Genomic DNA, 115,343 nt, shown 5'->3' with positions numbered 1-115,343 from the left:
CCTCCTTTTGCGCCGTTTCAACAAAACCAATATTGCCCTCAAGCTGGACCAGGCTGTTGACCGCGCCGATATCGCTGGCGAGATCAAGCGGATCGCCAACCGAAAAGCCTTCGGCGTTTTTTGCCAAGGCCGCGACAAAGTCGTCGTGAATGTCCCGCTGCACCAGAAGCCGGGAACCGGCAACGCAAACTTGACCTGAGTTTCGGAAAATACCGGAGGCGGAAACCTTTGCGGCGCGGTCGAGATCAGGCGCATCGGCAAATACGATGTTCGGCGATTTGCCGCCGAGTTCGAGATAGCAGCGCTTGAGATTGGAGCGGGCCGAATATTCGAGCAGCCGGCGACCGGTCGGTCCGGAGCCGGTAAAGGCAAGAACGTCGACATCCATCGACAATCCGAGCACCTCGCCAACAACCGACCCTTTACCGGTAACGACGTTGAGCACGCCGTCAGGCAGGCCTGCCTCCGAGGCGAGTTCGGCAAGGCGCAACAGTGACAGGGATGCGGTCTCGGCCGGCTTCAGGACCATGCTATTGCCTGCCGCAAGCGCCGGCGCAATCTTCCACGAACCGATCATCAGCGGAAAGTTCCAGGGGACAATAGCGCCGACTACGCCGACAGGCTCCTTGTGCACGAGAGCCAGAATATCGTCAGCCGTCGGAGCAATTTCGCCAAAGACCTTGTCGATCGCCTCGGCATAGTAGCGGAACGTGCTGGCGGCAGATCCGGCCTCGGCCTTGAAGGCCATGTTGATTTCCGTACCGTTGTCGCGAACGCCGAGCACGGAAAGGGCAAGAGCCTCGCGCTCGATGAGGTCGGCAAGCCTGTGCAGCACTTTCTTGCGGCCGGCGGGCGCCATGCGGGACCAGCGGCCGTCGTCAAAGGCCTGCCGCGCAGATGCGATGGCGCCTTCCATGTCTTGGGCTGTCGCCCGCTCGATTGTGGTCAGCACATTTCCGTCTATCGGGCTTATGACATCCAGCGTACCGCCGTTGCCGGCCCGCCAGTCGCCGTCGATGAAAAGCTTCTGGGCTGGGACGGTGTGTTGCCGCAACGTATCGATTGCGTGCTGATCAAGCATGTTCGGTTCTTTCGGCTTTGCGGTTTTTGATCAACGTTCTGACGTGCATGACGATGATGATGACAATCGCGCAGAACAGAATGAAGGCGATGGGCCGGTCGATAAAATCAAGCGGCGTCTTGACCCGCGCCATGGACGCCCTGAGCTTGACCTCCATGATCTGCCCGAGAACCATGCCGAGAATGATCGGAACAATGGGCAGGCGAAGCCGTTTGAGGACAAATCCGATGAACCCGAAAACGGCGGCTATGACACAATCCCAGGCGCTGTTGCGCAGCGAGTAGACGCCGACAAAGGCAAGGGTGAGGATCATCACGCCAAGGAACCGGGTCGGTATGCGAATGACCTGCAGCAGCATGTTGGTCGAAAAAAGCAGGAAGACGAGCACCATTACATTGAGGATGAGCAGCGCCAGATAAAGCGCCATGACGAAGTCAAGCTGGTTCTGGAAGAGCTGCGGGCCGGGCACGACATTATGGACGTAAAAGACCGTCAGCATCATCGCTGTCAGCGCTTCGCCGGGCACGCCGAGCGCCAGGAGCGGGATCATCGCGGCACCCGGAACGGCATTGTTCGAAGCCTCCGATGCAATCAGCCCCTCGGGCGCGCCCTTGCCGAATTCATCGGGCGTTTTCGACCGCCGCTGGGCAAATGTGTAGGACAGGAACTGCGCCATGAACTCGCCGACACCGGGGATCATGCCCATGACAACGCCGAAGCCGGACGAAGCTGTGGCCGTGCCGGGGTATTTGAACACCTCGCCAAGCCCCTGAAACAGGCCGCCTGAAACCGGCTTTGTCTCGGGACTTTCATCCCGGCCGACAAGCAGCACAAAGGCCTGGCTGAGAGCAAAGAGCCCGAGAACGACAACGATGAGATTTATGCCGGACGCCAGGAAATTAAGATCGAAGGTGAAGCGGCGCGTCAGCGTCGCCGTGTGCAGACCGATCGTATTGATGAATATGCCGAAAAACACCAGGAAGGCTGCAATGACCGACTGTCCGCGATGCACGATGACGGCAAGCACCAGGCCCAGCAGTGCGGCGAGAAAGATCTCCCGCGAGCCAAAATGAGGGGCGATCGAGGCGAGAAGCGGCGACAGGATGATCAGGCAAAGGACGGAAAATATGCCGCCGAAAAACGACGCGGAATAGGCAAGGCTGAGAGCCCTTCTGCCTTCGCCGCGCTGCGTCAGCGGATAACCGTCATAGGTGGTCAGCGCGTTGACCGCCGTTCCGGGCGTGTTGATCAGCACCGCCGGTATGGCACCGCCATACATGGAGGAGCCATAGATGCCGAGAAGTATCGTGAGGCCGACGATGGGATCGAAGGAGAATGTCGCCGGCAGCAAAATGGCAATGGCGACGGCCGCGCCGACACCGGGAATGGCGCCGATAATCACACCACCGACAGAACCGATGAGGAGAGCGGCGACGACATCCCAGCGGGCAAGTATCGCAAATCCGTCGAGAACAATATCCATCGCTAACCGCTCACAGGTAAAGGATCATGAAGTTTCGCAAGGTGTCCGGCAGGTATTCATAAAGCGCCCCACCCGGAACGCGGACCTGCAGGAAACCCTTGAACAATATGACAATAAAGGCTCCCATCAGCGCGGCGGACAGAAGGACACGCGATGACGAATACCCCATGCGCCTTGCAAGCAACGGACTAAACACAACTGAAGTCGGCAGGTAACCGACGACCGGTACGATGAAGACGTAAGCCATGAACCAGATCGGAAATTCCAGGCAGCGCAGCCACACTACCAGTTCGCGTCGGTCCCAGGATACATATCGTTCGGACCGAAGGGACTGCGCCAGATAGAGCAGCGCACAAACGGTCATGCCGATGAGGCTAATGCCGGGCCAGAAGGCCGGTTGCTTCAACAACGCGCTTCCGTTCTTCCATTGCGTCTGTTCGCCGATGAGAGCAAGGAGCCCGGCCGACAGGACGACAATTGCAATGGCGAAATAGCGGTCGCCGCCGAGCCGCTCGGCGGCTGCGATCTGCTCGAGTTTGGGGGTTTCATCTGCCATGGGAGCCAATCCCGCAATAAAGCCGTTGCCGCCGCCCGTTCAGGCGGCGGCATTACCGGCTTCAGTTTGCCAGCATTTTTTCGATTGCGGCAGTGGTGGCGATGTCCTTTTTGATCTGCTCTGCCGATTCATCGGCACCGAGCCAGTAGATCTGCGCGCCGGTATTTTTGGCCACTTCCTGGGCGCGATCCGACATCACCGTTTCCTTGGCAACGGCAATGATCTTGTCGCGTACATCCTGCGGCGTGTCCTTATGTACGAAGAGGCCGTTCCAGAGCGAAACCGCAAGGCTCGGCTCGACCTCACCGACGGTGGGCGAATCGGGCGTCTTGGCGATACGCTCTCCGGTGATCGAAGCCAGCACGTTTACATCCTCGAGACACGGCAAAATCAGCTGCAACGTGGTGTTGATGACATCGACGTCGCCCGAAGCGAGCGTGTTGCAGTCCAGAGCATCAAAGGCCGCTTCCGAGCCCCATTCGAAGCCCATCTGCTTGGCTAGCGCAAAGGAAACCTGTGTCGGAATGAGGAAGGAGCCGAAATGGCCGAGCGCCTTGTCGTCCGTACCCTTCAGATCTTCGATGGTGTTGATGCCGCTGGCCTTGGACGACGCCATGACGAACGGATAGGTGATGAAAATGCCAAGCGGCTCGAACGGATCGGGATTGAGTTCGGGAATGCCGACCTGCGGTCCAACCACCGGTACACCAACCACGAATGAGCCGACCGTGTAGCCGTCCGCCGGTGCAACCGCGACTTCGGCGGCACCCGGGAACGGTCCGCCGTCGGAAGGCTTGTTGATGACGGCAGCGGCCACGCCGTATTTCGCCTGAAAGTCCTCGGCGATCATGCGGGTGATGACGTCCTCAAGATCGCCCGGCGGGAACGGCACGACGAACTCTACCGGTTTTTCCGGATACTCAGCCGTTGCCGTCGCCATCCCGAAGCTCGAGACCGCCAGTGCCGCCATCGCGACCGTTGAAATCAGTTTGCGCATAAATTCCTCCCTGGAAAGCACCCTGTTTAGACAAATCATTCCCAATCGGTTTAATATTTGAACCGCTGGTTTATTTTTAGCTTGAATTGAATCCGCTTATCTGTCAAGAAAAAACAGGCCAACTAATAAGAGGAGCTTTTCAAAAACGATGGGAACGGTTGATAAGGCCTTGTCATTGCTTGATTTTTTCTCCGAGTCGCGCCCTGAGATCGGACTGAGCGATCTCGCCCGGCTGGCCGGATACGACAAGGCCACAGTCCTGCGTCTGATGACTTCACTCGCTGATCGCGGCTTTGTTGAGCAAAATGTGAAGACGAGCAAATACCGCCTTGGGCCGGCCGTCCTCAGACTCGCCAACATCCGGGAATCGACATTTCCCCAGAAGGCATCCGCCCGCTCGATTTTGGAGCGCATGTCGGATGAGAGCGGTGAGACTGTCCATCTGTTGCTGCTTGGCAAGGACTACCTCGAAACCATCGATTTTATCGAATCAAGGGTTCATGCGATGCGCGTCCATATGGATGCCGGCGAACGCATTTCACTGCACGCATCAGCTTCGGGCCTTGCCTGCCTTGCATTCCTGCCCGCTGAAGATACTCACCGTATCCTTTCCGGAAAGCTGGAAAAGCTGACACCCCACACGGTTACGGACAAAAAAGCCCTGCTGGCGCTGTTGCCGTCGATCCGCAAGGAAGGCATTGCCGAAGTTGATCAGGTTTTCGAAGACGGCGTCTTTGGCATGGCGGCGCCGGTCTTTTCGTCCGACGGACAGGTTACCGGCGCCGTCGGCATCGCTACGCCCCGTTCCCGTGTGACCGACCCGTTCCGCAGGAAGGCGCACACGATCATCAAACAGGCCGCCAACGATATCACCACGGCCTGGGGAGGCGTTGAACCGCAAGGCGACGTCGAGGGAACAGCAGCATGACCAAAGCCCTTGTTCTCGATTTCGGTGGTGTTATCAGCCGCACATTGTTTGAAACCCACGCACTGACGGAAAAGGCGCTCGGGCTTGCCGACGGAACTCTTACCTGGCGCGGGCCGTTCGATCCGGCGAGCGATCCGCTGTGGCAATCCATGCAGGACGATAAGATCACCGAACGGGAATACTGGCTGCAGCGCACCCGGGACGTTGCCGCGCTTGCCGGCGAGAGCTGGACGCAAATGTCACAATTCGTCATTGCGGCCCGTGGCGCCGATCCAATGCCTGTGATCCGGCCCGAAGCGCTCGATGCGATAGAGCGGGCCCGCGCCGCCGGGTGCAAGCTCGCCATCCTGTCAAACGAGCTCGATCTTTTCTACGGCGCGGATTTTCGAAGGAAGCTGCCTTTTCTCGAAGAATTCGACGTCATTCACGACGCCACCTACACCAAGATCCTGAAACCCGACAGCCGGGCCTATCGGGCCTGCATCGGCGATCTGTCAGTCGAAGCCGGGGATTGCATTTTTGTCGACGACCAGGCGCGCAACATTCGCGGTGCCGATGCCGTTGGCATGAAGACCGTCCACTTTGATGTGTCGAGGCCGGGGGCAGGTTTTGCCCACGCGCTCGCACTGCTCGAAATTACCGGAGAAGCGCCATGAAAGATTCCAATTTCCTGAAGGAAAACAACGCCAAGTTCCTGTGGCATCCGATGGGCCATCCGGGCCAGCTAAGGACCAATACGCCAACGATCATCACCGGTGCATCCGGTGTGCGCATCAGGGACATAGACGGGCACGAGACCATCGATGCAGTCGGCGGATTGTGGAATGTGAATCTCGGATATTCATGCGATCCGGTCAAACAGGCGATAACCGGCCAGCTCGATGCGCTGCCCTATTACTCGGCCTTTGCCGGAACCTCCAACAATGCGGCGATTGAGCTCTCCTACGAGTTGCAGGACTGGTTCGGCTCGGACGGGCTGACCCGCGCCTTTTTTACCTCGGGCGGATCCGACTCGGTCGAAACGGCACTGCGGCTGGCGCGACAGTTCCACAAGGTGCGCGGTGAAACCGGGCGCACCAAGTTCCTCTCCCTCAAAAAGGGTTATCACGGCACCCATATGGGCGGCGCTTCGGTGAACGGCAACAACCGGTTCCGCACCGCCTATGAGCCGCTTCTGCCGGGCTGCTATCACATTCCTGCACCCTACACCTACCGCAACCCGTTCAACGAAAGCGATCCTGCCAAGCTTGCCGAACTGTGCGCACAGGCGCTCGAGGACGAAATCGCCTTCCAGGGAGCCGAGACAATCGCAGCCTTCATCATGGAGCCGGTGCTCGGCGCCGGCGGCATTATCCCGCCGCATGAAAGCTTCATGCCGAAAGTGCGTGATATCTGTTCGCGCAACGGTATCCTGCTGATTGCCGACGAGGTGATTACCGGTTTCGGCCGCACCGGCGACTGGTCGGGATCGCGGCACTGGGGCGTCAAACCGGACATGATGTGCCTGGCGAAGGCCATCACCAACGGATATTTCCCCTTCGGAGCGGTGATGATCACGAATGAAGTCGCCGAAACCTTTGAAAAGGATGAAACGGGCACAGCCAATATCGGCCATGGCTACACCTATTCCGCCCATCCGGTCGGTGCCGCGGCGGCGCTTGCCTGCCTTTCCGAGACCAAACGGTTGAACGTGTCTGAAAATGCCGCCGCGCGCGGCAGGGAGATGTTCTCAGGTGTCCAGCAGTTGATGAAGAAACACGCCCTTGTCGGCGATGTGCGCGGCGGGCACGGTCTGATGACGGCGGTCGAGCTGGTCGAAGATCGAGATACCAGGAAGCCAGCCGGCAAACCCATTGCTTCAGCCGTTGCGAAAACCGCCTATGAAAATGGTGTCATGGTCCGGGTTTCAGGCAACAATATCCTGTTGTCGCCACCGCTAATCATCGGTTCTGACGATGTGCAGCATATCATTTCAGGCCTCGATGCCGGATTGTCGGCTGCCGCATGAAAATTGCCAGGCCCCGTTTGGGGCCATCCGGTTTGCAAACTCCGGTTCTTAAACCGCCGGCCTGCCGTCGGCAACAGGCCGGGCCAGGATCAGCACCCAGAAATTGAGATAGCGCCCGTCGGGGCGCTGGACCCTGGCAAGACCAATGCGGGTAACGTATTTGTTGAGCAGATTCTTGTCATGGTCGGGCGAACCCTTCCAGCCCGAAAGGGCATGATCGAAGGATACATAGCCGGCTCCCAGGTTTTCCGCGCCCGCATAGGTCGCGTAGCCCGCCCGGTCGAGGCGACCCGAAAGGCCTCTGGCGCTGTGGGCGCGGGTATTCATGCTGTCCTTGCGGGCAATCAGCCGGGCCATGTCGTTTGCAGCGACATCGAGCTCGGGATCCAGCGCAAGGCGCGGCAGACCGTGGCTTGCCCGGTAGGCATTGATCTTAGCAAGAGCTGCGCCCTTGTTGACCGGAATGTCCGTAAGCTGAACGTTCGAGCCGCCTGTCATGCTGCACCCGGCGAGCATCAGCAGCAGCGCGCCGACAATTGTCATCACCGCCAGCCGCAAGCCTCCGGCACAGCCGGACCCGTTCATCGATATCTTCGATTTCATCGGATAGTCAAATCGCCGCATCCTGCCCGGCATTTTTCATCAGCCAATCCGTCAGGTCGCGCGTTGCGGCCTCGATATCGGCAACGATTCCAGCGCGGGCGGCAGCCGCATCCCCCTTTTCAAGTGCCTCGACAATGTCATGATGGATAATCATGGCATTGTCCAGATGCCGGTCGTCCGCAGCGGTGAGACGGAAATAGGGACCCATGCGCAACCACAGGCTTTCAATCACCGAAATCAGAATATCGGCAGAGGCGCGGCGGTAGATGTGGCTGTGAAACGCCCAGTTCGCACCGAGGTAACCGTCAACGTCACCGGAGCCGATACTGTCGCTCATGGAGGCGCAGTGGCTGCGCAGAAGCTTTAGATCAGCCGGGCCTATGGCCGGAATGGCCCGTTCCACCGCCAGACCTTCCAGCGCCACGCGCATGGCGCTGATTTCCATCAGCGTGTCGGTGTCGAGTTTCGGCACTTCCAGAGCCCGGTTGTGGCCGACAACGAGGGCGTTTTCCACCTCCAATCGCCGCAGCGCATCACGAACCGGCATGACCGACACGCCGACGGCCTCGGCAACGGAACGCATGCTGAGCGCCTGCCCGGGCTTAAAGAAACCGGACATGATCCGGTTTCGAAGCTGCTGGTAGATCTGCTCCTGCAGGGTTGCCCGGGCGACCGTTTCAAGCCCGCCCGTATCGGCCGTCCAATCCATCCTATTCGCCATAGGGGATCCAGATATTCTTGACCTGAACGGCATTTCGCAGGAAGTGCCTGCCTTCGGCGACTTTCGGATCGTACCAGTTGGTGGCAAAGCCGTTATCGACGAAGGTGCGCTTCATATTGCCAACAGAACGGGCCTCAGTCATTTCCGAGACTTCCCGGTCACCAAAGGCCCAGACGGTGTCGACATCGTCGTGATCGGCAAGCGTCTTGGCCAGTTCCTTTGTGTATCCGGTGACGATGTTGAGGACGCCGCCCGGCACATCCGATGTCTCCAGCACCTGATAGAAATCCGCTGCGATCAGACCGTAGCGCTCGCTCGGTATGGCGACGACACGATTGCCCATCGCCATCAGCGGCGTGACGAGGCTGACAAAGCTCAAGAGCGGCGCCTCATCAGGACAGATGACACCGGCCACCCCGATGGGTTCGTTCATGGCAAGCGCCACGCCGCGCAGCGGCGGGCTGTGGACGGCGCCGTCGAACTTGTCGGCCCAGGCCGCATAGGTAAAGAACCGGTCGATTGAGGCTTCGACCTCGCGCTCCGCATCCTGCTTCTTCACCCCGGTCATGGCCGACAGGCGGGCGACGAATTCATCGGTGCGCGCCGAAAGGTTTTCGCCGAGATAATAAAGAATCTGCGCCCGCAGATGGGTCGACGCGGTGGCCCAGCCGGATGCCTTGCGCGCCGCCTGAACGGCGTTGCGGATATCCTTGCGGTTGCCCTCGCCCATCTCGCCGATCACCTTGCCTTTGGGCGAAATGACCGTCAGCGAATAATTGCCGTCGGGGCGCACCTGCTTGCCGCCGATATAGAGCTTGGCGGTGCGGTCCACGGCCATGGGTGCAAAGCTGTCAGTGGCTTCGACAACCGGAACGGGCGGCGCGGGCTTGCGCGGCTTGCGCGCGGCCCAGGCCCTGGGCTTTAAATACTCGTAAGCGCCTTCAATGCCGCCCTCGCGACCGTAACCGGATTCGCGGTAGCCGCCGAAACCGACCGCGGCATCGAAGAGGTTCGTTGCGTTAACCCAGACGACACCGGCCTTCAACTGCGGGGCGATATCGAGTGCCAGGTTCATGTTCTCGCTCCACACGCTCGCGGCAAGCCCGTAGCGGGTGTTGTTGGCAAGCGCCACCGCTTCGTCCGGCGTGCGGAAGGACATTGCCACCATGACGGGTCCGAATATTTCTTCGGTTGCGACCGTAGAGGCCGGCTCAACGCCGGTCAGGAGTGTCGGCGGATAAAAGCTGCCGTCCTTTGGCATGGCGATGTCGGGCGAATAGGCCTGTGCGCCCTCCTCCACACCCTTGCCGACGAGGCTCTTGATGCGTTCGAGCTGGCTCGGCTCGATGATGGCGCCCATATCGATCGCCTTATCCAGCGGATGGCCGACGCGCAAAGTGTCCATACGCTCCTTCAACCGGGTGATGAAGCGGTCGTGGATGCCTTCATGGACAAGCAGGCGCGAACCGGCGCAGCAGACCTGGCCCTGGTTGAACCAGATGGCGTCAACAACGCCCTCGATGGCGCTTTCCATATCCGCATCGTCAAAAACGATGAAGGGCGACTTGCCGCCGAGTTCCAGCGTCAGCGACTTGCCGCTGCCGGCGGTCTCGGACCGGATGATGCGGCCGACTTCGGTCGAACCGGTAAAGGCGATCTTGCCGACGCCGTCATGTTTGACGAGGGCGGCACCTGTTGAGCCGTCGCCGGTCACAACGTTGAGCACGCCCGCCGGCAGACCGGCGCGCGCTGCAAGTTCGGCAAAAAGAAGCGCGGTCAGCGGCGTCGCCTCGGCGGGTTTGAGGACCACCGTGTTGCCAAGCGCCAGCGCCGGAGCCACCTTCCATGCCAGCATCAGCAGCGGAAAGTTCCACGGAATGATCTGGCCGACGACGCCGATCGGCTTGTGATCGGCAAGCTCGGAATCCTGCAGCTCGGCCCAGCCGGCATGATGGTAGAAATGCCGTGCCACCAGCGGAATGTCGAGATCGCGGGTTTCGCGGATCGGCTTGCCGTTGTCGAGCGCCTCAAGCACCGCAAAAAGGCGGCCATGGCGCTGGACCATGCGGGCGAGCGCATAAAGATGGCGCGCCCGCGCCTTGCCGCCGAGCGCTTCCCATGCACCTTGCGCTTTTTCAGCGGCGGCGACGGCGACGTCGACATCCTCGGACGTTCCCTGTGCAATTTTTGCAAGCGGCTTGCCGGTCGCAGGCTCAAAGGTCGAGAGGGATTTCCCGCCTGTGGACGGGCAGAAAGCACCGTCGATGAAATGGCCGAAGGACGCATCGTGGCTCTTGAGCCAGTCGCGGACATTGTTGTCGGCTTCCGGCGCCGGGCCGTAATCGAGGGAATCGAAATAGTTTGCTACAGACATGATCGCTTGCCTCGCTCTAAGCCATCGGATGGCGGTTATTGGCCGAGTAGCGGCCTGTAATGTGGTGCTCGAGCTGACGTTCGATGTCGGAAAGCAGCGAGGATGCGCCGAAACGCAGGAGATCCGGTTCCAGCCAGCGCCGCCCCAGTTCCTCCTTCATCAGCACCTGATAGGCAAGCACATCCTTGGCGACCGAAATTCCGCCGGCCGGCTTGAAGCCGATGACATTGCCGGTGCGCTCATGAAACTGGCGGATCATGCGCAGCATGACGAGGCTGACCGGAAGCGTCGCATTGGCGGTTTCCTTGCCGGTCGAGGTTTTGATGAAATCCGCACCGGCCATCATGCAGACCATTGATGCGCGGGCGACGTTGCGCAGAGTGCGCAGATCGCCAGTCGCCAGGATCGCCTTGACGTGGGCTTCGCCGCAGGCTTCGCGGAAATCGCTCATTTCATCATAGAGCGCCTGCCAGTTGCCGGTCAGCACGTGCTCGCGGGTAACGACAATGTCGATTTCTTTGGCGCCGTCGGCAACGGAAGCCTCGATTTCGCGCAGCTTGGTGTCGTGCGGCGAAAGGCCGGCCGGAAACCCGGTGGAAACGGCGGCGACCGGAATAAACGTGCCGTCCAGCGCCTCGACCGCGTCCCGCACGAAGCGGTGATAAACGCAGACCGCACCGGTGGTGATCTGACGGTCGGCAACGCCAAGCGCCTCGAGAAGGTCCGGGCGGACCGGCTGTTTGGCCTTGGCGCAGAGCCGGCGCACGCGCGCCGCCGTGTCGTCGCCGTTAAGCGTGGTGAGGTCAATGCAGGTGATTGCCTTGAGCAGCCAGCCGGCCTGCGCGTCCTTCTTGACGGAACGGCGGCCGGCAAGCGTCGAACAGCGGCGCTCTACAGCGGAGCGGTTGACCTGGATTTCGTTGATCCAGTCGAGCTCGAGCGCATGGCCGGTGTTTCGGGCAATGGCATTATCGTGAAGACCGGGGGCGTGGGTTCCGGTTTCGCCCATGGGGATGATTTCAGACATGAAAGTGGTGTTATGTGTGATCACACTTGGAGTCAAGAGCCAATTTGCAGGCATTCTTCAATGCAAGAGTGAACTGCAAATCGAATTAATGTTTTCGGTTGAATCGATTTAAGCCGAAAAGCGAAGAAGTCGCGCATGGCAGCCATGCATGACGCGTTTGGGGCTGGCTATTTTCGTTGTGCAATGCAATAAGCAGCGCGATACTCTCCTAACGACCACATAAAAACGGATAAAATCCTTTGCTCAAACCTGCCTTTGCAGCGCTTAGCCAGGCCCTGCCCCTTGTGCGCCCGTCCGATGAGACGCGCGTCGCGATGACGCCGGACCGCATTCGCATCGAAACCCTTTCCGGCCTGACCGTCGCCCTGGCGCTGGTGCCCGAGGCCGTTGCCTTTGCATTCGTTGCCGGTGTCCATCCGCTGATCGGGCTCTACGCGGCCTTTATCATCTGCCTGATTACGTCGCTCTTCGGCGGACGTCCCGGCATGATATCGGGGGCAACGGGGGCGCTTGCCGTCGTCATGGTGTCGCTGATGGCAACACACGGGGTTCAGTATCTGTTTGCAGCCGTCATCCTGATGGGCATCATCCAGATTGGGGCGGGCATTTTGCAGCTCGGCAAATTCATCCGCCTGGTGCCGCACCCGGTGATGCTCGGATTCGTCAACGGTCTCGCCATCGTCATCTTCCTTGCCCAGTTCGAGCAGTTCAAGGTGACGGGCACGGACGGCGCCAAGGAATGGATCGGCGGCCTTCCGCTCTTCTACATGCTCGGCCTCGTGGCACTGACCATGGCCGTCATCTATGTGGTTCCGAAGGTCACAAAAATCGTGCCGGCCCCGCTGGCAGCAATTCTGGTCGTTGCCGGCCTTGTCATTGCCTTCGATATTCCGGTGCCACGCGTCGGCGATATGGCCTCAATCAGCGGCAGCCTGCCGGAGTTCGCAATTCCGGCGGTTCCGATGACGCTTGAAACACTCAAGATCATCTTTCCCTATGCGCTGATCTTCGCAGCCATCGGGCTGATTGAAAGCCTGTTGACCTTCAACCTCGTCGGCGAAAAGACCGGCACGCGCGGCGGCGCGTCGCAGGAATGCATGGCTCAGGGCACCGCCAATGTGGTGACCGGCTTTTTCGGCGGCATGGGCGGTTGCGCCATGATCGGCCAGTCGATGATCAACGTGGAATCGGGCGCCCGCACGCGGCTTTCCGGTGTCACGGCAGCCCTGCTGCTCCTGAGCTTTATTCTGTTCGCGTCCTCTCTGATCGAACAAATCCCGCTCGCCGCGCTCATCGGCGTCATGTTCATGGTGGTGATCGGCACATTTGCCTGGAAGAGCTTTACCATCATCGCCCGCGTGCCGCGCATGGATGCAGCGGTGATCGTGCTTGTTACCATCATTACGGTCATGACCGACCTTGCCATTGCTGTTGTTGCCGGCGTCATCATCTCTGCGCTTGCCTATGCCTGGAACAACGCCACCCGTATTCGGGCCGTGACCGAGGATGACGGGGATACCAGGATATACCGCATTGAAGGGCCGCTGTTTTTCGGCTCCGTCGCCGGCTTCCTGGAACTGTTCGATCCCAAGACCGATCCAAAACGGGTCATTGTCGATTTCATGGATTCGCGCGTCGTCGACCAGTCGGCCCTGCAGGCAATCGAAGCGCTTGCCGCCCGCTATCAGCCGCAGGGAACCCGCCTTGAGCTGCGGCACCTTTCGCGCGACTGCCACACGCTGCTGTCGCGGGCCGGCCAGCTGATGGTCGATTCCGATGACGACCCCGACTACGGCATCGCCGTCCATTACGGTGTGCGCATCGGCCGGTTCGGCGGCGCGCACTAGTATCTGTACTCATTATCGACGGATAGCCGGTGTCCGCTTCCGGCGCATCTCCGCGGTCGACCCATCCGCCGGATATGTCACCAGCGCGGGACATAACGGACTTTGCCTTTTCTCCTTGATACGTCAGCTGTCGGGGTCAGTGGCGTTAGAGGCATATGTGATCCAGCCCTTGAATGTGAGTGCTGCATAGAACAGCTCTGTTCGCCCAAATCCGGCATCCCGCAAGATGGCCTCATCCTCAGAAGGGAACAATGCGGGCAGCTTTTCTTGCGTTCCAGCCACACCGGATCGACGGGATTTAATTGGTGTCATAGGGCACTCAGGCCGCTTCGATCGCTGGCAACTCTATGTCAGCGCCCTTGAGTTGCTGCGCGACAATTTCGTTGTACGACAGCGTGGGGTTCGCTTCGGCCAGCATACCGACTTTGATCCAGAACTCCGCTTGCGCGTTGATGGACCGGCACATCACAGTGCTGGCCTTACGCACTTCTACATGCAATCCATCCGCGATTTTCACGATGCCCATCGACTTATCTCCTGTCAATCTATATACAAACCATATACGAATCGTATGCTGTGGCAATGCTTGATTGGAGGATACGCATCGCCATCTGCGATAGGATATACGTGAACAGGACGCCAGATGGACAACTATATCGCCGTGCCAGTTGCGCCCCCTGCAAAAGATGCGCGCAGGACAGAAAGCATCAAGCTCTACGGGCCAGATGCCTTTGAGGGTATGCGTCGAGCAGGCCGCTTGACTGCGACGTGTTTGGACGGTGTTGCAGAACTGATCCGAGCCGATATGCCTCTTTCAGAGATTAATGCTCACGTCCTGGATTTTGCCGCAGCCCACGACGCAAAACCTGCGACGCTTGGGTATAAGGGGTATTCATACGCCTGCTGCACGTCAGTCAATCACGTGGTCTGCCACGGATTTCCAAATGAGAAGAAGCTGCGCGAAGGCGACATACTGAATGTAGATGTAACGCTCATTGTTGACGGTTGGTACGGAGACTCCAGCCGCATGTACACAGTCGGAAAGCCCAAACGCGCCGCAGAGCGACTTGTGCAGGTCGCGCATGAAGCGATGATGCGGGGCATTCGCGCGGTCCGTCCCGGCGCGCGTTTGGGCGACATCGGTCATGCCATCCAGTCCTATGCGCAATCTCATCGCTGCTCGGTTGTTCGGGATTTCTGCGGACATGGCATCGGGCAGGTTTTTCACGACTCCCCGAATATCCTGAATTTCGGCAGGAACGGCACTGGTCCCGAGCTGCGCGAAGGAATGATCTTTACCGTAGAACCGATGATCAATCTTGGCCGTGCCGATGTAAAGATGTTGGCTGATGGATGGACGGCGGTCACGCGAGATCGATCGCTGTCGGCACAGTTTGAGCATTCGATCGGTGTGACGGGGGACGGGTTTGAGATTTTCACCCTGTCTCCCGGCGGTCTTCACTCACCGGGGATCGAACTTGCCGCGTAGACGCAATAGCTGACATTCGTTCGTAGCGCACCATACGGAACAAGCGGGCTCTAAGCGGCCGGTCGATACGACAAGCGGGCAGCAAACCTCCTCGCGTTTATCAAGCTTGTGGCCATCCACCTACAGCTGGGCGTTTAAGAGTCCAAGTCCTACTTCTTTAGCGCGTCAGTTAAGCGCCGTGCCGGGCGGCATTGCCTTATCATCAGGCTCGCCCACCTGTTTCCACAGACGCTCGAGCTTGTCGGGATTGCGGATGATGTAGACGGAGGTCACCGCGTTGCCGACAACTTCCACCAGGGTGACCTCACGCGTCCCGTCACCGTTGATTGTCATGTTGGCCGGAAGGTTGTTGATGCGCATCTGCTGGCTCCATAGAGGCGGTCTGTAGGCAGGTTTGCGGGCAATACCGGCATAAAAACGCGCCACTTTCGGTGCGCCATGGATGACATTGAGCGCCGCGATTTTTCGACCGCCGCCATCCGAATGAAGTTCCGTATTTTCCGCGAGCAAACGGCCAAGCCTGTCCAGATCGCCGCTCTTCGAGGCGGAGAAGAATGCGGCGGCGACCTTCTCGGCTTCCTCGGGCGCCACGGTGAAACGCGGGCGGGACTTGCGCACATGATCGCGCGCCCGTTTGGCCAGCTGCCGGCAGGCCGGTTCGCTTCGCTCAAGCAGGGGCGCGATTTCGCCAAACGGCATTTCGAAGATATCGTGGAGGATGAATGCGGCGCGCTCTAGCGGCGACAGCCGTTCGAGAGCCAGCATCAGCGCAAATGTGATATCGCTGCCGATTATTTCTTCCGTATCGCTTGCCGCGGCCGGATCCGCGAGGATGGGTTCGGGCAACCACGGCCCGACATAGACCTCGCGATAGCGCCTAGCCTGCTTGAGCCGATCCAGGCACAGTCGGGTAACGATCGCCGAGAGATAGGCCCCCGGTTTCTTTACCTCGTGGGGAGCAGCGCCTTCCCAGCGCAGCCAGGCGTCCTGCATGACATCCTCGGCGTCGGCCAGAGTTCCCAGCATCCGGTAGGCCAGGCCGGTCAAGCGGCCGCGTTCGGATTCGAACGCGGCCGCGCGATCTGCGGTGCTTTTCTCAGGCCGCATCGGCAACAGTCGGATGCTGGCTGCCAAAGCCGATGGCAATCCGGTTCCAGATGTTGATCGCGCCGACCAGAAGCGTCAGCTTTACCATCTCTTCCTCATCAAAGTGCTGGTGGACATTGTCAAAAATATCGTCGGGTGCGTGTGTTGATGACGGCGGATTCGCTATCTGCGTGAGCGTTTCGGTCCACTCAAGCGCGGCGCGCTCGCGTGGCGTATAGAGAGACGATTCCCGCCATGCCGAAAGCAGGTACAGACGCTCTTCGCTTTCGCCAGCCTTGCGCGCGTCACTGGTATGCATGTGAATACAGTAGGCGCAACCGTTGATCTGTGAAGCCCGGGTCTTTACCAGTTCGATAAGGCTGTGCTCCAGCCCGCTGCCGCTGACCGCCCTTTCGAAAGCGACCATGGCCCCCATGGCTTTCGGGGCGGCTTCAAAATAGTCAAATCGCTGCTGCATCTTTCAGTCTCCTTGTTTGGCTTATGTGGAGGTAGACGAGACAGCACCGCACAATGTGACATCGGATGAATATTTTTTTGAGTGATCATCCCCGAACCTGAAATAAACCCCTTAACGGGTGCAACTCTATTTTTCCTGCAACGCCAGCCGCACGCCGAGGGCGCAGTAGATGCTGCCGGTGACCTTGCCCTGCCAGCGCAGGACCGCAGGGTTACGGCGCAGGAAACTGCCGACACCGCCGGCGCACACCGCGACCACCATTGTGCTCAGCAAGCCCATGGCGACAAACAATATGCCGAGGATCGTCAGCTGAAGGGCAACCCCTCCGTTTTCGGGACGGACGAATTGCGGCAGGAACGCCAGGAAGAACATCGCCGATTTGGGATTGAGGACTTCAGCGAGGATTGCCTGCCTGAAAGCCTGTCTGGGTGTGATCGGCTGCGAACCGGTGATTCCATCCAATTGCGGCTTTTCCAAAATGGCGCGAATGCCAAGACAGACGAGATAGGCCGCGCCCAGATATTTGATCAGGTTGAAGACAAATGCCGAGGTCAAAATAATGGCGGAAAGACCAAGCACCGCCATCGCGGTGTGGATGAGGTCGCCTGCCGCAATGCCAAGGCCGGTCGCCGTGCCGACGCGGGTGCCAGACCCCGTTGCGCGGGCCAGTGTGAGCAGCACCGCCGGGCCGGGAATGAACACGAAACCGAGCAGTATGGCCAGATAGGTCAGTAGCGTCGTCTGATCGATCATGAAGACTAATCGCTATACGTGCTGGCCGCCATTGATGTGGATTTCGCCGCCGGTCACATAGGAAGCATTTTCCGAGCACAGGAAATAGATCGTCTCTGCAACCTCATCCGTGGATCCGAGGCGCCGCAACGGAATGTTCTCGACCATCTTTTCGGTTCCCGGGGACAGGATCGCGGTTTCGATCTCACCGGGCGCGATGGCGTTGACGCGAATGCCATGGGGGCCGAAGTCCGCAGCCATTTCGCGTGTCAGCGAGGCAAGCGCCGCCTTGGAGGTGGCGTAGGCGGTGCCGGCGAAGGGGTGTACGCGCGAGCCGGCAATCGACGTAACGTTGACGACCGATCCCTTTGCTGCCGCCAGTTCCTTGAAAAGGCCACGCGCCAGCAGGATCGGCGCAAAGAAATTCACCTGAAACACATCGCGCCAGGTATGCATCGGCGTTTCCAGCGAATTGAGCCTTTCGCCGTCCGGCGTTTTCGGTGAAATACCGGCATTGTTGACCAGAGCGTTGAGCTGGCCGCCTTCTTTTTCGAGCCGGTGGCGGATTTCAGCAACGGCGCTGCCGACATCTTCGGGATCTGAAAGATCGATCTTGATATGATCCTCCGGCCCGGCCGGCCACGGGCAATTTTCCGCAAAATCCTGCCGCGAGCAGGTAATGACGCGCCATCCCTCGGCCGAAAACCGCTTGACGGTCGCGTGTCCTATGCCCCGGCTTGCGCCGGTCAGGACCAGTGTTTTTCGGCCGGGCTGATCGCTCATCATCGTTCTCCGCAAGGCAATGCAGTTCGTCACCTATGTAACGCACCCGCAATGCGATAGCGAGGGCCGCGCGACAAATTTGCCCGCGCTGATTGCCGCGCCATATCCGCTGCTGCTACAGCATTGGCGGCAACCTACCGAGGCTTGATGACAAAAAACCTGCCCGAACTTCCCGTCAGCGATGCCGTACCGGCGCTTATGACCGCACTGGACGAGAACCGGTCGGCCGTGCTTGCCGCACCGCCCGGCGCCGGCAAGACAACGCTGGTACCGCTGCATCTGCTCTCAGCCGGCTGGCGCGGCGAGGACAAAATCATCCTGCTTGAACCACGGCGGCTGGCTGCGCGGGCGAGCGCCAGGCAGATGGCGTACCTGCTCGGCGAAGAAGTCGGTCAGACGGTCGGCTACCGCACGCGGCTCGATACCAGAGTTACGGCAAAAACCCGCATTGAGGTCGTCACCGAGGGTATTTTTTCGCGCATGATCCTTGCCGACCCCGAACTGACCGGTATCTCAGCAGTGCTGTTCGACGAGTTTCACGAGCGCACGCTCGACGCTGATTTCGGGTTGGCCCTGGCGCTGGATGTTCAATCAGCGCTGCGCGAAGACCTGCGTATCCTCGTCATGTCGGCGACGCTCGATGTGGCGCGCGTATCAAAGCTACTCGGCGAAGCGCCGGTGATCGAAAGCAGCGGGCGGGCCTATCCCGTTGATATCCGCTATATGGAACGCCGTGCCGGCGAGCGTATCGAAGCGGCCATGGGCGACGCCATCGTGCAAGCGCTCAGGGACGAGACCGGATCGATCCTCGCCTTTTTGCCGGGGCAGCGCGAAATACGCCGTACCGCGGAATTCCTCGAAGACAAGGGAACGGGAGGCGCGCTCATCGCACCGCTTTATGGCGACCTGTCGGGCAAGGCGCAGGATGCAGCCATTAAACCACCCGAACCCGGGACACGGAAAGTCGTTCTGGCGACCGCCATAGCAGAGACGTCGATCACCATCGACGGCGTGCGTATCGTCATTGACAGCGGCCAGCAGCGACTGCCGGTCTTCGAACCCTCCACAGGCATTACAAGGCTTGAAACCGTGCGTGTTTCCAAGGCTTCCGCGGACCAGCGCGCCGGGCGCGCCGGCCGCACGGAACCGGGTATCGCGATCCGGCTCTGGCGCGCCGAACAGACCGCCGCACTGCCCGCCTACACGCCGCCGCAGATACTCGCCAGCGATCTCAGCAATCTCATCCTGGATTGCGCCGCCTGGGGTGTCGCCGATCCGGAAACGCTCAGTTTCCTCGACAATCCGCCGGCGCCTGCCATCTCGGAGGCGCGGGCATTGCTGCAATCTCTCGGCGCCCTTGACGATACGGGCCTGTTGACACCCGCCGGCGAAATCATGCGCAATCTCGGCCTGCCCGTACGCCAGGCGGCGATGGTTGTTGCGGCAGGCAAGAACGGTGCGGCGGCCGATGCCGCCGAATTGGCCATATTGATGGGTGAACAGGGCCTCGGCGGACAGTCGGTCGATCTCGATGACCGCTGGCAGCGCTGGCGCAACGACACGGGCAAAAGAGCGAAGGATGCACGGGCGCTGGCACGGCGCATTGCGAGCACGGCTGCCGGTCCGAAGGCGGCAAAACAATCCGGCGGGCCGCCACCGGAAGCAGGCCCGCTGCTGCTTCCCGGATTTTCTGACCGGGTGGCAAAACGGCGATCGGGCACGCCGGACGGCGAAAGCCGCTTCGGCCTTGCCAACGGCCGCGGTGCGTTCTTGGAAGACAGAACGGCGCTGGCCCACGAACCCTATCTTGTCGTTACAGACCTCACCGGGCGGGCGGCATCGCAGCGCATCCTTTGTGCGGCGCGCATCGATGCCGCAACAATCGAGTCCGCGCTTGGCGATCAGATTTCCGAAACTGATGACGTTGCCTTCGACCGCAAGACCCGCAGCGTCAGAGCACGCCGGACACGCCGCCTCGGCAATCTTGTCCTCGATGAGCGCCCGCTGTCCAAACCGCCTGCAGAAGGCGTTTCTGAGGCTCTGACATCGGGCCTGAAGACACTTGGTATTGACGCCCTGCCCTGGTCGGCGGCCGCAAACCAGCTGCGCTGCCGCATCGGCTGGCTGCACGGCAAGATGGGTGCGCCGTGGCCGGACGTGTCCGACGAGGCGCTGCTTGGGACGACGGATGTGTGGTTTGCGCCTTTCCAGCACGGCGTTACGGCTATTGACCGGATCGAGCCGGCAAGCCTTGTCCATGGCCTGATGGCGCTGGTGCCGTTTGACCTGCAAAGACGTCTCGACAGCCTCGCACCCACCCATTTTAAGACCCCCGCCGGCTCCAGCCTGCCGATACGCTATGACGGTGAGGAGCCGGTGATTGCGGTACGGGTTCAGGAGCTTTTCGGCCTGACGCAGCATCCGTGCCTTGCAGGCGGTGACGTGCCCATGGTGCTTGAGCTTTTGTCGCCTGCACACCGCCCTATTCAAAAGACGAGGGACCTTCCGGGATTCTGGTCCGGTTCTTGGGCGGACGTGCGCGCCGACATGCGTGGCCGATATCCCAAACACCCCTGGCCCGAAGATCCGGCATCGGCGCAGGCAACGCAGCGTGTCAAACATCCGCGCAAACGTTAATATCCGACGCAATCTGGAGAACGCAGGCCGATATGGACTATTCCGAACATATATCCGAAACACGCAGCGCCAGTCATTTGCGCATGCGAACGCTTATCCGGCTGCGCACACTGGCCATCATCGGCCAGAGCGTGACGGTTCTCGGTGTGGCCTATGGTTTCGGATTTCCGCTTCCCGTCGCTTCCTGTTTCCTGCTGATTGCCTGTCTGGCGCTGCTCAACATCGCTTTGCGCATCAAATATCCCGCGACACATCGCCTCAGCCCATCGACGTCCACACTGATCCTCGGGCTCGACATCCTGCAGCTCTTCGGCCTGCTGTTCATTACCGGCGGCCTGTCCAATCCATTCGCCGTGCTGGTGTGCGTTCCTGTCATTGTCGCATCCGCTTCGCTGCCGGTCCGCAACATTGTCGTGCTCGGCGCCATTGCGGTCGCCGCCGTCAGCGTGCTTGCATTCTATCACCGGCCTTTGCCCTGGTATCCGGACGAGCAGTTCACCGCCCCGCTGGTGCTGGTCGCCGGCAACTGGATCGCCATTGTGTCGATGGCGGCCTTTGCAGCCTTTTACGCCTATCGTGTTTCAGCCGAGGCCGAGGAACTCGCCGACGCGCTGATGGCAACGGAGTTCACTCTCCAGCGCGAACAGCACCTGTCTGCCCTCGACGGGCTTGCTGCAGCAGCAGCGCATGAACTCGGGACACCGCTCGCAACGATAACGGTCGTCGCGCGCGAGATGGAGCGTGCCCTTGGCGATGACGAACGTTTCGGCGAAGACGTGCAATTGCTGCGTTCCCAGAGCGAGCGTTGCCGCGACATCATGCGGCGGCTGGCGACGCTGGCATCAGCCGACGAAGAGCATATGCGCAGGCTTCCGCTGTCGTCGCTGATCGAGGAAGTGATTGCACCTCATCGCGAATTCGGGGTCGATATCGAGGTGGCGCACGAAGCCGGACCGGAGGGCGAACCGGTGGGACAGCGCAATGCCGGCATCATCTACGGGCTCGGCAATCTGGTGGAAAACGCCGTCGATTTTGCCAAGTCGACGGTTCGCGTCGAAACCGAAAGCAACGCCGATGAGGTCATCATAAGGATTGACGATGACGGACGGGGTTTTTCACACGATGTGCTTTCGCGCATTGGCGACCCTTACGTTACCCAGCGCAACCAGAGCAGCGAGCCAAGCGCCGGCGGCCTTGGCCTCGGATTGTTCATTGCCAAGACGCTTCTGGAGCGCTCCGGAGCAACGCTGAAATTTTCCAATCGGGAGGGTGCCGGCGGCGCCAAGGTGACAATCCGGTGGCCGCGCAGGGCAATGGAACTCGTCGAGGGCTGAAACCCCTGCGACCACTGTGACGCTTGGCTTTTTCGGCCATCCGCCTTATGTGAGACGTAAAATGAAACTGAGGGATTTGTCGGATCATGAATACGCAACCGGGCAATCACAGTGACAGCGATCTGATCGGTGACGATACATCGCTTTTGATCGTTGACGATGACGGGCCTTTCCTGCGCCGCCTTGGCCGGGCCATGGAAAGCCGCGGATTTGAGGTTGAAATGGCAGAGTCCGTGGCAGCCGGCCGCGCCGCCATCAAATCCGCCGCGCCGAAATATGCGGTCATCGATCTCAGGCTCGGCGACGGCAACGGGCTGGAACTGATCGAAGCCATCCGCGAGGCGCGCGACGATACCCGCATTATCATGCTGACCGGCTACGGCAACATCGCGACCGCGGTCAATGCGGTCAAACTCGGCGCCATCGACTATCTGGCAAAGCCCGCCGACGCCGACGATGTCTTTGCGGCGCTGACGAGAGAACCCGGTGAAAAGGTCGAGCCGCCGGAAAACCCGATGTCTGCGGACCGGGTTCGCTGGGAACACATCCAGCGGGTCTACGAGATGTGCGACCGCAATGTTTCCGAGACCGCTCGCCGGCTCAATATGCACCGGCGTACCCTGCAACGCATCCTCGCCAAGCGAGCGCCGCGTTAAATCCTTATCAGTTTCGCAGCGCTTCCTGCCTGATCTGGTCGCGGAACTCGCCGGGCGTCAGGCCGGTTTCCTTGCGGAAGGCTTTCATGAACGAGCCCGGATCGCGATAGCCGACACGGTCGGCTATCTCGGACAGGGACAGGTCGCGATCCCTGAAAAGGTCCTTGGCCGCTTCCATCCGCACCCGGCGCAGGTAATCATGCGGGCTTTCGTTCGTCACCTGTTTGAACCGGCGTGAGAAATTGCGCGGGCTCATGCCGACATCTTCAGCCAGTGTGACCATGCGCACCGGCCCGCCATAATTGCGCTCCATCCACTGCTGTGCGGTCAGGATCTGCCGGTCGCCGTGATACTTCTGGCCGTCGAATGCCACATTGGCGAGCGCGTAGTCCCGGCTGAAGCCGGTCAAAAAGGCCCGTGACGTGTGCCGGGCCACTTCCGGCCCGAACAAAAGCTCGATGATGGAAATGGTCAGATCGCAGCCCGCCGGAATTCCGTTGGCGCAATAAAGACCGCCCGCATCGGTTATTGCCCGGTTCGGTCGCAGCTTGATTTCCGGGTAGCGCTTGCCGAAATCGTCGACAAAGGGCGGGTAGGTCGTCGCCACCTTCCCATCCAGAAGACCGGATTGCGCCAAAAAATAGGTGCCGGTGCTGAGTGCGGCGACCGGAACGCGGTTTTCCTCAAGCGATTTCAGCATGCGGATCAGATCGCGGTTTTCCGACAGGGCCTGATCGACACTGCCCCAGAATGCAGCGAGGAATACGGCGTCGGCATCAGAAAGCACCGCTATCTTGTCGCTTACCGGCAGTGCCATATTGTTGGAACAGATCAAATCCTTTCCGGCCGGGCTGACGACGAGAATACGTGCGGTGTCGCCGATCATCGCTTCCGATTTGCGGGCCGCATATCCGCACAATTCCGACGTCAGCATGATGCTCATGCCGACGGCATTTTGCGGGGCGTAGATTACAATGGTCTTCATGCTGCCTTGCCGGCTTATTTTGCGGAACAACGGCCATGTTTGCACGGCTTGGCGCCGGCAAACAAGATTCATCCGGTGATGGCAACCGGCTTGGCGCATTTGCCCAACGAATTGTCCCGCCCGGCCATTGAGACTGAAACCGTATAGCGCAATCCTTCGGGGTAAGATGCAAGAGGAATATCCGGGAGCAACCATGGACACGTCAGGACAGCAGGCTTTTGAAAACGACAATCCGGTTGAGGACGATCACGCACCGGCAGCCGGACAGCCGGCGAAATCGCCGGAAAACGAAACACTGCCGGGCCACTCCTTCGGACGCTGCAATATGCGGCTCTGGATGGATCGGATCGCAGACAATGTCTACCTTGGCGATGCCGACTTCCGCCACACGGTGCGTTACCACCTCGGCATGGACTACGCGGTCGTTCATGATGATCTTGCCGCATTCGGCGCGCGTATTCCGACGGAACTCGAACCGGCCGTTGCCGAGAACGATTCGCGCTTCAACAATCCGACGGTTCAGCACTATAACGGCATCGGCGAACGCGACGACAGGGTCATTCACCATCCGAGCTATGCCCGTTCCGGCAATATCATCTATGAAACGGATCTCGTCGCGCGCCTTGCCACCATCGGCGGCCTGCGCGAGGGCATGAGCTTTTATTTTCTTTCAAACCACGCCGGCGAAGCCGGTCACAATTGCCCGGTCATATGCAATTTCGAGACCGCGCGCCTATTGCGCGCCATCCCCGATTTTCCCGGCCGGGACGACTATGTCGCCAGGCTGGAGGTGCCAAGCTACGACGACAATATGACGGCGTCCCAGTTCCTCACCGAGGTTCAGGGAGGCTCCGATGTCGGCGCCAATGCAACCATGGCCTGGCAGGATGATGGTGGCAACTGGCGCATCCGCGGCGAAAAATGGTTCTGCTCCAACGCAGATGCGGATCTTCTTGTCATCAGCGCCAGATACGATGAGGACCAGCCCGGAACCAAAGGGCTTGCCGTTTTCATGATCCCCGAGCGCAAGCCGGACGGCAGCCGCAACGACTATACGTTCCGCCGTCTGAAGGAAAAGATGGGCACCCGCCCGCTGGCGTCATCCGAAATCGATTTCCACGATGCCTATGCCATCGCACTCGGCCCTGTCGACCGTGGCTTTAACCGGCTGATGGAGATGGTCATACACCATTCACGCATTGCCCTTGCTACGGCGGTTCTGGGCTTTGCCAATCGGGCATACCAGATCGCGCGGGCCTATGCCGATACCCGTCATGCCTTTGGCAGCACGATCATCGACTACCCGCTGGTTCGGGAAAACCTTGCGACCATCAAGGCGGAAATTGTAGCCGATATTGCCGGAACGTTCTCGCTGATCGCCATGCAGGACAAAATCGACCTCGGCAAGGACACGGATGCCGCGCACGCGGCCTTTGTCCGGCTGATGTCGAACCTTGGCAAAAGCGTCATCTCAAGGCGCGTCGTCGATTGTACACACCACGCGATCGATGCGATGGGCGGAAACGGTGCGATCGAGACGACCTCCAACCTTCCGCGCCTCTTCCGCGAGAGCGTCATCCTTGAAAACTGGGAAGGCTCGCACAACACGCTCTATATGCAGGTGCTTCGCGACATCCACAAATACGGCCATGACGAAGCCTATTTCTCGGTCATGACTGAAGAGGCCGGCAAACTCCCCGAAAGCCTCGGTGAAGAGAAGCAGGCGGTGCAAGGCCTTCTAGAAGCGCTGAAGAGCGACGTGGATGACCTCAAGGCGTCTTCCCATGACCTGCAGACACTGAAGATCCAGCATGTTGCGGAACGTATGTGCGATATATTCTACTATGTGTCGGCGCTTCGCGAAGGCGACCACCAGCGCGCCGATACCGGCAGCGACAGCAAACTGGCCGGCGCGGAATATTTCCGGCAGATACGCCTGACCGGCGAACCGGTCAAATGGGATGAGGACTATCTGGGCCTGATTGAACGGGTGGTGTCGGCATAGACCGGTCACAGGCCGAATGGACAACCCTATTCGGCCTCGTCTTCCGCCTGTTGATAGGCAAGCTGTTCGGCGACCAGCAGGCGGTCGGCACTGGCGCGGGCAAAGCGCAATGTCAGCGCCTTGCGGGTCGCGGGCGCCAGCTTGTGTTCGGGCGCGTCGCGGACAATTTCCGCCTCATAGCCATCCGACAGGATCATGCCGCAATCCTCGGGAAAGATTTCCAGCGGCACGCCCGGATGGGTGGCAAAAAACAGCCTGTCGCAATGCTGACGGTAATCCGGCCATTTATTGTCGGCCTTCAGATCCTCGATCGACGACTTGATTTCGACAATCCAGATTTCGCCCTTTTCCGACAGGCTTATGAGATCCGCCCTGCGGCCGCTGGCAAGGCCAAGCTCAGGCAAAAGGGCATGCCTCAAATGGCGGAACAGACGCTGCACCCCGCGCCTGACCAGCAGGGCGCGCTCCGATTGTCGGCCATCCACAAGCGTCGGCTCGGGGTGTGGTGAAACGATTGGCATGCCTTTAAATCGCCCCTTGCGATGTTCCGTTAATGTTCACGTTTGCAGGCTGGCATGATCAGCGGGTCTTGGCAAGTGTGCCGCTTCGTTGCATGATTACAATAATCGCCAAACAACTGCGCCCTGGCCACAAGATTACCGGCTGGCAAAGCTTGAAAAGGCGTCTGTAATAAAAAATAAACCATAGTTATCGATTGTTCGAAATGGAAATTACGGACACAGGGGAAATCCCCGGGGGGCAAAATGAAATTGCGTAAAGTTACAACTCGCCTGGGCATAGTGGCCATGCTGGCGCTGGCCGGGTGCGTGAGCGCCGGACCTGAATTTTCAAAGCAGATCTTTACGTCCGAATATGGCAGCGTTAAAGACGGCGGCTACACCATTCCGGCGGTCCCGATCAACCGCGTGAAGAAGCAATATCACCGGCAGATCGTCACTTATTTCACCAGGGAAAAGCCCGGAACGGTTATCGTCAACACACCACAGCGTTACCTTTATTATGTGCTGCCGGGCAAACGGGCGGTACGCTACGGTATCGGCGTTGGACGGGCGGGCTTCGCATGGGAAGGCGAGGCTCACATCAAATGGAAGCAGCCCTGGCCGAAATGGCATCCGCCGAAAGAAATGATCGCCAGGGAGCCGAGGCTTAAGAAATATGCAAATGGCGGCCAGGAGCCGGGGCTGACCAATCCCCTCGGTGCGCGGGCGCTCTATCTGTTCGACAATAACGGCAAGGATACGCTCTACCGCATTCACGGCTCGCCGGAATGGAAATCGATCGGCACGGCCGCGTCGTCAGGCTGCATCCGGATGATGAATCAGGACATCATCGACCTTTATTCGCGGGTTCAACCGGGAAGAGACTCCAAGGTCGTGGTGATTCAGTAGACCTTTGAAACCGTCAAACAAAAAGCCGTCCGGATGACCACCCGGACGGCTTTTGTATTGCGTCGGTTAACCGTCAGCTCGCAGCGGCAACCGCCCGGCGTGCCATCACCTTAACCAGATTGGCCCGATATTCGGCCGATCCGTGAAGGTCGGAAAGCATATCGGCCGGATCAACGTTCACGCTGTCCAATGCATCCGCCGCGAAGTTACCGCCAAGGGCGGCTTCCATATCGGCGGCCCGGAAAACGCCGTCGCTGCCGGCGCCCGTTACCCCGACCCGCACGCCAGCGCTGCCTTGAGCCACGAAGACGCCTGCCATGGCATAGCGCGAGGCAGGATTGGGGAACTTCTGATAGGCGGCCTTGTCCGGCGCGTCGAATGTGACGGCGGTGATGATCTCACCGTCATTCAATGCGGTTTCGAACATTCCGACAAAGAAATCTGATGCGCTGATTTCGCGGCTGTTTGTGTGGATTGTTGCATCCAGCGCCACCATGGCCGCCGGATAGTCTGCGGCCGGGTCATTGTTGGCGATCGAGCCGCCGATGGTTCCCATGTTGCGAACATGCGGATCGCCGATATGGGAAGCAAGGTCGGCAAGTGCCGGGCAGACACTGCGGATTTCAGCCGAATTTGCCACGTCCGCATGGGTCGTGCCCGCACCGATGGTGACCTGGTTGCCGGCAACTGAAATGCCCTTGAGATCTGCGATATGACGCAGGTCGACAACATCGCTGGGTGCGGCAAGGCGCTGTTTCATGGTCGGAATCAGCGTCTGGCCGCCGGCGAGCAGCTTGCCGTCATCAGCTCCGGCCATCTTGCTTGCGGCCTCTTCGACAGAGGAAGCACGGTGATAATTGGTCTTGTACATTTTGGTGTCCTTTCCTCTTGCCCTCAGGCCTTCATCGCTGCCCAGACGGTCTGCGGCGATGCCGGCATGGCCAGATCATTGTTGCCGATCGCGTCTGTAATGGCGTTGATGACCGCCGGTGGCGAGCCGATGGCCCCTGCCTCGCCGCAGCCCTTAAGGCCGAGCGGGTTGGACGGGCTTTCGGTTTTTGTCGTCGTGACGGTGAATGACGGCAGATCGTCGGCGCGCGGCATGGTGTAGTCCATGTAGCTTGCCGTCAACAGCTGTCCAGACTGCGGATCATAGGCGCAGCCTTCCAGCAGTGCCTGACCGATGCCTTGCGCCACACCGCCATGGACCTGGCCTTCGACAATCATCGGGTTGATGATGTTGCCGAAGTCGTCGGCGGCGACGAACTGGACGATGTCGGTGACGCCGGTGTCCGGGTCGACCTCCACCTCGCAGATATGGCAGCCGGCGGGGAAGGAGAAGTTGGTCGGATCGAAGAAGGCGCTCTCCTTCAATCCGGGCTCCATGCCTTCCGGCAGATTGTGGGCCGTATAGGCAGCCAGCGCCATCTGGAACCAGGGCAGCGTCTTGTCGGTTCCGGCGACCTTCAGTTCGCCTTCCTCGATAACGATGTCCGCCTCGTCGGCTTCCAGGAGATGGGCGGCGATTTTCTTGGCTTTCGCTTCCACCCGGTCAAGTGCCACCGAAATTGCCGACATGCCGACCGCGCCGGAACGCGAACCGTAGGTTCCCATGCCCATCTGCACCTTGTCGGTGTCGCCATGGACGATGTTGACCGTGTCGATGCCGACACCGAGGCGCTCTGCCACGAGTTGTGCAAAGGTCGTCTCATGGCCCTGGCCGTGGCTGTGCGAACCGGTCAGCACTTCAATGGTGCCGACGGCGTTGACCCGAACTTCGGCCGATTCCCAAAGACCGACACCGGCGCCGAGCGCGCCGACCGCCTGCGAGGGCGCGATGCCGCAAGCTTCGATGTAGCAACTCATCCCGATGCCGCGCAGCTTGCCGCGGGCGGCCGAATCCGCCTTGCGGGCGGCAAATCCGTCATAATCGGCCTCTTTCATCGCAGCATCGAGCGAGGCCCCGAAATCACCGCCGTCATAGGCCATGATGACCGGCGTCTGGTGCGGGAACTCGGTGATGAAGTTCTTGCGCCGCAATTCAGCCGGGCTGACGCCAAGCTCGCGCGCCGCCGTTTCCATCGTCCGCTCGACCAGATAGCTGGCCTCGGGCCGGCCGGCCCCGCGATAAGCATCGACAGGCGCCGTGTTGGTGTAGACCGTGCGGACATTGCAGTGGATATTGGCGATGTTGTACTGCCCGGAAAGCAGCGTCGCATAGAGATAAGTCGGCACCGAAGACGAGAACAGCGACATATAGGCGCCAATATTGGCGACCGTGTCGACCTTCATTGCCGTGATGCGATTATCTGAATCAAATGCGAGCTTGATGTTCGAGACATGATCGCGCCCGTGTGCATCGCACAGGAAGGATTCCGTCCGGTCCGCAACCCATTTGACCGGGACGCCGGTGCGCTTGGAAGCCCACAGGCAGACGATTTCCTCCGGATAGATATAGATCTTGGAACCGAATCCGCCGCCGACATCCGGAGCGATGACGCGAAGCTTGTTTTCCGGCGCCACATTGTAGAAGGCACTCATGACGAGCCGGGCGACATGCGGATTCTGCGACGTGGTCCAGCAGGTGTAATGGTCCTCGGCTTCATCATAGAGGCCGAGTGCCGCCCTTGGTTCCATCGCATTGGGTATCAGCCGGTTGTTGACGACATTGAGTTCCGTCACATGCGCCGCGCTTGCGAGCGCCGCATCGACTTCACCGGCATCGCCGATTTCCCAGTCGTAAATCTGGTTGTGATCGGCTTCGGGGTGAATCTGCGGCGCGCCGTCAGCGAGTGCCGCCATTGAATCCGTGACCGCAGGCAGTTCTTCATAGTCAACGGCAACGGCTTCGGCCCCTTCGCGGGCTTGTGCCTTTGTATCGGCGACCACTATCGCCACCGCATCACCGACATAGCGGACAGTGTCCTCCGCAAGCGGACGCCATACACCCATATTCATCGGCGAGCCGTCCTTGGAGTGGATCATCCACCCGCAGATCAGATTGCCGATGGCGTCTTCCGTCAACTGCTTGCCGTCCAGCACGTCAATGACACCGGACACAGCGAGTGCCGCACTCTTGTCGAGGCCCTTGATCTTGGCATGTGCATGCGGGCTTCTCACAAATACCGCATGCTTCATGCCCGGCACGACCATGTCGTCCGTATAGCGGCCCTTGCCGGTAATGAAACGCTTGTCTTCCTTGCGCGCAACGCTTGCGCCTACACCTTCAACACCCATTGGAACTATCCTCCCTTCGGCAAACGGCGGCTCTGGTTCCAGTGAAGCGCATCCCCGCCTTGTCGGCGGCCTCCTCGCGCTCCGGCGGATCATCAGATCCGAGCCCGTTCGCTTCGTGTTTGTTTGACCCTATTCGGCAGCCTGTTGCGCACCACCCATTTCGGACGCGGCGGCAAGGATCGACTTGACGATGTTGTGGTAACCCGTGCAGCGGCAGATATTGCCTTCGAGCTCGGCGCGAACCGTTGCTTCGTCCAGGGACGAACCGTAACGGCGGATCATGTCGGTTGCCGCCATGATCATGCCCGGCGTGCAGAAACCGCACTGCAGGCCGTGATTTTCATGGAACGCCTTTTGAACCGGGTGCAGTTCACCGCCGCCGGCCAGGCCTTCAATGGTCGTCACTTCAGAGCCGGCCGCCTGTGCGGCAAGCATGGTGCAGGATTTAACCGCCTCCCCATCGACATGGACGACACAAGCGCCGCATTGCGATGTGTCGCATCCCACGTGAGTTCCAGTGAGGCCCAGATTGTCTCGCAAAAATTCAACCAGCAGGGTGCGATCTTCAGCGTCCGCGCTGACCTCGCGACCATTAACAGTCATTGATATGCTAGCCATCAAATTCCTCCCTGATACGCTTGCCATATTCGAAAATATGTCGGCTAACCTGCACTTTCGAGCGGGCATAATTTCCCTATATAGGGCGACCAATACCGGATCGATGTACAATCATTGAGCGAACGCAACGAACGTTGCGCCGCATGTTTTAATTTATCTAATTCAATGGAGACAGCACACGCTCAAAGTGTCAAGCCTGAACGGGGCGGGTCGCGCGATATTTTCGACCATACGGTCGAATATTGTACTAAAGGACAACATCACGAAATACACCATGCATTCACAACCACAGCGATAAAAACCGGCAATGGGGTCTGGAATGATCGACTGACTGGAATTGAGCGCTATTTTTGCATACGCCGAAGGAAAACATGGATAAAGCGGGCAAAATCAACGACTGGCTCATTGGCGAAGGCCGATTGCTTGGAGACGGCATTGCAATCGTGTCCGGCTATGCGCGCCATCTGCTTGCAGCCGGTGTTCCGTTGTCGCGCGCCCGTATCGCACAGCGGCTTGCCAATCCGCTGCTGGCTGCCTGGGGCGTCATCTGGACGCCGGAAGAGACCCGTGACTATAAGGTTCCGCGAACGGTACTGGATACCGGATCCTGGCACGGCAGCCCGTTCCAGCGGGTACTGGAAGACCGGTCGGCACTGAGAAAGCGGCTCACCCGGCTGGATCCGGACAAAGACCACCAGACATATCTTGAAATCGCCGAAGCCGGCGGCACCGATTTTTTTGCAATGGTGCTCGAATATGGCGACGGTTCAGCCCAGGGGTGCAGCTTTGTCACCAACGACCCTGATGGGTTCGAGCAGATCCACCTCGATACGATCGCCGATACGCGGCAAGCGCTGGCGGCGGCCATGGAACCGGTTGCGATGCGGCGGTCATCGGAAAGCCTGCTTCGCACCTATCTTGGCAACGGTCCGGCGAACGCCGTAATCGACGGCACGATCCTGCGGGGAGAGCACACGGATCTCGACGCAGTGGTTATGTTCTCGGACCTGCGCGATTTTACATCAAAGTCGGAGCGCTGGAGCGAAGCAGAACTCCTGAAAGCGCTGGACGGCTATTTCGAAATCGTCGTCCAGGCCGTTTTTGCCCGTGACGGCGATGTGCTTAAATTCATCGGCGACGGCATTTTGTCGATCTTCCCGGTGGATGACAGAAACGACCACGAGTGCCGATGCCTGAACGCAATTGCTGCAGCGCGCCAAGTCACCTCTTCGCTTGAAACGCTGAATGACAAGCGTGCAAGTGAAGGTGCGGCAGCGCTTGCTATTGGAACCGGGATCAATATGGGGCCCGTCACCTATGGCAATATCGGAAGTCCGGACCGGCTTGACTTCACCGTGATTGCACCGACGGTCAATCTCGCCAGCCGGGTCCAGGACCTGTGCAAGGTGCTTGGAGAACCTGTTCTGGCGACCACTGCGGTGGCGGACCTGGCAAAGGACCAGTTCCGCTCACTGGGCGCCCATTCGGTCAAAGGCGTCAGCGCACCGATAGAAGTATTTGCGCTGCATCGCCGGGAAGCCAGCAAGGCTCCGGACTAGATGCACCGGCCGCCATCGACCTCCATCGCAACACCCGTCACCATGGATGCCTCATCCGAGCAAAGATAACAGGCGGCATTGCCCATATCCTCGGGCGTTGAAAAACGGCCAATGGGAATTGTTGAGAGGAATTTCGCGCGGATTTCCGGCGTGTCCTCGCCCATGAAACTTTTGAGGAGCGGGGTCTCGCCGGCCACCGGATTGATGGCGTTGACACGGATACCTTCAGGCGCGAGCTCGACGGCCATGGCCTTGGTGGCAGTGATCATCCAGCCCTTGGATGCGTTGTACCAGTTGAGTTTCGGACGCGGGCTGACCCCCGCCGTCGATGCAACGTTGAGGATGGTGCCGCTGCCGCGCTCCTTCATATGCGGAACGATGCTGCGGGCCGTCAGATAGACGGACTTGCAGTTGACGGCGAGGACCCGGTCGAAATCCTCTTCCGTCACCTCTTCAAGCGGTGTCGGCAGATGGGTGATACCGGCATTGTTGACCAGAATGTCGACCTGACCGAAAGCGCTGATCGCCGCATCGACCATGGCTTCGACGCTGATCGAATCGGATACGTCAACAGTCTGGGCGGTGGCATTGCCGCCTTGCGCGGCGGCAAATTCGGCTGCCGCGTCCGCATTGATGTCCGCGACCATCACCCGCGCGCCTTCGGCTATGAATTTCTCAACAATGCCGGCGCCGAAACCCGACGCGCCTCCGGTTACGATTGCGGATTTGCCCTTAAGCCTCATTGCCCGTTCCTCCTATTGTCAGCCGTGATGGGCCGCGACCGTTTTCAGGACTGAAAAGCCATAGAGTGCCTCAAAGCCCTTTTCGCGGCCATGGCCGGATTTTCCGATGCCGCCGAAAGGCAGTTCGACACCGCCGCCAGCGCCGTAATTGTTGATAAAAACCTGGCCGGTGCGAATGGCCCTGGCCAGACGCATCTGGCGTGCGCCGTCGCGCGTCCAGACCCCTGCAACAAGGCCGTAGTCCGTGCCATTGGCGATCGACACCGCTTCTTCTTCCGTATCAAACGGAATCACCACCTGGACGGGCCCGAATATCTCATCCTGGGCAAGCGCATGATCCGGCTTGACGCCAGCGATCAGTGCCGGCGCGACATAGTGGCCGTTTTCGGGAGCGCCCTTGACGACGGCACCCTGCGCGGCAATGTCGAGATTATCCGATACGGCCATATCGAGAAAGCCGGAGACGATTTCCTTCTGCCGCGCCGAAATCAGCGGCCCGACTTCAAGATCATCGGCAGCCGGGCCGACACGCAGAGCACGGTAGCGCTCGGCCATGCGGGCAACAACGTCTTCGTAGACCGCCTTCTGGACCAGAATGCGCGAGGACGCAGAACAGGTCTGACCGGCATTCTGGATACCGGCATTGACGAGGAACGGCAGGGCCTTGTCGATATCGGCATCGTCGAACACGATCTGCGGCGATTTTCCGCCGAGTTCCAAGGTCACCGGAACAACGTTGCGCGCCGCCGAAGACTGAACCAGCGATCCGACACCCACCGACCCGGTGAAGGAAATATGATTGACGCCCGGATGCGCGGTCAGCGCCGCGCCGGCCTCCTCGCCAAGCCCCGGGACGACATTGAGCGCACCCTCAGGAAGCCCAGCCTCATGGGCGATGCGGGCGAAGGTGAGCGCCGTCAGGCAAGCCTCTTCGGCGGGTTTCAATACAGCGGCATTGCCCATGGCAAGGGCTGCGCCGACCGAACGTCCGATAATCTGCATGGGATAATTCCACGGCACGATATGCCCGGTTACACCATGCGGCTCGCGCAACGTGTAGACCGTGTAGCCGTCGAGATAGGGGATGGTCTCGCCGTGGATCTTGTCGGCCGCCCCACCGTAAAACTCCATGTAGCGCGCCAACGCGACGGCATCGTTGCGGGCCTGGGTTAAAGGCTTGCCGACGTCGGCGGCCTCAAGCTCCGCAAGCAGGTCGACATTCTCAAGGACCAGCTCGCCGATACGCGTTAAAATGCGGCCGCGCTCGAGCGCGGTTTTCCTGCCCCAGATCCCATCCAGCGCCGACTGTGCAGCACTGACGGCGTTATCGATGTCGCGTTCCGCGCCGCGGGCGATATTGCCGACGACCTCACCCGTCGACGGGTTTTCGAGCGCCAGCGTCTCACCGCTTTCCGGTGCGACCCAGGCGCCATTGATGAATACCTTTGCCGGGTCGAAACCCAGCCTGTCATTCAGGCTCATTTTAGTTTCCTCAGTCAGTTGCTCCGGCGCGAGCTTCGCGCGCCTTCAGCGCTTCATCGAGAATGGGCGTCGCCGCCAGCAATTCGCGCGTATATTCGTGCTGCGGATCGCGGAACACGTCCTCCGTCAGGCCTTCTTCGACCACCTGCCCCGATTTCATCACCAGGACACGGTCGGTGATGGCGCGCACCACCGAAAGATCGTGTGAGATAAACAGATAGGAGATCGCGAGCCGGTCCGACAGGTCGGCAAGCAGATCGAGGATCTGCGCCCGGATGGAAACATCGAGCGCCGATACGGCCTCGTCGAGCACGATCAGCGACGGTTCGATGATCAGCGCGCGGGCAATTGCGATGCGCTGGCGCTGTCCGCCGGAAAACTCGTGGATGTATTTATGTGCATCCGACGGGCTCAGTCCAACATTCGTAAGGGCTGCATCGATGCGCTGGCGCCTTTCCTCGCGGCCGGGCGGATTGTCGAGGAGGTGGAAGGGCTCCGAAATCAGCCGATCCACGCGGTGGCGCGGATTGAACGAGCTGTACGGGTCCTGAAACACCACCTGGACGCGGCGGCGCATTTCGCGGTCCGGTCCCTCCCCCTTAGTCGAAAAGACACCGCCGTTCAGTTTGATTTCGCCCGATTGCACCGGATCGAGCGCCAATATGGCCCTTGTCAGCGTTGATTTCCCGCAGCCGCTTTCGCCGACCAGTCCGACATTTTCACCACGCCGAATGGCGAGCGAGACATTGTCGACCGCACGGAAGTGGCCGGGTGCCTTGAACAGCGATCGGCGCGGCAGCGGATAATCGCGCACGACACCTGAAACTTCGATGACCGGCTTGCCGCGCTCGGCGAGGTGCACCGGGTTGCGGACCGGAACATGGTTCGATGCCTCGAACAGGGCTCTGGTGTAGGGATGCTTCATGCGGCGGAAAAGGTCGAGCGTTTCGCCGGCTTCGACAACCGAACCGTCTTTCATGATGGTGATGCGGTCGGCCATGTCGGCGACGACGGCCAGATCGTGGGTGATGAGGATCAGCCCCATGCCGTCTTCATCGACAAGCTGCCTCAAAAGCTTGAGGATCTGCGCCTGGGTCGTCACGTCCAGCGCCGTCGTCGGCTCGTCGGCAATCAGCAGTTTCGGCCTCAGCGCAATCGCCATTGCGATCACCACGCGCTGGCGCTGGCCGCCTGACAGGTCGTGCGGATAACGGTCGAGCGGAAACCGGTCCTCCGGCAGGCCGACCCGATTGAGCGCCTCGCGGGCGATGCGTTTCGCCTCGCGGCGCGATTTCCCCGAATGCACCAGGATCGTCTCGGCCACCTGATCGCCGATGGTCTGCACCGGATTGAGCGCCGTCATCGGCTCCTGGAACACCATGCCGATATCGTTGCCGCGAAGCGCGCACATGTCCTTTTCGCTGAACGTCTCGAGTGCGTTATCATCCAGCCGGATGGAACCGCTCCATTCGGCGCCGACGGGAAGCAGCTGCATCAGCGCCATTGCGGTCATGGATTTGCCGGAGCCGGATTCACCGACAACGCCGACAACCTCGCCGGAATCGACCCTGAGATCGACATCGGCAAGAATGGGTGTGCCCTTGATCGACAGCGTCAGCTTTTCGATTTCAAGCAATGCCATCAGCGGGCCCGCCTCAGTTTCGGATCGAAAATATCGCGCAGACCATCGCCCATCAGGTTAAGACCCAAAACCGTGAAGACGATGGCAAGGCCCGGGAAGATCGCAAGGTGGGGTGCGATGTAAATCATCGTTTGTGCTTCAGAAAGCATGCGCCCCCAGCTTGGCAGCGGCGGCTGCGTGCCAAGGCCCACATAGGCAAGGCCGGCTTCGGCCAGAATGCCAAGCGAAAACTGGATGGTTCCCTGCACGATCAGCAAGTTGGTGATATTGGGTAGGATGTGCTCGGCCGAAATATGGGTCTTGCCCTTGCCGGCGACGCGGGCCGCCAGAACATAATCACGTTGCCAGAGCGACAGCGCCGCGCCGCGCGCAAGCCGCGCAAAAACCGGAATATTGAAGATACCGATGGCGGTGATCGCGTTGACGGCGCTGGGGCCGAAGACGGCGGTGATCATGATCGCCATGAGGAGGGCCGGAAACGCAAAGACCAGATCGTTGGTGCGCATGATGATCTCGTCGATCAGGCTGCCATGGCGGGCAGCGGCAAGCAGGCCGAGCGGCACGCCGACGACTATGCCGATGCCCACAGCGACAAGCGCAACGGCGATCGAAGTGCGCGCACCGACCATGACCATGGAAAAGATATCGCGGCCAAAGGCATCGGTACCGAACCAGTGCGCGGCGGAAGGCGTCTTCAGCTTGTCGGCGATGTTGAGCTGGGTAACGTCATAGGGCGTCCAGACGAAGGATATCAGCGCCGCCGCAATGAAAATGAGCGTCAACACCAGGCCGATCATGAAGCTTGGCGAGCGCAGCGCGGCAAAGACCATGCCCATGCGCAAGGACGGTTCGACGCGCAGATCGCTCATGCCCGCGCCCTCCTCAACCTCGGGTCGGCGATCGCATAGGTGATATCGACGATGAATGTGACGAGGATGACGGCAAAGACCAGCAGGAAAATCACGCTCTTGACGACGATGAGGTCGCGTTGGGTGATGCCCTGGAACACCAGACGCCCGAGGCCCGGCAGGAAGAACACGTTCTCGATGATGATCGCACCGGCGAGCAGGAAGGAAAACTGCAGGCCGATGATGGTCAGCACCGGTATCAGCGCATTGCGCAGCGCATGGCGCCAAAGCGCCTGACGCCGGGTCAGCCCCTTGGCGCGGGCGGTGCGGACAAAATCCTCGCCGAGCGTGTCGAGCAACGATGAACGCATGACGCGCGCAAGTATGGAAGCCTGCGGCAGGGCAAGCGCTATGGCGGGCAATGTGAGTGCTTTCATGCCGGCAAAAAAGCCGGCTTCCCATCCCGGAAATCCGCCGGCGGAAAACCAGCGCAGCGAAACCGCGAAGAAAAGCACAAGCAGCATCGCGAACCAGAAATTCGGAACGGCAATACCGAGCTGGGTAACGCCCATGATCGAAACATCGGCTGGGGAATTGCGCCGTGCGGCAGCAATGACGCCGACGGGAAAGGCGATTACCGTCGACAGGATCAGCGCATAGACCGCCAGCGGCATGGAAATCCAGAAACGGTCTGAAATCAGCTCGCTCACAGGCACCTTGTATGTGTAGCTGATGCCGAACTCGCCCTGCAAAAGACCGGTGATCCATTGCCAGTAGCGTACCGGCGCAGACGCATTGAGGCCAAGGCTCTCGCGCAGTGCCGCGACTGTCTCGGGCTCTGCATTCAGCCCCAGCATGAACGAAGCCGGATCGCCCGGCACCACTTCGATGACGAAGAAGATCACAAGGCTCGCGGCCACAAGGCTTAGGGTCAGGGAGACCAGCCGTTTGATCATAAAGGGGAGCATGGAACCGCTTCGTTCACTTCAAAAAGGCAGCGGGAGCCGGAAACCGGCTCCCGTAATCATCTTCCGGGAATCAGTCTTCCCAATAAACGCCGGTCATATCGGCGGCCTGGGTCGGAGCATTTTCCCAAACGCCTCTCAGCTTGGCGTTGACCACTCCCGTATTGGCGAGCTGGAAGAGGTAGCCGTTGACATAGTCGTCGGCAATCTTCTGCTGGGCCGCCTGAAGCAGCTTGTTGCGCTCTTCCGGATCTGTGGAGTTGTTGAGATCGGTCATGATCTTCTGGAATTCCGGGCTGTCATACTGGAAATAGTATTCGGGCCGGGCATAGATGCCGATGTCGAGCGGCTCGGTGTGCGAAACGATGGTCAGACCGTAATCCTTGCCCTTGAAGACCTGTTCGAGCCACTGCGCCCATTCAAGATTGCTGATTTCGGTTTCGATGCCGATATCGCGTAGCTGCGAGGCGATGATTTCGCCGCCGCGGCGCGCATAGGAGGGCGGCGGCAGTTTCAGCGTTGTCTTGAAGCCGTCCGGGTGGCCGGCCTCTGCAAGCAGCGCTTTGGCCTTTTCCGGATCGTAGTTCGACTGGCCGGTCAGATCCATATAGGACGGGTGATGCGGCGCAAAATGTGTGCCGATCGGCGTTCCGTAACCAAACATCGCACCATCGATGATCGCCTGCCGGTCGATGGCATGGGCAATCGCCTGGCGTACCTTGGGATTATCCAGCGGCGGCATCTTGTTGTTGGTCGACAGGATGGTTTCGCCTTCGGTTGAACCGGCAATGACGCGGAAACGCGGGTCGGCGTCGAACTGCGGAAGGTTTTCCGGGGCCGGGAACGGCATGAAGGTGTCCACATCGCCCGCCATGACGGCGGCAAAGGCGGCATTCGGGTCGGAGATGAACTTGAAGGTGACTTTTTCAAGCTTTGCCGGCTCACCCCAGTAATCCGGGTTGCGCTCCATTTCGACCCGGTCGCCCTGGACCCAGTCCTTGAACACAAATGCGCCGGTTCCGACCGGGTTGGTGGCGTTGTTCGCGGCTGTCTCCGGCGACATGATCGCCGCATCGCCCCAGGCAAGGTTGAACAGCATGTTGCCGTTCGGCTTCGACAAGGTGACCTTGACTGTATGCGGATCGACAACCTCAACCGACTCGATATCGGCATAAAGTGCCTTCTGGGCGTTTGTCGAACCTTCCGCGCCGATGCGCTCAAGTGAGAACTTGACGTCCTCGGCGTCCATGTCCGATCCGTCATGGAACTTCACGCCCTTGCGCAGGTTGAACGTGTAAACCTTGCCGTCATCGGAAATGGACCAGGATTCGGCAAGCCCCGGATTGATGCTGCCATCTGGACCGAAGCGGGTCAGGCCTTCGAAGATGTTGGAATATGTGACCGTATCGATCGCTCCTGCCGCACCCGATGTCGGATCGAGATTTGGCGGCTCAAGCTGCGCGCCGACGGTGATGTCGGTTTTGGCGGCAAATGCGGCCGGCGTGAGCGCGGTCGAGACCGCGACGGCTCCCGCAAATGCCAGCGCCCTGAATACAGATGTCATTCTTCTTCCTCCTGTTACGCTTCTCATTTGTTCACCGGACCTTAGCTTTTCGCACTGCGGCATATCAAGCGCCGAGCAGATCCTTCAGCGACAGCGCCATGACCTTGGCCGAATCGACCATATCGTCGACGCCGACATATTCGTCCGGCTGGTGCGCCAGATCGAGAATGCCGGGGCCATAGGCGATACAATCCTTCAGCCGGCCGATACGATCGATATGCTTTTGATCATAGGTTCCGGGTGAAACGACATATTCGGGGCTCTTGTCGAGCACCTTCTCTATTGATTTCGATATCGACTGGACAACCGGCGCACCTTCGTCCGTCATGGTCGGGCTGACGTGCCACAGTTCCTTGATATCGTATTTAAAGCTCTCGCGTTCGGCGCTCACTTTTTCCAGAACATCGATGATTTCCTGGCGCACATCATCCGGGTTTTCTTCGATGATGTAACGCCGGTCGAGCACCATACGGCAGGAATCAGGCACGCACGCCGACGGAAAGCCGGTGAAGCCGGGCTCCGGCTCCGCCTGTCCCCCGTGCATGGAATTGATGTTCATGGTCGACTGCCGCGCACCTTCGGGCACCACCGGCATGGCCGTGTGTTTTTTTGCAAGTGACGGATAAAGGCTGGTTTCGAACTCCTGCAGGACAGCACCCATGTGGCGCACAGCGCAATCGCCCAGAAACGGCATCGAACCGTGAGCGATATGCCCGTGGGTCTCGATTTCCGCCCACCACACCCCGCGATGGCCGAGACACACCCGGTCTTTGTTGAGCGGCTCCGGGATAATGACGTGCTGAACGCGCTCGGGGTCAAAGAAACCCTTCTCGGCGAGATAGGCAACACCACCGTATCCGCCGGTTTCCTCATCCGCCGTGCCGGAGATTTCAATTGCGCCGTTGAAATCCGGGAACGCGTCAATGAAAGCTTCCGCGGCAATGATCGAGGCGGCAAGCCCGCCCTTCATGTCGCAGGAGCCGCGGCCATAAATTTTGCCGTCTATCAGTTCGCCGCCAAACGGGTCGGTTGTCCAGCCATGGCCGACCTCAACGACATCGATATGGGAGTTGAAGTGGACGCAGGCGCCCGGTGCCCGGCCTTCGCGGCGGGCAACGACATTCCAGCGCGGATATTTGTCGCTGTCGCCGGGTGTGCCGAAAGCCCTGACCATTTCGATATCGAATTTGCGTGCCCGCAGCCGCGCGGCCAGATATTCGCAGATTTCGAGATACGCCTCGCCTGGCGGATTGAGAGTCGGAATGCGAATGAGGTCCTGCGTCAGCGCGATCAATTCATCGCGGCGCGCTTCGATCAGCTCCGGGAAGGACGTTTGCCCCAGCTCAACCGCTTCCATTTAGACCCTTTCTTGGCTAGATGGGATCATTTGACCGAAGCAATTTTGGTCGCTGACTAGGCGGGTTGCGCGCCGTGGTGTTGATCCACCACAAGCGGAAGCCAACGAAGTCAGCGGGCAAAATCGCCCGGCCCATTCAGCGTTGTGTTTCAACATGCACATCCTTTCAAGGGTGGCGGACAATCGGCCCATCGGCGTTGTTGCGCCGCTTGCCCGATGCACCACATCGCGCTGCGCGACGCGCCTAGCCGAGTGAACCGATTTTCCGCCATCAAATGTTTCCATCTAACCAAGAAAGGGTCTGCACGAAACCTCTACGCAAACCTGTTGAATTTCAGTACAAGAAACAAGTATTTCCGGGAGACCCCGGTTGTCGCAATACCGTAGGACTACGAATTGGCATCTGACCCGAAACAAGACGACATCGATTATCATTCGCTATGTGATCTGGCTTTCGAACACGCGCCCATCGGGCTAGTGCTGACGGAAAACCGCGTCATCAGGGCCTGCAACCGGACTTTTGCGGAGATATTCGGCTATGAAAAGGACGAGCTGATCGGCCAATCTTTCCGGGTTCTCTATGCGTCAAATGACGATTTCGAGCAGATCCGCGATGTCGGCCTGCAGACCCTGAAGGGCGGCGGCCGCTATACCGACGAGCGCATCATGCCGCGCAAGGACGGAAGTCTCTTCTGGTGCCGGTTCCGCGCCCACAGCCTGACGCCGGACGACCCGCTCTCCAAGACGATCCTGAGCTATGCGGATATTTCAGACCACAGGCCCTATATCGCGCTGTCGGCACGCGAGCGGCAGATCGTCACCCACCTGATGGGCGGCAAGACCAGCAAGGAAATCGCCCGCCATATCGGCATTTCGCCGCGCACGGTGGAGTATTACCGTTCGCGGCTTTTGAAGAAGTTCAATGTCAGCAATGTCACGGAGCTGCTGGCCCATTTGGGCGGTGCGCCGGTTTAGATCACCGGTTCTCCTCGAGCCATTTAAGCGTTGTCGGGATCATCTTGTTGTCGAGCGTATCGGGGCCTGAAAAGGCATCCCAGACGTGGTCCGTGTCGAAAACGACCAGGCTCTCCTTGCCGTCGTGGTAGTTGAGCAGGACCTGCCCGGCTGCCGGTTGTGGCGTAACCAGTGTGTCCTTTGAACCGACAATGACCATCACAGGCCCTGGATATCGCGACAGCGCGGCTGCGGGGCTTGTCGTGGGCAATTCCTGATAGAAAGCGCCTTTCAGCGTGGTATCCACTCCCCAGGGCAGCTTGACCGTATGGGGCGTCTCCGGTGCGCCGGCAATCGCATTCATGACGGTTTCGCTGCCGAACAACGCCGTAAATGTTGCAAGCGGATTGGTGGCGGGCGCCCACAGGATCGTTGACTTGACCTCCGGCCTTTCGGCGACTGCGTGGGTTGCAACAAGGCCGCCCTGGCTCCAGCCGAGGACCGAAATATTGTCCCCGTCGACATCCGGGCTGGTCTTCAGCCAGTCGATCGCCGCAATGGCATCCTTGATCTGGCCGCTAAAGGTCGTGTCCTCCCACTTGCCGCCGCTCTGGCCAGAACCACGGAAATCGATCCGCAGGCTTGCATAGCCGTTTTCAGCCAGTTGCCTTGCCGTGCGTGAAAAGACGCCCTCCTCCGTATCCTTGACCGGGAGTTCGTCGCGCGAGCCGGTAAATCCATGCAGCATGAGGACGACCGGCGCCGGCTTCTCAGCCTGGTCCGGGGTCTCCAACGTGCCCACCACAGTCTGACCGTCGACGCGAAACAGGACGTTCTTTTCCGCGGCGTATCCAATAGCGGCCGATGCCGTCAGCACCAGCAAAGCACCGGAAACGGTGAGCAAATGATTCAGCCTGCCCTTCATTGCAAATCTCCCAAACCTTGATCCCCGGCTTCACGCCAATTCGGGATGTTCGCACAAAGTGCCAAACCGGCCAAGGCCGCTTTCAGCCGCTCCAGTTGCCATCTTTCCACATGGCGGACAGAGCGCATTTGTAGTCGGGATAGCGCAATTCATATCCGCTTGCCTTGAGCCTGGCGTTGGAGACCCGCTTGTTTTCGCCATAGAAGGATCGGGCCATGGGCGTCAGATCGGCGGTCTCGAAGTCGATTTCCGGCGGCGGGGCAACGCCCATCAGTTCGCAGGCGTAAAGCACCACATCCTGCGGCGGGGCCGGCAGGTCGTCGGTCACGTTCCACAACCCTCCGGCTTCCTTTGCCATCAGATGCGCGGCAGCGCCGGCGATATCGTCGACATGGATGCGATTGAACACCTGGCCGGGTTTAACCAGGCGGCGCGCGGTGCCGTTTTCGATCTTTACGAACGGATTGCGGCCCGGCCCGTAAATTCCTGAAAGCCGCAGGACCGCGACAGGAATGCCGCCTTTCTTCGAAGCGGCCAGCCATTGCGCTTCGGCTTTTGCCCGCCACACGGAGCGTTTGGAGACGGGACAGCATTCGGATGCCTCATTGACCCATTCCCCCTGATGATCGCCATAAACGCCAACGGTGGACAGATAGCAGGCCCATTCGAGGTTCGGCATCAATGTCCGCAAATCGGATCCGGCAAGCTTCAGGATGGAATCGCCATCTTCACCGGGCGCAATGGACTGAACGAGATGGGTAACGTCGACAAGTGCGCTTTTGACCTCTTCGGACAGGGATTCGCCATCGAACAGGAACGGTATCAGGCCCGATGCCTCCATTGCCTGAAGTCCCTCTTGCGAGCGGCCTGTTCCGCCCGCCCATGTGGCGTTCTTCACCACCTCCCGTGCGATGGCCTTTCCCGAATAGCCGGCTCCAAAGACAAACAAACGCATGGGCGCGATCCTTTATTGCTTTCCGACAGCCATATGCCATTCATGCCGGACCGTGTCATCCGGCTCTTCTGTCGCATTGTCCTTCAAACGCAGGAAATCTTCATGGCCAAGCAGCCGCGACAACGCCCACACTGCCGCACCGCGAACTTCCGCGCTGTCATCGGACAGACAGTTGCGGCAGGGATCGATCAGTGCCGGATCCGCGGAATTGCCGCAGGCGATCAGCACGTTGCGCAGGAACCGGTTGCGGCCCGTGCGTTTGATCGGCGAGCCTGAGAACATCGCCCGGAATGCGGCATCGTCGAGCTTGACGAGATCGGCAAGCGCCGGGGCTTTCAGGTCGTCGCGCGCCCTGAGCTTGGCTTCACGTGCATCACTGGCGAACTTGTTCCAGGGGCAAACGGCAAGGCAATCGTCACAGCCATAGATGCGGTTGCCCATTGCCGGCCTGAATTCCACCGGGATCGGGCCCTTGTGCTCTATGGTGAGATAGGAAATGCAGCGCCGCGCATCGAGCTGGTAGGGCGCGGGAAAGGCATTTGTCGGGCAGATGTCGAGACAGGCGCGGCAGGAACCGCAGCTATCCGTCCCCGGCCTGTCCGCCGGCAGTTTCTCGGTAGTGAAGATCGAGCCAAGGAACAGCCAGGAGCCGAACTCGCGGCTGACGAGATTGCTGTGCTTGCCCTGCCAGCCAATGCCAGCCTGCTCTGCCAGCGGCTTTTCCATCACCGGCGCAGTATCGACGAAGACCTTCACGTCGCCGCCGGAGCGCGCCGCGAACCGTCCGGCAATGCCTTTCAGCCTGCCCTTGATCAGATCATGGTAGTCGCGGTTCTGGGCATAAACGGAAATCGCAGCGCGGTCCTTTTGAGCAAGCACATCAAGCGGATTGTGCTCAGGCCCGTAGTTCATGCCGAGCATCAGTATGGAGCCGACTTCGGGCCACAGCGTGCGCGGATCACTGCGCCGGTCTTTGGTCTCCTGCAGCCATTGCATGGTGCCGTGGCGGCCGTGCTTCAGGTAAGCATCGAGCGCTGCAGGGGCTTTGCCGGCGATTGCCTCGGGGCTGACAACCCGGGCGACATCAAAGCCGGCTGACCGCGCCTCCTCGACCAGAAAGGCTTTCAGCCTTTCCGCTTTGGACAGGGATTGGCGGGGTGCAGACATCGCTCAAAAGTCCAGATCCGCATAGTGCGAAACGGGGGAAATCCTGCTGACGCGGTCGCCAAGCAGCGGCCGCATGCAGGGCCGCGACTTGATGCGCTGATACCAGTCCTTGGCATGCGCCGTTTCGCCCCATTTGATCTCGCCGAGATAATCGAGCGTCGACAGTGCACCGGCGGCGGCAAAGTCGGCATAGGTCAGTTTCTCGCCGGCAAGCCAGTTGCGATTGGCGGCAAGCCAGTCGAGATACCGCATATGCTGGCGGATGTTTGCCCTTGCCGTGCGCAAAGCCTTGGAATCAGGCGCCCCACCGCCATTTTCCTTAGGCATGAGCAGCTTGAAGACCCTTTCGCGCACCAGATACCGCGTGACGTCCTGCTCCATCTTGATCAGGAACCAGTCGACGAGCCTGCGTACTTCTGCGCGTTGCAGTGATTCGTCCGGCAAAAGCCGCATATCGCGTTTGAAGACGCCGAAATTCTCATCGATGAATTCGGCGACGACCCCGGCTCCGCAGATGGCATGGAGCGAATCATCGACATATACGGGAAGCGTCGCCGCCGGATTGAGTGCCAGAAAGTCGCGCCGCTGCTCCCATGTCCGCTCCTCGATCAGATCGGCTTCCATATCGTATTCGCTTAGCACCAGCCGGATAAAGCGGGACGCAGCGGACATCGGGTGATGATAAAGGGTCGGCATTCGTTGCGGGTCTTGTTCTTCGTTGCGGAATTGCCGGAATTTTCTGGAAAACCCCGGTGATTCAGCTATAGGATTTCGCACGAAACAAGACAAGCGCGGCAATTTCGAAACAAATGGGTTACTTTGATGGCTGAACAGACGATCATCGGCGCGCTGTTGCTTGGACTGCTGGAGGGCCTGACGGAGTTTTTGCCGGTATCGTCGACCGGGCACCTGCTTCTTGCCGGGCATTTTCTCGGCTTCAAGTCACCCGGCAACACGTTCGAGGTTCTGATCCAACTCGGCGCGATCCTTGCCATCCTGTCTGTCTATTTTTCAAGGCTGTGGGAGCTGGCGGTTTCGCTGCCAAGCGACGCACGCTCCCGGCGCTTCGTCTTTTCCATCATCCTTGCCTTTCTGCCCGCTGCCGTCATCGGGGTTCTCGCGCACGGTTTCATCAAGACGGTGCTTTTCGAAACGCCCATGCTGATCTGCATCGTCCTGATCCTCGGCGGTTTCATCCTGTTTGCCGTCGATCGGCTCAAGCGACCGCCGCGCTATACCAATGTGATGGATTTCCCGCCGTCACTTGCATTCAAGATCGGCGTTATTCAATGCCTTGCAATGATCCCCGGCACCTCGCGCTCCGGCGCAACGATTGCCGGCGCGCTTTTACTGGGCGCCGACAAGCGCTCTGCGGCGGAGTTTTCATTCTTTCTGGCGATGCCGACAATGGCCGGTGCATTTACCTACGATCTCTACAAGAACTACGATAAGCTGTCAGCCGACGACGTTTCGATCATCGCTGTCGGTTTTGTGGCAGCCTTTGTCGCTGGCGTGTTTGTGGTACGCACCCTGCTCAATTTTGTATCAAGGCACGGCTTTACGCTGTTTGCCTGGTGGCGCATCGTGGTCGGAACTGCCGGGCTCATCGGCCTTCTAGTCTTTGGATGATGATATGTTTCTGGGCATCGATACGGGCGGAACCTATACGGACGCTGTCTTGTTCAGCCATGAAGACGGCGTTGTCGCCAAGGCAAAGGCGCTGACGACAAGACACGATCTTGCCATCGGCATTGGCGGGGCGGTTTCAAGCGTGCTTGATCAGCGCGGTGCAAGCGCGCAATCGATCGGCCTCGTATCATTGTCAACGACACTTGCCACCAATGCGCTCGTCGAAGGCCAGGGCGGGCGTACCGCGCTGATCATGATCGGTTTTGCGCCCGAGGATCTGAAACGCGACGGGCTGTCCGAAGCCCTTGGCGGCGATCCCGTGATCTTCGTGCCCGGCGGGCACAATGTGCACGGCAAGGAAACTCCGCTCGACACGGCGCCGCTGGAGGCTGCCATCGAGGCGCTCAAAGAAGACGTCGCAGCCTTTGCGGTTGCCGGCTATTTCGCCGTGCGCAATCCGGCTCACGAAATCGCGGTACGCGATTATCTCCGCGACAGGACGGGGCTGCCGGTCACATGCAGCCACGAACTTTCGACAAGGCTCGGCGGGCCGCGGAGGGCACTGACGACATTACTCAATGCGCGGCTCGTTGCCATGATCGACCGGCTGATCGACGCAACGGAAGGCCACCTTAACGAACGCGGCATCGACGCGCCGCTGATGGTCGTGCGGGGCGACGGTGCGCTGATTGCATCCGATGTCGCCCGGACCCGTCCCATAGAGACGATCCTGTCGGGACCCGCCGCGAGCCTTGTCGGCGCGCAATATCTGACCGGCATGAGCGACGGCGTGGTGTCGGATATCGGCGGCACGACCACCGATGTCGCCATTTTGGAAGACGGATTACCAAGACTCGATCCTGACGGCGCGGTGGTTGGCGGCTTTCGCACCATGGTACAGGCCGTCGCCATGCATACCTATGGCCTCGGCGGAGATTCGGAAGTTCACATCGGCGATACCGGCCTTGAGACAAAACTGGAGCTGGGGCCCCGCAGGCTGATGCCGCTCAGCCTGGCCGCTCATATCGATCCTGAGCCGGTCATCGAGGCGCTGAAGCGCCAGCTCGACGCCGTGCATCTCGGCCGGCTGGACGGGCGATTTGCGTGTCTCACCGGCGTGCCGGCACGATTTGCGGCCGGTCTTCAACAAAAAGAAAAGGACCTCTTCAGCCGGCTTACCGACAAGATCGTGCCGCTCGACAGGCTGCTGACCGCAACACCAGAGCGGGCAACACTCGACAGGCTGGTTGCGCGCGGTCTGGTCCATGTAGCAGGTTTCACCCCGTCGGATGCCATGCATGTTCTCGGCCGACAGGGCAACTGGAATGCCGAGGCCGCACAGCTTGGCGCACAACTGCTTGCCCGCCGCAAGAACGGTGCGGGCAACCCGATCGCGGAAAGCGCCGATGCGATTGCCGAGATGACCGTCGACCGGCTGACGCGGCAATCATGCGAGGTCATCCTTGCAGCTTGCCTTGCCGAAGAAGGCGAAACGCTGATCGATGCCAAAAAATCGCACTCCGTGCACCGTGCGCTTGAGCGCGTGCACGGCATCGTCAAATTCTCGCTGACCCTGGACCGGCCGCTGATTGGCCTCGGCGCGTCGGCGGGCAACTACTATCCGGCGATTGCGGAAATGCTTGCTTCGGACAGCGCCATTCCTGAGGACGCTGATGTTGCCAATGCCATCGGCGCGGTCGTCGGGCATGTGCGTGCTTCCGTTACGGTATTCGTGACGTGCCCGCAAGAGGATGTATTTGCCGTCAACGGCGCGGCGATCAGCGAACGTTTCCTGTCGGAAGACGAGGCGATGGAGCGCGCACGCGATATCGCACGGGAAGCAGCGATGCGCGAGGCCGTTGACGACGGTGCGGACGAGCCAGTGCTCACCGTTCGAGAGACAGTAAAGGCGCCGGAAATTGAGGGCATCCGCACGCTCGTCGAAGCGCGCGTGACGGCAACGGCAGACGGACGGCCGCGCGTTGTGCGGGATTCCGGCCAATAAAAACGGTGAGCCGCAAGCGACCCACCGGTTCGCAATTCAAAGCACAACGACTTTTGTTCCCAGGGGCACCCGCTCGTAAAGATCAATGACGTGATCATTGACCATGCGGATGCAGCCATTGGACACGGAGCGGCCGATCGTATCGGGCCGGGTCGTGCCGTGTATGCGATAGTAGGTATCGCGGCCGCCACGGTAGAGATAAAGCGCCCGCGCGCCGAGCGGATTATTGAGGCCGCCCGGAACACCGTTTGCGTAACGGGCGTATTTATTCGGTTCGCGGCGGATCATATTGTCCGTCGGGCGCCAGCTCGGCCATTTAGCCTTTCGCTCGACGGAGGCAACGCCGCGGAAAGCCAGTCCCGCCTTGCCGACGCCGACGCCGTAGCGGCGGGCCCTGGTGCGCGATTGGACCAGATAAAGGAAGTGGTTGCGTGGATCGACGACGATGGTGCCGGCTTCATAGCCGGAAAATCGAACCGATTGCGGCCGATAACGCGGAGCGACCTTGAAGTTCTTGTATTTTGCAGTGTGGTGCGCAATGGCCGCATCGGTTTTGTAGGCCACCGCTATGGCGACCGGTGCAAGCAATAGGTTGCGTCTGCTGATCATGGATCTGTTCCCGTTTCATTGACGTTTGACGAGCGGGGCGCGTGGATCGCATCCCCGGTTGACGGCGTCAGATGATTGGCGGTCGCAGTAATCTGTGATTTCCCGGCGAGGCTGCCATTAGCGGTTCAGCCATGGTTTGTACGGACCGGGGCGCGGCAAACTGAATATCGGAAAGGACCGGCAGATAGGTGCAGTCAGCCTTGCAGGGCGCCTTCCTTGCCAGGCGCTGGAGCATTGTTTTCGTACAGCAGGTGTCGCGCAGCCCCGTCATGACGGGTGTTTTACCGGGTTCGTAACTTTGCGCCTGCGCCGGATATCCGTCCGCCGCAGCCTCGGCAGGTCCGGTTACCGCGGCTAACTGAACCACGGACAGTGCGCATACTAAAAGAACAACAATTACTCCCCTCATGCCCGATAATTAGCGCAAATCGGGCCGGGATTCCACATCGGCCCGGTCACGCCCGCGTGAGTGATGCGTGACCGGGTTCATTGCAGAGAGCCTCTCTAATCAGGTCCGGTTGATCGAGACGCCGCCATCAACGGAGACAGCGGCCCCGGTCATGAAGCTCGAAGCGTCCGAGGCGAGGTGAAGCACCGACTGCGCGATCTCAAGCGGGCTGGCGGTGCGCTTGAGCGCATGCAAGCCTTCGACATAAGCTTTTGTCTCCGGCGTATTGGCGACGACAGCGCCCATCGGCGTATCGGTACCGCCTGGAAGCACCGCATTGGCGCGAATCCCGTAGGAGCCGAATTCGGCTGCCAGCACCTGCATGAGCCCGATCATTCCCGACTTGCTTGCCGCATAGGCCGTCATACCCGGAAACCCGACCGAATGACCGACAAAGGTCGAGGTGAAGATCAGTGAGCCGCCGCCGCGCTCAATCATTGCCGGCACCTGGTATTTGGCGCCAAGGAATGCGCTTGTCAGGTTGGTATCAAGCGTTTCGCGCCAGCCTTCGAGCGTGATTTCGTTGACAGGCCCCATGGCGCCAAGGGTGCCGGCATTGTTGAAGGCTATGTCGAGACCGCCATATTTGCCCGTTGCCAGATCCACAAGCGCCTTTGCATAGGCTTCGTCGCGGACATCGCCCGCCAGGGCGACGGCCCGCCCGCCGCCGGCGGATATTTCGGCGACCAGCCCTTCCAGCTCCGCCTCCCGCCTTGCACCGATGACAACATTCGCCCCTTCCTCGGCAAAAAGGCGCGCTGATTCCCGGCCAATCCCCGAGCTCGCACCCGTGACGATGGCCGTTTTTCCGTTCAGACTATCCATTGATCGTTCTCCTTTGTCTGTGGAGACAGATCTAGGAGAACAATTTGCACGCCGCTTCCCGATAATTGCCCGGCAAATTACGGGGCGTCGTCAAGTGGGACCGGCCGCAATTCTAGTTGCCGGATGCGGCCTTTGCGGCATCTACGAAATGGTGCTTATAGGCGTCCACCGCTCCGTTCAGGACCATCTCCACGGCAACCGCAACCAGGATGATGGCCATGATGCGTGTGACGACGCTGATTGTTGTGTTTCCGAGCACCCGCGAAATCGGGTCCGCAAATACAAGGCCGAGCCAGACGAGCAAGCTGATCAGAAAGATCACGGGGACCATTGTGACCAATTCGCCGCCATCGCTGAGCAAATGGGCAAAAAGGATGATGGTGGCAAAGGAACCCGGTCCGATCGTCAAGGGAATGGAGAGCGGCACGACGGCAATATCACTGCCCTTTTGATGCCCTTCGTCCTGCGCCTTTGCATCGCCCGCGCTTGAATCGTCCTGCAGCATCGACAGGCCGATCAGCAGTACAATGATTCCGCCGCCTATCTGGAACGCCGGCACGCCGATGCCAAAGAAATTGAGAATTTCCTCACCGATGACCACGGCGATCGTTGCCGAGACAAAAACCGTGATGGCGATGATGTTGGCCGTGCGCCGGCGCTCGGCCTGCGAATATCCCCTGGTCATGCCAAGGAAAATCGGAATGCCGTAGAGCGGATTGATCAGGGCGATCAGTGCGGCGGCGAATTTGAGAAACAATTCGGTCTGAAACAATCCAAGCAGCGAATCCATGAAATCGTCCTGATCTGCGAATCATCTGTGTTGCGGCCAAATATGAATGGTCCGTTCAAAAAACGGAATTGGAAATCTGCTATCCACGCTCACCGTAAATATGCTCTTGGATCGCCGCATCTTTTCCAAATTGGAAAAAATCTTTCTCATCTTTGATAAATTGACAGCAAATCCCACCTTGTGGGAAGGAAATGCCATATTTTTCGCCGAGGCATTCCAAGGAGCGCAATATGGCTGCGGTCGACGCATATGGTCTGAAGATCGATCAGGATCTGCACAAATTTCTCATAGAAGAAGCCCTTCCCGGCACCGGTGTCGAAGCCGACGCCTTTTTCAAGGGGTTTTCGGATCTCATTCACGACCTGTCACCGCGCAACCGCGAACTGCTCGCCACCCGTGAAGCAATGCAGGAAAAAATCGACGCCTGGTACCGCGAAAACGGTGCGCCGTCCGACCTTGAAGCCTATAAGGGCTTTCTGCGCGAAATCGGCTATCTGCAGCCCGAAGGCGATGCCTTCAGCATCACCACCGACAATGTCGATCCGGAAATCGCCGCAGTTGCCGGGCCGCAGCTTGTCGTGCCGGTCATGAATGCGCGTTACGCCCTCAACGCCGCCAATGCGCGCTGGGGTTCGCTCTATGACGCACTTTACGGCACCGACGCCATTTCCGAAGAAGACGGCGCCGAAAAAGGCAGCAGCTACAACGCGGTGCGCGGCGGCAAGGTCATCGCCTGGGCACGCAATTTCCTCAACGAATCGGCACCCATCGATGGCGCGTGGGAAGATGTGCGCTCCCTTTCGGTCGACAATGGCGAACTAGTCATCACACTGATCGATGGCGGCAAGCGCGGGCTCAAAAATCCGGCACAGTTTGCCGGATACAATGGCGATACATCCGCACCGCATGCTGTCCTTCTAAAGAAGAACGGCATGCATCTCGAAATCGTCGTCTACCCGGAAAGCGCAGTCGGCCGCGACGATGCGGCGGGAATTTCCGATGTCATCATGGAGTCCGCACTGACAACGATCGTCGACTGCGAAGATTCCGTTGCCGCCGTCGATGCCGAAGACAAAATCATCGTCTACCGCAACTGGCTCGGGCTGATGAAGGGGGATCTTACCGAAGAAGTCGCCAAGGGCCGGGGCTCATTCACCCGTCGTCTCAACAGCGACCGCGAATACAAGAACCCCGCCGGTGAAACGATCACCCTGCCCGGCCGTGCCCTGATGCTGGTGCGCAATGTCGGTCACCTGATGACCAATCCGGCGGTTCTCGACCGCGATGGCAATGAGGCGCCTGAAGGGCTGCTGGACGCCATGATCACCGGTCTTATCGCCCTTCATGACATTGGCCCCGAAGGCCGCCGCAACAATTCACGCGAAGGTTCAATGTATGTGGTGAAACCGAAGATGCACGGGCCCGAGGAAGTCGCCTTTGCGTCCGAGACCTTTGCCCGCGTCGAGAAGATCCTCGGCATGGCCCGCAACACGATGAAAATGGGCATCATGGACGAGGAGCGCCGCACAACCGTCAATCTGAAGGAGTGCATCCGCGCCGCCAGCGAGCGGGTTGTGTTCATCAATACCGGGTTCCTCGACCGCACCGGCGACGAGATCCACACCTCGATGGAAGCCGGTCCGATGATCCGCAAGGCCGACATGAAGCAGGCACCGTGGATCACTGCCTATGAAGACTGGAATGTCGATATCGGCCTTGAATGCGGCCTTTCTGGCCACGCCCAGATCGGCAAGGGCATGTGGGCGATGCCGGACCTGATGGCGGCGATGCTGGAGCAGAAGATCGGTCATCCGAAGGCCGGCGCGAACACCGCATGGGTCCCCTCACCGACCGCCGCGACGCTACACGCAACGCACTACCACAAGATCAATGTCGCAGAGGTGCAGGTAAACCTGAAATCCCGGGCACGCGCCAAGCTGAATGATATTCTATCGGTGCCGGTTGCCGAGCGCCCCAACTGGACGCCGGAAGACATTCAGCGCGAACTCGATAACAACGCGCAAGGCATTCTTGGCTATGTTGTGCGCTGGGTCGGACAGGGCGTCGGCTGTTCGAAGGTTCCGGACATCAACAATGTCGGCCTCATGGAGGACCGCGCGACATTGCGCATTTCGGCCCAGCATATGGCCAACTGGATGCATAACGGCATCGTTGCCGAGGATCAGATCATTGAGACCATGAAACGCATGGCAACCGTGGTGGACGGCCAGAACGAGGGTGACCCGGCCTATCGCAACATGGCCGGCAATTTCGACAATTCCATCGAATTCCAGGCGGCGCTCGAACTTGTGCTGGAGGGCCGCGTACAGCCGAGCGGCTATACCGAGCCGATCCTGCACCGCCGCCGCCGGGAACTAAAGGCTGCGCTCGCCTGATATGCTATAAACGCCCTTCCGGATCGGCAGGAGGGGCAATGACATGGTCGGCAATGTGAAGGCGGTCCTGTTCGACACCTTCGGCACGATCGTCGACTGGCGGGGCTCAATCGCCAGAATGGGTGAAGAGCTGGCTTTGGACAAAAATATCGAAGGCATCGACTGGGATGCCTTTGCCCGCGCCTGGCGCGCCGGTTACGTGCCCGGTATGGCGAAGGTGCGCTCCGGCGAGCGGCCATGGATGTCGGTGGACGACATTCACCGCGAGCGACTCGAAACCATTCTGGTTGACTTCGGTCTGGACGGTGTCTTCAGCGAAGTCGAAAAGGCCGATTTAAACCTTTTCTGGCACAGGCTCGATCCGTGGCCGGACAGTCTGCCCGGCCTTTTGCGCCTGAAGCGCGATTATCTCATTTCACCACTTTCCAACGGCAGTCTCGTGCTTCTATCGACAATGGCTAAGCGGGCGGGCATTCCCTGGGACTTTGTCCTGTCCTCAAGCACATTCAAGGCCTATAAACCAGACGCCGCTGTCTATCTCGGAGCAATCGAGATACTCGATCTCGAACCCGGCGAGGTGATGATGGTCGCCGCGCATAATGACGACCTGGCCGCCGCCCGGTCGCACGGAATGCGCACCGCCTATATCAACCGGCCCTATGAATACGGCATCGACCAAAGCGTCGATTTCGAGGCGGACAGCGATTGGGATGTCATCACCGATTCCATCACCGGCCTCGCCGACGAGATGGTTAGTCCAAGCTGATTTCCAGTGGCAACGGCTCAAGCCGCACCCCGATCGCCTCACGCGCGGGCGCGTCGGTATTCGCCGGCAGTTTGACGATGACTGTGAGTTTCCCGTCCGCTGCCTGAACCGCTTCGACAGCGGCCTCTGCGGCCAAACCCGTTGCTGCAAGCACATCCCGCACCGTGTTTTCTGCCGCCATGCGGCGCAGTTCCGGCTTGAAGATCTTGCCGACATTTGTCATCGGCATTGCCTTGATGATGCTGACGGATTTCGGCTTTGCGGGCGGCTCGTCAACCCGGTCGCATGTCCAGTCCAGCAAGGTTGTTTCTCCCGGATTATCCGCGCACGGCATCAACACCGCAAAGGCGACGGGCAACTCGCCGGCATAGGCATCCGGCGCGCCGACCGCGGCGCAAAGCTGCACTGACGGGTGGGAACCGAGCGCGTCCTCAATCACCTTGGGGTCGATGTTGTGGCCGCTGCGGATGATGAGATCCTTCGACCTGCCGGTCAGATTCAGCCGGCCATCGTCGTCCATCCAGCCGACATCACCGGTCGCCAGCCAGCCGTCTTCAGTAAATGCTTTTGCCGTGTCCCTTTCGTCGAGAAAGCCCGGAAACACGTTCGGCGCCTTGAAAAGGATCATGCCGTGTTCGCCGGGCGGCAGGTCGCGGTCCGTCGGCCCTCCATTTTCATCGAGCGCAACGATGCGCGTTTTGGAATAGGGGATCGGAAAGCCGACGCATCCGGCGGGGCCGCGCACGCCGGGCGGGCGGATCGAGCTGATGCCGGCCATTTCAGTCATGCCGAGGCTTTCATGCACATGCAGCCCGAACTGTTTTTCGAACCGTTCGGCAAGCTCCGGCGGCAATATGGCCGCACCGGTGCGGCAGTAACGGATCGAGGAGATGTCGATGCCTTCCGTCGGCACATTTGCAAGCGCGGCCAGAACCGTAGGCACCGCCGACAGGGACGTCGCGCGGTATTTTTCGGCTATGCGCCAGTAATTTTCCCGCACCTGCGGATTGCGCAGCAGCGTCGTTGTCGGGATGACGATCTCGACGCCGGCCGACAAAGCCGTCAGCGAGGCCGGCAGGACACCGGCCACGTGAAACAGCGGATAACCGTTGATGCTGACATCGTCGGGCGTCATGCCCTGAAGCTGGACGCTGGCCCAGGCGGTGAAGACCTGGTTGGCGTGGGTGTGCATGGCAAGCTTCGGCGCGCCGGTGGTGCCGCCGGTATGAAAATAGGCAGCAATGTCGCCCGGCCCGATGTCGCGGCCGCTGACCAGCCGGTCCGCCGGCTGTCCTTCAAGCAAGGTCTGGAAATCGCCGTCGCCGTCATGGGCGGGTGGGTGGTCTTCATCGTGGGGCGCGACCCTTATCACCTTGAGACCCGGCACGCGCTCGCGCAACGCCATCGCCTTATCCCAATAATCCGCATCATCCTTTGCGCCGTAGGCGACAAGGATTTTTGCCCCGGCGGTCACAATCAGATCGTCCAGCTTGTCGAGCGTCAGCAGCGGATTGAGCGGCTGGACGATACCGGCTGCCTCCGCGCCCCACAGGACAAGATGATATTCAAGACAGCCGGGAAGCAAGGCGGCAACGGCATCGCCCTTTTCGACACCGAGTTCGTGGAAAAGATTGGCCGCGCGGGTGATGCCCTCGAACAGCTCCCGATAGCTCAGGCGCAGCGGTGCGTCTCCGGGATCTCCGGTGCGCAGGAAGGTCAGCGCCGTCTTGTTGCCGAAGGCACGAGCGGATTCGGCAAATATTTCATAGGTGCTGTTGACCGCGAAGGCGTCTTCAAGCGGCGTTTCTTCAAGCCGCCTGATATCGGCAGTGCTGCGGATCGGATGCGATGGAGCAAAGGGCATGGGAACCTTGTCGGATTTTCCCGGAACCGGGAGGGATGAACAAGGCTCCATATTTGTTCAATTCTGTACCATTGGCAATCCGCCGGGAGTGCCTAACGAAAAACTACGGCGTCAGAACGGCAGTTTCATGCCCGGAGGAATGGGAAGACCGGCGGTGAGTTCCTGGGTTTTTTCCTGAACAGCGGCTTCTACCTTGCCTTTGGCGTCATTGTGGGCCGCAACGATGAGGTCTTCGAGGATTTCCACCTCATCCGAATTGATCAGCGACGGATCGACGGAAAGGCCAAGCATGATGCCCTTGCCGTTCAGCCGCACGGTAACCATGCCGCCGCCGGACGTGCCTTCAAGCTCAAGCTTCTCGACCTCCTCCTGCATGGAGGCCATTTTCTCCTGCATTTCCTTGACCTTGCCCATCATGCCCATGAGATCACGCATTTCGCGTCTCCTTATTCTGTGTGGCAGCCATCTGACTGCCGGTTGTTCGTAAGTTCTTAAAGTTCGGAGTCGTCCGGCAGGATATCGCCATCTTCGCTCTGGCTTTCAACCGGTATATCCATTTCGTCGTTGCGAATGCGCACATCCCTGATGCGGGCACCGGGAAACTGATTGAGAATTGCGGCAACATCGGGATCCTGACTGGCGTCGCTGACCAGTTCGGCGCGTTGCTCGTTTTCCATCTCCTCGATGGTCTTGCCGCCGCGCTCGCGGCTGATCGCAATGATCCAGCGCATGCCGGTCCACTGTTTGAGCTTGCCATCAAGCTCTCCGACCAGCGATTTGGGCGCATCGTCGTGCAGACCGATTTCCAGACGGCCGGATTCGATCTTGACCGGCCGCAGATATTTGCGGATCAGCGCCTTGAGCTTGATGTCGCGGTGCTGGCCGGCAAGGTCTGCCAGATCGGCCAGATTGGCGATGACGACGGAAGGCCTTTCGGTTTCGTCCGGCCTGCGCTCCGGCGCCGTAATATTGGCGTTTACTTCGACCGGGCGCAGCATGGTAACGGGCCCCGACCCCGATTGCATGACGGCCTGGCGGTCATCTGCCATGCCCGGTCCCGTATCGGGCGGCGGTGCATCCTGCATGGCCGGCTGACGCCCGCCGCCGTTCGACGGGCCGGCCTGCGGTTCGGCAGGTGCCTGCGATGCGAGCCTGGAGACCTGCTTTGCCGCGTCTCCCGGCGACGGCAGGTTCGCAGCGTGAGTCAAGCGGATCAGCACCATCTCGCAGGCGCTGACGGGCCGGTTCGACTGTTCCGTCTCCGGAATGCCCTTGAGCAGCATCTGCCACAGCCGCGACAACACCGGCACGGAGAGTTCGCCCGCAAATTCCGCTCCGCGCGTGCGTTCGGCTTCGCTGAGCGCCGGATCGTTCGCCGCGTCGGGCACGAATTTAAGACGGGTGACCAGATGGGTGAAATCGGCAAGATCGGTCAGCACAACGGAAGGGTTGGCGCCGGCGTCATATTGCTGGCGGAATGTTGCGAGTGCAGCCGCCACATCGCCTTTTGCGACATGGTCGAACAGCTCGACCACCTGACTGCGGTCGGCAAGCCCGAGCATGTTGCGCACGGCTTCCGCCTCGACATTGCCGCCGCCATGGGCAATCGCCTGGTCCATCAGCGACAAGCCGTCACGGGCCGAACCTTCGGCGGCGCGCGCGATCATTGCCAGCGATTCGTCGTCGATCGTCACGCCTTCCTTTTCGGCAATGGAGCGGAAATGCGCGATCAGAGCGCCCGCCTCGATGCGACGCAGATCGAAACGCTGACAGCGCGACAGGACGGTGACGGGAACCTTGCGGATTTCCGTCGTCGCAAAGATGAACTTGACGTGTGCCGGAGGCTCCTCCAGCGTCTTCAACAGGCCGTTGAAAGCCTGTGTCGACAGCATGTGAACCTCGTCGATGATGTAGACCTTGTAGCGCGCGGTCACCGGCCGGTAACGCACCTGCTCGATGATCTCGCGAATATCGTCAATGCCCGTGTGCGAGGCGGCGTCCATCTCGATCACATCGACATGGTTGCCCTGCATGATCGCTTCGCAATGTTCTCCGGGCTCCGAAAGGTCGATGACCGGCTTGTCGATTGTGTCCGTGCGGTAGTTGAGGGCGCGCGCCAATATGCGGGCCGTTGTCGTCTTGCCGACACCGCGCACACCGGTCAGCATATAGGCCTGCGCAATCCTGCCGGTTTCAAAGGCATTGGTGAGGGTTCGCACCATCGGCTCCTGGCCGATCAGATCGTTGAAATCGCCGGGCCGGTATTTGCGTGCCAGAACACGATAACCGCTGTCTTGTGATTTGGTGCCGTCGTTCATCTAGAGCTTGTCATGGTTGATTGCCTCGCGGAGTGTCGCCCTACGGGCACCGGTCAGTCAATAGTGGGGCCGGCGGCACCGCTGCCTTCCACCAATAAACGGCAATGAAAGGTGGGAGGCTGGCACGGTGACCCGTGCCGTGGCTCGTTAGGGCTGCTTCCTTCCGGACCTGACCCGGTTGGCGAGTGGCGCGTCCACCACCAACCTCCCGCGCTTCATATCGTCAATTGGCGGGCGAAAAGCAAGTGGTTGTTGCAAAAAACCGCATCGCGGCCCCACAATTTGCAGTTAGGGTTTTCGCAGCATGCGGTTTGTTGGAGGGCCAATTGCGATATGGTGAGAATCACCTGATCCTTCAAACTGATAATGGATCTTATCGGGGACCGGATACATGGCTGCGATCCCGGACATAGCTGAGGAGATTACCGCCGACTGGCTGACAGTGGCCCTGTTCGGCAGCGGCGCGATATCCTGCCGCGTCCAAAACGTCGAAACGCAACCCTTCGGCGCCGATGTCGGAACACTGAGTTCGATGGTGCGATGCCGCCTTACATATGACGATCCGCGTGGCGATGAACCTGCATCGGTCGTGGTCAAGCTCATGCCCGAAAACCCGGCAATTCGCCAAAGGCTCGAGGAACTGCGCGGGTTTGAGCGGGAAATCCGGTTTTATCGCGAAGTTGCCGCGCGGTCGCTGGTACGCGTGCCACGGTTCCACTACGGGAAATCTGCCGGGCACCGTGCAGTGCTTGTTCTCGAAGACCTCGGCAACCTCCATATCCGTGATCAGATCGACGGGCTGAGCGACCGCGAAACAGTCTCAGCCGCCCTGCAGATCGCCCGTCTACATGCCCATTTCTGGAACAGGACGGAAGCCGCAAACCTCGGCTGGGTGCCGATCGATGACTATGCGATCACGCAATCCTATGGCGATGCCTGGGCCGGGTTCGAGGATGTGTATGGTTTGCGCATCGGACCGGAGGCCGTAGACCTCGGACGGAGGCTGGGACCGGCAACTGGTGCTCTCCTGGAAGCCGTTGGACAGCGGCCGCGCACGCTTTGCCACGGCGACTACCGCGCCGACAATCTATTTTTCGGCGATAGAGGCGATCCCGATAGGGTCGTGGTCATAGACTGGCAGCTCACCACCCGGTCTATCGGTGCGCTTGACGTTGCACGGCTGCTTGGCGGCAGCGAACCGCCGAAAGAGCGGTTGCGACACCACATGGACGCCTTTGCCGCCTGGCACGGGGCGCTGGTCAGCGAAGGCGTCGGCGGCTACCCGCTGGATGAGGCCCTGCATGACCTCAGACTTGCGGCCCTGCTTAATCTTTTCAGGCCCATACATGTCTTTTCGAAATGGGGGCCGGACCCCGGCGGGCGACGCGGCCGGTTCCTCGACGCCATCGCCACACGGCAGTTTGCCTTTGCAGTGGATATAGCGGCAGGGAACGTGCTCGATCAGTCCGGCAGATTGTAGTCGAATTCGTAGAAATGCTGGCCCTCGTCGATGTGGATGACCATTTTTCCCGAAAGCCCGACAAGTTCTCCGGTCGCTGAATCGGGAACGACCGCCAGCATCAGGAACTCGCCGCCGCCTTTCATTGTTCCGTAGTGCTGCAGCACAAAGCTCCCTTTCCTGCCCGACAGCGTGCCGCTCACCTGCTCGACAGCGACATAGCCGGCCGAACCCTTGACTTCGGTCATCACGGTCAGCATTTCGCCCCTTGACCTCGCCTCAAGGCCCCCGTGATAGGATTTGTCTATCGCCATGCGACCCATTGCAATTCCGTCACGCCCCTCGGTGGCTGCGTCCAAAGGCTCGAGTTTGACGTCAAACTTTCCGGAGATCTCCATTGTCGTGTCCTTACGATTCGGCATTTTGAACAGGGTCCGGTCAAACTGGTCCCAACCGGACGGAACGTCAATACGGTGCGTATAAGGCGCGTCATCATGTCAAAATCCGTAACCGCGTTCGGCACGCGCCGCCGTAACGCCGGCAACGGAAAAGAAGCCAATCGGCAAAAAACCTGTTAGTCTTCACGATATATTGGACTGGATGACGGGCATGTGCGGATTCAGACTGAATGAGCGGTTGGAGGCTGACAGCCGTCTTGTATCCATATTGGGCCTGTGCCAGCTTCGGTTGATGAATGATCGGCGCTGGCCGTGGTTACTGCTTATCCCGCAACGTGCCGAAGCTGAGGAAATCTATCACCTCACGCCACTCGATCAGACGCTTTTGACCTTTGAGGCCGGTGAAACCGCCCGCGCGCTGAAAAGGGTCACCGACTGTTCGAAAATAAATATCGGCGCTCTGGGCAACCAGGTTCGCCAGCTTCATGTGCATGTGGTGGCCCGCAACCCGGGTGATATCGGCTGGCCGGGTCCGGTATGGGGGGTTGGAAATGCCGAACCTTATGATACCAATGGCGCCAACGAGCTGATATCAGCGATCATCAAGGAACTATAGGAACCCGCACAAGTGACATTTTTCGATGCCTCCGGCGACAGCAATGAGCCGAGCAGCCGTGTGGCCTTTGCGGGAAACCGCCTGGACCGCAGATCCGAGCACCGTGGCGACGATTGCCTTGCCGAGGCGCTGGCATCGCCACTGGCGCGCATATTTGCGTTTGGCGACGGACGGGCTTTTTTGAGGAAGGCAGATGATGGATTCGATGCCTTGCACAGCCTCGAGGAATTGCATCATTTCCAACCGGACCTTGAAAACGCCGTGCTTCTCGGATTTGCCGAGGGCGAAGCACCGCGCATCGCTGCCCATGTCCGGCTGAATCCCGAGGAATTGCCTGAATCGGTCAAAGCCATCGACCACCGTTCGATTTATATTCAGGGTCTCATCAAGGACGACGAACTTGGGCAGATGGCACAGGGTGCAAGCCTTATCGCCTGGGCACGGTCCCACCACCATTGCGGTCGCTGCGGCGGCGAAACGAGGTCAAAAGCCGGCGGTTACCGCAGGGAATGTCCGACTTGCGGGCACATGTTGTTTCCGCGAACCGATCCGGTGGTCATCATGCTGGCCGTCGACAATGAAAACGACCGCTGCCTTCTGGGCCGCAGTCCGCATTTCCCGCCAGGCATGTATTCGTGCCTCGCCGGCTTCCTGGAGCCGGGTGAAACCATCGAGGATGCGGTGCGCAGGGAAACCTGGGAAGAATCGGGCATTCGTATTGGCCGGGTGCGTTATCACGCCAGCCAGCCCTGGCCGATGCCGCATACATTGATGATCGGATGCTATGGCGAAGCGGTATCGACCAGGATATCCATCGACCAGCGCGAGATCGAGGATTGCCGCTGGTTCAGCCGGGCCGAAGCCGCGCAGCTTTTGAGCCGGCAGACGGGCGCGGAGGACCTTTCATCCCCGCCTCCGGGCGCCATTGCGCACCATCTGATCCACGGCTGGCTTACCCACGGCGGTTGATTTCCGGTAGTTTCTAATTATTATAAATCTATGTTTTCATTGAATAAATTTCACTTTTTTCTTTGACATGATCCGGCTGCCGAATTAAACACGCAAGCCAATTGCGGGCGTGGATTCGCACGAATCCAGTTCTATTCTTGAGTATTTAAATCAAATTTATGGCCGCGCCATCGGAGCCGGCCAGTTTTCGGCAATGGAGAGGCGGATGTTTCGTTCAGGAGCGCGTGCATGGGGACCTGCGCATATTTCATCAATCGGCAATGCGCTGGCCGGCGTTTCGTTTTTTGCACTTGCTGCAACGCTGACGCTCGCTCCGGCGGCGGCGGACGATTTCACGCCGTACGTTTCGGGTGAAATCCTGTTTGAGCTCGAAAACGACAATGTCTTCAGTTCGAGCGATCCGGACGCCGAGTTCAACAGCCTTTATCCGACGGTGGAGCTTGCCGCCATCATCGGCCTGACACCGGTCTTCTCGATCAATTTCGGACTGACGATGGAGCAGGTCGCCGATCCCGACGCTGACAATTATTTCAAGGATATCGGCCTTTACATCGATACGGTCAATATTCAGGCCGAGCTGATGGGTGCGACTTTCGTCGCCGGCAAATTCGCGCCGACATTCGGCAAGGCCTGGGACGAGACGCCCGGTCTCTTCGGTACGGATCTGGCGGAAGACTACGAAATCAGCGAAATGATCGGCTTCGGCGTTGCCTATCCGTTCGACGCCGGTGACAACGGCACACATACGCTCAGCGCAAATGCGTTCTTTGTCGACACAACCTTCATGTCGGAATCGCTCTTTACCAATCGCGGCCGCGTCAGCACTGCCGATGGCGGCCCTGCGAACACCGGTACGCTCGACAATTTCTCGATCACGCTGGACGGCGAGGAAATCTCCTCAGTTCCCGGCCTCAGCTACAATCTCGGCTTCACCTATCTGTCCGCAGGCGTCGGCGACGTCGCCGATCAGACCGGCTATGTATTCGGCCTGACGCACAGCACCGATCTCGACAATGGCGCAACGGTCGGCGTTATCGGCGAAATCGCCTATTTCAACAATGCCGGCGGCACGCTCGACGATGCGACCTATTACACGGCCGGTCTTTCCTTCGAAAAGGACTCCTGGCATGGCGAACTTGCCGGAACTATCCGCCAGATCGATCTTGCCGCCGACGGCTCGCAAACCACCAGACTGTTCCAGGCTTCAGGTGGCTATGTATTTGAAAACGAAGTCGATCTGACACTTGGCTATGCCCATGTGGACGAGGCGGGCACCATATCGCACACGGTTGGCATTCAGCTGAGCAAGAGCTTTTCCTTTGCGACACCAGGCGCGCCGGAGGAAGAGTTCGACCTGCCCGAACGCCGGCCAGTCCGGGAAACGGTTCCGACGATCGTGCAATAGGCACCTGATATCAAAAATGCTCATCAAAGAAGGCGGCTCTCAACGGCCGCCTTTTGACTTTCCTGCATGTGATCAGGCAGACGGAACGTGGTACTCGTGATCGAGGCCGGAAATGGGGGCGTCTTCCGATCCGGCCGGCAATTCAGAAGGCGATTCTCTTTCAGATGTCGCGGTATTCTTCGCCCAATCGATGATGGCGGGCCATCGATCCACGATATCGGCGATGGCATCGTCTCCGCCGTTCGGCTGCATCCGAAGGGACATGCAGGTCGGGAACCAGGGAACATGATCGGTCCCAAGATATATTTCCGAGATTTCACTGCTGATCCGAACGACCGGGACGCCCAGGCCGGCCGCAAGGTCTGCAACCGACACACCCACGGATATGACGATATCACATGCGCCGATCAGGCTGCAGGCAGCGACGAGATCGTCCTTCTGATCCAGGTTCGCATAATGATGAAGAGGAAGCCCGAGGTTTCGAATATTTTCGACCTCGTCCTGATCGCAGCTATATTGCACGTTGAGCCATCTGGCTTTCGGCAGGGTCTTGAGCGGCTCCAGCTGCTCGCTGCCAAGCAGATACCGGTCACGCGAGGTGGCCTGGTTCGACGAACGCCAGCATACGCCGACCAGGGTTTCGTCCGGTTTGACCGCAAGCTGGGCACGCACCCTGTTTTCCGCTTCGTGGTATCGCCGGATCCAGGGTGCCTGTTTTTCATGAAAGTCATCGACGGACGGCCGAAAGATCGCACCGAGCGAGCCTACCGGGATCTGGTAGTCGAAATCCGCGTAGGCTTCTTCGCTTCGGCAGTCGGTTTCCCCTTCGTGATCTATCGTTGCCCAGGGAAACGACCGCTCCCACAACGGCGACAGTTTCGGTGAACATTCGAAAGTCACCGAACAGCCAAGCTCTTCAAGATCGGGAATAACGGACGCGAAACGCACCTCGTCACCGATCCCCTGCTCACGCCATACAAGCAGCTTCTTTCCCTTGACAGCCTCGCCCTGCCAGCGCGGTGCATCGAACACGCGACGCTTAGACGGGAATTCGCGCCGTTGCCAGCGCGCCTCGTAATTCTTGTAGCTCTCAGCGACGTCACCGTTTTTCATCTGAAGCATGCCGAGATTGTAACGGCCGGCAATGTGATCGGGGTTACTTCGAAGCAGCGCTTTGTGATATTCGATACCTTCGCCGATCTGCCCGGCTTCGGCATAGCACAGACCAAGCTGCGTGACGCAATGCTCCTGGTGGGACGATTCTCTATTTACCCATTCTTCGAGGATTTCGATTGCTTCGTCGTAGTGGCCGTGAACCTGAAGATAAAAGGCCCAAATATTATCAATTTCGGCTTGTTCGTCGACGTTGAGGCCCGACCGGTCGATCGTATCACGATGCTCCGTGATATAGTCGAAATCCTCGAGACGCGCGGCAATGTGCAGCCGCTTGAGTTGAAGGCTTGGTGTGATTTCACTGCTGGCGGAAAGCAGCCTGTCCATCAATTCTTCGGCTTGCCGGTAGTGGCGGTTGTCGATCAACATATAGACGATATTCAATACCGGTTCCGGCTGAGACGGATCGAGGTGGTGAGCGCTGGTGAACGCCAATTGGGCCGCCTGATAGCGCTCCGCCTTTCTGAGCGCGATACCAAGATTTTTCCAGGGATCGTATAGCTCGCGGTCGACTTTTGTTGCGCGCTTGAAGTATTCGATTGCCGCTTCAAGCTCATTCATCTGGAGCAGAACGACACCGAGTGAGTTCAACATCAAAGCGTCACCCGGTTTTTGCTCGGTCGCCGCATAGATCTTGACGAGTGCACCGTCCAGATCGCCGCAGGCACGCAGCGCCAGCCCATGGAAATGCAGAAGGTCGGGACTGAGATAACCCTGGGCTTCCAGCCTGTCACAAAGCGGCCGGCTTTCGCGAAATTTGCCGCGTTTCTGCAGCGAGTGGATCTTTTTCAGCAATTTTGGCGGGGGTGCCTTTGTGCTGATGGGTTTGTGGGCGAGTTTGTTCATCGTTCGCTAAGCCTGTCAGGTTGCTCGTGTGTCGTGAGCGGCGGCGGATCGCAGGTGGAAGCCTTCCTTTGGACCTGAAAAGCCAATTGTCCCAATTCAGTGATCATCTTTACAGTTAGTGGATGAAGCTTGCCCGTGGCTGAATGACGATCGCGCTGAGCCATGATCCATGGAGGCCACGGCTGCGGCGACCCGGACGAGCTCAACCTCAGGGATTTGTGAGGGCGCAAAGGACCGGTATATTTGCGCACGAATCGCATCAAATGATCGGGCGCTGCGAATGGCAAAAAAATTCAAGACAGACCAGGAAATGTTCTGGGCAGGTGATTTTGGCGATAACTACATTGGCAGGAACAATTCCGACCAGCTCTTGAACTCCAAAATCGCGCTCTGGGGAAAAATGCTGCGAAGCGCGAATAATATCGCGAGTATTATGGAGTTCGGATGCAATGCCGGCCTGAACCTCGAAGCTCTTAAACGCCTGTCCCCTAAATTGGAATTGTGCGGCATCGAGATAAACGATCAGGCTGCTTCGGAGGCGGAAAAAATCGGCGGTGTCGAAGTGTTGCGGGGATCTATTTTGGAGGAAATAGATACAGACAAAGTATTCGACCTAACTTTTACCGCGGGTGTACTGATACATATTAATCCGGAACACCTGAATATTGTTTACAATAATTTGTATAATAAAAGCGATCGTTATGTTCTCGTCGCAGAATATTACAATCCGTCGCCGGTTTCCATCAGTTACAGAGGGCACAGCGATCGGTTGTTCAAAAGAGATTTCGCCGGTGAGATTATGGAGGCGTTCAATATGCGCCTGGTCGATTACGGATTTGTCTACAAGCGGGACAATTGGGCACCACAAGACGACATAACCTGGTTCTTGCTGGAGAAGTAATATCCTGGCTTCTGCTTTATATCCGGGAATTGGAGGCGGGGCGCCGTTGTTCGCGTTGTCGTGTCACTCATTCATGTGACCCAACAACATATGTCACTTGAGCGACACTGAACCCGCTATTTTCCAATGCCGAAATCAGTGCCCGATTGGTCGGCGCCGCGTTGATCATAAAATGCGCATTTCTTACTGACTTTACCGGGGGCAACGGCTGGTAGGATTTGAGAACTTTGTTGAGGACCTCCTCAAAACAATCCACCACACGTTCTTCGTCTATATTGACGCCAATCGTGTTGTCCTTGTGAACGTAGACGGAACCCAAACAGGTTTCAGATTCACGCACAAGCAGCCAGGCGCGGTAGGGATGGTCCCGCACAAAGGCGATGTGCTCGGCAAAGACGGGTATATGCTTGTGGCTGATGCCGTGTTTTCGTGAAACCAGCAACTCGTAAAGAGTTTGGATTTGGTCATCGGTTGGGACAATTTCTTCCAGGTGGATCATGGCTAAATCCGATATCCGAGTTGACTAATTTCCGGATTTGACCGGTTATCTGAATTAATGGGCCTTCAATATATCCCACGACACCGGACTGTTTGCTGCAACATCATGATTGACCTGCTGACCTATCACTTCATCAATATGCTTCGGCGCCAGACCATACCCCGGCCTTACGCTGCGCACATGATCTTTTGTTATTGTGTCTCCCGCTTTTAAGTCGGTGACGAAATACAGCGAGCGGCGGAATTTCACATTGCCGATTTCGCTCGACTTTCTACCGTAGTTGACGCTCCCGAGGGCGGACCAGGCTGTCTTGCATTCTTCACACAAAGCCGCCAGCTGGTCGACTTCCAGAGAGAAGCTGTCGTCTGGTCCACCACCATTACGGTCTAGTGTGAAGTGTTTTTCAATAATGGACGCTCCGAGCGCAACACTTGCGATCGCCGTGGTGTTGTTCAGCGTGTGGTCCGACAGACCGGTAACCAGACCAAACCGATCGATCATGTCCGGAATAGTCCTCAGATTGTAGTCACCGGGAGGAGCCGGGTAGCCGCTGATGCAGTGCAGTACCGCCAGTTGCCGGCATCCTCCCTCGCGGGCGGCTGCAATCGCTTCCCCGATCTCATCATCATCGGCCATGCCGGTTGAAATAATCATCGGCTTGCCTGTCGAAGCAACATATCTGATGAGCGCGAGATCGACGGCTTCAAATGAGGCAATCTTGTAGGCTGGCGCATCAAGCTCCTCGAGCAAATCAACCGCAGTTTTGTCGAACGGTGTGCTGAAGAGCGTTATCTCTTTCTGCCGAGCATAGGCGAACAGCTCATCATGCCATTCCCACGGGGTGTGCGCCCATTCATATAGCTCATACAAAGTGCGCCCGGCCCAGAGCCCATCACCGATCCTAAAGTCTTCACTGTCTGCAGCAAGCGTGATCGTATCGGGGCGATAGGTCTGCATTTTGACCGCGTCTGCGCCTGCGCTCTGAGCAAGGTCGATAATTCTGAATGCGTTTTCTATTTTTCCGTTATGATTTGCAGACATCTCCGCAATAATGAAGGGTTCGGTACCTTCGCCGATCACCCTGCTATTTATGCTAATTCTCCGGGTCATCCATCTTTTCCAGCGAGAGTTTGTAGCGGTGACCGTGGAGTTCGAAAAATGCGGGGTAACGGGCCGGGTCACAGATACGGATCTTGTTGAATTGATCAGCGATAGTGCCATTGGGATCAATACTGCTGTCTTTAGCCGTTCGGCGCTGGCGGTAGGTGGGTACAACGTTTTCGGGCTGAGGCCATGGGGAAATCGTGTCCAGCTCCGCTACGGCAAAATCCATCAGTTGAAGTTCCGCCTCAAAGAGGGCCGCATTTATCTCATCCCAAAGCATGTGTTCGGCAACAGGAAAATCCACCTGTTGCCAGATCCGGCCGGTATCCACCTCATCTTCGGCCTCCAGAAGCGTTACCGTTATTTGCCCTGCTCCCTCCAAAATCGACCAGATATGAGGGCTCCAGCCCCGACCGACTGGAAGGTCGCTCGCATGCAACACGAGAGTCGCCCGATATGCGGCCCTCATATTCGCACCGACAATTTCCGAACAGGAGACGAGAAAAAGGATATCGCCACCCGTCAGATCCTTCTTGCTATGACACAGGTTTATTTGATGATCCTTGGATTTGCCTTTTATCCAATTATCCAGGAATGGCATTATTGGGTGATCGGATGAGCTGCAGAGAATGGAAATAGTCAGCATGCGCCTATTCCGATTAAACCTGAAACGGCCCATTCAAAACCGGTTTCCATGACAACCGTTCTCTTCCTGACGCGTCGACCCTTCATCATGCCGGCCCACTTCGGAGTGCATGAAACAGCCTTTCGGCCATTTCCCAGTCTTGTGGCGTATCGATGTCCTGCGCACGAATTCGGGGAAGCCTGACTGCCAGCGATGCGTTTGAAAACAGCGGCTTCTGGGCTGTCCAGGCTTCATGTCGCCCCCAGTAAAACTGACCCGCATCGTGATAGGCATCTTCCAGATCCTGCGAGCGCGTATTTTGATGTTCCGGCGAAAACATTGCAACTTCATCGTCATCGTTGATGCGCAAAGCCCTTTGGATGGGAAACGGAAATTCCGTGACGGAAAACGCATAGTCCATTTGGCGGTCGATCAGTTTCTCAAGGCTGGACGTAAGGTCCGACGGCTCCAGAAAAGGAGCGGTAGCGAACAAGCAACAAACATAGTCGGGCCTCGTTCGATGGCGGGCATACCAATCGGCGGCATGCGCAACGACAGGCACGATACCAACACGGCCATCGGAAAGTTCCGGCGGGCGGACAAAGGGCGTCTCTGCGCCATACTCCCTTGCCACCGACGCAATTTCCTCATCGTCCGTTGAAACGATCACGGCATCGAAACACCCGCAATTGTGTGCAGCGTCCAGAACCCAGGATATGATCGGTCTGCCGAGGAACTGTTTTACATTCTTGCGCGGAATCCGTTTCGAACCGCCACGCGCCGGTATTACAGCAATATTCATGGGATCAGTGTCTGCTCGAGGCATTGAATTATCTTGTCCTGTTGCGCATCGCTCATCCCGGAAAACAGAGGGATCGTTATCGCCCCCTCATAGTAGCGTTCAGCCTCGGGGAAATCGCCACGTTTGAACCCCAAATTCAGGTAGTATGGCTGGGTGTGAATTGGGATGTAGTGCAAATTAACGCCGATATCCGACGATCTCAGCCGCCCGAATACCTCACCCCGGCTCAACGAAATCTGATCCGGTTTCAGCCGTATGACATAAAGATGCCAGGCGGACGACGTGTCGGGATGCTGCCACGGCAGGGTCAGGGGAAGTTCCTTCAATGACCTTGTATAGCGGTCTGCAAGTTCCGTGCGCCGCCGAACAAACCCGTCAACCCGCTGAAGCTGGCTGTTGCCCAATGCGGCCTGAATGTCCGTGAGGCGGTAATTGAACCCCAGCGCCACCTGCTGATAGTACCATGGGCCGTCGGCCGGACCGTGCATGAGCGCGGGATCGCGCGTCACGCCATGCGAACGTAAAAGCGCCATCTTGTCACTGAGTTCCGGCTTGTTGGTCAGGGCGATACCGCCTTCGCCGGTCGTGACAATCTTCACCGGATGAAAGCTGAACACCGTGATGTCGCTGAACCGGCAGCTTCCAATGGCGCCGCCTTTATACGATCCGCCGATGGCATGAGACGCATCTTCCACAATGGAAAATCCGTAAGCATCGGCGAGACGTTTTATTTCATCCATACGGCATGACTGGCCGCAAAGATGAACCGGTATGACAACCTTGGGCAGCCGGTCCTGCCTCGCCGCTCTTTCGAGCTTATCCGACAGGGCCTCAATGCTCATCGTGTAGGTGTGGGGATCGATGTCTACAAAATCGACCTCTGCGCCGCAGTACAGCGCGCAATTGGCGCTGGCGACAAAACTTATCGGGCTCGTCCATACCAGGTCTCCAGGGCCGACGCCCAGTGCAAGACAGGCCAAATGCAGGGCCGCGGTTGCACTGCTGGCGGAAACGGCTCTGTCGGCGCCGCAATAATCCGCGACAGCTCTTTCGAACAATTCGACGGCCGGACCCTGTGTCAGGAAGTCTGATTTCAAGACTTCAACAACGGCCGCGACGTCAGCTTCGGAAATATCCTGTCGGCCGTAGGGTATCATTCTGGCCGCCCTACAGCATTTTTTGACGGTTTTTTTCTATCCATAGTTCCAGCTCTTCCGGTGACATCCAGTCGGTGTTTTTGTCCGAACTGTACACAAAATCCGGAGGGACCTTTCTCCCGTCGCCAATTCTGACGGGGTCTTCCGACCAGTTGTGGATCGCCGGCAGGATCTTGAAATAGTCCTCGTATTCGTAGGTATGCAGCGCGTCCTCAACACCAATCATCTGCTCATGCAGTTTTTCACCCGGCCTGATGCCTATGATATCCGTCTCGGCATCCGGGGCGACCGATTTGGCAATATCCATAATGCCCATTGACGGAATTTTCTTCACGTAGATCTCGCCGCCGATAGTGTCGTCAAAGGCCGTCCACACCAGTTCGACCCCCTGTTCGAGGGTGATCATGAAACGCGTCATTCTGGCATCCGTAATCGGCAAAACACCTTTGTTTTTCAATGACATGAAAAATGGAATCACCGAACCGCGCGATCCCATGACATTGCCGTAGCGCACAACCGCAAACCGCGTGTCGGCGGCACCGCTATAGGAGTTGCCGGCTATGAAGAGCTTGTCCGATGCCAGCTTTGTAGCGCCATAAAGATTAGCCGGACTGCTTGCCTTGTCGGTCGAAAGAGCAATGACGCGTTTGACACCCGCATCGATGCAAGTGTCTATGACGTTCATCGCACCGTTGACGTTGGTCTTGACGCACTCAAAGGGGTTGTATTCCGCGGTCGGCACGATTTTCGTTGCAGCCGCATGGACGACATAGTCGATGCCATTCAGCGCGCGCGCCAAACGTTCCTTGTCGCGAACATCACCAATGAAGAAACGGACCCGGTTGTCATCCCTGAACTGCTTTGCCATCTCCCACTGCTTCATCTCATCCCGGGAAAAAATGACAAGGCGCTTGGGTTTGTATTTCGCCAGAGTCAGCGGAATGAAGGCGTGGCCAAAGGATCCTGTGCCGCCGGTGATGAGAATGGATGCGTTTGTAAGCATTACGGTCGGTTTGTCCTAGTAGACTGCGGTCATATTCCGGTTTGCTTCACAGGGCATGTTTTGGAGGTCTGTCGGCACTTCGGTCATTCCGGTTGATCTTTTGTTGCCCGCGCAATTCGAATCGCGGGCAATAGATGAATACTTCACGGACCTTGCGGGAGGATGGAGTGCTTATCACCAGGCGCAAACCGCATTCGCGAGGCGGATTATCCTGTTACTGCCTGCGGCATATTTACCTGTCGGGAATGAAGGGTTGCGTCATTCCGAATAAGCGATAAGGTCGATCCCGGCCACTCACTCCGCACATTGCTTTGCGGGCAGGAGGGATGAAATGCCACGGGTTTCCGTGGCGCATCCTCAAGGCTCCACGTGAAAACCCACTTATGTGTCGTTTGAACAAGGAGCCAAATCAATGAACACTTCTGTCAGAAGCTGGGCCGAGCCTTACAAGATCAAGATGGTCGAGCCGCTGAAGATGACCAGCGAGGCCGAGCGGCGGGCCGCGATTGCCGAGGCCGGCTACAACACCTTTTTGCTGAAATCCGAGGATGTCTATATCGACCTTTTGACCGATTCGGGCTGTGGCGCGATGTCCGACCGTCAGTGGGCGGGCATGCTGCTGGGCGATGAAGCCTATGCCGGCAGCGCAAATTTCTACCGGATGCGCGATACCGTCGAGGCATATTATTCCTACAAGTACACGGTCCCGACGCATCAGGGGCGCGGCGCGGAAAATATCCTGTCTCAGATCCTGATCTCGGACGGAGACTATGTGCCGGGCAACATGTATTTCACAACCACCCGCCTGCACCAGGAACTGGCCGGGGCCAATTTTGTCGATGTGATCATCGACGAAGCCCATGATCCTGCCTCGTTCCACCCGTTCAAGGGCAATGTGGATCTTGCCAAGCTGGACGCGCTGGTGGCAGAGGTCGGGGCCGAAAAGATCCCTTATGTCTGCATCGCGACGTGTGTGAACATGGCCGGGGGCCAGCCCATCTCGATGGCAAATCTGCGGGCCCTGCGCGCCTGGTGCGACAAGCACGGCGTTCGGCTTGTCCATGACATGACCCGGGTTGCCGAAAACGCCTATTTCATCCAGTGCCGGGAAGACGGTTATGCCGACAAATCCATCCGCGAGATCATTCATGAGCTGTGCTCCCTGACCGATGCCGCCACGATGTCCTCGAAAAAGGACGCGCTGGTTAATATTGGCGGGTTCCTGGCGATGAACGATGCGGATTTCTACGAGAAGGCCTGTAACCTGGTGGTGGTCTATGAGGGGCTGCACACCTATGGCGGCATGGCCGGGCGCGACATGGAGGCGCTGGCCGTCGGCATTACCGAAAGCGTGCAGGACGACCACATCAAGGCCCGCGTCGGGCAGGTTGAATATCTCGGCAACAAGCTCAAGGCCATGGATGTGCCGATCGTCAATCCGATCGGCGGGCACGCGATCTTTCTCGATGCGAGGGCGATCCTTCCGCATATCCCGCAGGACCGGTTTCCGGCACAGGCGCTGGCAGCGGCCCTTTATGTGGACGCGGGCGTACGGGTCATGGAACGCGGCGCTGTCTCGGCCGGGCGCAACAAGGATACCGGCGAGAACTTCATGCCAAAGCTCGAACTGGTGCGCCTGACCCTGCCGCGCCGTGTCTATACACAGGCACATATGGATGTGGTTGCCGAGAGCATAGGCCGCGTCATGATGAAGGCTGGCGAGATTCGCGGACTGACGTTCACGTATGAGCCGGAATATCTGCGGTTCTTCCGGGCGAAATTTGCGCCGGTCGAGGACTGATCGGGATTTCCTGTCATATGGCGGGCCGTGCAATGCGGCCCGCAACACTTCTCACACGTCGGCCTTCCTGGCCTCGATCGCATCCCACAAAAGGGCGGCGATATCTTCGCCGCCGAATTTTCGGACCTCGCGAATGCCCGTCGGCGACGTCACGTTGATTTCGGTCATGACACCGCCGATCACATCGATGCCGACCAGCAGAAACCCGCGTTCGCGAAGCGACGGGCCGATACGGGCGCAGATTTCGCGCTCGCGATCCGTCAGTTCGATCGGTTCGGCGCGGCCGCCGACATGCATGTTGGATCGGGCGTCCGTTTCCGCCGGTATCCGGTTGATGGCGCCGGCGGGCTCGCCGTCTACCAATATGATGCGCTTGTCACCCTCGCGCACGGCCGGCAGGTAGCGCTGGGCTATCAGCGGCTCGCGGTAGAGATGCTCGAACATTTCCAGCAGCGACGACAGGTTGCGGTCGTCCTCGCGCAGATGGAAGACACCGGCGCCGCCATTGCCGTAAAGCGGCTTGATGATGATGTCGCCCATGTCGCGGCGGAACGCGGCAATTTCGTCCGGATCGCTGGTAATCAGCGTCTCGGGCATGAGATCGGGAAATTCGGTGACGAATATCTTTTCGGGTGAATTGCGCACCCAGGCCGGATCGTTGACCACCAGTGTTTTCGGGTGGATGCGCTCAAGCAGATGCGTCGAGGTGATATAGGACATGTCAAAGGGCGGATCCTGGCGCAAAAGCACCACATCCATTTCGGAAAGGTCGATGCGCTCGCGCGGTCCGAGCGTATAATGATCGCCGATCTTGTCCTGCAGGGTCATCGGCTCGATGCGGGCCGTGACAATGCCGTCGCGCAGTGAAAGCTGTGAGGGGGTATAGTGAAAAAGCTGATGGCCGCGCTGCTGCGCCTCCAGACACATGGCAAAGGTCGAATCGCCTTCGATCTGGATGGTCGAGACGTGATCCATCTGGACCGCTACCTTCAGATTTTGTGCCATGCCGGTTTCCTGGCCTCCGCGCCTTGCCGTTTGCCCATCACACATAAAGTCGTTGCACATAATTGCAACTGCCGATGCAAACGCTTTTGCGGGCCCGGGTGCAGCAAAGGCCTGCCATTCGGCACGAATCGCGCTAAATAGGGTCCATGTCGAAAAGTGTTGCCGGACCGGAAATCGAAAAACTCATCCAGCTCCTGGCCCGTGTTCCGGGGTTGGGGCCCCGTTCGGCGCGCCGGGCAGCGCTGCACCTGATCAAGAAAAAGGAGCAGGTTCTGGAGCCGCTGGCGGAAGCCATGGCGGTGGCGCGCGACAGTGTCAAGGTGTGCACGACCTGCGGCAATGTCGACACAAGAGATCCCTGCACCATCTGCACCGATGCGCGGCGTGACAACTCCGTCATCATTGTCGTCGAGGATGTCGCCGATTTATGGGCGCTGGAACGTGCCTCGGCGATGAACTGCCTCTATCACGTTCTCGGCGGAACGCTGTCGCCGCTCGACGGCATCGGACCGGACGATCTGAACATCAAATCGCTGGTGGAGCGGGTGTCGGCCGATGGTACAAAGGAAATCATCATTGCCGTCAACGCCACCGTGGAAGGCCAGACGACCGCCCACTACATCACCGACCAGCTCGACGGGCTGGATATCTCCATCACCCGCCTCGCCCACGGCGTGCCGGTGGGCGGCGAGCTCGATTATCTCGACGAGGGCACGCTGACGGCGGCGCTCAGGTCGCGGACGACGCTTTAAGACGCACAAAATCAAGTCTGGATTGTGTGACCAGTCTTCGGCTTTGTGTATATTTCTGTAATCGCGGATAGGAACTGCAACGCGTTTTTATACGAGAGGAGTTCGGTGTGCATTTAGGGATTTTAACCGGCGGCGGGGATGTGCCCGGCCTGAACGCAGCAATCAAGGCGGTGGTCAATGAAGCCTACCGGTCGGATTGGCGCGTAACCGCATTCCGCCGCGGCTGGGCAGGCCCGGTCAATACCGATGCCGGCGATCCGGCGACAACACCAGACTCGCATTTCGCGCTGACGCCGGACCTGGTGCGCGCCGTCGACCGGACGGGCGGGACATTCATTCACACGTCGCGCACCAATCCGTCGCGCATGAAACCGGACGAGATTCCCGATTTCGTTTCTTCAGACCGCAAGCCGGATGCACACGGCAAGGTGGACATCACCGATCACGTGCTCAAGGTCCTGGAAGCCATGCAGATCGACGTGCTGATCGCCATTGGCGGCGACGACACGCTTTCCTATGCCGCACGGGTGCACAGCGAAGGCATGAAAACAATGTGCATCCCCAAAACGATGGACAATGACGTGTTCGGGACCGACTACTGCATCGGCTTTTCCACCTGCGTGACACGGTCGGTTGATATGATCAACCAGCTGCGAACCTCGGCCGGCAGCCACGAACGCAATATGATTGTTGAAATGTTCGGGCGCAATTGCGGACTGACGGCACTTGCGGGCGGTTATCTTGCCGATGCCGACCGCACGCTGATTGCCGAAGTGCCATTCGATCTCAACCGCCTGGCCGAGCTCCTGACGGAGGACCGAGCGCGCAAATCGTCCAACTACACCGTTTCGGTGATTTCCGAAGGCGCGCGCATCATCGATGAGGACATTATCGAGCGTGGCGAGGAAGACGCCTATGGTCACAAGAAACTGGGAGGAATCGGCGAGCGGGTTGCCGTAGGTTTGAAGCAGATAACCGGCACCAATATCATGATCCAGAATCTCGGATATCTGTTGCGGTCCGGCGGGCCGGATGCTGTGGATCTCATCGTCGGGAAAAATTTCGGAACGATGTGCGTGCAACTGATCGAGGAAGGCAAAAGCGGCCTGATGACCGCCATTCGCGACGGCTGCTATATAACCCAGCCTGCCGATATCAGCACCAAGGGAGAGCACCGCGTCGATGTCGACGGGCTTTACGACATCGACCAGTACCGCCCGAAAATTGCCCGGGTGGAAGGCATACCGATGTATCTTCGGTAAAGCCCTGCTATTGCCTCAGCGCTTCTACACTGCCTGACACCGCGGCACGCTACCCGCGCGCCTGTTCAGTGCGGAAGGGGTGCGCCTTGTAGGTGCCCAGCAGGCGCACCTTGGTGGAGAAGAACTGCAGCTCCTCAAGCGCCAGCGCAACGCCTGGATCGTTGGGGTGGCCCTCGATATCGGCATAAAACTGCGTTGCCGTGAATTTGCCCTCAAGCTGATAGCTTTCGAGCTTCGTCATGTTGACGCCGTTTGTTGCAAAGCCGCCCATCGCTTTGTAGAGCGCTGCCGGCATGTTGCGCACATTAAAAACGAAAGTGGTGACGATGAGATCGTCGGGATTGTCGCGTTCGGCCAGCGTGTGGTCGCGCGAAAGCACCACGAACCGGGTTACGTTCGAGTCAGTGTCCTCGACATCTTCCCGCAGGATTTCAAGACCGTAGAGTTCGGCTGCAAGGCGCGGCGCGAAAGCCGCCATCGTCGGGTCCCTGGTGTCTGCGACAAGACGGGCGGCACCCGCCGTATCGCCCGCAACGACCGGCTGCCAGCCATTTTTGCGCACGATATTGCGGCACTGGCCAAGGGCATGAATGTGGCTGTGCACGGATTTGATGTCGCTTTCTGCCGTGCCCGGTATAACCATAAGCTGGAAATGGATCGGCATGAAATATTCGCCGACAATGTGCAGATTCGATTCCGGCAGCAGGTAGTGAATGTCGGCAACACGCCCGGCAATGGTGTTTTCGATCGGGATCATTCCCAGTTCCGCCTCACCGCTTTCAATGGCGTTGAACGCGTCCTCGAAAGTGCGGCAGGGCATCGGATCCATGTGCGGAAACATGTCGCGGCAGGCCATGTCGGAGTTGGCGCCGATTTCGCCCTGGAAAGCGATCTTTTTCTTTGTTTCAGCCATGTCAGGATCCATTGTCGTGGGGTTGTGTTGCAATCATCTTCAAAATCATTCGGCGAGCATCTGACGCGCCCGCTCCAAATCGGCGGGAGTATCGACACCGAGCGGAACCGAGTCAACGACGGCCACATCTATGCGCATGCCGGCCTCAAGAGCCCGCAGCTGCTCCAATGATTCCCGCTTTTCCAGCGTTGAAGGTTCAAGGCGGACAAAGCGAGACAAAGCGTCGCGGCGATAGGCATATAAACCGATATGGTGGTAGAGCGGCCCGTCGCCATAGGGCGCCGTGGCGCGGGTGAAATAGAGTGCGCGCAGCCGGTTCTGACGCATGGGAGAGCCAACCACCTTCGTGACATTCGGATTGGTTTTTTCCTCGTCGTCGGTTATGGCGACCGCAAGTGTGGCGATATCAACTTCCGGGGTTTCCAGCGGCAGGAGCGCTGCCCGGATGACATCCGGCTCAATGGTCGGCAAATCGCCCTGGATATTGACAACAACGTCAATTTCTCCTTCCGGATCAATCGCTTGCAATGCCTCGAATATGCGATCGGAGCCGGATGCATGGTCGGAACGGGTCATGATCACGTCAAAACCGGCGTTTTTGACAGCCTCTTCCACTTCCGCGCTGTCGGTTGCGACAACGACGCGCCCGATATCGGCCTCGGCGGCGCGTTTCGCCACCTGCACGACCATCGGCAGACCGCCGATTTCGGCCAAAACCTTGCCCGGCAGGCGGGTGGAGGCCATGCGGGCCGGAATAAGGACGAGATTTGACGAAGATGCCATGATTGATTCCAAAAGTGAGCCCGCAAGATCAAAGACTTATTGGACTCGTTATAAACAGTGTTGCAACCGCCATGCAAAAGACATAGGTTCCGCGCGAAATCAAGACTGTGCCGGTTTCGGGGATGAACCGGTTGGACAAGGAGCCCGTGAGAATGAACTCCTCATATATCAACGCAGCGGTCGGTGCCTTTCTCGCCGTCGCCTTCGTTGTCATGACTGTTTCCATCGCGTCCGATGCCATTTTCAGTTCCGGTCACCCGGAAGCGGAAGGCTGGGCACTTGAAGCCGGCGAAGGCCTGCCCGGATCAGCCACCGCAGAAGCCTCCGGAGGAGGGATCGAACCGATTGCGCCGCTGCTGGCCAGTGCCAGCGTCGAAGGCGGACAGCGGGCTTTCCGCAAATGCCAGGCCTGCCACACGGTTGATGAGGGCGGTGCCAACAGGGTTGGTCCTAATCTGTGGGATATCGTCGACCGCCCGATCGCGGCTGCCGACGGCTTTGGCTACTCGACGGCCATGACGGACTATGCCGAAGGCGGAGAGAAGAAATGGGACTACGAGGACCTCAACGGTTTTCTCGCCGCGCCGAAGAAATTCATGAAGGGCACGGCGATGGGTTTTGCCGGTCTGAAGAAGGACACCGAGCGCGCCGATGTCATCGCCTATCTGCGTTCGCTGTCCAGCGAGCCGGCGCCGCTGCCGTCCGCTGATGCGCCTGCGGCTGCCGAGGAAACGGCAAGCGAAGAACCTGCAAGCGATGAAGCCGCCTCTTCCGAGGAAGAAAAGCCGGCCGAGACCGCGACCGAGTAGTTTCACGGAAATTTGTAATGCTGAAAGCCGGGCACCGCCCGGCTTTTTTGTTGTCTTTCGACCCTGCCGCCGCTTCCTGCCTGTTCTTTGTCACAATTTGCCCTATTGTGAACCGTGGGCGACGCGAGGAATTACATGCCCGTGCCGGTACTTTGCAAGGAACCGGACAATCAGGAGGTAGTTTGTGACGGTCCATACGCTGTTCAAACGCAAAGCACCCATTGTGGCACTCGCCGCATTGCTGACCGGAATTTTCACGTCTTTTTATCCAGATCCATCGGCTGCCGACGACAAAGTCTGGCGCAACGGCGCATCGCTGATCGGCGAGCCCAAATACCAGCCCGGTTTTGCCCGTTTCGATTATGTCAATCCGGATGCGCCCAGGGGCGGCCGTGTCAACGTCTCGGCAAACGGGTCTTTCGATTCACTCAACCCCATCCTTGCCAAGGGCGAAAAGGCGGAGGGGCTGGGCCTTGTCTTCGAAACGCTGATGACATCCTCCATGGATGAAATCTCGACGGAGTATGGCCTGATAGCTAAAAGCGTCAGCTATCCGGACGACTTTTCATCCGTCAGTTATCAGTTGCGACCGGAAGCGCGCTGGCATGACGGTGAACCGATTACCGCCGAGGACGTGATCTGGAGCTTCGAAAAGGCCGTCGAACTCGATCCGCAGCGGCAGTTCTACTACCAGCACGTGACGGGCGCTCAGAAGACCGGCGAAAACGAAGTCACATTCACATTCGACGAAAAGAACAATCGCGAGCTTCCGCAAATTATCGGACAGCTTCTGATCCTGCCAAAACACTGGTGGGAGGGCACGAACGCCAGCGGAGAACAGCGCTCCATTTCCGCTACGACACTGGAACTGCCCATGGGCTCCGGCCCCTATCGCATTGCCCGGGTTTCGCCAGGTTCAACAGTTCTTTTCGAACGGGTAGACGACTATTGGGGCAAGGATCTGCCGGTCAATATCGGCAGCAACAATTTCGACGAGATCAACTACAGCTACTTTGCCGACCGCAATGTCGAATTCGAAGCCTTCAAGGCCGGAGAGACCGACTTCTGGGTGGAAAACGCCGCGCGCCGCTGGGCTAAAGACTACACATTTCCCGCCATGAAGGACGGACGCGTCGTGCGCGAGGAGCTGGAAAATCCTTACCGCTCGTCGGGTATCATGGTCGGTTTCGTTCCCAACCTGCGCCGCGACAAGTTCAAGGATCCACTGGTTCGAAAGGCGCTCAACCTCGCCTTTGATTTCGAAGATCTGAACCGGACAATTTTTTTCAATCAGTATCAGCGCATCGACAGTTTCTTTTATGGAAGCGAACTGGCTTCAGGCGGCCCGCCCGAAGGCCGGGTGCTGGAAATCCTGGAATCGGTGCGCGACAAAATTCCGGCGGAAGTGTTTACGACACCTTACGTTAATCCCGTCGGCGGAAACCCGCAGAACCAGCGGGCCAATTTGCGCGAGGCGGTCAAGCTCTTCCGACAGGCAGGATATGAAATCCGCGGCGGCAAACTGGTCAATGCCAGCACCGGCCAGCCATTCACCTTTGAAATCCTTCTCAACGGACCGATCATTGAGCGTGTTGCCCTGCCCTATGTGGAGAATCTGAAGAAGATCGGCATTGATGCCACCGTCCGTTCCGTCGATCCGGCGCAATACGCCAACCGCGAAAGAAGCCGCGATTTCGACGTGATCTATACCGGCTGGGCGCAATCCCTTTCTCCCGGCAACGAACAGTTCGAATATTGGGGATCCGAGGCAGCCGACCGTGAGGGTTCCGCCAATTACGGGGGAATTTCCGACGAGGGTATCGATGCGCTCATAAAGATGATCGTTTTTGCAGACGACCGCGACGAGCTGATTGCGGCCACCAGGGCGCTCGACAGGGTCCTATTGGCGCATCAGTTTATTATTCCGAGCTATACGAGCCGCGTTGCCCGTGTCGCCTATTCCAGCCGGCTTGCCCATCCTGATCCGCTGCCGACCTATCAGATCGGTTTTCCGACGATCTGGTGGTCGAAAGACGCAAAACAATAGATGATAAAATCGAACTGTCGAACCGGACGATCCCACCTGACCCGGCGCGGCTTTGTTGCCGGCGCAGGAGCCGTTGCGGCGAGCCTCGCCATTCCGGCCCGCCTTGCCTTTGCCGGCGTCGAACCGGGCGTCAAACTGCATGGAATCTCGGCCTTCGGCGATTTGAAGTACGATCCCGGCTTCAAGCAGTTCGACTATGTCGATGCGAACGCGCCCAAGGGCGGTACCTTTTCGTTTCTGCCGCCCAACTGGTTCTACAATCAGAATGTCCAGACCTACAATACGCTCAACACGTTCATTCTTCGCGGCGACGCGCCGCCACGCATGGAGCTGTGCTTCGACCGGCTGATGGTGCGGGCGCTGGACGAACCGGACGCGCTCTATTGTCATCTGGCCGAGTGGGTGGAGTGTTCCGAAGACCGCAACACCTGGCGGTTCGGAATTCGGAGGCAAGCCCGGTTTCACGACGGCACGCCGGTGATTTCGAGGGATGTTGTCTTCAGCTATCTGACGCTGAAGGAGGAAGGCCACCCGAATCTTGCCACCTCTCTTCGTGATCTGATTGAGGCCGTCGCACTTGACGAACATACGGTCGAAATCCGGTTTTCGGGCGAGCAGTCGGCGCAGGCAATACTGGCGGCGGCCAATATCCCGATCCTTTCCAGCGTCTATTACGAGAGCCACGAATTTGATTCCGGCTCGCTTGATGTACCGCTTTCCTCGGGTCCGTACAGGCCGGGGCGGCTTGAACCGGGCGTTTTCATCGATTTCGACCGGGTGGAGGACTATTGGGGACGGGATTTGCCCACGGCTCGCGGCATCGACAATTTCGAGACGATCCGCATCGAGTTCTTTGCCGACCGGCAGGCCGGCTTCGAGGCCTTCAAGAAGGGCGATATCCTGTTTCGGGAGGAGTTCACCTCCAAGACCTGGGCAACGGAGTACAATTTTCCGTCGATTACCGACGGCCGGGTCGTCAAGACAACGTTTCCTGCCGAAAAACGCCCCATCATGCAAGCCTGGGCGATTAATCAGCGGCGCGGAAAATTCAGCGATATCCGTGTGCGCCAGGCGATCGATCTGTGCTTCGATTTCGAGTGGACGAACAACAAGATATTCTATGACGCCTATACACGTTCGCAGTCGCTGTTCGAACGGTCCGACTTCGTTGCCAGCGGGTTGCCCGACGGGGACGAGCTTGCATTGCTTGAACCGATCCGGGATCTGGTGCCGGAAGAAACGTTTGGCGAACCGGTGATGCAGCCGGTGTCGGACGGATCGGGACGCGACCGGCAGTTGCTGCGCAGGGCGCTGAAGCTGTTGACCGACGCCGGCTGGACGCGCGATGGAACCATGCTCAAAAAGGATGGCGAAACGCTTTCCCTTGAAGTTCTGATCCGCTCGCCGGTGTTCGAGCGGCTCCTGTCCGGTTTCGTGGAAAATATGCGGCGCCTGGGCATTGATGCCTCGATCCGGCTGGTCGATCCGGTTCAGTTCCAGGCGCGCACCACCGATTTTGATTTCGACATGGTGGGCATGGCGCTTTCCCTGACCGCGACACCGACGGCGGAGAGCCTGCAACCGCTCTTTTCTCCGCGCTACGCGACGATTCCGGGCTCGTACAATCTGCCGGGTGTAACGGCGCAGGTTTATGAACAGTTGCTCGACAATGTAGAAGAGGCTGAAAATCGGGAACAGCTGGTGACAGCCATGCGGGTTATCGACAGGGTCAACCGGGCACGTCTGGACTGGATACCCAACTGGTATTCGGCTAATCACAGAGTTGCCTACTGGGACATGTTCGGATTCGTGAATCCCAAACCCGATTACGATTGGCCGGTGGAGCGGCTCTGGTGGCTCGATCAGGAAAAGGCGAAGAAGATTGGTAAGGCCTAGAGCGAGACAATGAGCAGGCAGGAGAACCGGAACTAATGGGCGCCTATATCCTCAGGCGGCTGCTGTTGATGATCCCGACAATCGTCGGAATCCTGGGCTTCACGTTCCTTATCATCCAGTTCGCCCCGGGCGGTCCGGTCGAACAGGTCATCGCCGAGCTGACCGGCCAGGGGAACTCGGCAACCGAGCGCATATCGGGCGGCGGCGATTTCCAAAATCAGCCGACAGCGGGTGGCGAGGATTTTTCGTCCAAGTACCGCGGCGCACAGGGCCTCGACCCCGAATTTATCGCCAAGCTCGAAAAGCAGTTCGGTTTCGACAAGCCGCCGCTCGAGCGGTTCCTGCAGATGATGTGGAATTTTGTCCGCTTCGATTTCGGCGAGAGCTATTTCCGCGACGTCTCGGTGACCGATCTGATCATCGAGAAAATGCCGGTTTCGATCTCACTCGGCATCTGGATCATGCTGATTTCCTATATCATTTCGGTCCCGCTGGGCATCCGCAAGGCGGTTACCGACGGCTCCAGCTTCGATATCTGGACATCCGGCGTCATCATCGTTGCCTATGCGGTACCGGGGTTCCTGTTCGGCATATTGCTGATCATCGTTTTTGCCGGCGGCTCCTTCTTCGACTGGTTTCCGCTGCGCGGCCTCATTTCTGATAATTTCAGCGAGCTCTCCTGGTGGGAAAAGATCATCGACTATTTCTGGCACCTGGCCTTGCCGCTGATATCGCTGTCGCTTGCCGCCTTCGCGACGACGACGCTGCTGACCAAGAACTCGTTCATTGACGAAATCCGAAAGCAATATGTAACGACTGCCCGGGCGAAGGGCCTGACGGAGGGACAGGTGCTTTACGGTCATGTCTTCCGCAATGCGATGCTGATCATCATCGCCGGCTTTCCCGCGGCCTTCATCACGGCATTTTTCTCTGGCTCGCTGCTGATCGAAACGATCTTCTCGCTCGACGGTCTTGGACGCCTCGGTTACGAATCGGTTCTGAAACGCGACTATCCGGTCGTCTTCGGGACGCTTTTCATCTTCTCGCTCATGGGCCTGATCCTCAACCTGGTGTCCGATCTCATCTACACATGGGTCGATCCGCGCATCGATTTCGAACGGCGGGACGTGTGAGATGGAGCAGGCCGTAAAACCAGCCGAGGTCACCAGCGGACCGCCGACCGGCTTCTTCTCTCCGACCGCAAAACGGCGCTGGCGCAATTTCAAGGCCAACCGCCGGGGTTACTGGTCGTTCTGGATATTCCTGGTCATTTTCTTCCTCAGCCTGTTTGCCGAACTGATCGCCAATGACAAGCCGATCCTCGCCTCCTACAAGGGCGAATTGCTGGTTCCGGTCATGGTCGACTACCCAGAAGAGAAATTCGGCGGCTTTTTGGCGCGCACCGATTATCGCGATCCTTTCATCCGGGACGAAATCGAGGCAAATGGCTGGATGCTGTGGCCGCCTTTCCGCTATTCCTACCGGACCGCGAATTCCTATATTCCGACCTCGGCGCCGACGGCACCTTTTTGGACCATGTCCAAAGAGGAACGCTGTTCGGCCTATCCGAACGGCGTCGACGACCCGGACTGCATCATCGGCAATATGAACTGGCTCGGCACGGACGATCAGGCCCGCGACGTGATGGCGCGAATGATCTACGGTTTCCGCATTTCGGTGCTGTTCGGGCTGGCGCTGACGGCACTGTCGGCGCTTATCGGCGTATCGATGGGCGCGGTGCAGGGCTATTTCGGCGGCTGGACCGATCTGTTGTTGCAGCGCGTGCTGGAAATCTGGTCCTCCATGCCGGTGCTCTACATCCTGCTGATCATTGCAGCGATACTGCCGCCAGGCTTCTGGATCCTGCTTGGCATCATGCTGCTGTTTTCCTGGGTGGCCTTTGTCGGCGTCGTGCGCGCCGAGTTTCTGCGCGCACGCAATTTCGAATATGTGAACGCGGCGCGGGCGCTTGGTGTCGGAAACGCCACGATCATCTTCCGCCACCTCCTTCCCAATGCAATGGTCGCGACGCTGACCTTCCTGCCCTTCATCCTGTCGGGTTCTATCACCACGCTGACATCGCTTGATTTCCTCGGTTTCGGTCTGCCGCCGGGCTCGGCGTCCCTTGGAGAACTGATCGCGCAGGGCAAACGCAACCTGCAGGCGCCGTGGCTGGGCCTGACCGCGTTTTTCACCATTTCCATCATGCTGTCGCTGCTGATCTTTATCGGCGAGGCGACGCGCGATGCGTTCGACCCGAGAAAGACGTTCCAATGACCGGTCCGATGCTCTCAATCCGTGATCTGTCGGTGGTCTTCCGGCAGGGCAGTGATGAAACGCTGGCGGTCAACAGGGTGTCATTCGACATCAACCGCGGCGAGACGGTGGCTCTGGTCGGGGAATCGGGATCCGGCAAATCGGTCACCGCGCTCTCGGTCCTCAAATTGCTTCCCTATCCAGCGGCCAGTCATCCATCCGGGGTGGTCTTTTTCAAGGACCGGGACCTTCTGTCGGCAGATGATGCCGACCTTCGCGGGGTGCGCGGCAATGATGTGACGATGATCTTCCAGGAGCCGATGACCTCGCTCAATCCGCTGCACACGATCGAGCGGCAGATAGGCGAGATTCTCGGTCTGCATCAGGGCCTTTTTGATGCCGCCGCCCGCGAGCGCACGCTCGAACTCCTGAACCAGGTGGGCATTCGCGATCCGGAAAAACGGCTTTCCGCCTATCCGCACGAATTGTCCGGCGGACAGCGCCAGCGCGTGATGATCGCAATGGCGCTGGCTAACCGGCCGGAACTCCTTATCGCCGATGAGCCGACAACGGCGCTCGACGTCACCGTTCAGGCGCAGATCCTGGAGCTCCTCGGCAAGCTCAAGAGCGAGCACGGCATGTCAATGCTGTTCATCACCCACGATCTTGGCGTCGTGCGCAAGATTGCCGATCGCGTCTGTGTGATGACAAATGGAGAAATCGTCGAGACGGGTCCGACGAAGGACATCTTCGAAAACCCGCAGCACGATTATACAAAGCACCTTCTGGCGGCCGAACCCAGCGGCGAGCCGCCAAAACCGGACGACACGGCGCCGATCGTCATGGAAGGCAAGGACATCAAGGTCTGGTTCCCGATCAAGAAGGGTTTCCTGCGCCGCACCGCCGATTATGTGAAAGCGGTGGACGGTATAGACCTGACCTTACGTTCCGGTCAGACGCTCGGCATTGTCGGCGAATCGGGATCAGGCAAGACAACGCTCGGTCTTGCCCTGACACGGCTGATTTCCTCCAAGGGCCGGATCGGCTTTGTCGGCAAGGACATCGACAGCTATTCCTTCAAGGCAATGAAACCGCTGCGCAACCAGATGCAGGTGGTGTTTCAGGATCCGTTCGGTTCGCTGTCGCCGCGCATGTCGATTTCGGAGATTGTCTCGGAAGGCCTGCGCATCCATGAACCGGGATTGAGCCGCGACGAACGGGACCGCAAGGTTGCGAGCGCACTTGAGGAGGTCGGACTTGATCCTTCAACCCGCTGGCGTTATCCGCACGAGTTTTCCGGTGGCCAGCGCCAGCGCATAGCCATTGCCCGCGCGATGGTTCTGAACCCGCGCTTCGTCATGCTTGATGAGCCGACATCGGCACTCGACATGAGCGTTCAGGCGCAGGTGGTCGACCTTTTGCGCAAACTGCAGCGTGATCACGATCTCGCCTATCTCTTCATCAGCCACGATCTGAAGGTCGTGCGTGCGCTTGCCAACAATGTGATCGTCATGCGCTTCGGCAAGGTGGTTGAACAGGGCCCGGCCGAGCAGATTTTCGACAATCCGCAAAACGACTATACCAGGGCGCTGATGGCGGCGGCTTTCGACCTGGTGGCGACACCTGCCGGGGTTGTCAGCGATTGAGCGGAGCCAAATTCGGATATATATTGCAATTGCTTGGATGCACTGTCCGGTTGCTGTTAGATTATATCCATGTCCGATCAACCTTCACGCAGGCTTGCCGCAATCATGGCGGCCGACATAGTAGGCTATTCGCGGCTGATGTCCGAAGACGAGGCGCACACGCTTGCGCAACTCAGGACTTTTCGCAGCGAATTGCTTGAGCCGGCGGTGTTGGACCAGGGCGGCAGGATCATCAAGAACATGGGTGACGGCTGGCTGGCCGAATTCGGATCGGCTGCCGCTGCGGTCGCCTGCGCCACCGATATCCAAAACCGCCTGACACGAGACGGATCGATGCAGATCCGCATCGGTATACATATCGGCGATATCATACATGAGGATGCGGACATATTCGGCGACGGCGTGAACATCGCGGCCCGCCTGCAGCAGCTTGCCATACCAGGCGCGGTTCTTGTTTCAGGCGAAGTCCACAGGATCATCGACAGCAAGCTCGGAACCCTGTTCAAGGACCTTGGAACACATAAACTGAAGAATATTGCAGCAGATACGACGGTCTTCGGATGGGCTCCGGAGGCGGTGGATGGCCAATCCCTTTTGTCCGCAGAGCCACTGGGCAGAAAGCAGACCGGCGTTCCGGTGATCCTCATCGAGGAACTGCAAGTTTCGGGTTCGAAGAACGAAGCATCGGAATTGGCGGAAGAATTCCGCTACGAACTTTTGCTGATGCTGTCGCGCCGCATCGGAATCAAGGTCGTGGGCGAACGCAATGAACAGACGGCGCCCAAATACGTTCTGGGCGGGCGCTGCCGGGTTTCCGGCGACCGGGTAAGGCTCGATATCGTTATGTCGGCGGGTACCGGGGGCGGGAATATCTGGACCGAACGCTTTGAGGACAGCACGGATGCAAGCGATGACTTTGTCGAGCAGGTCGCAAGGCGCGCTGCCGGATATTTAAGGACGCACACAAACTATTTCGATGGCGCGGATGTCAGCGACTTGCCGGACAGCGAATTGTCCGTCGAAGAGTTGCTGTCCAAAGCCGCCTATCTCAACACCCACTGGAATCTTGAGAGCGTCGAACTTGCCCGCGCATCGCTGACCGCCGCAATAGAAAAATCCCCGGACAATCCGACCGCAACGGCCATGCTCACTCTCGGCCACATCAGCCCGATTTTTACGGGCCACGGCCGCCTTGCGGATGTTGATAAGGCAATGGTTATGGACCTCGCTAACCGGGCCGTCAGCCTTGGTCCCAATTCCGACTTTGTGTTCATGGCACGGGCGAACTGCCGGCTCTGGCTGCTTCGTGACTTTGAGGGCGCAAAATCCGATGCGGAAAGGTCTTTGAAGATCAACCCTGACTACCAGGATGCGCAGGTGATTTTGGCGCTGGTGCAGATATTTTCGGGCGAACCCAAAAGGGGAGCCGAGCGGTTGGTGGGCCTCATGGACCTGATGTCGGAAAGCATGCTTTTCCCTATTATTCTATTCACCATCGGCCTTGCCTATCTGCTGGCGGGTGAAAAGGACAAGGCCCTGGACTACGCCAGGGAAGGTTACGAACGTGCGCCATCACTGCCAAATAGCGGCATCGTATTTTCCGCGGCGGCGGCAGACGATCCGGATATTGCGGGCAGCAGTGGCTTCACGGACATGATTGACCGGCTGAACCTGAATTTGGCGCTGATCGACAACTTTCCGTTCTCCAGAAAAACCGACACCGAACTGCTGAACTCGCGTCTCAGAGCCGCAGGCGTTCCGCATTGAGCGTTTTGGGCTATCGCGGATTTCGGTTCCTTCATCCGATACATTGTTGACAGACGGCATTGTGCCGGGGCTAGATTTACACCATGGACACCGGCGCGAGAGGAACGAAGGGGCATGCCTGGCGGCTAAAGCGCATGGCAATTATTGCAGCCCTGTCGGTTCTGACAGCCTGCGGAGGCGAAGGCGACGAAGCCACAACGGATAACGGCGAATATCCGCTCATGCCGGCATTGAGCACAGCGGAACTTGCCGCATCGGATCGAAAATGGTCCATGGTCCGGGACGTTGTCGAAAGACGCTGCGTTGTGTGCCATGGCTGCTATGATGCGCCATGCCAGCTGAAGCTTTCTTCGCCCGACGGCCTGTTGCGCGGCGCCAGCAAACAACCGGTCTATGATCCTTCGAGGCTGAAGGATGCGCCACTTACCCGGCTCGGCATCGACGCCAAAACGGAAAAAGGCTGGCGCGGACTCGGATTCTTCCCGGTGGAGCGCAATCCAACCGTGCCGAATAGCAGTCCTTCCGCCATTTCCAGACTTCTGGATCTCGGTCGGTCCAATCCGCCGACTGCCGGCGCACCACTGCCGGAAGAAGCCGACCTCAATATTCACAGAAAGCTCAGCTGTCCGGTACCCGATGAGGTGGATGATTATGTTGCCGACCATCCGCATGGCGGCATGCCCTACGCCACTGCGGGCCTGCCCGATTCCGAATACGACCTCCTGTCGCGCTGGGCCGAGACCGGTGCGCCGCTGCCGGGCAAAATCCGTGAAATCCCTGCCACTGTTGCTGCGCAGATAAAGGAAATCGAAGCCTTCCTCAATGGAGGCGACAACCGTCGGAGACTGACTGCGCGCTATCTCTACGAACACCTGTTCCTTGCCCATCTGCATATCGAAGGGGACGATCAGCGGCATTTTTTCCGCCTGATCCGGTCAACGACGCCTTCGGGCGAGCCGGCGAATGAAATCGCAAGCCGGCGTCCCTTCGACGATCCCGGTAAAGCACCATTTTACTACCGAGTGGTATCAATTGACGGGACGATCCTTCACAAGGAGCACATGGTCTATGAGATCGGATCCGAGCGCCTGAAACGCTACAGGTCGCTGTTTCTCGCTGACGATTGGACCATTTCTGCTATGCCGCCCTATTCGGCTGCGGCGGGAGGCAATCCGTTCACCACATTCGCCGCACTGCCGCCCGCAGGCAGGTATCAGTTTCTGCTCGACGACGCGTTATACTTCGTGCGCAGCTTCATTCGCGGACCGGTCTGCTACGGGCAGGTTGCAGTCGATGTCATCGAAGACCGGTTCTGGGTTTCGTTTCTCGACCCGGAAGCAGATCTTTCCGTGACGGACAATTCCTACCTTGCGAAAGCGGCGCCGCTGCTTGAGTTGCCCGTTGCCCGGACCGACGGCGACCTTGAATCACGGTTGTCGAACTTCTTGTCTGAGGGTCCGGCCAAATATCTCAGATTCCGCGACCAGCACTATAAATCTGCGCCGTCCTACGCCAACGGTCCGGCCTATGATTTTGTCTGGGACGGCGACGGCAGCAACATCGACGCACGTCTGACGGTCTACCGTAACTTCGACAATGCTTCGGTCGTCACCGGGTTTGTCGGCGCCATACCCGAAACCGCCTGGGTGATCGACTACCCGCTGTTCGAACGCATCTATTATGACCTGGTTGCCGGATTCGATGTGTTCGGAAGTCTCGAACATCAGTTGACGACACGGCTCTATATGGACGGTCTAAGGCGCGAAGGAGAGACGATCTTCCTGTCTTTCTTGCCGCCGGATGTGCGAAAACCGCTCCATGACGAGTGGTATCGCGGCCCGCTTGCCTCGCTTGTTGACTGGCTGAAGGAGCAGCCGGTCGATACCAGCGCGCCGACGGGCGTCACCTACCTCACGGACACACCAAAGGCCGAGTTTCTTCAAAACCTGCTGACACGCGGCCCAAAACTGTGGCCGGTCCATGACCCGATCAATCGCTGCACCGGCGCCGAATGCGCTGAGAGCCAGTCGGCGGCGGGCCAGTTGCGGGTGCTTGCCGACCGCAAGGGTCCCTGGGTTAAATTTCTTCCCGACATCGCCTTGCTGCTGGTTGAAACGTCAGCCGCCGGACCAGAGATCTTCACGCTGGTGCATGACAAGGCACACAGCAATGTCGCGTTCCTGTTCAGAGAGGAGAACCGGCGGGAGCCGGAAGACGACCGGCTGACAATTGTCCCGGGCCAGTTAGCAAGCTATCCGAATCTCTACTTCAAAGTTGAGGAGCCAAGCCTGCCGGCCTTCGTGACAGATATACAGAATATCACCAGCCAGGCTGACTACATGGCCTTTGTTCAGTCCTATGGCGTGCGGCGCAGCAGTGCCGATTTCTGGGCAAGCGTCGATATCGTGCAATCGGCTCTGCAAAATCAAAACCGGATAGAGGCCGGGCTGCTTGATCTCAATCGCTACAAGGACCCGAAGGAAGACGACACAATCGAATGAGCCCGACGCATCCGGCGTCTCAGGGTTTTCTCACGCTGGTCGGTGAGCCGTAAAGACGCTCGATACGCTCAATCGCCTGGTACAGGGGCTCGCGTACGACCTGCATGGTGTGACCGCTGGCATGAAGGGCCGTTTGCGGTTCTTCCACGATCGCCACATGACCCTTCCAGAACACGAGATCGCCTCTCTCCAGATTGGCGTATTTTGCATCCGGCTCGATCGGCTCGCCAAGACCCGCCTCCTGCATATAGGTGTCGCGCGGCACGTTGTGCCCGCACAATTCCATGCAAAGCTGCACCAGCCCGGAGCAATCGACACCGAAACCGGAGCGCCCGCCCCACAGATAGGGCGTTTGGAGGAATGCGGCAGCGACGTCGACATAATCCAGGAAACGGTGTGTTATCGGCGCCACGTGGCGGGCAATGACGGCGGTTCCGTCTTCAAGCAGCAAATATTCCGTGCCCCTGGTTGTCTGCGAACCCGTGAGCGCGAGACGACTTCCGATAGAACAGGCAAGGCGCACTGGACTGCGCAGATCTGAAGAAGAATAGATGAACGTACGCGGCACAGTAACAATATGAGTCGCAGGCGCCTGCACGTCACCAAGACCGTCCGATCTTGCATAGCCGACATAATTATCTGCCTCGAGCTGAATCCAGCTCCAGCCGCTGTCTTCGTCGAATACGGTCACCGTCTCACCCAGCAGCGCCTGTGTATCGACACCGGCCTTGTCGTTTGGCCCGTCGCGCAAATCCAGAACGGGCGTCACCACCTGACGCCGGCGGCCGGTCACGTAGCGCTTTGCCTCCACCTGCCCTTTCAGGGCCGCATCGGCGAGATCGGGTCGATAGGCATTGAGCTTCTTGTCGAGTGCGCCGGTCACAGCGAGAGCTCCCTGCCTTCATCGATGATGATGTCGCCGAGTTTTTCAAGGTAGAGCGCGCCGTCGACGGTGCGCTGGATGATGACGTTCCGCCGGTCGCGCTCGTCGCGCGAGCGGCGAACCAGACCCATCGTACCCATGGAATCGAGCGCACGGGTGATTACCGGCTTGGTGACACCGAGGGTCGTGGCAAGGCCGCGCACCGTGTGCGGCGGCGGCACAAGATAGATGTGCAACAGAATGCTAAGCTGGCGAAGCGTCAGATCCGGCGCGTCGGACTGCACAAGCCTCAAGGTCGCGCTGTGCCAGAGATGCAGTGCCTGTGATGGGCTTAATGAAACACTCATGCCTGCCTGCCGTGGTCTGCAAATCAACGATTGTTTCGCTACCGTATCATTATCGGCAAGACAGGTCAAAACTGACAGCTCGGTGAGGCGTTAACCCGGATAACGCCGACAGAGAAGATGATACAATGCACGGATCGCCTGTGCTTCGCCGCCGACCGGCGCTTGCGGTTTTTCCTTCGGGTTCCACGCAAAAATATCAAAATGAGCCCAGTCCGCAGCCTTTTCCACAAACCGGCCCAAAAACAGAGCGGCAATGATCGACCCGGCCATACCACCGGCCGGCGCATTGTTGAGATCGGCCACCGAAGAAGAAAGATTTCGGTCATAGGGCCCATAAAGTGGCATGCGCCAGACCGGATCAAATGACTGCTCGGCGGCCTCGTCCAGCGAAGCCGCAAATGTGTCGCTGCGGCAATAATAGGGCGGCAGGTCCGGTCCCAGAGCAACGCGGGCAGCGCCCGTCAGCGTGGCCATGTCGATCATCAGCTCCGGCTCCTCCTCGTCTCCCAGACAAAGAGCATCGGCAAGTACCAGCCGTCCTTCAGCGTCTGTATTGCCGATTTCGACAGTCAAACCCTTGCGGCTGGTCAGAATGTCACCCGGACGGAAGGCATTGCCGGCTATGGCGTTTTCGACGGCCGGAATCAGCACTCGCAGGCGAACGGGCAATCCGGCGCCCATGATCATGGAGGCAAGGCCGAGAACATTTGCCGCGCCGCCCATGTCCTTTTTCATGAGAAGCATGCCGGCGGCCGGCTTGATGTCGAGACCGCCGGTATCAAAACAGACGCCCTTGCCGACCAGGGTGACTTTTGGCGCATCACCCCGGCCCCATCGAAGGTCCAGCAGGCGCGGTGCGGAGACGCTTGCCCGGCCGACAGCGTGGATCAGGGGGAAGTTCTGCTCAAGCAACGCATCGCCTTCGATTGTGGAAACGGCGGCGCCGTGGGCCTCGGCAAGACTTCGCAAGCTGAGTTCCAGCTCTGCCGGGCCCATGTCGTTTACCGGCGTGTTAACAAGGTCGCGCGCCAGGAAACAACCGGTGATGATCCGCTCCAGTTCCACTTGTGCGTCGGGTTCCGGACAGACCAGCTTCGCCGCTGCCGCCTCGCGCTTTTTATATTTGTCGAAACGGTAGGATCCGAGCCCGAAACCCAGCGCAGTTTCCCGCGCATGGTCCCGCGCGTTTTCCAGATACCAGCTTCCTGCGGGTAGTTTTTTTGCCAGGGTCCCGGCAAGCAACGGCCGATCCGCCAGGCCGGCACCTATGCCGAACAGGGCGCCGGCAAGCGTGCCGTCCGGTCCCGGCAGAAGCTGAACCTCACCGGACGACGCGGCAAATCCCGACTGGCTGATCCAGCTCTCGAGCAGCGGGTCGATACCGCCGGTTTCGAGATCGCTTTTGCTGATCATGTAGACAGGCCGCGCATCGTCGGTCATTTCGGCAAAACAGGTGAGCGTCATGATGTCCTCGTATTACATCCGTTAACCATCCGTTAGGGTTAACAGAATATTGATAAAGAGGGGGCGGTTCATCTGAAGCTAAAACATTCTGAAGCGCAGTGAAATCACCCAACTGAAAGAATGTTTGCGGTTGCCGGACTGCATCGCGGCCGCTCAAATGGAAGGGAAACGGGGTCGTCATTATGGGCAGCACTGAATTGAAGTTCTCGCACACATTGCAGCTTTCAAGAACCGTGTGCGCATTTGCCCTTATCGCGGCCCTTGCCGGCTGCGCCAATGTGAGCAAGATGAAAACCGGCTCCATTTCGACCGGGAACAAGCCCATTTCGCAAATGAATTCCTCGGAGCTTCTGCGCGTCGAGGGCAGATATGCATCGGCTTACAAGTCCAATCCGCAGGACAAGGCCGTCGGCATCAATTATGCGACGCTGCTGCGGATGACGGGACGCAACGATCAAGCCCTTGCCGTGATGCAGCAGGTTGCCATCCATCACCCCACCGACCGCGATGTCCTTGCCAGCTATGGCAAGGCGCAGGCCTCGGCCGGCCAACTTGACCAGGCACTCAGCACGATACGCAGAGCTCAGACGCCAGACCAGCCGGACTGGCGACTCATGTCTGCGGAAGGCGCAGTACTGGATCAGCTCGGCAAGTCCAACGAAGCGCGCAGCAAGTACCGCCGGGCGCTCGACCTTATGCCTGGCGAGCCATCGGTCCTTTCCAACCTCGGCATGTCCTATGTTTTGAGCGGCGATCTTCCGACCGCTGAAAACTATCTGACGAAGGCAGTGCAGGCGCCCGGAGCCGATAGCCGGGTGCGGCAGAACCTGGCGCTGGTTGTCGGTCTTCAGGGGCGTTTTGCCGAAGCCGAGCAGATTGCCAAGGCAGAATTGTCCCGCGACCAGGCGCAAGCAAATGTCGCCTATCTTCGCACCATGCTTTCCCAGCAGAACGCCTGGGCCAAACTCAGCGACAAGAAGAACACCAACTGAGCAGACAAACAGCTAAAACCAAAAAAACGCCCGGCACATGTGCCGGGCGTTTTTGCATTCGTGTTCTTTTGTAATCCAGGCGTTTCGGCAGCCCTCAGAGCGTATCCATGACCGTCATCATGGCCGGGCCAAGGATCACACCGAAAATCACCGGAAGGAAGAACAGGATCATCGGAACAGTGAGTTTCGGCGGCAGTGCTGCGGCCTTCTTTTCGGCCTCGGTCATGCGCATATCACGGCTTTCCTGGGCCAGCACCCTGAGGGCCTGAGCAATGGGTGTGCCATAACGTTCTGCCTGTATCAGCGCCTGACAGACCGATTTCACCGCTTCCAGACCCGTGCGTTCGCCCAGATTCTCAAAGCCCTTGCGGCGTTCATCGAGATAAGAAAGTTCAGCCGTTGTCAGCACAAGCTCTTCAGCAAGTGCCGCTGACTGCGTGGCCACTTCATCGGCCACCCGCTTGAAAGCGGCCTCAATCGATATGCCCGATTCCACGCAGATCAGCAGGAGGTCCAGAGCATCGGGCCATGCGTTGCGGATCGATTTCTGCCGCTTGCTGGTCCGGTTGGAGACATAGATGTTCGGCGCAAAGAACCCGATATAGGCCGCAGCAATAACTCCGACAACGCGTATCGCTATAGGCTGGTCGGCAAATCCTCCGAGCCAGAACACATAAAAAACAGCACCGGCAAAGAACAGGAACGGCAGGGTGAACCGTGCGAAAAGAAACATGTTGAGCGCGTTTTGGGTTCGAAAACCCGCTGTTCGCATCTTCTTTTCTGTATTTTTATCGACCAGAGCCTCGCGCAAGTTCAGTTTTTCGACGAGTTGCCTGATAGATGTGTTGTTTTCGTGCCTCAGGGTGCCACGGGAATTGGCTTCCGCCTTCAACCTGGCACGCTCACGCGCGCGTATTTCGTCACGCTCGACAGCCACCGCCTTCATGCGCGATTTGAGATCGCCACGCTCGAACATCGGCATGAAAATCGTGAACATCGTTGCAAAGACCGCGATACCAACGAGAACCGCTGAAACGAATGTTGGATCTGTCAGTGTCTTGATCATGGCGGGCTAGCTCTTTCGGTCGTCGCACACTAATGAAATAAGCGGCTCAAATGTCGAAATTGATCATGTTGCGCATGACGAGGATACCCATCGTCATCCACACACAGGACGCTCCGAGGATCAGGTGTCCCCGCGGATCGGTGAACAGCGGCATGATGTAGCCGGGCGTCGTCAGATACACCATCAGGATGATGACAAAAGGCAGCGAACCGATGATTGCGGCCGATGCCTTTGCTTCCATGGAAAGCGCATTGACCTTCGCCCTCATTTTCTTGCGGTCACGCAGCACCCGCGACAGATTGGCCAGTGCCTCTGAAAGGTTACCGCCTGCCTGCGCCTGAATTGTAATGACAATCGCAAAAAAGTTGGTTTCGGGCAGCGGTATGTTTTCATGCAGCCTGCCACAGGCCTCAGGTATGGTCATGCCCAGTTGCTGGGCCTCGACAACCTTCTTGAATTCGCTGCGCAAGGGCTCCTGCGCTTCGCTGGCGATCAGTCTCAACGCATCGTTGACAGGCAGACCCGAGCGGATCGAGCGCACCATCACGTCGAGGGCGTTGGGAAACTCGGCAATGAAGGCCTTGAAGCGTTTTGCCCGCTTAAAGCCGACAATCCAGCGCGGCACGCCAAGGCCGCCAACGACAATCATTCCAAGTGCCAGAAAAAGCGGCGCGCCCAGCATGAAGGTGAACAATCCGAACAGGATGCCAAATATGCAGCTGGCAACGTTGAACTGGAGAACGGAGATGTTCCATCCGGTCTGCTGCAACGCCACCTTCAGCGGCGGGGAACTGTAATTGGTTTTCTTTTTCTGTTTTTCTTCAAGATCCTTCAGCGACTCCTGAACGGACCTGCGCCGCTTGGCCGCCTCATGGTCACGGTCACGCGCGAGCTTTACGGCACCGCCATCGGTTTCGGCAAGTTGCACCTGCTTGAAGCGCTTGTCGGCCTTGTTCTGGGTTTCTATCGTCGGAAATAAAACGGCATAAGCCACTCCACCGGCAGCAATAGCCGCCAGTGCGATGATCAGCAGGACCGTTGCATCAATTCCGAACATCTGAACTACCCTTTCCTAGCGGCACGCACTGCTTCCCGGGCTATCCGCCCGACTGTTCCATAGTGTCGATTGCTTCGGCCAACCGGCGCTCCTCACCGAAATAGCGGGCCCGCTCCCAAAACTGCGGCCGGCCGATACCGGTTGAGCAATGACGCCCCAGAATGTTCCCGTTGGCGTCCTCACCTTCGAGATCAAACGTCATGAGATCCTGGGTAATGATGACGTCACCTTCCATTCCGGTGACCTCTGTAATATGGGTGATCCGCCTTGAACCGTCTCGCAGGCGCGCCGCCTGGACGATTATGTCGACAGAGCCGGCGATGATTTCGCGAACCGTCTTGGCCGGCAAGGAATAGCCACCCATGGCGATCATCGATTCAATTCGGCTGAGACACTCTCGTGGCGAGTTGGAGTGTATCGTTCCCATCGAGCCATCGTGGCCGGTGTTCATCGCCTGCAGAAGGTCAAACACCTCAGGTCCGCGCACCTCGCCGACGATGATGCGTTCAGGGCGCATACGCAGACAGTTCTTGACGAGATCGCGCATCGTCACCTCGCCTTCGCCCTCAATATTGGGCGGACGGGTTTCAAGCCGTACCACATGAGGCTGTTGCAGCTGCAGTTCAGCCGAGTCTTCGCAGGTGATAATGCGTTCGGTTTCGTCAATATAGCGGGTCAGACAGTTCAAGAGGGTCGTCTTGCCGGAACCCGTTCCGCCCGATATCACGACGTTACAGCGAACGCGCCCGATAATCTGCAGAATGGTCGCGCCGGGCGGCGTAATCGAACCGTAACTGACGAGCTGATCGAGTGTCAGCTTGTCCTTCTTGAACTTACGAATGGTGAGCGTGGTGCCGTCAATCGCGAGGGGCGGCGCGATAACGTTGACACGGGAGCCGTCCGGCAGTCGCGCATCACATATCGGGCTTGATTCATCGACGCGGCGACCCACCTGGCTCACGATGCGCTGACAGATCGACAGGAGCTGGCTTTCGTCGCGGAACCGAATATCGGATTCTTCAACCTTGCCGTCGACTTCGATATAGCTGTGCCCGGATCCGTTGATCATGATGTCGGCAATATCGTCCCGGGCAAGAAGAGGCTCGAGCGGACCATAGCCGAGAACGTCGTTACAAATGTCCTCCAGCAGCTCTTCCTGCTCGGAGATCGACATCGCAAAATTCTTGATCGTGATAATGTCGTTGACAATATCGCGAATTTCCTCGCGTGCGCTTTCATTGTCCAGCTTGGAAAGCTGTGACAGATCGATTGTGTCGATCAGCGCTGAAAAAACCTGGGACTTGGTGGTGTAGTAGCCATCCGATTTTTTGGAAGCGCGGCGTTTCTTTTCCGGCCGCTCTCCACCCGGCGCAATCGGCGTGTTGCCCGTCATCGGCATGTCTTCAGGAGCCGGCGATTTTGCTTCGCTCGGCTTTCCTTCCGGTTCCAATTCAGGCGCGAGGGGCGGTGTGCGGACCATTGTGTCCTCCACCTTCCCAAATCCGTCTTTTCCGCGTCTGCCAAACATATACTACCCCTGAAACTTTTGGATTTTCGTCCGCCTATTTGCGCGCCAGCAGGGATCGCAGGCCGGTCAGGCCGGATTTCTTCTGGCTCTTGACCTCAGCACGGCCCGTTAAAATGTGGGCGAGCTGTGAAAATGTCTCCGCAATCGGTGCCTTGGCATCCGTCTCGGCGATCATGCGGCCGCTGTTCGACGCCGTGCCGAAAAGCTGCGCGTCAAACGGGATGATTGATGTGGCGTCCAGCGCCAATGGCTCGCAGAAATCGTTGATTGAGATTTCCGGACGCTTCGGCATGCCGACCTGATTTAGAATCAGACGCGGTGACTTGTCGTTCGGCCGCAGCTTGGCCAACGTATCGACGAGGTTTTTCGTGTTGCGCAGATTCGGCAGATCGGGTGTTGCGACCACCACGACATCGTCAACCTCGCTCAATACGGACTTCGTCCAGTTGGTCCACATATGCGGAACATCAAGGACGGTGACCGGCGCCGTGCGCTGCACGACCTCAAGAACCGGCTCGAAACTTGCGCCACTGAAATCATAGGTGCGGTCCAGCATGGAAGGCGCCGCAAGCATGGAAAGGTGCGAAGCACATTTCGAAAGCAGGCGCTCCAGAAAGACGTCATCGAGCCGTTCAGGCGCAAACACCGCTTCGGCTATACCCTGCGGCGGATCCTGATCAAAGTTGATATTGGCCGTTCCAAATGCCAGGTCCAGGTCGGCCAGAATGACTTCCGTGTCAAACAGGCTCGAAATGCCCCAGGCACAGTTATGCGCGATGGTGGAGGATCCGACGCCTCCCTTGGCCCCGACAAACGCAATCGTGCGCCCAAGCGGCTCTGCATCGGGATCGACAAAAATGGAAGCGATGGCGTTTATGAGATCGGCGAGGCTGACAGGGCCGACGAGGTATTCGGAAATACCGCGGCGAACCAGCTCACGGTAAAGATGAACATCATTGTCATAGCCAATGACGATCACCTTCGTCGTCGGGTCACACACTTCTGCAAGATCGGCGAGATGATTCAGCAGATCATCGGAGGAGCCGGAGTTTTCAAGGATAATGAGGTTGGGTGTCGGCGAGGAAGCGTACATCGTACAGGCTGCCTCAATGCCGCCACTGACCGTGCGCAAATGGGTGCGCGCCATGCGCCTGTCCTCGGAGCAACTGCTGATTATCTGCGACAAGCCATCCGATTCGCAAAATGCCTGTATCGATATGCGCGGCAACGGGCGCAAATTGTCCATTGCGGCTTCATCATCGCGTGTGTCAATCAGGCTGTGATCGACACTGGAATTTTCTGCAACCTCACTCATTTCGTCATCCTGCCTTGCGTTCTTTCAAACCCAGTTGCATGCTCGCGGCACGCTTAGTTGCTGCTGGTGGCGTACGAACCGTTTTTCCGGTAGTTCTCGATCACAACATCCCGGCGCTGTGCGTCGATCGGTGTCATGCCCCGCGGCGCCAAAAGGTCGGACGGATTGGCGATCTGCGCAGCCAGATTGTTTTGCGTCGCACAACCGAAATTCTCATAGTGCTTGTTTTCCAGCGTGTTGTAGACGAGGTCCTCGGGCCACTTGCCGCATTGCGCGGTGTGAGCGCCGATGGCCTTAAAACTCAACCGGATCGGCGCTGCGTCATTCTGAGCAGCGGCCTGATAGGAAACAATCCTTATGCGACGGGCCGGAATTCCCTCCTGGGTTATGATCTTCTTGATCTGTCCGGCTATGCGCGATGCGGCAGCTGTATTCGGTGAGCCGACCGGGGTCATGATTTGCATGGTACCGGACGAATTTTCCCGATACTCCGCGGCAAATCCCTGGACGATACTCTTCCTGCCATAGTTGAGCTGCTTTTCACCACTGGCGATCGGCACATCCACCGTATATTCCTTCTCGGAAATCATGATCGGGTGATTGGTCCGATAATCGTCCGGTATTGCGCCGACCTCGATGTCGTGGACATTGGCGCAGCCCGCCAGCAATGCGCCGGTCGCGATTATAGCGGCCCGGAACGCAAAGCCCGGTTTGCGGTTGCGGGGCTGGCCTGTTTTCTGTTTTCCAGAGACGGTAACCATGTACGTCATAACGTTGCTCCAACCCATCATCACTTGTAGATAAACCCGACAACGCCGTGGTAGCGGCCTTTGGGTAACTGCGTTTCCATCTGGCCGTAAACCCGATTGACACGACCAAGGAAATTCGCTGCGCCATCACTGGCGGCGTTGAAGTTGTCATCCGGCCTGTTGAGCTTGTTGCGCGCAACCGGACGCACCAGATAGGGCGTGGCTATGATGACCAACTCGGTTTCGTTGCGGACGAAATCGCGGCTGCGGAAGAGCGTGCCGAGAACAGGCACTTTTGCCAGCCCCGGGAAGCCACCCATAACCTGACGGATATCGTCTCGGACAAGGCCGGCAATGACAATCGATCCACCGGACGGCAGTTCGACAGCAGTATCAGCCTCGCGCTTGCGTATGCCATTTGCCGTTATGCCACCGAGACCCTGGGATCCGCTGAGGGTAACGCTGCCCTCAAAGGTCGGCTCGGAAACCTCTGTTTTGACCCGCAGACTGATCCTGCCGGCTGACAAAACGACGGGAGTGAAATTAAGGCGGATACCCCACGTCTTCTCATCGTACTCATAGGTGATCGTGTTGTTGGTGGAATCGACTGACTGGCCAACAACAAGCTGGAAGTCGCCGCCAACGAAGAATGTTGCGGCCTCGCCGGAGATCGCCGTCAGTGTGGGTTCAGCCAGAGTTTTCATCACCCCGGCCTGTTCCATTGCCCGGACATAGGCATCTATGCTGACGGATCCGGCGCTTCCGGAAAATACTCCGGCGGAATTGCTCAGTGACTTTCCAAGACCGACCGGATTGATCGAGTTGAAAACAGCGCTGCCATTGTTGCTGAATGTCGTGTTGAAACCGAGCTGTTTCAGGACCTGCCTGCTGACTTCAGCAACTGTAACCTTCAGCGTTACCTGGTCTTCGCCCTCGATATCAAGGAGGTTGACGATCTGTGAAACCTGCCGATCCTCGGCGAAGATTGCGGCGTCGCCGCCATCGCCCACGGCGGTGATATTGCGTGTCGTCGCCTCACCGCCTTTGAGGAAAATACCGGCAATCTGATTGGCACGGGCGGCATCCTGCGGCGTGCGAACGGTGCCCGTCAGAACGATGTTGTCGCTGATGATTTCGACCTTGATGTCGGAATCGGGAATGAAGCGGGCAAGCTGCCGTTCAAGGCCGGTGATGTCACGCTCGACGGCGAGGTTCAGGCTGACAACCGGTTTTCCGTTCCTGCCGAACACAAAGATATTGGTCTGGCCAACCGCCTTGCCGAAGAGATAAATCCGGCGCGCCGACCGAGTCACCGCATCGGCAACGGAGGGATCGGCAACCAGAATATCATGGGCATCGTCCGGCAGGTCGATAACAACTGCCTTGTTCAGGCCGAGTTTGACGTCCTTGACGTTTGAAGCGCCCGTTGTGCGAACCTTGATCGTTTGCGGATTGGCTTCGGCGACACCGGCCATCGGCACGACCGACAATATGGCGGTGGCCGCTAGAGCCGCCCCGGCTGTCAGTGTCCGGCGACCAAAAATCGATGCATGAGCTGAATTTTGTGTTCTATGCACTGTTCTATCCCCGGTCTAGTTTGTGCCGATATTGGTAATCTGACCCGAACGGATCAGCTGGATGCTTGCGCCGCCCTCGCCACTCAGAAGATGGTCCGCACCACCGGTATCGGCATCCTGAACATCTGCGACACTGCGCAGGGCCAGCGTCAGGCGCGATGCCATTTGCTGGGCGACGGAGATGATTTTCGCCTGCTCGGGTGTAAGCTCCAGGGTTGCAGTCGTGCCGACGGCGGTCTTTTTGCCGTCTTCGTCTTCCTCGATGCGTTGGTCGATTGCCAGAACACGGATGTTCGACAGGATCGTTTCGGTCAGAAATCCAGCCTCATCGGAACTGCGCACCATGATCACGTCGACGCGGTCATTGGGCAGGATGAAGCCGCCGGCGCTGGTTTCAACCGATATCTCGGTCGAAACCGCCCGTTTTCCAGAGGGGAGCATGGAAGACATGATCCGCGTGCCCGAGTCGACGATCTTTTCCGTGCGTAAGGGTTCGCCCTCGAAAACCGGCAACCGGACGATGGAGCCGGTCAATTCCTCGACCGCGTCCGGGCGCGTCGAACGGGTAATGTACCCGTCGGTGACCGCATGTTCGGGCCAATCCTGCCAGTCAAGGTTTCCCTTGCCGAGGCGAGAACCAATGGGCAGGCTGTTGGACGCAACAAGCACCATTTCGGTTTTGACCTTTTTCACCACCTGGCGAATCGGCTGGACATCGTTTTGGCCAGTGATGTTCAAAATCAGGTATCCGGCTGCAACTGCGGCAACCAGCGCAATGCTCATGACAATCAATCGTGCGGGCTTCATGCTGTTTCCCCGGGACATAAATCCAATCGTTGACCCGACAATGCCGCATGAATCGTGTACTTATGGTTAATGCGGCCCTACCAATCTTGCTTAACGGCAAATTAATGACGCCGCCCGATTCAAAGTGGGCGCGCATGAAGTCCATCCGCGCAACTCCAACCTGTCTGGAGAGAATCGCTACCGACGCTTGCCGTACCGGCGCAGGAATAAGACGATATCGGGGAAATTCAGGCTATCTGGCTGAATGCATATTGCATCAACGCCGAAGACGGATAGCACATCAATCCGGCGAATCCGATGGCTATCCCGTATGGAATGCCGACCTTAGGGTCGAGCAGATGGTTTATGACCCCGACCCGCCAGGTAACGAAGCCGAAGCGGTCCGAGCGCGCAAACAGGATAGCAAGTGTCAGCAAGCCGCCAAACAGCGCCACATAGGTCAGGAATGTCAGCAATTGCATGTTCAAACCGAACCAGACAGCCGTGGCCGTCAGCAACTTGGCGTCACCTCCACCCATAGCGCCGAATGCGAATAGCGCAAAGCACACGCCAAACACAATCAACCCGGCTGCAAAATGCTGCCCAAAGGTCACCCAATCCATCCCTGTAAGCGGCGCGATGATTGTAAATGACACCAGGAGAATGACGGAAACCCGATTGGGAATGGTCATCGAGAGCGCGTCTGTCAATGCCGCAAAGGCAAGACACAACGGAAAAATCACCATAATGGCCGCTACCAGCATTTTATTCTCCTTGGCCGGGCAACAGGCTGCAAGTCAGTGTTTGGCTACCTTCAATACAGCTGCATCAAACCGCACACTCATTAAAATAAAATAACCGCCCGGACCTTAAGTCCGGACGGTTGCAATTGACTGACAAATTGTCATCCAGCCGATGCGCCTGCGACGCGGTGACCGTATCGCGGCACGCGGCCAAGACAATTAGCCAAGCTTGGCAGAAACGTTACCAAAGGTGTTCTGGAGGCCGTTACCAACAGCCGTCATGGCAGCAATAGCTGCAACAGCGATCAGGGCAGCAATCAGGCCATACTCGATAGCGGTTGCGCCGGACTCGTCTTTCATGAAACGTGCAAAAATCTTAGTCATTGGAATACTCCTTGCTCCACTTTGTTCAGCACTTCCGTCAACTTTTTTCCGTTGATCGGATGGACGCAAACTATCGGACAGGGTTTGAAAACACCTTAAAAAACAAGGTTACCAAAGCGTTGACGATCAAAGAGCTGTGTTTTGGTGAATGCATAATTAACATCGGCGCACCGGGATTCCGGGGTCAGCTGCATAGTCGCGGACTGCAACAATTTATACTGCCAAGGGCCCTATATAATATAATGAGTATGAGCAGTTGTTCGGAATTCTCAGCATTCCAGTACCTGCCATTATATGACCGCCCACGCATAGTGAATTGATCTTTTTCGTATGGAACGGACACGCGTTAAGCCTTCATTCACCATTCCGAGCGACTTTTAGGGACAATATTTTTGACGACGCGGTTTGAGGAGAACGTCATGTTCGGCCTGTCTAATATCCGAAACACACTGGGACCGGTGGGTGCACTGGCGATATGCCTCTCGACCCTGTTGCCTGTTGCCGCATCCGCGTCGGATGAAAATACAATAAAGATCGAGCTCGACTATGCGCGGGTTATCAAACTCGACCGTGCCGTCAGCCGCGTGATTATAGGAAATGCCGAAATCGCAGATGCAACCGTCAGTGACTCCAAAACAATCATCCTGACCGGCAAACGCTTCGGCACGACAAATCTGGTTATTCTTGACGTTGACGGTACAGCGATTGTAGACGAGCGTGTTCTGGTATCACTGGAAGCACACAACACCATGCAGGTGTATCGTCAAACCGATCGCCAGGTCATGTCCTGTACGCCGGCATGTGAGCCTCTGGATCTTCCCTGACCGAGGGTTCTGCAGCGCCGCATGGGCGGCGGCAATTGTGGTAAATAAATACCGAACAATTCAGATTCAGTTCCGTTGAATAAGGATACGGATTGTAAACCCCTTTGCCGTATGATTTCCCGACAGGTCCATGAAGCGGGGTTGTCATGCCGGTCCTTAGCAGAAAAAAGCACAAAAATGATGTGCACAGGTCAAATTCGAAACGCTCATCGTGGTTTCGGTTCCGGCGCAATGAAAACGGCGCCGCGGCAATAGAGTTCGCTCTTCTTGCGATTCCTTTTTTCCTGTTGATTTTTGCCATAATCGAAACGTGCATTGCATTCGCGGCCGAACAGACGCTGAACTATGCCGTCGACAAGCTTGGGCGGCAGTTGCGCACAGGCCAGATCACCTTTGCAACCGGGGAAGCCACCGACAAAACCGAAGCCGAATTCCGCACGATGCTGTGCGACGAAGTATCGATGATGTTCAGCTGCGGCGCTGATGTTGATGACCGGCTGTTTGTCGATCTGCAGAACTACGCCACATTCGCCTCAATACCGACCAGCGTGCCAGTGGTTGGCGGCAAGCTGGACGATTCCGGCTTTGCGTTCAATCCGGGCGGAGCGTCGACCATCAACATGCTGCGCGCCTATTACACATGGAAGGTCACTGTCGACCTGTTTCGACCCTATATCGCCAATATAACCGCGGACGGCGAATCGCAGGCGAATTATTACCTGATCGTCGCCACCACGGCCTATCGCAACGAAGCTTATGAGTGATGAAAAATCTGCAATCGACTGCGCCGTGTGCGAATAGCGGAGACGCTCCCATGATTTCGATGAAAAACCGGATTCAATCCATAGCCGAAAAAAGTATGCTCCAACGCTGGCGCGACCTGCTGCGCGACCGCAGGGGTGTTGGCGCGGTGGAATTTGCGTTCGTGGCGCCCATTTTGGTGGTCCTTTATATCGGTGCGGTGGAAATGACGGTGGCGTTGTCCGTGGATACAAAGGTTTCGCGGGCCGGCAACATCACGCTTGATCTGATCACGCAGGGAACATCGACATCACGCGCCGAACTAGCTGCGATGCCGGATGTGGCGACCAGCATACTCGCGCCCTACACAGGTGCGAATGTCGAGTTGAAATATACCGCCATCACGGTATCGGACGACGGCACGAAAGCAACAGTAAACTGGTCCTGGGGCAATTTGACGACCAAACCCTATACGGCCGGGGCCGAGATCACCATTCCGGCCAGCCTGATGATTGCGGAAGCCTTCTATATTCGCGGCGAGATCCTGAATACACATGATTTCCTGACGTCCATTCCATTCATGGGATCGAACGCGACGTCCCTGGATCTCAACGAGACCTACTATATGCGGCCGCGTCTAGGCACGTCGATCGATTGCTCGGACTGCAATAGCTGATCATCTGGAAACGGCCATTGCGCATTGCCGATCGAGCGTGTTCGCACCCGTTTGCGGCAGCAGACAGTAGGACCATCGCTCGACCGTCCAGCCCCTTGTGGCACTGAGACAGAGAGCCGTTTTATCCGGCTTGCACGATCTTTTCCTGCAGGCTGTTATCGCTCTGGAATTCTCTGCAAAAATCTCTATTGTGGCCGGCCTTGTCGCGTAAAAATTTGAAGCGCACTGCATAAACCGATCCAGTTTCGGCAGTACGCTCAGGCGCGCTAATCAATAATAAACGGCAGGAATACCATGGCCCGCGCAATAATCTTGCTTCTTGACTCCTTTGGTATAGGCGGCGCACCCGATGCGGAGCGGTTTGGCGATGCAGGAGCCAATACGCTCGGCCATATCGCAGAGCAGTGCGCAGCCGGTCTTTGCGATCGGGAGGGCCTGAGAAGCGGTCCGCTGGCATTGCCCAATATGACGTCGCTCGGCCTTGTCCAGGCAGCCAGACTGGCGACCGGCACCACACCGCCCGGAATGGATGATTCCATCCGGCCAATCGGCCTTTATGCCTGTGCCAGCGAAACTTCTCTGGGCAAGGACACGCCATCCGGGCACTGGGAAATCGCCGGCGTCCCCGTGCCCTTTGACTGGGGATATTTTCCGGAAGGCGACGAGACCTTTCCGCCGGAGCTGCTCGAGCAGATTTATGAACTCGCCGAACTTCCCGGAAGCCTTGCCAATCAGCATGCATCCGGAACGACCGTGATCGCGCAATACGGTGAAGAACACATCCGCACCGGCAAGCCGATATTCTATACCTCGGCGGACAGTGTGTTCCAGATCGCTGCCCATGAACACTATTTTGGTCTAGAGCGGCTTTACGATCTTTGCACACTGGTTAGAAAGCTCATCGATCCGCTCAATATCGGACGGGTCATCGCACGGCCCTTCGTCGGAGAAAGCGCCGGTGACTTCCAGCGTACCGGTAACCGCCGCGACTACTCTGTCCTGCCGCCGGAACCGACGCTGCTCGACCGTGCCCTGAAGGCCGGGCGCATGGTCATTGCCGTCGGCAAGATCAGCGATATCTATGCCCACCAGGGCATAAGCGAAATGCGCAAGGCCGACGGAAATGAAGCGCTGTTTGAAACGACGCTTGACGCCATGGAAGACGCCGGCGACGGCGATATCGTGTTTACCAATTTCGTCGACTTCGACATGCTCTACGGGCATAGACGGGATGTAGCGGGTTATGCAGCGGCGCTGGAACGTTTCGACCAGCGCTTGCCGGAAATCGCGCGAAAGCTGAAACGCAACGATCTTGTGATCATAACAGCAGATCATGGTTGCGATCCCACATGGCGCGGCAACGACCACACACGCGAACGCATACCGATCTTGTGTTTCGGGTCCGCTGTGACTGCCGGCTCGGTGGGAATTCGTGAAACATTCGCCGATATCGGCGAGACCGTTGCGGCCCATCTGGGTCTGGAACCCGGACCGCATGGAAGGAGTTTTATTTGACCGCGCATATCCCAAAGGCCGAGCTGCACTGCCATATCGAAGGCGCTGCGCCCACAGTGCTCGTCCGCTCACAGGCCGACAAATACGGCGTTGACATCGAACATCTCATCGACGGCGCGCGTTTCGTATGGAACGATTTTACCAGCTTTCTTTCTGCATATGATGCGGCTGCCGCCCTGTTCCGCACCGAGGAAGATTATGCGCTTCTGGCGCAAAGCTACCTTGAATCAATTGCCGCACAGGGTGCGATCTACAGCGAGGTGTTCATTTCTCCCGATCACGCGCGGATTGCCGGTCTGTCGCCGGAGGCCTATGTCAACGGACTTGGCGAAGGCATTCGACGCGCACGGGAACAGCACGGCATTGAGGGCCGCCTGATCATAACCTGTGTGCGCCATTTCGATGCCGATGCGGCAATCGACGTAGCGCGGTTCGCCGCAGCGCGGCCCCATCCGATGGTCACCGGTTTCGGAATGGGCGGTGACGAACGTATCGGCTCCCATGCGGATTTTGCCAGGGCGTTCGATATTGCCCGCGATGCCGGGCTTGGAATCACCACACATGCGGGCGAAGTGGCAGGGCCGGAAAGCGTGCGGGATGCGCTGGACCATGTGCGGCCCTCCCGCATCGGGCACGGCGTGAGGGCGATCGAGGACCCGTCGCTGGTCGAGCACCTCGCAGACACCGGCGTTGTGCTGGAAATCTGTCCCGGTTCAAACGTGTCGCTATCGGTCTACGAGACGTTCACGGACCATCCATTTACAGCGCTGCGCGATGCCGGCGTCAAAGTGACCATCAATTCCGACGATCCACCATTTTTCGACACAAGTCTCGGCGATGAATACGCGATCGTTCAAAATGAATTCGGTCTCAGCGACGATGAATTGCTCGATACAACGCGCACCGCCCTGGAGGCGGCCTTTGTGGACGAGGATACGCGGGCGCAGCTGCTTGCAAAGCTGTGACAAACGACAGCGGCAGACCTATTTGATCGACCGGACGCCTTGCCGCAGGGCGGGCGGAAATGCAAAATACGCCTCTCATCGAAGAAGGACAGATCACCATGGACGGCGTTACCGTCATCAACCACCCGCTGGTTCAGCACAAGCTCACCATCATGCGCAAGAAAGACACCTCAACCGCCGGGTTCCGGCGTCTGTTGCGCGAGATTTCGACGCTGCTTTGCTATGAGGTAACACGCGAACTGGAATTGACGCACGAAAAGATCGAGACACCGCTGACGGAAATGGATGCGCCGGTGCTCGCCGGAAAGAAGCTTGTATTCGCCTCTATCCTGAGGGCCGGCAACGGGTTGCTTGAAGGCATGCTCGACCTGGTGCCGTCTGCGCGCGTCGCCCATATCGGCCTGTACCGCGACCACAAGACGCTGCAGGCCATCGAATATTATTTCAAGGCACCGGAAGATATCAGCAATCGCCTCGTCATCGTCGTCGATCCGATGCTGGCAACGGCCAATTCATCGATTTCCGCAGTGGAAAAACTGAAGGAACGCGGCGCCCACAATATCCGCTTCCTTTGCCTTTTGGCGGCACCGGAGGGTGTCGAGGCGTTTCGCAAGGCACACCCGGACGTTCCCGTCTTCACCGCCTCAATCGACAGCCATCTGAATGAAAAGGGCTATATCGTTCCCGGCCTCGGCGATGCGGGCGACCGCATGTACGGCACAAAATAGGGCGTCTCAAACAGGCCGTCGCACGATCCGCAGCGGCGGCCATAAGCTTCGCTCAACGCAATCAGTATAAACTTACCCAAAAGTTAACGTTTCCCTTACCAGTACCGCACACACTGTGGTGTGCAGGGCGAACTATTACGCTCCGTTAGGAATCTCCTGTTGTACTGCGTGCAAACCAGCACAAGGGCGTTACAAAATGATGCGGATCCTAATACTTGCGAGCCTCGTTTCAGGGATTGCAATCTCCGTTCCCAAAATCGTTGACGGCCGCCTTGAAAAGACCGTGGACAGCAAGCCCCAGGCAACGGCCATGGCAGTCAAAACGCCGGTATCCTATTCAAGCGGGCGGGATGTCGTTCTAACGGCCGACGCGCGCGGCCATTTTGTCGGAAAATTCAAGATCAACGGCCGCAAAGTCGATGGACTGATCGATACCGGTGCGACCGCGGTCGCGATCAACCGGTCAACCGCCCGCAAGCTCGGTGTATCGGTTACGCCCGGCATGTTCAAATACCGGGTTTCGACCGCCAATGGCGCAACCAAAGCGGCAAGGGTGGAACTCCGCTCCGTTGAACTCGGCCCCATCCGCGTGCGCGATGTCGAAGCATTTGTGCTGGACGACAATTCCCTTGGCGGCATGCTGGTCGGGATGAGCTTTCTCAACCGGCTGAAGTCATTCCAGGCGCGCGACGGAAAGCTTGTTCTCAAGCGTTAGATACTTCAACCTTCGACAGGATCACATCCGTTCCATCCGGTGGACTTTCGGACAGTGTGTAGCATTGCAGGACGGTCTGAGCCGCCTCTGAGGCTGCCTCCTCGCTGCTCGCATGCACACGCGCGATAATGTCGCCGGCCGCCAGTTTGGTTCCATGCACAGCAAGGTCGGTAAGGCCTACGGACGGATCGACACCGTCCTGTGGTCGGGTGCGCCCTCCCCCAAGTGCAACGACGGCCAGGCCTATACCACGAGCATCGATGGCACTCACATAGCCCTGCCTGTCAATGGGAATGTCCCGGACAATCGCTGCCTTCGGCAGATAGTCGCCATGCCGCTCGACGAAATCCGCCGGTCCGCCCAGTGCCTTTACCATCCGAGAAAAACACTCACTCGCGCGGCCCGACTGCAGGGCGTCTCGCGCTTTCGAATGGGCCGCCTGCGAGTCATCGGCCAATCCGCTTGCAACGAGCATTTCTGCCGCGATCTCAATCGTTACGGTTTCGAGACGCGGGTCGCGGTGCTCTCCGGTCAGAAACTCCACCGCATTCCTCACCTCGACTGCATTTCCAGCGGCGCTTGCCAGCGGTTCGTTCATGTCGGTAATGATCGCCGACGTCGCAAGGCCAGCGCCGTTGGCAACATCAACCAGGCTCTGCGCCAGCGCCTTGGCCGATTGCGGATCCGACATGAAAGCCCCGTTGCCGGCCTTGACATCGAGTACCAGCGCCTGCAGGCCGGCGGCCAGTTTCTTGGACAGAATGGAGGCGGTAATCAACGGGATCGATTCAACCGTCGCTGTCACATCGCGAATGCCATAGAAGCGCTTGTCGGCCGGCGCCAGGCTTCCTGTCTGGCCAATGATGGCGCAGCCCACCTTGGCAACCGTTTCGCGAAACAGCTCGTTGCTCGGCACGACCTGGTAGCCGGGGATCGATTCCATTTTGTCGAGCGTGCCACCCGTATGACCGAGGCCACGGCCCGAAATCATGGGAACAGCGGCGCCGCAGGCGGCAACGATGGGCGCCAGCATCAGGGAAACATTATCGCCCACGCCACCGGTCGAATGTTTGTCGGCAATGGGCCGATCGAGCTCCGGCCAGGCCAGAACATCGCCGGAATCACGCATGGCTCGGGTAAGCGCTACGGCTTCGTCGCGTGACATGCCGTTGAAGAACACTGCCATTGCCAGCGCCGCGATCTGGCCTTCTGACACGCTGTGATCGGTTATTCCGCGGACGAAATCGGCGATTTCGCCGGTTTCGAGCGCATGCCCGTCGCGTTTCCTGCGAATGACTTCCTGGGGTAAAAAACTCATTTTACTAACTCCGGGCCAATGCCGCGGCGGCTGCCTGTATAATATTAAGTCGACAGCATCTGCCTTAGAACCGAGGCAAGCCTCTGGCCACCTTTCGGCGCCATTTCCTTGGTTTCATCGTGCGAGATTTCATCGCCGCTCATTCCGGCGGCAAGATTTGTGACAACGGAAGCGGCGGCAACCCGCAACCCGAGGAATCTTGCCAGAATGACCTCCGGCACCGTTGACATCCCGACGGCGTCGGCACCGAATGTGCGGGCCATGCGGATTTCGGCCGGTGTTTCAAAGCTCGGTCCGGAAAACCACATATAAACCCCCTGATGCAGGTCCACGCCGGCTGCCTTTGCGGCCGCACTCATCTCGGTGCGCATTTCTTCGTCATAGGCGTTCGTCAGGCCGACGAAACGCCGGTCGCTCGGCTCGCCGAAGAGCGGGTTCGTGCCGGAAAAATTGATGTGGTCGGTGATCTGCATGACCGAGCCGGGCGGCATGTCTTCGCGCAATGAGCCGGCGGCATTTGTCAGGATCAGCCGCTTGATGCCGAGACCATGCAGGGTTTCAAGCGGCTCGCGCATGACGGCAGCGTTGCCCTTTTCGTAATAGTGGGCGCGGCCCGACAGCATAAGAACAGGCGTGTTACCCAGATGCCCGGCGACGACCTCCGCCGCGTGGCCCGACACACCGCTGTGGGGAAATCCTTCAAGATCGCCATAGGGTATGCGCACAGTATCGCGCAGTTCATCGACCAGCGAGCCGAGGCCTGAACCGAGCACAATGGCTGTTTCGGGTGTCAGCCCGTTCAGTTTGTTTACGAGGACGGAAAGAGCGATGTTCATGTCAAAGCATCCGAATCAAAGGCATAAGGCAGCAATTCACCGAGGGTGACGGTCTGCACGATGCCGTTCATGTCACACAGGTGGATTTTCGTATCGGGGCCGGCGAATTCCGCCAGCCTCTGGCGGCAGCCGCCGCAGGGCGTGCATGCCACCTTCTTTTCGGCAATCACGGCAACCTCCTCGATCCGGCGTCCACCGGCCATGATCATATGGCCGATCGCCGTCGTCTCGGCGCACCAGCCTTCCGGGAAGGACGCCACCTCGATATTCGCACCGGCATGGATCCTGCCGTCGTCGCCGCGCAAGGCAGCCCCAACCGGAAATTGCGAATAGGGTGCATGGCAGCGGCCTATTGCATTGCGCGCCGCTTCAAAAAGGTCCTTTGACATTGGTGCTTCCTACCGTTCCTTCACATAGGGCTGGCCACCGGCCTTGGGCGGGATCGCCTTGCCGATAAAGCCGGCAAGAAGCACGACTGTCAGGATATAGGGCAATGCCTGCATGAACTGCACCGGCACTTCGCCGACAAGCGGCAGAGACTTGCCCTGCATCAGGATGGCCCCTGCATCGAGGAAACCAAACAGGAGGCAGGCCAGCATGACATTGACCGGTTTCCACTTGGCAAAGATGAGCGCGGCGAGCGCGATGAAGCCCTTGCCGGCGGTCATGCCTTTGACAAATCCGGCGGCGACGGCCATCGACAGGTAAGCGCCGGCAAATCCGCACAGGATTCCGCAGCATATGACGGCCATATAGCGCATCTTGGTAACCGATATGCCAGCCGTATCGACGGCTCCGGGGTTTTCGCCAACGGCGCGAAGCCGCAGTCCGAAACGGGTCCGGTAAAGCACCCACCAGGTGATCGGCACCATGGCGAAGGCAAAATAGGTTAAAAGGAAATGCCCGGAGATAAGGCTGTTATAGATCGGCCCTATGACCGGCACATCCGCCAGCGTTTCGGCAAAGGGAAGCGTAACCGCCTGAAAACGGCTGTCCTCGCCAAGCTGCGGCGTGCGCCCGCCCTGGCGGAACCAGGCCTGTCCCAAAATAACCGTTGCGCCGAGCGCTATGAAGTTGATCGCGACACCGGAAACAATCTGGTTGCCGCGCTGGGTGATGGATGCGAAGGCGTGCACCAAGGCAAGGGCGACCGAGACGATTATTGCCATGACAAGACCGATGAAGGCCGAATCATAAACCGCGGCGGCCGCACCACCGGCAAAGGCGGCGGCAAGCATTTTACCTTCAAGGCCGATATCGAAGACGCCGGATCGCTCGGAATAAAGACCGGCGAGAGCGGCGAGAATAAGCGGAACGGAAAGCCGAATGGTCGCTTCGAGCGTTACCAGTGCGATCTGAAAATAATCCATGTCCCTACTCCCCTGCCGCCGTTACTTCCGACGTTTTTCCGGACCCGCCCAGGGTCGCAAAAAACGCGGTTATGGCCGGTCGGAACATGTGCTCGAGCGCACCGGCAAAGAGAATGACGAGACCCTGAATGATGGTAATCATGTCACGCGAGATCTGCGGCATTTCGAAGGAGATTTCGGCGCCGCCCTGATAGAGCATTCCAAAAAGAACCGCCGCCGGAATGATGCCGACCGGGTGTGAGCGCCCCATCAGCGCAACCGCAATGCCGACAAAACCCGCACCGGTGACGAAATCGAGCTGAAGCCGGTGCTGGTCGCCCATGATCGGATTGAGTGCCATCATGCCGGCAAGCCCACCGGAAATCAGCATCGTGATGATGATGATGCGTGCGTCCTTGATGCCGGCGTAGCGGGCTGCGCTCGGACTTGCCCCCATTGTGCGGATTTCGTAGCCAAGGCGCGTGCGCCAGATCAGCAGCCAGACCAGAAAGGCTGCGACAAGCGCAACGATGAATGACAGGTTGAACGGCGCACCGCCGATATCAAGACCGAAGATCGACAAAAGCCAATCCAGCCTCGGCAGTTGCCCGCCATCAAGGAATGTGCGGGTTTGCGGCGCCATCGATCCGAGCGGCTTTAGCACCTCCACCAGCATGTAAACCATCAGGCTGGAAGCGATGAAGTTGAACATGATGGTGGTGATGACAACGTGACTGCCGCGCTTGGCCTGTAGGTATCCGGGAATAAACGCCCAGGCGGCACCGAAGAGGGCAGCCGCGAGAACGGCAAACGGAAACGTCAGGAACCAGGGGAATATGCCGTCGAGCATCAGACAGGCAACCGCAACGCCGAGCCCGCCGATATAGGCCTGCCCCTCGCCGCCGATATTGAACAGCCCACAGTGGAATGCGACCGCGACCGCAAGGCCGGTAAAGATAAAGTTGGTGGCGTAGTAGAGCGTGAAGCCGAGCCCCTCACCATAGCCGAATGCACCCTGCACCAGCAGTGTCGCGGCCTTTAGCGGACTTTCGCCGACGATAAGGACCACAAGTCCGGCGACCAGGAACGCAACCACCAGATTGATCAGCGGAATGAGCCCGTATTCGACCCACATCGGCAGCTTTGCGTAAGGAACACTCATTGCGCCGCCTCCTGCTCTTCTTCCACACCTGCCATAAGAAGCCCCAACTCCCCTTCCGTCGCCTCAGGCGTGCGCTCGCCGACCACACGGCCAGCAAACATCACAAGGATGCGGTCCGACAGCGCCCGTATCTCGTCAAGCTCCACCGAGACGAGCAGCACGGCCTTGCCGGCATCGCGCATCTCGATAATGCGTTTGTGAATGAATTCAATGGCGCCGACATCGACGCCGCGTGTGGGCTGGCCGATCACCAGCACGACCGGGTCGCGTTCCATTTCACGCGCCAGCACGATCTTCTGCTGGTTGCCGCCCGAGAAATTGGCGGTTTTCAACCGCACATCCG

Annotated in this window: 104 protein-coding genes and 1 other RNA gene (2 of these 105 only partly in view); 40 read left to right on the top strand and 65 right to left on the bottom strand. The window is 58.6% G+C overall.

Annotation, left to right across the window (positions count from 1 at the left end; all coding sequences use genetic code 11):
- The 4 genes from ABVT35_RS21880 to ABVT35_RS21865 form a co-directional block, all read right to left on the bottom strand.
- Positions 1-1,081, bottom strand: partial view of an aldehyde dehydrogenase gene (locus ABVT35_RS21880; RefSeq protein ID WP_368469330.1) — the 5' portion only. It extends 404 nt beyond the left edge of the window; 1,081 of the gene's 1,485 nt are visible here — the first part of the coding sequence; its start codon is at positions 1,079-1,081; its stop codon lies off the left edge, out of view.
- A complete protein-coding gene (locus ABVT35_RS21875; protein WP_368469328.1) occupies positions 1,074-2,564 on the bottom strand; it encodes a tripartite tricarboxylate transporter permease in 1,491 nt (496 codons plus the stop codon). Before ABVT35_RS21875 ends, ABVT35_RS21880 begins: the two co-directional genes overlap by 8 nt.
- A 10-nt stretch (positions 2,565-2,574) precedes the next feature.
- Positions 2,575-3,120: a tripartite tricarboxylate transporter TctB family protein gene (locus ABVT35_RS21870; RefSeq protein ID WP_368469326.1), complete on the bottom strand. Its 546-nt coding sequence runs from the start codon at positions 3,118-3,120 to the stop codon at positions 2,575-2,577.
- 61 nt (positions 3,121-3,181) lie between these two features.
- Entirely contained in the window at positions 3,182-4,117 is a 936-nt protein-coding gene (locus ABVT35_RS21865) for a tripartite tricarboxylate transporter substrate-binding protein (protein WP_368469324.1), read from the bottom strand.
- A gap of 148 nt (positions 4,118-4,265) precedes the next feature.
- Between ABVT35_RS21865 and ABVT35_RS21860 the strand changes: the two genes are divergently transcribed.
- From ABVT35_RS21860 to ABVT35_RS21850, 3 genes are read left to right on the top strand one after another with little or no spacing between them, the layout of a single operon-like run.
- Positions 4,266-5,045: an IclR family transcriptional regulator gene (locus ABVT35_RS21860; RefSeq protein ID WP_368469322.1), complete on the top strand. Its 780-nt coding sequence runs from the start codon at positions 4,266-4,268 to the stop codon at positions 5,043-5,045.
- Positions 5,042-5,701 (top strand): HAD-IA family hydrolase, encoded by a 660-nt coding sequence (locus tag ABVT35_RS21855; protein ID WP_368469320.1) that lies wholly within the window; start codon positions 5,042-5,044, stop codon positions 5,699-5,701. The genes ABVT35_RS21860 and ABVT35_RS21855 overlap by 4 nt, the downstream gene beginning before the upstream one ends.
- The gene (locus tag ABVT35_RS21850; RefSeq protein WP_368469318.1) at positions 5,698-7,053 is read left to right on the top strand and encodes an aminotransferase class III-fold pyridoxal phosphate-dependent enzyme; all 1,356 of its coding nucleotides are present in this window, start codon (positions 5,698-5,700) and stop codon (positions 7,051-7,053) included. Before ABVT35_RS21855 ends, ABVT35_RS21850 begins: the two co-directional genes overlap by 4 nt.
- A gap of 48 nt (positions 7,054-7,101) precedes the next feature.
- Here ABVT35_RS21850 and ABVT35_RS21845 read toward each other — a convergent pair whose 3' ends face one another.
- Genes ABVT35_RS21845 through deoC form a run of 4 tightly spaced genes read right to left on the bottom strand, consistent with a single transcriptional unit; the run spans position 7,102 to position 11,760 of the window.
- On the bottom strand, positions 7,102-7,656 hold the full coding sequence (locus tag ABVT35_RS21845; RefSeq protein WP_368469316.1) for a CAP domain-containing protein: 555 nt from the start codon (positions 7,654-7,656) through the stop codon (positions 7,102-7,104).
- 7 nt (positions 7,657-7,663) lie between these two features.
- A complete protein-coding gene (locus tag ABVT35_RS21840; RefSeq protein ID WP_368469315.1) occupies positions 7,664-8,365 on the bottom strand; it encodes a GntR family transcriptional regulator in 702 nt (233 codons plus the stop codon).
- A 1-nt stretch (position 8,366) separates the two neighbouring features.
- Entirely contained in the window at positions 8,367-10,751 is a 2,385-nt protein-coding gene (locus ABVT35_RS21835; protein WP_368469313.1) for an aldehyde dehydrogenase family protein, read from the bottom strand.
- Between the two features lie 16 nt (positions 10,752-10,767).
- Positions 10,768-11,760, bottom strand: a complete 993-nt coding sequence (deoC, locus tag ABVT35_RS21830) for a deoxyribose-phosphate aldolase (protein WP_368469704.1) — start codon at positions 11,758-11,760, stop codon at positions 10,768-10,770.
- Positions 11,761-12,092: 332 nt separating this feature from the next.
- Here deoC and ABVT35_RS21825 point away from each other — a divergent pair, with 332 nt between their 5' ends.
- Positions 12,093-13,625: a SulP family inorganic anion transporter gene (locus ABVT35_RS21825; RefSeq protein WP_368469702.1), complete on the top strand. Its 1,533-nt coding sequence runs from the start codon at positions 12,093-12,095 to the stop codon at positions 13,623-13,625.
- A gap of 319 nt (positions 13,626-13,944) precedes the next feature.
- Here ABVT35_RS21825 and ABVT35_RS21820 read toward each other — a convergent pair whose 3' ends face one another.
- Positions 13,945-14,151, bottom strand: a complete 207-nt coding sequence (locus tag ABVT35_RS21820) for a ParD-like family protein (protein WP_368469311.1) — start codon at positions 14,149-14,151, stop codon at positions 13,945-13,947.
- A 117-nt stretch (positions 14,152-14,268) separates the two neighbouring features.
- Between ABVT35_RS21820 and map the strand changes: the two genes are divergently transcribed.
- Complete coding sequence (gene map / locus ABVT35_RS21815; protein ID WP_368469310.1) at positions 14,269-15,114, top strand: type I methionyl aminopeptidase; 846 nt, start codon at positions 14,269-14,271, stop codon at positions 15,112-15,114.
- Positions 15,115-15,279: 165 nt separating this feature from the next.
- Here the strand turns inward: map and ABVT35_RS21810 are convergent, their stop codons facing one another.
- The 4 genes from ABVT35_RS21810 to ABVT35_RS21795 all read right to left on the bottom strand — a co-directional run bounded on the left by ABVT35_RS21810 (position 15,280) and on the right by ABVT35_RS21795 (position 18,193).
- Positions 15,280-16,221, bottom strand: a complete 942-nt coding sequence (locus ABVT35_RS21810; protein ID WP_368469701.1) for a sigma-70 family RNA polymerase sigma factor — start codon at positions 16,219-16,221, stop codon at positions 15,280-15,282.
- Complete coding sequence (locus ABVT35_RS21805; protein WP_368469308.1) at positions 16,211-16,678, bottom strand: carboxymuconolactone decarboxylase family protein; 468 nt, start codon at positions 16,676-16,678, stop codon at positions 16,211-16,213. The genes ABVT35_RS21810 and ABVT35_RS21805 overlap by 11 nt, the downstream gene beginning before the upstream one ends.
- A gap of 126 nt (positions 16,679-16,804) precedes the next feature.
- Positions 16,805-17,431, bottom strand: coding sequence for a LysE family translocator (locus ABVT35_RS21800; RefSeq protein WP_368469306.1), 627 nt, complete (start codon positions 17,429-17,431; stop codon positions 16,805-16,807).
- 12 nt (positions 17,432-17,443) lie between these two features.
- Positions 17,444-18,193: an SDR family NAD(P)-dependent oxidoreductase gene (locus ABVT35_RS21795; RefSeq protein ID WP_368469304.1), complete on the bottom strand. Its 750-nt coding sequence runs from the start codon at positions 18,191-18,193 to the stop codon at positions 17,444-17,446.
- A 147-nt stretch (positions 18,194-18,340) separates the two neighbouring features.
- Between ABVT35_RS21795 and hrpB the strand changes: the two genes are divergently transcribed.
- From hrpB to ABVT35_RS21780, 3 genes are all read left to right on the top strand, one after another.
- On the top strand, positions 18,341-20,830 hold the full coding sequence (hrpB, locus tag ABVT35_RS21790; protein ID WP_368469302.1) for an ATP-dependent helicase HrpB: 2,490 nt from the start codon (positions 18,341-18,343) through the stop codon (positions 20,828-20,830).
- Positions 20,831-20,862: 32 nt separating this feature from the next.
- Positions 20,863-22,164 (top strand): ActS/PrrB/RegB family redox-sensitive histidine kinase, encoded by a 1,302-nt coding sequence (locus ABVT35_RS21785; RefSeq protein WP_368469300.1) that lies wholly within the window; start codon positions 20,863-20,865, stop codon positions 22,162-22,164.
- An 86-nt stretch (positions 22,165-22,250) separates the two neighbouring features.
- The gene (locus ABVT35_RS21780) at positions 22,251-22,820 is read left to right on the top strand and encodes an ActR/PrrA/RegA family redox response regulator transcription factor (RefSeq protein WP_368469298.1); all 570 of its coding nucleotides are present in this window, start codon (positions 22,251-22,253) and stop codon (positions 22,818-22,820) included.
- A gap of 7 nt (positions 22,821-22,827) precedes the next feature.
- Here ABVT35_RS21780 and ABVT35_RS21775 read toward each other — a convergent pair whose 3' ends face one another.
- Positions 22,828-23,805, bottom strand: a complete 978-nt coding sequence (locus tag ABVT35_RS21775) for a GlxA family transcriptional regulator (protein WP_368469296.1) — start codon at positions 23,803-23,805, stop codon at positions 22,828-22,830.
- Positions 23,806-23,998: 193 nt separating this feature from the next.
- Here ABVT35_RS21775 and ABVT35_RS21770 point away from each other — a divergent pair, with 193 nt between their 5' ends.
- A complete protein-coding gene (locus tag ABVT35_RS21770) occupies positions 23,999-25,810 on the top strand; it encodes an acyl-CoA dehydrogenase family protein (RefSeq protein ID WP_368469294.1) in 1,812 nt (603 codons plus the stop codon).
- 26 nt (positions 25,811-25,836) lie between these two features.
- On the opposite strand, the gene ABVT35_RS21765 is transcribed toward ABVT35_RS21770, so the two are convergent.
- Positions 25,837-26,331, bottom strand: a complete 495-nt coding sequence (locus ABVT35_RS21765; protein ID WP_368469293.1) for an MmcB family DNA repair protein — start codon at positions 26,329-26,331, stop codon at positions 25,837-25,839.
- A gap of 285 nt (positions 26,332-26,616) precedes the next feature.
- Between ABVT35_RS21765 and ABVT35_RS21760 the strand changes: the two genes are divergently transcribed.
- Complete coding sequence (locus ABVT35_RS21760) at positions 26,617-27,219, top strand: L,D-transpeptidase (RefSeq protein ID WP_368469700.1); 603 nt, start codon at positions 26,617-26,619, stop codon at positions 27,217-27,219.
- Positions 27,220-27,292: 73 nt separating this feature from the next.
- Here ABVT35_RS21760 and ABVT35_RS21755 read toward each other — a convergent pair whose 3' ends face one another.
- From ABVT35_RS21755 to ABVT35_RS21745, 3 genes are all read right to left on the bottom strand, one after another.
- Positions 27,293-28,090 (bottom strand): xanthine dehydrogenase family protein subunit M, encoded by a 798-nt coding sequence (locus ABVT35_RS21755; RefSeq protein WP_368469291.1) that lies wholly within the window; start codon positions 28,088-28,090, stop codon positions 27,293-27,295.
- Positions 28,091-28,113: 23 nt separating this feature from the next.
- The gene (locus ABVT35_RS21750; protein WP_368469289.1) at positions 28,114-30,456 is read right to left on the bottom strand and encodes a xanthine dehydrogenase family protein molybdopterin-binding subunit; all 2,343 of its coding nucleotides are present in this window, start codon (positions 30,454-30,456) and stop codon (positions 28,114-28,116) included.
- A 129-nt stretch (positions 30,457-30,585) separates the two neighbouring features.
- Positions 30,586-31,074, bottom strand: a complete 489-nt coding sequence (locus tag ABVT35_RS21745; protein WP_368469288.1) for a (2Fe-2S)-binding protein — start codon at positions 31,072-31,074, stop codon at positions 30,586-30,588.
- A gap of 371 nt (positions 31,075-31,445) precedes the next feature.
- Here ABVT35_RS21745 and ABVT35_RS21740 point away from each other — a divergent pair, with 371 nt between their 5' ends.
- Complete coding sequence (locus ABVT35_RS21740; protein WP_368469286.1) at positions 31,446-32,633, top strand: adenylate/guanylate cyclase domain-containing protein; 1,188 nt, start codon at positions 31,446-31,448, stop codon at positions 32,631-32,633.
- On the opposite strand, the gene ABVT35_RS21735 is transcribed toward ABVT35_RS21740, so the two are convergent.
- From ABVT35_RS21735 to ABVT35_RS21705, 7 genes are all read right to left on the bottom strand, one after another.
- Positions 32,630-33,376 (bottom strand): SDR family oxidoreductase, encoded by a 747-nt coding sequence (locus ABVT35_RS21735; protein WP_368469284.1) that lies wholly within the window; start codon positions 33,374-33,376, stop codon positions 32,630-32,632. The genes ABVT35_RS21740 and ABVT35_RS21735 overlap by 4 nt on opposite strands.
- Positions 33,377-33,394: 18 nt before the next feature.
- Entirely contained in the window at positions 33,395-34,858 is a 1,464-nt protein-coding gene (locus ABVT35_RS21730; protein WP_368469283.1) for an aldehyde dehydrogenase family protein, read from the bottom strand.
- A gap of 10 nt (positions 34,859-34,868) precedes the next feature.
- Positions 34,869-36,500 carry an ABC transporter ATP-binding protein gene (locus tag ABVT35_RS21725; protein ID WP_368469281.1) on the bottom strand — a complete coding sequence of 544 codons (1,632 nt, stop codon included), beginning with the start codon at positions 36,498-36,500 and terminating at the stop codon, positions 34,869-34,871.
- On the bottom strand, positions 36,500-37,369 hold the full coding sequence (locus ABVT35_RS21720; RefSeq protein WP_368469279.1) for an ABC transporter permease: 870 nt from the start codon (positions 37,367-37,369) through the stop codon (positions 36,500-36,502). The genes ABVT35_RS21725 and ABVT35_RS21720 overlap by 1 nt, the downstream gene beginning before the upstream one ends.
- Complete coding sequence (locus ABVT35_RS21715) at positions 37,366-38,316, bottom strand: ABC transporter permease (protein ID WP_368469277.1); 951 nt, start codon at positions 38,314-38,316, stop codon at positions 37,366-37,368. Before ABVT35_RS21715 ends, ABVT35_RS21720 begins: the two co-directional genes overlap by 4 nt.
- Positions 38,317-38,386: 70 nt before the next feature.
- On the bottom strand, positions 38,387-39,877 hold the full coding sequence (locus ABVT35_RS21710; RefSeq protein WP_368469276.1) for an ABC transporter substrate-binding protein: 1,491 nt from the start codon (positions 39,875-39,877) through the stop codon (positions 38,387-38,389).
- A 64-nt stretch (positions 39,878-39,941) separates the two neighbouring features.
- A complete protein-coding gene (locus tag ABVT35_RS21705; protein ID WP_368469275.1) occupies positions 39,942-41,234 on the bottom strand; it encodes an acetylornithine deacetylase/succinyl-diaminopimelate desuccinylase family protein in 1,293 nt (430 codons plus the stop codon).
- Between the two features lie 396 nt (positions 41,235-41,630).
- Between ABVT35_RS21705 and ABVT35_RS21700 the strand changes: the two genes are divergently transcribed.
- Positions 41,631-42,209, top strand: a complete 579-nt coding sequence (locus ABVT35_RS21700; RefSeq protein ID WP_368469274.1) for a LuxR C-terminal-related transcriptional regulator — start codon at positions 41,631-41,633, stop codon at positions 42,207-42,209.
- Position 42,210: 1 nt separating this feature from the next.
- On the opposite strand, the gene ABVT35_RS21695 is transcribed toward ABVT35_RS21700, so the two are convergent.
- From ABVT35_RS21695 to ABVT35_RS21680, 4 genes are all read right to left on the bottom strand, one after another.
- Positions 42,211-43,113: an alpha/beta hydrolase gene (locus ABVT35_RS21695; protein WP_368469272.1), complete on the bottom strand. Its 903-nt coding sequence runs from the start codon at positions 43,111-43,113 to the stop codon at positions 42,211-42,213.
- Positions 43,114-43,195: 82 nt separating this feature from the next.
- A complete protein-coding gene (locus ABVT35_RS21690) occupies positions 43,196-44,068 on the bottom strand; it encodes an SDR family oxidoreductase (RefSeq protein ID WP_368469270.1) in 873 nt (290 codons plus the stop codon).
- Between the two features lie 12 nt (positions 44,069-44,080).
- Positions 44,081-45,235 carry a tRNA epoxyqueuosine(34) reductase QueG gene (gene queG, locus ABVT35_RS21685; RefSeq protein ID WP_368469268.1) on the bottom strand — a complete coding sequence of 385 codons (1,155 nt, stop codon included), beginning with the start codon at positions 45,233-45,235 and terminating at the stop codon, positions 44,081-44,083.
- Between the two features lie 3 nt (positions 45,236-45,238).
- Positions 45,239-45,931: a glutathione S-transferase family protein gene (locus ABVT35_RS21680; RefSeq protein ID WP_368469267.1), complete on the bottom strand. Its 693-nt coding sequence runs from the start codon at positions 45,929-45,931 to the stop codon at positions 45,239-45,241.
- 126 nt (positions 45,932-46,057) lie between these two features.
- On the opposite strand from ABVT35_RS21680, the gene ABVT35_RS21675 reads away from it, so the two are divergent.
- Together ABVT35_RS21675 and ABVT35_RS21670 are read left to right on the top strand one after the other, a co-directional pair.
- Positions 46,058-46,864: an undecaprenyl-diphosphate phosphatase gene (locus tag ABVT35_RS21675; RefSeq protein WP_368469265.1), complete on the top strand. Its 807-nt coding sequence runs from the start codon at positions 46,058-46,060 to the stop codon at positions 46,862-46,864.
- The gene (locus ABVT35_RS21670) at positions 46,857-48,869 is read left to right on the top strand and encodes a hydantoinase/oxoprolinase N-terminal domain-containing protein (protein WP_368469263.1); all 2,013 of its coding nucleotides are present in this window, start codon (positions 46,857-46,859) and stop codon (positions 48,867-48,869) included. Before ABVT35_RS21675 ends, ABVT35_RS21670 begins: the two co-directional genes overlap by 8 nt.
- A 36-nt stretch (positions 48,870-48,905) precedes the next feature.
- On the opposite strand, the gene ABVT35_RS21665 is transcribed toward ABVT35_RS21670, so the two are convergent.
- The 3 genes from ABVT35_RS21665 to ABVT35_RS21655 form a co-directional block, all read right to left on the bottom strand.
- Positions 48,906-49,478: a L,D-transpeptidase gene (locus ABVT35_RS21665; protein WP_368469262.1), complete on the bottom strand. Its 573-nt coding sequence runs from the start codon at positions 49,476-49,478 to the stop codon at positions 48,906-48,908.
- A gap of 508 nt (positions 49,479-49,986) precedes the next feature.
- Positions 49,987-50,751 carry an SDR family oxidoreductase gene (locus tag ABVT35_RS21660; protein ID WP_368469260.1) on the bottom strand — a complete coding sequence of 255 codons (765 nt, stop codon included), beginning with the start codon at positions 50,749-50,751 and terminating at the stop codon, positions 49,987-49,989.
- A gap of 112 nt (positions 50,752-50,863) precedes the next feature.
- Entirely contained in the window at positions 50,864-51,541 is a 678-nt protein-coding gene (locus tag ABVT35_RS21655; RefSeq protein WP_368469258.1) for a MarC family protein, read from the bottom strand.
- A gap of 230 nt (positions 51,542-51,771) precedes the next feature.
- Between ABVT35_RS21655 and ABVT35_RS21650 the strand changes: the two genes are divergently transcribed.
- On the top strand, positions 51,772-53,937 hold the full coding sequence (locus tag ABVT35_RS21650; RefSeq protein ID WP_368469257.1) for a malate synthase G: 2,166 nt from the start codon (positions 51,772-51,774) through the stop codon (positions 53,935-53,937).
- Positions 53,938-53,980: 43 nt separating this feature from the next.
- A complete protein-coding gene (locus ABVT35_RS21645; RefSeq protein WP_368469255.1) occupies positions 53,981-54,703 on the top strand; it encodes a haloacid dehalogenase type II in 723 nt (240 codons plus the stop codon).
- Here the strand turns inward: ABVT35_RS21645 and ABVT35_RS21640 are convergent.
- The 4 genes from ABVT35_RS21640 to ffs form a co-directional block, all read right to left on the bottom strand.
- Positions 54,690-56,567, bottom strand: a complete 1,878-nt coding sequence (locus ABVT35_RS21640) for an acyl-CoA synthetase (RefSeq protein ID WP_368469254.1) — start codon at positions 56,565-56,567, stop codon at positions 54,690-54,692. The two genes, ABVT35_RS21645 and ABVT35_RS21640, sit on opposite strands and share 14 nt — an antisense overlap.
- A 111-nt stretch (positions 56,568-56,678) precedes the next feature.
- A complete protein-coding gene (locus ABVT35_RS21635) occupies positions 56,679-57,002 on the bottom strand; it encodes a YbaB/EbfC family nucleoid-associated protein (protein WP_368469252.1) in 324 nt (107 codons plus the stop codon).
- A 56-nt stretch (positions 57,003-57,058) separates the two neighbouring features.
- Positions 57,059-58,885: a DNA polymerase III subunit gamma/tau gene (locus tag ABVT35_RS21630; protein ID WP_368469250.1), complete on the bottom strand. Its 1,827-nt coding sequence runs from the start codon at positions 58,883-58,885 to the stop codon at positions 57,059-57,061.
- Between the two features lie 111 nt (positions 58,886-58,996).
- An RNA gene (ffs, locus tag ABVT35_RS21625) (signal recognition particle sRNA small type) lies at positions 58,997-59,094 on the bottom strand.
- A gap of 182 nt (positions 59,095-59,276) precedes the next feature.
- On the opposite strand from ffs, the gene ABVT35_RS21620 reads away from it, so the two are divergent.
- Positions 59,277-60,365: a phosphotransferase gene (locus tag ABVT35_RS21620; RefSeq protein ID WP_368469249.1), complete on the top strand. Its 1,089-nt coding sequence runs from the start codon at positions 59,277-59,279 to the stop codon at positions 60,363-60,365.
- Here the strand turns inward: ABVT35_RS21620 and ABVT35_RS21615 are convergent.
- Positions 60,347-60,766: a DUF3224 domain-containing protein gene (locus ABVT35_RS21615; RefSeq protein ID WP_368469248.1), complete on the bottom strand. Its 420-nt coding sequence runs from the start codon at positions 60,764-60,766 to the stop codon at positions 60,347-60,349. The two genes, ABVT35_RS21620 and ABVT35_RS21615, sit on opposite strands and share 19 nt — an antisense overlap.
- A gap of 187 nt (positions 60,767-60,953) precedes the next feature.
- Here ABVT35_RS21615 and ABVT35_RS21610 point away from each other — a divergent pair, with 187 nt between their 5' ends.
- From ABVT35_RS21610 to ABVT35_RS21600, 3 genes are all read left to right on the top strand, one after another.
- Entirely contained in the window at positions 60,954-61,358 is a 405-nt protein-coding gene (locus tag ABVT35_RS21610; RefSeq protein ID WP_368469247.1) for an HIT family protein, read from the top strand.
- A 12-nt stretch (positions 61,359-61,370) separates the two neighbouring features.
- The gene (nudC, locus tag ABVT35_RS21605) at positions 61,371-62,327 is read left to right on the top strand and encodes an NAD(+) diphosphatase (RefSeq protein ID WP_368469245.1); all 957 of its coding nucleotides are present in this window, start codon (positions 61,371-61,373) and stop codon (positions 62,325-62,327) included.
- 205 nt (positions 62,328-62,532) lie between these two features.
- Positions 62,533-63,732, top strand: coding sequence for a hypothetical protein (locus ABVT35_RS21600; protein WP_368469243.1), 1,200 nt, complete (start codon positions 62,533-62,535; stop codon positions 63,730-63,732).
- A gap of 72 nt (positions 63,733-63,804) precedes the next feature.
- On the opposite strand, the gene ABVT35_RS21595 is transcribed toward ABVT35_RS21600, so the two are convergent.
- Positions 63,805-65,751: a tetratricopeptide repeat protein gene (locus ABVT35_RS21595; protein ID WP_368469242.1), complete on the bottom strand. Its 1,947-nt coding sequence runs from the start codon at positions 65,749-65,751 to the stop codon at positions 63,805-63,807.
- Positions 65,752-66,031: 280 nt separating this feature from the next.
- Between ABVT35_RS21595 and ABVT35_RS21590 the strand changes: the two genes are divergently transcribed.
- On the top strand, positions 66,032-66,652 hold the full coding sequence (locus tag ABVT35_RS21590; RefSeq protein ID WP_368469241.1) for a pseudaminic acid biosynthesis-associated methylase: 621 nt from the start codon (positions 66,032-66,034) through the stop codon (positions 66,650-66,652).
- Between the two features lie 67 nt (positions 66,653-66,719).
- Here the strand turns inward: ABVT35_RS21590 and ABVT35_RS21585 are convergent, their stop codons facing one another.
- The 6 genes from ABVT35_RS21585 to pseB form a co-directional block, all read right to left on the bottom strand.
- Positions 66,720-67,151: a hypothetical protein gene (locus ABVT35_RS21585; protein ID WP_368469240.1), complete on the bottom strand. Its 432-nt coding sequence runs from the start codon at positions 67,149-67,151 to the stop codon at positions 66,720-66,722.
- A gap of 54 nt (positions 67,152-67,205) precedes the next feature.
- Positions 67,206-68,261: a pseudaminic acid synthase gene (gene pseI / locus ABVT35_RS21580; RefSeq protein ID WP_368469238.1), complete on the bottom strand. Its 1,056-nt coding sequence runs from the start codon at positions 68,259-68,261 to the stop codon at positions 67,206-67,208.
- Complete coding sequence (locus tag ABVT35_RS21575; protein WP_368469236.1) at positions 68,245-68,901, bottom strand: formyltransferase family protein; 657 nt, start codon at positions 68,899-68,901, stop codon at positions 68,245-68,247. The genes pseI and ABVT35_RS21575 overlap by 17 nt, the downstream gene beginning before the upstream one ends.
- An 85-nt stretch (positions 68,902-68,986) precedes the next feature.
- Complete coding sequence (pseF, locus tag ABVT35_RS21570; protein ID WP_368469234.1) at positions 68,987-69,682, bottom strand: pseudaminic acid cytidylyltransferase; 696 nt, start codon at positions 69,680-69,682, stop codon at positions 68,987-68,989.
- Positions 69,679-70,839: a UDP-4-amino-4,6-dideoxy-N-acetyl-beta-L-altrosamine transaminase gene (gene pseC, locus ABVT35_RS21565; RefSeq protein WP_368469232.1), complete on the bottom strand. Its 1,161-nt coding sequence runs from the start codon at positions 70,837-70,839 to the stop codon at positions 69,679-69,681. Before pseC ends, pseF begins: the two co-directional genes overlap by 4 nt.
- Positions 70,840-70,849: 10 nt before the next feature.
- Positions 70,850-71,842 (bottom strand): UDP-N-acetylglucosamine 4,6-dehydratase (inverting), encoded by a 993-nt coding sequence (gene pseB, locus ABVT35_RS21560; protein WP_368469231.1) that lies wholly within the window; start codon positions 71,840-71,842, stop codon positions 70,850-70,852.
- A 412-nt stretch (positions 71,843-72,254) separates the two neighbouring features.
- Between pseB and ABVT35_RS21555 the strand changes: the two genes are divergently transcribed.
- A complete protein-coding gene (locus tag ABVT35_RS21555) occupies positions 72,255-73,643 on the top strand; it encodes a tyrosine phenol-lyase (RefSeq protein WP_368469230.1) in 1,389 nt (462 codons plus the stop codon).
- Between the two features lie 51 nt (positions 73,644-73,694).
- Here the strand turns inward: ABVT35_RS21555 and gshB are convergent, their stop codons facing one another.
- Positions 73,695-74,648, bottom strand: coding sequence for a glutathione synthase (gene gshB, locus ABVT35_RS21550; protein ID WP_368469229.1), 954 nt, complete (start codon positions 74,646-74,648; stop codon positions 73,695-73,697).
- A 146-nt stretch (positions 74,649-74,794) separates the two neighbouring features.
- Here gshB and recR point away from each other — a divergent pair, with 146 nt between their 5' ends.
- Both recR and ABVT35_RS21540 read left to right on the top strand, forming a co-directional pair.
- Entirely contained in the window at positions 74,795-75,400 is a 606-nt protein-coding gene (gene recR, locus ABVT35_RS21545) for a recombination mediator RecR (protein ID WP_368469227.1), read from the top strand.
- Positions 75,401-75,507: 107 nt separating this feature from the next.
- The gene (locus ABVT35_RS21540; protein WP_368469225.1) at positions 75,508-76,662 is read left to right on the top strand and encodes a 6-phosphofructokinase; all 1,155 of its coding nucleotides are present in this window, start codon (positions 75,508-75,510) and stop codon (positions 76,660-76,662) included.
- A gap of 49 nt (positions 76,663-76,711) precedes the next feature.
- On the opposite strand, the gene ABVT35_RS21535 is transcribed toward ABVT35_RS21540, so the two are convergent.
- Both ABVT35_RS21535 and ABVT35_RS21530 read right to left on the bottom strand, forming a co-directional pair.
- Entirely contained in the window at positions 76,712-77,575 is an 864-nt protein-coding gene (locus ABVT35_RS21535) for a prephenate dehydratase (protein ID WP_368469223.1), read from the bottom strand.
- 45 nt (positions 77,576-77,620) lie between these two features.
- A complete protein-coding gene (locus ABVT35_RS21530; protein ID WP_368469222.1) occupies positions 77,621-78,358 on the bottom strand; it encodes a 3-deoxy-manno-octulosonate cytidylyltransferase in 738 nt (245 codons plus the stop codon).
- A gap of 152 nt (positions 78,359-78,510) precedes the next feature.
- On the opposite strand from ABVT35_RS21530, the gene ABVT35_RS21525 reads away from it, so the two are divergent.
- From ABVT35_RS21525 to ABVT35_RS21490, 8 genes are all read left to right on the top strand, one after another.
- A complete protein-coding gene (locus ABVT35_RS21525; protein WP_368469221.1) occupies positions 78,511-79,167 on the top strand; it encodes a cytochrome c family protein in 657 nt (218 codons plus the stop codon).
- A gap of 238 nt (positions 79,168-79,405) precedes the next feature.
- Entirely contained in the window at positions 79,406-81,214 is a 1,809-nt protein-coding gene (locus ABVT35_RS21520) for an extracellular solute-binding protein (RefSeq protein WP_368469699.1), read from the top strand.
- Complete coding sequence (locus ABVT35_RS21515; RefSeq protein WP_368469219.1) at positions 81,215-83,110, top strand: extracellular solute-binding protein; 1,896 nt, start codon at positions 81,215-81,217, stop codon at positions 83,108-83,110. It begins immediately after the preceding gene.
- Positions 83,111-83,145: 35 nt separating this feature from the next.
- Positions 83,146-84,243 (top strand): microcin C ABC transporter permease YejB, encoded by a 1,098-nt coding sequence (locus ABVT35_RS21510; RefSeq protein ID WP_368469218.1) that lies wholly within the window; start codon positions 83,146-83,148, stop codon positions 84,241-84,243.
- Between the two features lies 1 nt (position 84,244).
- A complete protein-coding gene (locus ABVT35_RS21505) occupies positions 84,245-85,387 on the top strand; it encodes an ABC transporter permease (protein WP_368469216.1) in 1,143 nt (380 codons plus the stop codon).
- The gene (locus ABVT35_RS21500; protein ID WP_368469215.1) at positions 85,384-87,012 is read left to right on the top strand and encodes an ABC transporter ATP-binding protein; all 1,629 of its coding nucleotides are present in this window, start codon (positions 85,384-85,386) and stop codon (positions 87,010-87,012) included. The genes ABVT35_RS21505 and ABVT35_RS21500 overlap by 4 nt, the downstream gene beginning before the upstream one ends.
- Positions 87,013-87,081: 69 nt before the next feature.
- Positions 87,082-88,779 carry an adenylate/guanylate cyclase domain-containing protein gene (locus ABVT35_RS21495; protein ID WP_368469214.1) on the top strand — a complete coding sequence of 566 codons (1,698 nt, stop codon included), beginning with the start codon at positions 87,082-87,084 and terminating at the stop codon, positions 88,777-88,779.
- Between the two features lie 134 nt (positions 88,780-88,913).
- Positions 88,914-91,280, top strand: a complete 2,367-nt coding sequence (locus ABVT35_RS21490; protein ID WP_368469212.1) for a fatty acid cis/trans isomerase — start codon at positions 88,914-88,916, stop codon at positions 91,278-91,280.
- A gap of 19 nt (positions 91,281-91,299) precedes the next feature.
- Here ABVT35_RS21490 and ABVT35_RS21485 read toward each other — a convergent pair whose 3' ends face one another.
- The 3 genes from ABVT35_RS21485 to ABVT35_RS21475 form a co-directional block, all read right to left on the bottom strand.
- Complete coding sequence (locus ABVT35_RS21485) at positions 91,300-92,163, bottom strand: NlpC/P60 family protein (protein WP_368469210.1); 864 nt, start codon at positions 92,161-92,163, stop codon at positions 91,300-91,302.
- Positions 92,160-92,510, bottom strand: a complete 351-nt coding sequence (locus tag ABVT35_RS21480) for a MarR family transcriptional regulator (RefSeq protein ID WP_368469208.1) — start codon at positions 92,508-92,510, stop codon at positions 92,160-92,162. The genes ABVT35_RS21485 and ABVT35_RS21480 overlap by 4 nt, the downstream gene beginning before the upstream one ends.
- Positions 92,511-92,600: 90 nt before the next feature.
- Positions 92,601-93,974, bottom strand: coding sequence for a M17 family metallopeptidase (locus ABVT35_RS21475; RefSeq protein ID WP_368469207.1), 1,374 nt, complete (start codon positions 93,972-93,974; stop codon positions 92,601-92,603).
- 287 nt (positions 93,975-94,261) lie between these two features.
- Between ABVT35_RS21475 and ABVT35_RS21470 the strand changes: the two genes are divergently transcribed.
- Complete coding sequence (locus ABVT35_RS21470) at positions 94,262-94,966, top strand: tetratricopeptide repeat protein (protein ID WP_368469698.1); 705 nt, start codon at positions 94,262-94,264, stop codon at positions 94,964-94,966.
- Positions 94,967-95,060: 94 nt separating this feature from the next.
- Here the strand turns inward: ABVT35_RS21470 and ABVT35_RS21465 are convergent, their stop codons facing one another.
- The 9 genes from ABVT35_RS21465 to ABVT35_RS21425 all read right to left on the bottom strand — a co-directional run bounded on the left by ABVT35_RS21465 (position 95,061) and on the right by ABVT35_RS21425 (position 104,171).
- Positions 95,061-96,032: a type II secretion system F family protein gene (locus ABVT35_RS21465; protein WP_368469205.1), complete on the bottom strand. Its 972-nt coding sequence runs from the start codon at positions 96,030-96,032 to the stop codon at positions 95,061-95,063.
- A gap of 46 nt (positions 96,033-96,078) precedes the next feature.
- Complete coding sequence (locus ABVT35_RS21460; protein WP_368469204.1) at positions 96,079-97,089, bottom strand: type II secretion system F family protein; 1,011 nt, start codon at positions 97,087-97,089, stop codon at positions 96,079-96,081.
- 40 nt (positions 97,090-97,129) lie between these two features.
- Positions 97,130-98,617, bottom strand: coding sequence for a CpaF family protein (locus ABVT35_RS21455; RefSeq protein ID WP_368469202.1), 1,488 nt, complete (start codon positions 98,615-98,617; stop codon positions 97,130-97,132).
- A 34-nt stretch (positions 98,618-98,651) separates the two neighbouring features.
- On the bottom strand, positions 98,652-99,863 hold the full coding sequence (locus tag ABVT35_RS21450) for a CtpF protein (RefSeq protein ID WP_368469697.1): 1,212 nt from the start codon (positions 99,861-99,863) through the stop codon (positions 98,652-98,654).
- A 122-nt stretch (positions 99,864-99,985) separates the two neighbouring features.
- Positions 99,986-100,702, bottom strand: coding sequence for a CpaD family pilus assembly protein (locus ABVT35_RS21445; protein ID WP_368469200.1), 717 nt, complete (start codon positions 100,700-100,702; stop codon positions 99,986-99,988).
- A 20-nt stretch (positions 100,703-100,722) separates the two neighbouring features.
- Complete coding sequence (locus tag ABVT35_RS21440) at positions 100,723-102,258, bottom strand: type II and III secretion system protein family protein (protein ID WP_368469198.1); 1,536 nt, start codon at positions 102,256-102,258, stop codon at positions 100,723-100,725.
- 15 nt (positions 102,259-102,273) lie between these two features.
- Complete coding sequence (gene cpaB, locus ABVT35_RS21435) at positions 102,274-103,065, bottom strand: Flp pilus assembly protein CpaB (RefSeq protein ID WP_368469197.1); 792 nt, start codon at positions 103,063-103,065, stop codon at positions 102,274-102,276.
- A gap of 227 nt (positions 103,066-103,292) precedes the next feature.
- Entirely contained in the window at positions 103,293-103,808 is a 516-nt protein-coding gene (locus ABVT35_RS21430) for a prepilin peptidase (protein ID WP_368469195.1), read from the bottom strand.
- Between the two features lie 198 nt (positions 103,809-104,006).
- Positions 104,007-104,171: a Flp family type IVb pilin gene (locus ABVT35_RS21425; RefSeq protein ID WP_368469193.1), complete on the bottom strand. Its 165-nt coding sequence runs from the start codon at positions 104,169-104,171 to the stop codon at positions 104,007-104,009.
- A gap of 419 nt (positions 104,172-104,590) precedes the next feature.
- On the opposite strand from ABVT35_RS21425, the gene ABVT35_RS21420 reads away from it, so the two are divergent.
- The 7 genes from ABVT35_RS21420 to ABVT35_RS21390 all read left to right on the top strand — a co-directional run bounded on the left by ABVT35_RS21420 (position 104,591) and on the right by ABVT35_RS21390 (position 110,335).
- Positions 104,591-104,995: a pilus assembly protein N-terminal domain-containing protein gene (locus ABVT35_RS21420; RefSeq protein WP_368469192.1), complete on the top strand. Its 405-nt coding sequence runs from the start codon at positions 104,591-104,593 to the stop codon at positions 104,993-104,995.
- A 146-nt stretch (positions 104,996-105,141) separates the two neighbouring features.
- Entirely contained in the window at positions 105,142-105,759 is a 618-nt protein-coding gene (locus tag ABVT35_RS21415; protein ID WP_368469191.1) for a TadE/TadG family type IV pilus assembly protein, read from the top strand.
- Positions 105,760-105,809: 50 nt separating this feature from the next.
- Positions 105,810-106,412: a TadE/TadG family type IV pilus assembly protein gene (locus ABVT35_RS21410; protein WP_368469190.1), complete on the top strand. Its 603-nt coding sequence runs from the start codon at positions 105,810-105,812 to the stop codon at positions 106,410-106,412.
- Positions 106,413-106,706: 294 nt separating this feature from the next.
- Positions 106,707-107,927 carry a phosphopentomutase gene (locus tag ABVT35_RS21405; protein ID WP_368469189.1) on the top strand — a complete coding sequence of 407 codons (1,221 nt, stop codon included), beginning with the start codon at positions 106,707-106,709 and terminating at the stop codon, positions 107,925-107,927.
- Positions 107,924-108,892 carry an adenosine deaminase gene (locus ABVT35_RS21400; RefSeq protein ID WP_368469187.1) on the top strand — a complete coding sequence of 323 codons (969 nt, stop codon included), beginning with the start codon at positions 107,924-107,926 and terminating at the stop codon, positions 108,890-108,892. Before ABVT35_RS21405 ends, ABVT35_RS21400 begins: the two co-directional genes overlap by 4 nt.
- A 98-nt stretch (positions 108,893-108,990) precedes the next feature.
- Positions 108,991-109,620 carry a uracil phosphoribosyltransferase gene (gene upp, locus ABVT35_RS21395; RefSeq protein ID WP_368469696.1) on the top strand — a complete coding sequence of 210 codons (630 nt, stop codon included), beginning with the start codon at positions 108,991-108,993 and terminating at the stop codon, positions 109,618-109,620.
- Positions 109,621-109,816: 196 nt separating this feature from the next.
- Complete coding sequence (locus ABVT35_RS21390; protein ID WP_368469185.1) at positions 109,817-110,335, top strand: TIGR02281 family clan AA aspartic protease; 519 nt, start codon at positions 109,817-109,819, stop codon at positions 110,333-110,335.
- Here ABVT35_RS21390 and deoA read toward each other — a convergent pair.
- The 6 genes in view from deoA to ABVT35_RS21360 are tightly spaced (at most 44 nt apart) and all read right to left on the bottom strand, a layout consistent with a single transcriptional unit that may run on beyond the window.
- Positions 110,325-111,653, bottom strand: coding sequence for a thymidine phosphorylase (gene deoA, locus ABVT35_RS21385; RefSeq protein ID WP_368469183.1), 1,329 nt, complete (start codon positions 111,651-111,653; stop codon positions 110,325-110,327). The two genes, ABVT35_RS21390 and deoA, sit on opposite strands and share 11 nt — an antisense overlap.
- A gap of 44 nt (positions 111,654-111,697) precedes the next feature.
- Positions 111,698-112,489, bottom strand: a complete 792-nt coding sequence (locus ABVT35_RS21380) for a purine-nucleoside phosphorylase (protein WP_368469182.1) — start codon at positions 112,487-112,489, stop codon at positions 111,698-111,700.
- Positions 112,486-112,878, bottom strand: coding sequence for a cytidine deaminase (cdd, locus tag ABVT35_RS21375; RefSeq protein ID WP_368469181.1), 393 nt, complete (start codon positions 112,876-112,878; stop codon positions 112,486-112,488). Before cdd ends, ABVT35_RS21380 begins: the two co-directional genes overlap by 4 nt.
- Positions 112,879-112,887: 9 nt before the next feature.
- Positions 112,888-113,859: an ABC transporter permease gene (locus ABVT35_RS21370; protein WP_368469179.1), complete on the bottom strand. Its 972-nt coding sequence runs from the start codon at positions 113,857-113,859 to the stop codon at positions 112,888-112,890.
- A 4-nt stretch (positions 113,860-113,863) separates the two neighbouring features.
- The gene (locus tag ABVT35_RS21365; RefSeq protein ID WP_368469177.1) at positions 113,864-115,000 is read right to left on the bottom strand and encodes an ABC transporter permease; all 1,137 of its coding nucleotides are present in this window, start codon (positions 114,998-115,000) and stop codon (positions 113,864-113,866) included.
- Positions 114,997-115,343, bottom strand: partial view of an ABC transporter ATP-binding protein gene (locus tag ABVT35_RS21360; protein WP_368469176.1) — the 3' portion only. 1,189 nt of this gene lie beyond the right edge of the window; 347 of the gene's 1,536 nt are visible here — the last part of the coding sequence; the start codon falls outside the window, past its right edge; its stop codon occupies positions 114,997-114,999. Before ABVT35_RS21360 ends, ABVT35_RS21365 begins: the two co-directional genes overlap by 4 nt.

This window comes from Hoeflea sp. TYP-13 (assembly GCF_040932035.1).
In the GTDB taxonomy this organism is placed as follows: Bacteria; Pseudomonadota; Alphaproteobacteria; order Rhizobiales; family Rhizobiaceae; genus Hoeflea_A.
Note: the sequence above shows the minus strand (reverse complement) of the source record. Positions and strands in the feature narration are given on the sequence as shown.

Excerpts from the sequence above, each read along its gene's own strand:
- ABVT35_RS21760 (WP_368469700.1), top strand. The coding sequence starts at position 26,617 with ATGCTGGCGCTGGCCGGGTGCGTGAGCGCCGGACCTGAATTTTCAAAG.
- ABVT35_RS21610 (WP_368469247.1), top strand. The coding sequence starts at position 60,954 with ATGTGCGGATTCAGACTGAATGAGCGGTTGGAGGCTGACAGCCGTCTT.
- ABVT35_RS21650 (WP_368469257.1), top strand. The coding sequence starts at position 51,772 with ATGGCTGCGGTCGACGCATATGGTCTGAAGATCGATCAGGATCTGCAC.
- ABVT35_RS21645 (WP_368469255.1), top strand. The coding sequence starts at position 53,981 with ATGGTCGGCAATGTGAAGGCGGTCCTGTTCGACACCTTCGGCACGATC.
- ABVT35_RS21510 (WP_368469218.1), top strand. The coding sequence starts at position 83,146 with ATGGGCGCCTATATCCTCAGGCGGCTGCTGTTGATGATCCCGACAATC.
- ABVT35_RS21460 (WP_368469204.1), bottom strand. The coding sequence starts at position 97,089 with ATGTTCGGAATTGATGCAACGGTCCTGCTGATCATCGCACTGGCGGCT.
- ABVT35_RS21740 (WP_368469286.1), top strand. The coding sequence starts at position 31,446 with ATGGATAAAGCGGGCAAAATCAACGACTGGCTCATTGGCGAAGGCCGA.
- ABVT35_RS21620 (WP_368469249.1), top strand. The coding sequence starts at position 59,277 with ATGGCTGCGATCCCGGACATAGCTGAGGAGATTACCGCCGACTGGCTG.
- ABVT35_RS21525 (WP_368469221.1), top strand. The coding sequence starts at position 78,511 with ATGAACTCCTCATATATCAACGCAGCGGTCGGTGCCTTTCTCGCCGTC.
- hrpB (WP_368469302.1), top strand. The coding sequence starts at position 18,341 with ATGACAAAAAACCTGCCCGAACTTCCCGTCAGCGATGCCGTACCGGCG.
- ABVT35_RS21735 (WP_368469284.1), bottom strand. The coding sequence starts at position 33,376 with ATGAGGCTTAAGGGCAAATCCGCAATCGTAACCGGAGGCGCGTCGGGT.
- ABVT35_RS21445 (WP_368469200.1), bottom strand. The coding sequence starts at position 100,702 with ATGACGTACATGGTTACCGTCTCTGGAAAACAGAAAACAGGCCAGCCC.
- ABVT35_RS21505 (WP_368469216.1), top strand. The coding sequence starts at position 84,245 with ATGGAGCAGGCCGTAAAACCAGCCGAGGTCACCAGCGGACCGCCGACC.
- ABVT35_RS21775 (WP_368469296.1), bottom strand. The coding sequence starts at position 23,805 with ATGAAGACCATTGTAATCTACGCCCCGCAAAATGCCGTCGGCATGAGC.
- ABVT35_RS21515 (WP_368469219.1), top strand. The coding sequence starts at position 81,215 with ATGATAAAATCGAACTGTCGAACCGGACGATCCCACCTGACCCGGCGC.
- ABVT35_RS21800 (WP_368469306.1), bottom strand. The coding sequence starts at position 17,431 with ATGATCGATCAGACGACGCTACTGACCTATCTGGCCATACTGCTCGGT.
- ABVT35_RS21500 (WP_368469215.1), top strand. The coding sequence starts at position 85,384 with ATGACCGGTCCGATGCTCTCAATCCGTGATCTGTCGGTGGTCTTCCGG.
- ABVT35_RS21710 (WP_368469276.1), bottom strand. The coding sequence starts at position 39,877 with ATGACATCTGTATTCAGGGCGCTGGCATTTGCGGGAGCCGTCGCGGTC.
- ABVT35_RS21665 (WP_368469262.1), bottom strand. The coding sequence starts at position 49,478 with ATGATCAGCAGACGCAACCTATTGCTTGCACCGGTCGCCATAGCGGTG.
- ABVT35_RS21380 (WP_368469182.1), bottom strand. The coding sequence starts at position 112,489 with ATGAACATCGCTCTTTCCGTCCTCGTAAACAAACTGAACGGGCTGACA.
- ABVT35_RS21535 (WP_368469223.1), bottom strand. The coding sequence starts at position 77,575 with ATGGCTGAAACAAAGAAAAAGATCGCTTTCCAGGGCGAAATCGGCGCC.
- ABVT35_RS21410 (WP_368469190.1), top strand. The coding sequence starts at position 105,810 with ATGATTTCGATGAAAAACCGGATTCAATCCATAGCCGAAAAAAGTATG.
- deoC (WP_368469704.1), bottom strand. The coding sequence starts at position 11,760 with ATGGGCGAAACCGGAACCCACGCCCCCGGTCTTCACGATAATGCCATT.
- ABVT35_RS21820 (WP_368469311.1), bottom strand. The coding sequence starts at position 14,151 with ATGGGCATCGTGAAAATCGCGGATGGATTGCATGTAGAAGTGCGTAAG.
- ABVT35_RS21865 (WP_368469324.1), bottom strand. The coding sequence starts at position 4,117 with ATGCGCAAACTGATTTCAACGGTCGCGATGGCGGCACTGGCGGTCTCG.
- ABVT35_RS21365 (WP_368469177.1), bottom strand. The coding sequence starts at position 115,000 with ATGAGTGTTCCTTACGCAAAGCTGCCGATGTGGGTCGAATACGGGCTC.
- ABVT35_RS21415 (WP_368469191.1), top strand. The coding sequence starts at position 105,142 with ATGCCGGTCCTTAGCAGAAAAAAGCACAAAAATGATGTGCACAGGTCA.
- ABVT35_RS21835 (WP_368469313.1), bottom strand. The coding sequence starts at position 10,751 with ATGTCTGTAGCAAACTATTTCGATTCCCTCGATTACGGCCCGGCGCCG.
- ABVT35_RS21530 (WP_368469222.1), bottom strand. The coding sequence starts at position 78,358 with ATGGCATCTTCGTCAAATCTCGTCCTTATTCCGGCCCGCATGGCCTCC.
- cpaB (WP_368469197.1), bottom strand. The coding sequence starts at position 103,065 with ATGAAGCCCGCACGATTGATTGTCATGAGCATTGCGCTGGTTGCCGCA.
- ABVT35_RS21795 (WP_368469304.1), bottom strand. The coding sequence starts at position 18,193 with ATGAGCGATCAGCCCGGCCGAAAAACACTGGTCCTGACCGGCGCAAGC.
- ABVT35_RS21755 (WP_368469291.1), bottom strand. The coding sequence starts at position 28,090 with ATGTACAAGACCAATTATCACCGTGCTTCCTCTGTCGAAGAGGCCGCA.
- pseI (WP_368469238.1), bottom strand. The coding sequence starts at position 68,261 with ATGACCCGGAGAATTAGCATAAATAGCAGGGTGATCGGCGAAGGTACC.
- ABVT35_RS21600 (WP_368469243.1), top strand. The coding sequence starts at position 62,533 with ATGTTTCGTTCAGGAGCGCGTGCATGGGGACCTGCGCATATTTCATCA.
- ABVT35_RS21425 (WP_368469193.1), bottom strand. The coding sequence starts at position 104,171 with ATGACTAAGATTTTTGCACGTTTCATGAAAGACGAGTCCGGCGCAACC.
- ABVT35_RS21805 (WP_368469308.1), bottom strand. The coding sequence starts at position 16,678 with ATGCAGCAGCGATTTGACTATTTTGAAGCCGCCCCGAAAGCCATGGGG.
- recR (WP_368469227.1), top strand. The coding sequence starts at position 74,795 with ATGTCGAAAAGTGTTGCCGGACCGGAAATCGAAAAACTCATCCAGCTC.
- ABVT35_RS21860 (WP_368469322.1), top strand. The coding sequence starts at position 4,266 with ATGGGAACGGTTGATAAGGCCTTGTCATTGCTTGATTTTTTCTCCGAG.
- ABVT35_RS21585 (WP_368469240.1), bottom strand. The coding sequence starts at position 67,151 with ATGATCCACCTGGAAGAAATTGTCCCAACCGATGACCAAATCCAAACT.
- ABVT35_RS21770 (WP_368469294.1), top strand. The coding sequence starts at position 23,999 with ATGGACACGTCAGGACAGCAGGCTTTTGAAAACGACAATCCGGTTGAG.
- ABVT35_RS21640 (WP_368469254.1), bottom strand. The coding sequence starts at position 56,567 with ATGCCCTTTGCTCCATCGCATCCGATCCGCAGCACTGCCGATATCAGG.
- ABVT35_RS21725 (WP_368469281.1), bottom strand. The coding sequence starts at position 36,500 with ATGGCATTGCTTGAAATCGAAAAGCTGACGCTGTCGATCAAGGGCACA.
- ABVT35_RS21480 (WP_368469208.1), bottom strand. The coding sequence starts at position 92,510 with ATGAGTGTTTCATTAAGCCCATCACAGGCACTGCATCTCTGGCACAGC.
- pseF (WP_368469234.1), bottom strand. The coding sequence starts at position 69,682 with ATGAATATTGCTGTAATACCGGCGCGTGGCGGTTCGAAACGGATTCCG.
- ABVT35_RS21680 (WP_368469267.1), bottom strand. The coding sequence starts at position 45,931 with ATGCCGACCCTTTATCATCACCCGATGTCCGCTGCGTCCCGCTTTATC.
- ABVT35_RS21555 (WP_368469230.1), top strand. The coding sequence starts at position 72,255 with ATGAACACTTCTGTCAGAAGCTGGGCCGAGCCTTACAAGATCAAGATG.
- ABVT35_RS21490 (WP_368469212.1), top strand. The coding sequence starts at position 88,914 with ATGGCAATTATTGCAGCCCTGTCGGTTCTGACAGCCTGCGGAGGCGAA.
- ABVT35_RS21370 (WP_368469179.1), bottom strand. The coding sequence starts at position 113,859 with ATGGATTATTTTCAGATCGCACTGGTAACGCTCGAAGCGACCATTCGG.
- ABVT35_RS21870 (WP_368469326.1), bottom strand. The coding sequence starts at position 3,120 with ATGGCAGATGAAACCCCCAAACTCGAGCAGATCGCAGCCGCCGAGCGG.
- ABVT35_RS21745 (WP_368469288.1), bottom strand. The coding sequence starts at position 31,074 with ATGGCTAGCATATCAATGACTGTTAATGGTCGCGAGGTCAGCGCGGAC.
- ABVT35_RS21420 (WP_368469192.1), top strand. The coding sequence starts at position 104,591 with ATGTTCGGCCTGTCTAATATCCGAAACACACTGGGACCGGTGGGTGCA.
- map (WP_368469310.1), top strand. The coding sequence starts at position 14,269 with ATGGACAACTATATCGCCGTGCCAGTTGCGCCCCCTGCAAAAGATGCG.
- ABVT35_RS21810 (WP_368469701.1), bottom strand. The coding sequence starts at position 16,221 with ATGCGGCCTGAGAAAAGCACCGCAGATCGCGCGGCCGCGTTCGAATCC.
- ABVT35_RS21655 (WP_368469258.1), bottom strand. The coding sequence starts at position 51,541 with ATGGATTCGCTGCTTGGATTGTTTCAGACCGAATTGTTTCTCAAATTC.
- ABVT35_RS21750 (WP_368469289.1), bottom strand. The coding sequence starts at position 30,456 with ATGGGTGTTGAAGGTGTAGGCGCAAGCGTTGCGCGCAAGGAAGACAAG.
- ABVT35_RS21675 (WP_368469265.1), top strand. The coding sequence starts at position 46,058 with ATGGCTGAACAGACGATCATCGGCGCGCTGTTGCTTGGACTGCTGGAG.
- ABVT35_RS21730 (WP_368469283.1), bottom strand. The coding sequence starts at position 34,858 with ATGAGCCTGAATGACAGGCTGGGTTTCGACCCGGCAAAGGTATTCATC.
- ABVT35_RS21405 (WP_368469189.1), top strand. The coding sequence starts at position 106,707 with ATGGCCCGCGCAATAATCTTGCTTCTTGACTCCTTTGGTATAGGCGGC.
- ABVT35_RS21825 (WP_368469702.1), top strand. The coding sequence starts at position 12,093 with ATGACGCCGGACCGCATTCGCATCGAAACCCTTTCCGGCCTGACCGTC.
- ABVT35_RS21635 (WP_368469252.1), bottom strand. The coding sequence starts at position 57,002 with ATGCGTGATCTCATGGGCATGATGGGCAAGGTCAAGGAAATGCAGGAG.
- ABVT35_RS21840 (WP_368469315.1), bottom strand. The coding sequence starts at position 8,365 with ATGGATTGGACGGCCGATACGGGCGGGCTTGAAACGGTCGCCCGGGCA.
- ABVT35_RS21845 (WP_368469316.1), bottom strand. The coding sequence starts at position 7,656 with ATGAAATCGAAGATATCGATGAACGGGTCCGGCTGTGCCGGAGGCTTG.
- ABVT35_RS21465 (WP_368469205.1), bottom strand. The coding sequence starts at position 96,032 with ATGATCAAGACACTGACAGATCCAACATTCGTTTCAGCGGTTCTCGTT.
- ABVT35_RS21715 (WP_368469277.1), bottom strand. The coding sequence starts at position 38,316 with ATGCTCCCCTTTATGATCAAACGGCTGGTCTCCCTGACCCTAAGCCTT.
- ABVT35_RS21720 (WP_368469279.1), bottom strand. The coding sequence starts at position 37,369 with ATGAGCGATCTGCGCGTCGAACCGTCCTTGCGCATGGGCATGGTCTTT.
- ABVT35_RS21430 (WP_368469195.1), bottom strand. The coding sequence starts at position 103,808 with ATGCTGGTAGCGGCCATTATGGTGATTTTTCCGTTGTGTCTTGCCTTT.
- ABVT35_RS21855 (WP_368469320.1), top strand. The coding sequence starts at position 5,042 with ATGACCAAAGCCCTTGTTCTCGATTTCGGTGGTGTTATCAGCCGCACA.
- deoA (WP_368469183.1), bottom strand. The coding sequence starts at position 111,653 with ATGAGTTTTTTACCCCAGGAAGTCATTCGCAGGAAACGCGACGGGCAT.
- ABVT35_RS21875 (WP_368469328.1), bottom strand. The coding sequence starts at position 2,564 with ATGGATATTGTTCTCGACGGATTTGCGATACTTGCCCGCTGGGATGTC.
- queG (WP_368469268.1), bottom strand. The coding sequence starts at position 45,235 with ATGTCTGCACCCCGCCAATCCCTGTCCAAAGCGGAAAGGCTGAAAGCC.
- ABVT35_RS21765 (WP_368469293.1), bottom strand. The coding sequence starts at position 26,331 with ATGCCAATCGTTTCACCACACCCCGAGCCGACGCTTGTGGATGGCCGA.
- ABVT35_RS21470 (WP_368469698.1), top strand. The coding sequence starts at position 94,262 with ATGAAAACCGGCTCCATTTCGACCGGGAACAAGCCCATTTCGCAAATG.
- ABVT35_RS21705 (WP_368469275.1), bottom strand. The coding sequence starts at position 41,234 with ATGGAAGCGGTTGAGCTGGGGCAAACGTCCTTCCCGGAGCTGATCGAA.
- ABVT35_RS21495 (WP_368469214.1), top strand. The coding sequence starts at position 87,082 with ATGTCCGATCAACCTTCACGCAGGCTTGCCGCAATCATGGCGGCCGAC.
- ABVT35_RS21780 (WP_368469298.1), top strand. The coding sequence starts at position 22,251 with ATGAATACGCAACCGGGCAATCACAGTGACAGCGATCTGATCGGTGAC.
- ABVT35_RS21660 (WP_368469260.1), bottom strand. The coding sequence starts at position 50,751 with ATGGATAGTCTGAACGGAAAAACGGCCATCGTCACGGGTGCGAGCTCG.
- ABVT35_RS21630 (WP_368469250.1), bottom strand. The coding sequence starts at position 58,885 with ATGAACGACGGCACCAAATCACAAGACAGCGGTTATCGTGTTCTGGCA.
- ABVT35_RS21450 (WP_368469697.1), bottom strand. The coding sequence starts at position 99,863 with ATGGACAATTTGCGCCCGTTGCCGCGCATATCGATACAGGCATTTTGC.
- ABVT35_RS21455 (WP_368469202.1), bottom strand. The coding sequence starts at position 98,617 with ATGTTTGGCAGACGCGGAAAAGACGGATTTGGGAAGGTGGAGGACACA.
- ABVT35_RS21690 (WP_368469270.1), bottom strand. The coding sequence starts at position 44,068 with ATGCGTTTGTTTGTCTTTGGAGCCGGCTATTCGGGAAAGGCCATCGCA.
- ABVT35_RS21850 (WP_368469318.1), top strand. The coding sequence starts at position 5,698 with ATGAAAGATTCCAATTTCCTGAAGGAAAACAACGCCAAGTTCCTGTGG.
- upp (WP_368469696.1), top strand. The coding sequence starts at position 108,991 with ATGGACGGCGTTACCGTCATCAACCACCCGCTGGTTCAGCACAAGCTC.
- ABVT35_RS21615 (WP_368469248.1), bottom strand. The coding sequence starts at position 60,766 with ATGCCGAATCGTAAGGACACGACAATGGAGATCTCCGGAAAGTTTGAC.
- ABVT35_RS21390 (WP_368469185.1), top strand. The coding sequence starts at position 109,817 with ATGATGCGGATCCTAATACTTGCGAGCCTCGTTTCAGGGATTGCAATC.
- pseB (WP_368469231.1), bottom strand. The coding sequence starts at position 71,842 with ATGCTTACAAACGCATCCATTCTCATCACCGGCGGCACAGGATCCTTT.
- ABVT35_RS21785 (WP_368469300.1), top strand. The coding sequence starts at position 20,863 with ATGGACTATTCCGAACATATATCCGAAACACGCAGCGCCAGTCATTTG.
- cdd (WP_368469181.1), bottom strand. The coding sequence starts at position 112,878 with ATGTCAAAGGACCTTTTTGAAGCGGCGCGCAATGCAATAGGCCGCTGC.
- ABVT35_RS21695 (WP_368469272.1), bottom strand. The coding sequence starts at position 43,113 with ATGAAGGGCAGGCTGAATCATTTGCTCACCGTTTCCGGTGCTTTGCTG.
- pseC (WP_368469232.1), bottom strand. The coding sequence starts at position 70,839 with ATGATACCCTACGGCCGACAGGATATTTCCGAAGCTGACGTCGCGGCC.
- ABVT35_RS21595 (WP_368469242.1), bottom strand. The coding sequence starts at position 65,751 with ATGAACAAACTCGCCCACAAACCCATCAGCACAAAGGCACCCCCGCCA.
- ABVT35_RS21475 (WP_368469207.1), bottom strand. The coding sequence starts at position 93,974 with ATGACGCTCACCTGTTTTGCCGAAATGACCGACGATGCGCGGCCTGTC.
- ABVT35_RS21575 (WP_368469236.1), bottom strand. The coding sequence starts at position 68,901 with ATGCTGACTATTTCCATTCTCTGCAGCTCATCCGATCACCCAATAATG.
- gshB (WP_368469229.1), bottom strand. The coding sequence starts at position 74,648 with ATGGCACAAAATCTGAAGGTAGCGGTCCAGATGGATCACGTCTCGACC.
- ABVT35_RS21590 (WP_368469241.1), top strand. The coding sequence starts at position 66,032 with ATGGCAAAAAAATTCAAGACAGACCAGGAAATGTTCTGGGCAGGTGAT.